Source organism: Oribacterium sp. oral taxon 108 str. F0425 (genome assembly GCF_000214455.1).
GTDB classification, from domain to species: domain Bacteria; phylum Bacillota; class Clostridia; order Lachnospirales; family Lachnospiraceae; genus Oribacterium; species Oribacterium asaccharolyticum.
Map to the genome: position 1 here is coordinate 219251 of NZ_AFIH01000001.1, position 115343 is coordinate 334593.

General features: G+C 38.8%; 106 protein-coding genes and 12 pseudogenes (2 of these 118 running past the window's edge). 94 read left to right on the top strand and 24 right to left on the bottom strand.

The genetic code is table 11. The features are described from left to right. From mobQ (HMPREF9124_RS01040) to HMPREF9124_RS01055, 4 genes and pseudogenes are all read left to right on the top strand, one after another. Nucleotides 1–223, top strand: the final stretch of a protein-coding gene (mobQ, locus tag HMPREF9124_RS01040; RefSeq protein ID WP_009428357.1) for a MobQ family relaxase. 1238 nt of this gene lie to the left of the window's left edge; only the last 223 of its 1461 coding nucleotides appear in the window; the start codon falls outside the window, past its left edge; its stop codon occupies nucleotides 221–223. Between the two features lie 48 nt (nucleotides 224–271). Beyond that, the gene (locus tag HMPREF9124_RS01045; protein WP_009429029.1) at nucleotides 272–1282 is read left to right on the top strand and encodes a DMT family transporter; all 1011 of its coding nucleotides are present in this window, start codon (nucleotides 272–274) and stop codon (nucleotides 1280–1282) included. 158 nt (nucleotides 1283–1440) lie between these two features. Then, nucleotides 1441–2109: pseudogene (locus tag HMPREF9124_RS01050) on the top strand (VirD4-like conjugal transfer protein, CD1115 family); the annotation flags it as partial. A 97-nt stretch (nucleotides 2110–2206) separates the two neighbouring features. Further along, nucleotides 2207–4054 carry a recombinase family protein gene (locus HMPREF9124_RS01055; protein ID WP_009428559.1) on the top strand — a complete coding sequence of 616 codons (1848 nt, stop codon included), beginning with the start codon at nucleotides 2207–2209 and terminating at the stop codon, nucleotides 4052–4054. A 48-nt stretch (nucleotides 4055–4102) separates the two neighbouring features. On the opposite strand, the pseudogene HMPREF9124_RS12795 reads toward HMPREF9124_RS01055, so the two are convergent. Continuing rightward, nucleotides 4103–4473: pseudogene (locus HMPREF9124_RS12795) on the bottom strand (MerR family transcriptional regulator). Between the two features lie 111 nt (nucleotides 4474–4584). Here HMPREF9124_RS12795 and HMPREF9124_RS01065 point away from each other — a divergent pair. The 11 genes and pseudogenes from HMPREF9124_RS01065 to HMPREF9124_RS01115 all read left to right on the top strand — a co-directional run bounded on the left by HMPREF9124_RS01065 (nucleotide 4585) and on the right by HMPREF9124_RS01115 (nucleotide 15217). Beyond that, entirely contained in the window at nucleotides 4585–4992 is a 408-nt protein-coding gene (locus tag HMPREF9124_RS01065) for a carboxymuconolactone decarboxylase family protein (RefSeq protein ID WP_207635481.1), read from the top strand. A 185-nt stretch (nucleotides 4993–5177) separates the two neighbouring features. Then, entirely contained in the window at nucleotides 5178–5594 is a 417-nt protein-coding gene (locus HMPREF9124_RS01070) for a sigma factor-like helix-turn-helix DNA-binding protein (RefSeq protein WP_009427961.1), read from the top strand. A gap of 68 nt (nucleotides 5595–5662) precedes the next feature. After that, nucleotides 5663–5929 carry a DUF3847 domain-containing protein gene (locus tag HMPREF9124_RS01075; RefSeq protein ID WP_009429355.1) on the top strand — a complete coding sequence of 89 codons (267 nt, stop codon included), beginning with the start codon at nucleotides 5663–5665 and terminating at the stop codon, nucleotides 5927–5929. Nucleotides 5930–6336: 407 nt separating this feature from the next. Then, entirely contained in the window at nucleotides 6337–7971 is a 1635-nt protein-coding gene (gene mobQ, locus HMPREF9124_RS01080; RefSeq protein WP_009428234.1) for a MobQ family relaxase, read from the top strand. 85 nt (nucleotides 7972–8056) lie between these two features. After that, a pseudogene (locus tag HMPREF9124_RS01085) lies at nucleotides 8057–8769 on the top strand (replisome organizer). 174 nt (nucleotides 8770–8943) lie between these two features. Then, a complete protein-coding gene (locus HMPREF9124_RS01090; protein ID WP_009428919.1) occupies nucleotides 8944–10059 on the top strand; it encodes a PDDEXK nuclease domain-containing protein in 1116 nt (371 codons plus the stop codon). Between the two features lie 88 nt (nucleotides 10060–10147). Next, a complete protein-coding gene (locus tag HMPREF9124_RS01095; protein WP_009429691.1) occupies nucleotides 10148–10333 on the top strand; it encodes a transposon-encoded TnpW family protein in 186 nt (61 codons plus the stop codon). Nucleotides 10334–10344: 11 nt separating this feature from the next. Beyond that, nucleotides 10345–11154, top strand: a pseudogene (locus HMPREF9124_RS01100) (VirD4-like conjugal transfer protein, CD1115 family); the annotation flags it as partial. 18 nt (nucleotides 11155–11172) lie between these two features. Continuing rightward, the gene (locus HMPREF9124_RS12025; RefSeq protein WP_036597521.1) at nucleotides 11173–11586 is read left to right on the top strand and encodes a hypothetical protein; all 414 of its coding nucleotides are present in this window, start codon (nucleotides 11173–11175) and stop codon (nucleotides 11584–11586) included. Between the two features lie 74 nt (nucleotides 11587–11660). Next, nucleotides 11661–13454 (top strand): ABC transporter ATP-binding protein, encoded by a 1794-nt coding sequence (locus HMPREF9124_RS01110; protein WP_009428641.1) that lies wholly within the window; start codon nucleotides 11661–11663, stop codon nucleotides 13452–13454. Then, nucleotides 13451–15217, top strand: a complete 1767-nt coding sequence (locus tag HMPREF9124_RS01115; protein ID WP_009428009.1) for an ABC transporter ATP-binding protein — start codon at nucleotides 13451–13453, stop codon at nucleotides 15215–15217. Before HMPREF9124_RS01110 ends, HMPREF9124_RS01115 begins: the two co-directional genes overlap by 4 nt. 398 nt (nucleotides 15218–15615) lie before the next feature. Here the strand turns inward: HMPREF9124_RS01115 and HMPREF9124_RS01120 are convergent, their stop codons facing one another. The 8 genes and pseudogenes from HMPREF9124_RS01120 to HMPREF9124_RS01160 all read right to left on the bottom strand — a co-directional run bounded on the left by HMPREF9124_RS01120 (nucleotide 15616) and on the right by HMPREF9124_RS01160 (nucleotide 23350). Next, complete coding sequence (locus HMPREF9124_RS01120; RefSeq protein WP_036597522.1) at nucleotides 15616–15807, bottom strand: hypothetical protein; 192 nt, start codon at nucleotides 15805–15807, stop codon at nucleotides 15616–15618. 194 nt (nucleotides 15808–16001) lie between these two features. Continuing rightward, entirely contained in the window at nucleotides 16002–16373 is a 372-nt protein-coding gene (locus HMPREF9124_RS01125; protein ID WP_036597524.1) for a hypothetical protein, read from the bottom strand. A 240-nt stretch (nucleotides 16374–16613) separates the two neighbouring features. Continuing rightward, nucleotides 16614–18904: pseudogene (locus tag HMPREF9124_RS12905) on the bottom strand (copper-translocating P-type ATPase). A 19-nt stretch (nucleotides 18905–18923) separates the two neighbouring features. Continuing rightward, a complete protein-coding gene (locus HMPREF9124_RS01140; RefSeq protein WP_009427951.1) occupies nucleotides 18924–19373 on the bottom strand; it encodes a CopY/TcrY family copper transport repressor in 450 nt (149 codons plus the stop codon). Between the two features lie 715 nt (nucleotides 19374–20088). Then, entirely contained in the window at nucleotides 20089–20331 is a 243-nt protein-coding gene (locus tag HMPREF9124_RS12030; RefSeq protein WP_005606290.1) for a hypothetical protein, read from the bottom strand. After that, a complete protein-coding gene (locus HMPREF9124_RS11365) occupies nucleotides 20331–20795 on the bottom strand; it encodes a replication initiator protein A (RefSeq protein ID WP_207635482.1) in 465 nt (154 codons plus the stop codon). The genes HMPREF9124_RS12030 and HMPREF9124_RS11365 overlap by 1 nt, the downstream gene beginning before the upstream one ends. Nucleotides 20796–21441: 646 nt before the next feature. Then, the gene (locus HMPREF9124_RS01155; RefSeq protein ID WP_005606293.1) at nucleotides 21442–22884 is read right to left on the bottom strand and encodes a multicopper oxidase family protein; all 1443 of its coding nucleotides are present in this window, start codon (nucleotides 22882–22884) and stop codon (nucleotides 21442–21444) included. 17 nt (nucleotides 22885–22901) lie between these two features. After that, nucleotides 22902–23350, bottom strand: a pseudogene (locus tag HMPREF9124_RS01160) (CopY/TcrY family copper transport repressor). A gap of 354 nt (nucleotides 23351–23704) precedes the next feature. Between HMPREF9124_RS01160 and HMPREF9124_RS12035 the strand changes: the two are divergent. The 4 genes and pseudogenes from HMPREF9124_RS12035 (at nucleotide 23705) to msr(D) (ending at nucleotide 28225) form a co-directional block, all read left to right on the top strand. Beyond that, entirely contained in the window at nucleotides 23705–24160 is a 456-nt protein-coding gene (locus HMPREF9124_RS12035) for a hypothetical protein (RefSeq protein ID WP_207635483.1), read from the top strand. A 709-nt stretch (nucleotides 24161–24869) separates the two neighbouring features. Continuing rightward, nucleotides 24870–25040: a hypothetical protein gene (locus HMPREF9124_RS01170; protein ID WP_000873143.1), complete on the top strand. Its 171-nt coding sequence runs from the start codon at nucleotides 24870–24872 to the stop codon at nucleotides 25038–25040. A 385-nt stretch (nucleotides 25041–25425) separates the two neighbouring features. Continuing rightward, nucleotides 25426–26643, top strand: a complete 1218-nt coding sequence (gene mef(A), locus HMPREF9124_RS01175) for a macrolide efflux MFS transporter Mef(A) (RefSeq protein WP_000417519.1) — start codon at nucleotides 25426–25428, stop codon at nucleotides 26641–26643. Between the two features lie 119 nt (nucleotides 26644–26762). After that, nucleotides 26763–28225, top strand: a pseudogene (msr(D), locus tag HMPREF9124_RS11775) (ABC-F type ribosomal protection protein Msr(D)). 117 nt (nucleotides 28226–28342) lie between these two features. On the opposite strand, the gene HMPREF9124_RS01185 reads toward msr(D), so the two are convergent. Genes HMPREF9124_RS01185 through HMPREF9124_RS01200 form a run of 4 tightly spaced genes read right to left on the bottom strand, consistent with a single transcriptional unit; the run spans nucleotide 28343 to nucleotide 29587 of the window. After that, complete coding sequence (locus tag HMPREF9124_RS01185; protein WP_001072467.1) at nucleotides 28343–28642, bottom strand: DUF5960 family protein; 300 nt, start codon at nucleotides 28640–28642, stop codon at nucleotides 28343–28345. Continuing rightward, on the bottom strand, nucleotides 28629–28997 hold the full coding sequence (locus HMPREF9124_RS01190; RefSeq protein ID WP_000567222.1) for a hypothetical protein: 369 nt from the start codon (nucleotides 28995–28997) through the stop codon (nucleotides 28629–28631). The genes HMPREF9124_RS01185 and HMPREF9124_RS01190 overlap by 14 nt, the downstream gene beginning before the upstream one ends. 12 nt (nucleotides 28998–29009) lie before the next feature. Then, entirely contained in the window at nucleotides 29010–29345 is a 336-nt protein-coding gene (locus tag HMPREF9124_RS01195) for a DinB/UmuC family translesion DNA polymerase (protein WP_000806926.1), read from the bottom strand. Continuing rightward, nucleotides 29342–29587, bottom strand: a complete 246-nt coding sequence (locus tag HMPREF9124_RS01200) for a hypothetical protein (protein WP_001813542.1) — start codon at nucleotides 29585–29587, stop codon at nucleotides 29342–29344. The genes HMPREF9124_RS01195 and HMPREF9124_RS01200 overlap by 4 nt, the downstream gene beginning before the upstream one ends. Nucleotides 29588–30021: 434 nt before the next feature. On the opposite strand from HMPREF9124_RS01200, the gene HMPREF9124_RS01205 reads away from it, so the two are divergent. The 16 genes and pseudogenes from HMPREF9124_RS01205 (at nucleotide 30022) to HMPREF9124_RS01280 (ending at nucleotide 45722) form a co-directional block, all read left to right on the top strand. Further along, nucleotides 30022–31005 (top strand): Fic family protein, encoded by a 984-nt coding sequence (locus tag HMPREF9124_RS01205; RefSeq protein ID WP_009429602.1) that lies wholly within the window; start codon nucleotides 30022–30024, stop codon nucleotides 31003–31005. Nucleotides 31006–31131: 126 nt separating this feature from the next. Next, nucleotides 31132–31338, top strand: a complete 207-nt coding sequence (locus HMPREF9124_RS11920; RefSeq protein WP_050791193.1) for a hypothetical protein — start codon at nucleotides 31132–31134, stop codon at nucleotides 31336–31338. Between the two features lie 80 nt (nucleotides 31339–31418). After that, complete coding sequence (locus HMPREF9124_RS01215) at nucleotides 31419–32846, top strand: AlbA family DNA-binding domain-containing protein (RefSeq protein ID WP_009429385.1); 1428 nt, start codon at nucleotides 31419–31421, stop codon at nucleotides 32844–32846. Between the two features lie 30 nt (nucleotides 32847–32876). Beyond that, the gene (locus HMPREF9124_RS01220) at nucleotides 32877–33197 is read left to right on the top strand and encodes a TfoX/Sxy family protein (protein ID WP_036597539.1); all 321 of its coding nucleotides are present in this window, start codon (nucleotides 32877–32879) and stop codon (nucleotides 33195–33197) included. A 385-nt stretch (nucleotides 33198–33582) separates the two neighbouring features. Further along, the gene (locus HMPREF9124_RS01225; protein WP_207635484.1) at nucleotides 33583–33879 is read left to right on the top strand and encodes a hypothetical protein; all 297 of its coding nucleotides are present in this window, start codon (nucleotides 33583–33585) and stop codon (nucleotides 33877–33879) included. Between the two features lie 191 nt (nucleotides 33880–34070). Continuing rightward, the gene (locus HMPREF9124_RS01230; protein WP_009428883.1) at nucleotides 34071–34643 is read left to right on the top strand and encodes a TetR/AcrR family transcriptional regulator; all 573 of its coding nucleotides are present in this window, start codon (nucleotides 34071–34073) and stop codon (nucleotides 34641–34643) included. Between the two features lie 103 nt (nucleotides 34644–34746). Continuing rightward, on the top strand, nucleotides 34747–36501 hold the full coding sequence (locus HMPREF9124_RS01235) for an ABC transporter ATP-binding protein (protein ID WP_009429452.1): 1755 nt from the start codon (nucleotides 34747–34749) through the stop codon (nucleotides 36499–36501). Further along, complete coding sequence (locus HMPREF9124_RS01240; RefSeq protein WP_009429829.1) at nucleotides 36483–38192, top strand: ABC transporter ATP-binding protein; 1710 nt, start codon at nucleotides 36483–36485, stop codon at nucleotides 38190–38192. The genes HMPREF9124_RS01235 and HMPREF9124_RS01240 overlap by 19 nt, the downstream gene beginning before the upstream one ends. 2 nt (nucleotides 38193–38194) lie before the next feature. After that, nucleotides 38195–39710 (top strand): annotated as a pseudogene (locus tag HMPREF9124_RS01245) (ABC transporter ATP-binding protein). Then, nucleotides 39700–40404: an energy-coupling factor transporter transmembrane component T gene (locus HMPREF9124_RS01250; RefSeq protein ID WP_009428128.1), complete on the top strand. Its 705-nt coding sequence runs from the start codon at nucleotides 39700–39702 to the stop codon at nucleotides 40402–40404. Before HMPREF9124_RS01245 ends, HMPREF9124_RS01250 begins: the two are co-directional and overlap by 11 nt. Before the next feature lie 10 nt (nucleotides 40405–40414). Further along, nucleotides 40415–40999 (top strand): MptD family putative ECF transporter S component, encoded by a 585-nt coding sequence (locus tag HMPREF9124_RS01255; protein WP_009428330.1) that lies wholly within the window; start codon nucleotides 40415–40417, stop codon nucleotides 40997–40999. 486 nt (nucleotides 41000–41485) lie between these two features. Beyond that, complete coding sequence (locus HMPREF9124_RS01260; protein WP_009428465.1) at nucleotides 41486–42079, top strand: type IV toxin-antitoxin system AbiEi family antitoxin domain-containing protein; 594 nt, start codon at nucleotides 41486–41488, stop codon at nucleotides 42077–42079. Continuing rightward, nucleotides 42076–42909: a nucleotidyl transferase AbiEii/AbiGii toxin family protein gene (locus HMPREF9124_RS01265; protein ID WP_009429482.1), complete on the top strand. Its 834-nt coding sequence runs from the start codon at nucleotides 42076–42078 to the stop codon at nucleotides 42907–42909. Before HMPREF9124_RS01260 ends, HMPREF9124_RS01265 begins: the two co-directional genes overlap by 4 nt. A 187-nt stretch (nucleotides 42910–43096) precedes the next feature. After that, nucleotides 43097–43555: a DUF6037 family protein gene (locus tag HMPREF9124_RS01270; protein WP_009429300.1), complete on the top strand. Its 459-nt coding sequence runs from the start codon at nucleotides 43097–43099 to the stop codon at nucleotides 43553–43555. Nucleotides 43556–43853: 298 nt separating this feature from the next. Further along, nucleotides 43854–44897, top strand: a complete 1044-nt coding sequence (locus tag HMPREF9124_RS01275; protein ID WP_009428616.1) for a GNAT family N-acetyltransferase — start codon at nucleotides 43854–43856, stop codon at nucleotides 44895–44897. A gap of 333 nt (nucleotides 44898–45230) precedes the next feature. After that, nucleotides 45231–45722 (top strand): hypothetical protein, encoded by a 492-nt coding sequence (locus tag HMPREF9124_RS01280; protein WP_009428648.1) that lies wholly within the window; start codon nucleotides 45231–45233, stop codon nucleotides 45720–45722. 177 nt (nucleotides 45723–45899) lie between these two features. On the opposite strand, the pseudogene HMPREF9124_RS12805 reads toward HMPREF9124_RS01280, so the two are convergent. Beyond that, nucleotides 45900–46217: pseudogene (locus HMPREF9124_RS12805) on the bottom strand (ATP-binding protein); the annotation flags it as partial. 916 nt (nucleotides 46218–47133) lie between these two features. On the opposite strand from HMPREF9124_RS12805, the gene HMPREF9124_RS12810 reads away from it, so the two are divergent. From HMPREF9124_RS12810 to HMPREF9124_RS01340, 11 genes and pseudogenes are all read left to right on the top strand, one after another. Then, complete coding sequence (locus HMPREF9124_RS12810; protein ID WP_009429519.1) at nucleotides 47134–48027, top strand: Fic family protein; 894 nt, start codon at nucleotides 47134–47136, stop codon at nucleotides 48025–48027. A gap of 112 nt (nucleotides 48028–48139) precedes the next feature. After that, nucleotides 48140–49039, top strand: coding sequence for a metal ABC transporter ATP-binding protein (locus HMPREF9124_RS01295; RefSeq protein WP_009428934.1), 900 nt, complete (start codon nucleotides 48140–48142; stop codon nucleotides 49037–49039). Continuing rightward, a complete protein-coding gene (locus tag HMPREF9124_RS01300; protein WP_009428420.1) occupies nucleotides 49032–49835 on the top strand; it encodes an ABC transporter permease in 804 nt (267 codons plus the stop codon). Before HMPREF9124_RS01295 ends, HMPREF9124_RS01300 begins: the two co-directional genes overlap by 8 nt. A 183-nt stretch (nucleotides 49836–50018) precedes the next feature. Continuing rightward, nucleotides 50019–50567 (top strand): annotated as a pseudogene (locus tag HMPREF9124_RS01305) (GNAT family N-acetyltransferase). 142 nt (nucleotides 50568–50709) lie between these two features. Next, nucleotides 50710–51108 (top strand): AsnC family protein, encoded by a 399-nt coding sequence (locus HMPREF9124_RS12040; protein ID WP_036597543.1) that lies wholly within the window; start codon nucleotides 50710–50712, stop codon nucleotides 51106–51108. A 15-nt stretch (nucleotides 51109–51123) separates the two neighbouring features. Next, nucleotides 51124–52917, top strand: a complete 1794-nt coding sequence (locus HMPREF9124_RS01315) for a DUF262 domain-containing protein (protein WP_009428031.1) — start codon at nucleotides 51124–51126, stop codon at nucleotides 52915–52917. Between the two features lie 28 nt (nucleotides 52918–52945). Continuing rightward, complete coding sequence (locus HMPREF9124_RS01320; protein ID WP_009428729.1) at nucleotides 52946–53983, top strand: virulence RhuM family protein; 1038 nt, start codon at nucleotides 52946–52948, stop codon at nucleotides 53981–53983. A gap of 210 nt (nucleotides 53984–54193) precedes the next feature. Continuing rightward, entirely contained in the window at nucleotides 54194–55783 is a 1590-nt protein-coding gene (locus HMPREF9124_RS12045; protein WP_139090263.1) for an ADP-ribosylglycohydrolase family protein, read from the top strand. A 79-nt stretch (nucleotides 55784–55862) separates the two neighbouring features. Beyond that, nucleotides 55863–56789, top strand: coding sequence for a DUF1848 domain-containing protein (locus HMPREF9124_RS01330; protein WP_009428164.1), 927 nt, complete (start codon nucleotides 55863–55865; stop codon nucleotides 56787–56789). Nucleotides 56790–56978: 189 nt separating this feature from the next. Further along, the gene (locus tag HMPREF9124_RS01335) at nucleotides 56979–57665 is read left to right on the top strand and encodes an MBL fold metallo-hydrolase (RefSeq protein ID WP_009428747.1); all 687 of its coding nucleotides are present in this window, start codon (nucleotides 56979–56981) and stop codon (nucleotides 57663–57665) included. Further along, a complete protein-coding gene (locus HMPREF9124_RS01340) occupies nucleotides 57662–58018 on the top strand; it encodes a VOC family protein (RefSeq protein WP_009428411.1) in 357 nt (118 codons plus the stop codon). The genes HMPREF9124_RS01335 and HMPREF9124_RS01340 overlap by 4 nt, the downstream gene beginning before the upstream one ends. Before the next feature lie 233 nt (nucleotides 58019–58251). Here HMPREF9124_RS01340 and HMPREF9124_RS01345 read toward each other — a convergent pair whose 3' ends face one another. Then, nucleotides 58252–59769, bottom strand: a complete 1518-nt coding sequence (locus tag HMPREF9124_RS01345) for an ABC transporter permease (RefSeq protein ID WP_009428861.1) — start codon at nucleotides 59767–59769, stop codon at nucleotides 58252–58254. Continuing rightward, nucleotides 59766–60494, bottom strand: coding sequence for an ABC transporter ATP-binding protein (locus tag HMPREF9124_RS01350; RefSeq protein WP_009427869.1), 729 nt, complete (start codon nucleotides 60492–60494; stop codon nucleotides 59766–59768). Before HMPREF9124_RS01350 ends, HMPREF9124_RS01345 begins: the two co-directional genes overlap by 4 nt. 183 nt (nucleotides 60495–60677) lie before the next feature. Here HMPREF9124_RS01350 and HMPREF9124_RS01355 point away from each other — a divergent pair, with 183 nt between their 5' ends. From HMPREF9124_RS01355 to HMPREF9124_RS12910, 29 genes and pseudogenes are all read left to right on the top strand, one after another. Then, on the top strand, nucleotides 60678–61385 hold the full coding sequence (locus tag HMPREF9124_RS01355; protein ID WP_009428732.1) for a response regulator transcription factor: 708 nt from the start codon (nucleotides 60678–60680) through the stop codon (nucleotides 61383–61385). After that, a complete protein-coding gene (locus HMPREF9124_RS01360; protein ID WP_009428383.1) occupies nucleotides 61382–62593 on the top strand; it encodes a sensor histidine kinase in 1212 nt (403 codons plus the stop codon). Before HMPREF9124_RS01355 ends, HMPREF9124_RS01360 begins: the two co-directional genes overlap by 4 nt. An 82-nt stretch (nucleotides 62594–62675) precedes the next feature. Continuing rightward, nucleotides 62676–63281: a TetR/AcrR family transcriptional regulator gene (locus HMPREF9124_RS01365; RefSeq protein ID WP_009427905.1), complete on the top strand. Its 606-nt coding sequence runs from the start codon at nucleotides 62676–62678 to the stop codon at nucleotides 63279–63281. Between the two features lie 160 nt (nucleotides 63282–63441). Next, on the top strand, nucleotides 63442–65220 hold the full coding sequence (locus HMPREF9124_RS01370) for an ABC transporter ATP-binding protein (protein ID WP_009428945.1): 1779 nt from the start codon (nucleotides 63442–63444) through the stop codon (nucleotides 65218–65220). Next, on the top strand, nucleotides 65213–65947 hold the full coding sequence (locus tag HMPREF9124_RS12100) for an ABC transporter transmembrane domain-containing protein (protein WP_009428397.1): 735 nt from the start codon (nucleotides 65213–65215) through the stop codon (nucleotides 65945–65947). The genes HMPREF9124_RS01370 and HMPREF9124_RS12100 overlap by 8 nt, the downstream gene beginning before the upstream one ends. Nucleotides 65948–65979: 32 nt before the next feature. Further along, the gene (locus HMPREF9124_RS12105) at nucleotides 65980–66954 is read left to right on the top strand and encodes an ABC transporter ATP-binding protein (RefSeq protein ID WP_242821597.1); all 975 of its coding nucleotides are present in this window, start codon (nucleotides 65980–65982) and stop codon (nucleotides 66952–66954) included. Between the two features lie 91 nt (nucleotides 66955–67045). Continuing rightward, the gene (locus HMPREF9124_RS01380) at nucleotides 67046–67639 is read left to right on the top strand and encodes an MptD family putative ECF transporter S component (RefSeq protein WP_009429644.1); all 594 of its coding nucleotides are present in this window, start codon (nucleotides 67046–67048) and stop codon (nucleotides 67637–67639) included. 11 nt (nucleotides 67640–67650) lie between these two features. Further along, nucleotides 67651–68196: an energy-coupling factor transporter transmembrane component T gene (locus tag HMPREF9124_RS01385; RefSeq protein WP_009428578.1), complete on the top strand. Its 546-nt coding sequence runs from the start codon at nucleotides 67651–67653 to the stop codon at nucleotides 68194–68196. A 178-nt stretch (nucleotides 68197–68374) separates the two neighbouring features. Continuing rightward, entirely contained in the window at nucleotides 68375–69865 is a 1491-nt protein-coding gene (locus HMPREF9124_RS01390) for an ABC transporter ATP-binding protein (RefSeq protein ID WP_009429902.1), read from the top strand. Nucleotides 69866–70038: 173 nt separating this feature from the next. Continuing rightward, complete coding sequence (gene mgtA / locus HMPREF9124_RS01395) at nucleotides 70039–72726, top strand: magnesium-translocating P-type ATPase (RefSeq protein WP_009428991.1); 2688 nt, start codon at nucleotides 70039–70041, stop codon at nucleotides 72724–72726. A 150-nt stretch (nucleotides 72727–72876) separates the two neighbouring features. Beyond that, nucleotides 72877–73290, top strand: a complete 414-nt coding sequence (locus HMPREF9124_RS01400; protein ID WP_009428331.1) for an EamA family transporter — start codon at nucleotides 72877–72879, stop codon at nucleotides 73288–73290. A 13-nt stretch (nucleotides 73291–73303) separates the two neighbouring features. Beyond that, a complete protein-coding gene (locus HMPREF9124_RS01405) occupies nucleotides 73304–73738 on the top strand; it encodes a LytTR family DNA-binding domain-containing protein (protein ID WP_009427680.1) in 435 nt (144 codons plus the stop codon). A gap of 1 nt (nucleotide 73739) precedes the next feature. Next, nucleotides 73740–74174 carry a DUF3021 family protein gene (locus HMPREF9124_RS01410; RefSeq protein WP_009537646.1) on the top strand — a complete coding sequence of 145 codons (435 nt, stop codon included), beginning with the start codon at nucleotides 73740–73742 and terminating at the stop codon, nucleotides 74172–74174. A 65-nt stretch (nucleotides 74175–74239) separates the two neighbouring features. Continuing rightward, nucleotides 74240–74983 (top strand): creatininase family protein, encoded by a 744-nt coding sequence (locus HMPREF9124_RS01415; RefSeq protein WP_009428981.1) that lies wholly within the window; start codon nucleotides 74240–74242, stop codon nucleotides 74981–74983. 258 nt (nucleotides 74984–75241) lie between these two features. Then, nucleotides 75242–76153: an ABC transporter ATP-binding protein gene (locus HMPREF9124_RS01420; protein WP_009428738.1), complete on the top strand. Its 912-nt coding sequence runs from the start codon at nucleotides 75242–75244 to the stop codon at nucleotides 76151–76153. Nucleotides 76154–76166: 13 nt separating this feature from the next. Then, nucleotides 76167–77075, top strand: coding sequence for an ABC transporter permease (locus tag HMPREF9124_RS01425; RefSeq protein ID WP_242821532.1), 909 nt, complete (start codon nucleotides 76167–76169; stop codon nucleotides 77073–77075). Between the two features lie 198 nt (nucleotides 77076–77273). Next, nucleotides 77274–77774 carry a hypothetical protein gene (locus HMPREF9124_RS01435; protein WP_009429328.1) on the top strand — a complete coding sequence of 167 codons (501 nt, stop codon included), beginning with the start codon at nucleotides 77274–77276 and terminating at the stop codon, nucleotides 77772–77774. Nucleotides 77775–78108: 334 nt separating this feature from the next. Next, nucleotides 78109–78714: a TetR/AcrR family transcriptional regulator gene (locus tag HMPREF9124_RS01440; RefSeq protein ID WP_036597905.1), complete on the top strand. Its 606-nt coding sequence runs from the start codon at nucleotides 78109–78111 to the stop codon at nucleotides 78712–78714. Continuing rightward, nucleotides 78711–79658 (top strand): CPBP family intramembrane glutamic endopeptidase, encoded by a 948-nt coding sequence (locus HMPREF9124_RS01445; protein ID WP_009429063.1) that lies wholly within the window; start codon nucleotides 78711–78713, stop codon nucleotides 79656–79658. Before HMPREF9124_RS01440 ends, HMPREF9124_RS01445 begins: the two co-directional genes overlap by 4 nt. Before the next feature lies 1 nt (nucleotide 79659). Beyond that, entirely contained in the window at nucleotides 79660–80889 is a 1230-nt protein-coding gene (locus tag HMPREF9124_RS01450; protein WP_009429637.1) for an MFS transporter, read from the top strand. A 64-nt stretch (nucleotides 80890–80953) separates the two neighbouring features. Next, complete coding sequence (locus HMPREF9124_RS01455) at nucleotides 80954–81349, top strand: hypothetical protein (RefSeq protein ID WP_009427772.1); 396 nt, start codon at nucleotides 80954–80956, stop codon at nucleotides 81347–81349. Then, entirely contained in the window at nucleotides 81346–82317 is a 972-nt protein-coding gene (locus tag HMPREF9124_RS01460) for a ketopantoate reductase family protein (protein ID WP_009428907.1), read from the top strand. The genes HMPREF9124_RS01455 and HMPREF9124_RS01460 overlap by 4 nt, the downstream gene beginning before the upstream one ends. A gap of 218 nt (nucleotides 82318–82535) precedes the next feature. Beyond that, a complete protein-coding gene (locus tag HMPREF9124_RS01465) occupies nucleotides 82536–82799 on the top strand; it encodes a SemiSWEET family transporter (protein WP_009429396.1) in 264 nt (87 codons plus the stop codon). 220 nt (nucleotides 82800–83019) lie between these two features. Further along, the gene (tnpA, locus tag HMPREF9124_RS01470) at nucleotides 83020–83475 is read left to right on the top strand and encodes an IS200/IS605 family transposase (RefSeq protein ID WP_036597547.1); all 456 of its coding nucleotides are present in this window, start codon (nucleotides 83020–83022) and stop codon (nucleotides 83473–83475) included. Between the two features lie 349 nt (nucleotides 83476–83824). Next, nucleotides 83825–84436 (top strand): helix-turn-helix domain-containing protein, encoded by a 612-nt coding sequence (locus HMPREF9124_RS01475; protein ID WP_009429897.1) that lies wholly within the window; start codon nucleotides 83825–83827, stop codon nucleotides 84434–84436. Nucleotides 84437–84568: 132 nt separating this feature from the next. Continuing rightward, the gene (locus tag HMPREF9124_RS01480) at nucleotides 84569–85882 is read left to right on the top strand and encodes an ATP-binding protein (protein WP_009428032.1); all 1314 of its coding nucleotides are present in this window, start codon (nucleotides 84569–84571) and stop codon (nucleotides 85880–85882) included. Between the two features lie 247 nt (nucleotides 85883–86129). Further along, the gene (locus tag HMPREF9124_RS01485) at nucleotides 86130–87425 is read left to right on the top strand and encodes an ATP-binding protein (protein WP_009429251.1); all 1296 of its coding nucleotides are present in this window, start codon (nucleotides 86130–86132) and stop codon (nucleotides 87423–87425) included. Nucleotides 87426–87849: 424 nt separating this feature from the next. Continuing rightward, nucleotides 87850–88264: pseudogene (locus tag HMPREF9124_RS12815) on the top strand (YjdF family protein). 20 nt (nucleotides 88265–88284) lie between these two features. Then, nucleotides 88285–89340, top strand: coding sequence for a hypothetical protein (locus HMPREF9124_RS12910; RefSeq protein ID WP_036597907.1), 1056 nt, complete (start codon nucleotides 88285–88287; stop codon nucleotides 89338–89340). Nucleotides 89341–89540: 200 nt separating this feature from the next. Here the strand turns inward: HMPREF9124_RS12910 and HMPREF9124_RS01495 are convergent, their stop codons facing one another. Further along, on the bottom strand, nucleotides 89541–90449 hold the full coding sequence (locus HMPREF9124_RS01495) for a WYL domain-containing protein (RefSeq protein WP_009427693.1): 909 nt from the start codon (nucleotides 90447–90449) through the stop codon (nucleotides 89541–89543). A gap of 554 nt (nucleotides 90450–91003) precedes the next feature. On the opposite strand from HMPREF9124_RS01495, the gene HMPREF9124_RS01500 reads away from it, so the two are divergent. Both HMPREF9124_RS01500 and HMPREF9124_RS01505 read left to right on the top strand, forming a co-directional pair. Continuing rightward, nucleotides 91004–92485: a DUF2828 family protein gene (locus HMPREF9124_RS01500; RefSeq protein WP_009429653.1), complete on the top strand. Its 1482-nt coding sequence runs from the start codon at nucleotides 91004–91006 to the stop codon at nucleotides 92483–92485. Between the two features lie 14 nt (nucleotides 92486–92499). Continuing rightward, nucleotides 92500–93594, top strand: a complete 1095-nt coding sequence (locus HMPREF9124_RS01505) for an RtcB family protein (protein ID WP_009428657.1) — start codon at nucleotides 92500–92502, stop codon at nucleotides 93592–93594. A 117-nt stretch (nucleotides 93595–93711) separates the two neighbouring features. Here HMPREF9124_RS01505 and HMPREF9124_RS12110 read toward each other — a convergent pair whose 3' ends face one another. Next, nucleotides 93712–94338, bottom strand: coding sequence for a DUF3137 domain-containing protein (locus HMPREF9124_RS12110; RefSeq protein ID WP_242821533.1), 627 nt, complete (start codon nucleotides 94336–94338; stop codon nucleotides 93712–93714). A gap of 565 nt (nucleotides 94339–94903) precedes the next feature. Here HMPREF9124_RS12110 and HMPREF9124_RS12820 point away from each other — a divergent pair. The 3 genes and pseudogenes from HMPREF9124_RS12820 to HMPREF9124_RS01530 all read left to right on the top strand — a co-directional run. Then, nucleotides 94904–95523 (top strand): annotated as a pseudogene (locus HMPREF9124_RS12820) (PLP-dependent transferase); the annotation flags it as partial. A gap of 274 nt (nucleotides 95524–95797) precedes the next feature. Further along, nucleotides 95798–97069, top strand: a complete 1272-nt coding sequence (locus tag HMPREF9124_RS01525; protein ID WP_009429742.1) for an ATP-binding protein — start codon at nucleotides 95798–95800, stop codon at nucleotides 97067–97069. Between the two features lie 52 nt (nucleotides 97070–97121). Further along, complete coding sequence (locus HMPREF9124_RS01530) at nucleotides 97122–98006, top strand: acetamidase/formamidase family protein (protein WP_009428208.1); 885 nt, start codon at nucleotides 97122–97124, stop codon at nucleotides 98004–98006. Here the strand turns inward: HMPREF9124_RS01530 and HMPREF9124_RS01535 are convergent. Continuing rightward, on the bottom strand, nucleotides 98003–98620 hold the full coding sequence (locus HMPREF9124_RS01535; RefSeq protein WP_036597909.1) for a uracil-DNA glycosylase family protein: 618 nt from the start codon (nucleotides 98618–98620) through the stop codon (nucleotides 98003–98005). The genes HMPREF9124_RS01530 and HMPREF9124_RS01535 overlap by 4 nt on opposite strands. Before the next feature lie 187 nt (nucleotides 98621–98807). Here HMPREF9124_RS01535 and HMPREF9124_RS01540 point away from each other — a divergent pair, with 187 nt between their 5' ends. The 4 genes from HMPREF9124_RS01540 to HMPREF9124_RS01555 all read left to right on the top strand — a co-directional run bounded on the left by HMPREF9124_RS01540 (nucleotide 98808) and on the right by HMPREF9124_RS01555 (nucleotide 102181). After that, the gene (locus HMPREF9124_RS01540) at nucleotides 98808–99578 is read left to right on the top strand and encodes a HEAT repeat domain-containing protein (protein ID WP_009428491.1); all 771 of its coding nucleotides are present in this window, start codon (nucleotides 98808–98810) and stop codon (nucleotides 99576–99578) included. 224 nt (nucleotides 99579–99802) lie between these two features. Further along, a complete protein-coding gene (locus tag HMPREF9124_RS01545; RefSeq protein ID WP_009429047.1) occupies nucleotides 99803–101170 on the top strand; it encodes an FAD-dependent oxidoreductase in 1368 nt (455 codons plus the stop codon). A gap of 206 nt (nucleotides 101171–101376) precedes the next feature. After that, nucleotides 101377–101625: a type II toxin-antitoxin system Phd/YefM family antitoxin gene (locus tag HMPREF9124_RS01550; RefSeq protein WP_009429722.1), complete on the top strand. Its 249-nt coding sequence runs from the start codon at nucleotides 101377–101379 to the stop codon at nucleotides 101623–101625. A 13-nt stretch (nucleotides 101626–101638) separates the two neighbouring features. After that, nucleotides 101639–102181 carry a hypothetical protein gene (locus HMPREF9124_RS01555; RefSeq protein WP_009428572.1) on the top strand — a complete coding sequence of 181 codons (543 nt, stop codon included), beginning with the start codon at nucleotides 101639–101641 and terminating at the stop codon, nucleotides 102179–102181. Here HMPREF9124_RS01555 and HMPREF9124_RS01560 read toward each other — a convergent pair. Together HMPREF9124_RS01560 and HMPREF9124_RS01565 are read right to left on the bottom strand one after the other, a co-directional pair. Continuing rightward, nucleotides 102111–102614, bottom strand: a complete 504-nt coding sequence (locus HMPREF9124_RS01560; RefSeq protein WP_036597554.1) for a hypothetical protein — start codon at nucleotides 102612–102614, stop codon at nucleotides 102111–102113. The genes HMPREF9124_RS01555 and HMPREF9124_RS01560 overlap by 71 nt on opposite strands. 107 nt (nucleotides 102615–102721) lie before the next feature. Beyond that, entirely contained in the window at nucleotides 102722–103357 is a 636-nt protein-coding gene (locus HMPREF9124_RS01565) for an L-2-amino-thiazoline-4-carboxylic acid hydrolase (protein ID WP_036597556.1), read from the bottom strand. Nucleotides 103358–103724: 367 nt separating this feature from the next. Here HMPREF9124_RS01565 and HMPREF9124_RS01570 point away from each other — a divergent pair, with 367 nt between their 5' ends. Further along, nucleotides 103725–104195 carry a GNAT family N-acetyltransferase gene (locus HMPREF9124_RS01570; protein ID WP_009429956.1) on the top strand — a complete coding sequence of 157 codons (471 nt, stop codon included), beginning with the start codon at nucleotides 103725–103727 and terminating at the stop codon, nucleotides 104193–104195. A 131-nt stretch (nucleotides 104196–104326) separates the two neighbouring features. On the opposite strand, the gene HMPREF9124_RS12115 is transcribed toward HMPREF9124_RS01570, so the two are convergent. Continuing rightward, nucleotides 104327–104662 (bottom strand): hypothetical protein, encoded by a 336-nt coding sequence (locus HMPREF9124_RS12115; RefSeq protein ID WP_242821534.1) that lies wholly within the window; start codon nucleotides 104660–104662, stop codon nucleotides 104327–104329. A 40-nt stretch (nucleotides 104663–104702) separates the two neighbouring features. Between HMPREF9124_RS12115 and HMPREF9124_RS12120 the strand changes: the two genes are divergently transcribed. Both HMPREF9124_RS12120 and HMPREF9124_RS01580 read left to right on the top strand, forming a co-directional pair. Next, entirely contained in the window at nucleotides 104703–104942 is a 240-nt protein-coding gene (locus HMPREF9124_RS12120) for a hypothetical protein (protein WP_242821535.1), read from the top strand. Nucleotides 104943–105052: 110 nt separating this feature from the next. Beyond that, on the top strand, nucleotides 105053–105613 hold the full coding sequence (locus HMPREF9124_RS01580) for a hypothetical protein (protein WP_009428797.1): 561 nt from the start codon (nucleotides 105053–105055) through the stop codon (nucleotides 105611–105613). Between the two features lie 97 nt (nucleotides 105614–105710). On the opposite strand, the gene HMPREF9124_RS01585 is transcribed toward HMPREF9124_RS01580, so the two are convergent. Together HMPREF9124_RS01585 and HMPREF9124_RS01590 are read right to left on the bottom strand one after the other, a co-directional pair. Next, nucleotides 105711–106196: a hypothetical protein gene (locus tag HMPREF9124_RS01585; protein WP_009428556.1), complete on the bottom strand. Its 486-nt coding sequence runs from the start codon at nucleotides 106194–106196 to the stop codon at nucleotides 105711–105713. Between the two features lie 18 nt (nucleotides 106197–106214). Further along, nucleotides 106215–107237 carry a hypothetical protein gene (locus tag HMPREF9124_RS01590; protein ID WP_009429215.1) on the bottom strand — a complete coding sequence of 341 codons (1023 nt, stop codon included), beginning with the start codon at nucleotides 107235–107237 and terminating at the stop codon, nucleotides 106215–106217. A gap of 347 nt (nucleotides 107238–107584) precedes the next feature. On the opposite strand from HMPREF9124_RS01590, the gene HMPREF9124_RS01595 reads away from it, so the two are divergent. From HMPREF9124_RS01595 to HMPREF9124_RS01635, 7 genes are all read left to right on the top strand, one after another. Further along, nucleotides 107585–108181, top strand: coding sequence for a TetR/AcrR family transcriptional regulator (locus tag HMPREF9124_RS01595; protein WP_009429777.1), 597 nt, complete (start codon nucleotides 107585–107587; stop codon nucleotides 108179–108181). 310 nt (nucleotides 108182–108491) lie between these two features. Next, nucleotides 108492–109238, top strand: a complete 747-nt coding sequence (locus HMPREF9124_RS01605) for an ABC transporter ATP-binding protein (RefSeq protein ID WP_009427922.1) — start codon at nucleotides 108492–108494, stop codon at nucleotides 109236–109238. 125 nt (nucleotides 109239–109363) lie between these two features. Next, nucleotides 109364–111544 (top strand): ABC transporter permease, encoded by a 2181-nt coding sequence (locus tag HMPREF9124_RS01610; protein ID WP_242821536.1) that lies wholly within the window; start codon nucleotides 109364–109366, stop codon nucleotides 111542–111544. Between the two features lie 720 nt (nucleotides 111545–112264). Continuing rightward, complete coding sequence (locus tag HMPREF9124_RS01615) at nucleotides 112265–113017, top strand: response regulator transcription factor (RefSeq protein WP_242821537.1); 753 nt, start codon at nucleotides 112265–112267, stop codon at nucleotides 113015–113017. 23 nt (nucleotides 113018–113040) lie between these two features. After that, complete coding sequence (locus tag HMPREF9124_RS01620) at nucleotides 113041–114348, top strand: sensor histidine kinase (protein ID WP_009427740.1); 1308 nt, start codon at nucleotides 113041–113043, stop codon at nucleotides 114346–114348. A 222-nt stretch (nucleotides 114349–114570) separates the two neighbouring features. Continuing rightward, nucleotides 114571–115239 (top strand): ABC transporter ATP-binding protein, encoded by a 669-nt coding sequence (locus HMPREF9124_RS01630; protein ID WP_009428249.1) that lies wholly within the window; start codon nucleotides 114571–114573, stop codon nucleotides 115237–115239. Nucleotides 115240–115241: 2 nt separating this feature from the next. Beyond that, nucleotides 115242–115343: the start of a hypothetical protein gene (locus tag HMPREF9124_RS01635; RefSeq protein WP_009427793.1), read on the top strand. 615 nt of this gene lie beyond the right edge of the window; only the first 102 of its 717 coding nucleotides appear in the window; it begins with the start codon at nucleotides 115242–115244; the stop codon falls past the right edge of the window.

Sequence of the window (115343 nt, forward strand, 5' to 3'; positions counted from 1 at the left end):
GAAATATTTGAAAGACCATTTAGGAGAAAGTAAAACCTTAGCCATCAGTAAATGGAAATCAGAACTTGCCACTTTGAAGAAAGAGAAAAAGAACCTATACAGTCAAATATTGGAGATACGAGAAGAAGTTGAACAGGCTGAAAAAGTTAAAACCTGTATAGAGCAAATAGAGGGACACGAAAAGCGACTATCACAGGTAAAGAGGAATGAGTTAGACCTATAAAACTAAGTGAAAAAATGGTATAATATTAAAAAAGATAGAAAGGGGGCTTTGACACTGAGTAAAAATAAAACAGCTACATTTTTTGCAATATTAGCAGCAGCATTATATGCAATCAATGTACCAATATCGAAAATATTATTAGCAAATGTGTCTCCGACAATGCTTGCCGGTTTTTTGTATTTAGGAGCAGGTGTTGGTATTGGGATATTACTTGGAATAAAGAAAACTCAAAACAAATTGACTGACGAAAAATGGCTTAATATAAATGATTTACCTTATACAATTGCAATGGTTGTTCTTGATATAGCAGCACCGATATTTCTGATGTTTGGCATTGCCAATACAAATTCTGCTAATGTCTCGTTAATTAATAACTTTGAAATTGTTGCAACATCGGTCATTGCCCTTTTGATTTTTAAGGAAAAAATTTCTAAAAGATTATGGATTGCTATTGTCCTTGTACTTTTATCAAGCGTCATTCTTAGCTTTGAGGGGATGGAAGCATTAGCACTGAATAAAGGTTCAATGTTTGTTTTATGTGCTTGTATTTGTTGGGGGATTGAGAATAATTGTACAAGAAGTATAAGTGATAAAAGTTCTGAGGAAATTGTGTTAATAAAAGGAATTTTCTCGGGTATTGGCAGTATTGTTATTGCTTTTATCATTGGAGAACATCTACCTGAAATACTATATATACTTGCGGTTATGTTACTTGGTTTTGTGGCATATGGTTTAAGTATAAATTTTTATATTATGGCACAAAAGAACTTGGGTGCAGCAAAAACAAGTGCATTTTATTCTATAGCACCATTTTTAGGAGTGGGATTTAGTTTTATTATTTTGGGTGAAAGACCAACAGTAAAATTTTATATCGCCCTCGGCATTATGATAATCAGCACATTGATTATGATAAAAGATACGCTTGGTAACGAAAAAATATATAATGGATATGTCCATACCCACCAGCATAAGCACGGAAAAGTAGTACATTCGCATGAGCATAGACATTTTATATTTAACCCTATGCATATACACAGTCATTCTCATGCAAACACATAAATGATTGGAAAATGGCTTAACTTATATAACCGTTAAGAAATAAGCATAATACAACAAAGAGAAACAGTGAATCAAAAAAGGTTTACTGTTTTTCTTTGCTTAAAAGTTAATACGGCTTACAGAAAGAGCGTCCATAAATATAAAAAGGTACTTGACAAAACGCTTCCTGGGGAAATAGGAAAGACATTGAGCCTTACATGGACGAAAAATTTCAAAACAATATATTGCTTACCAAAACAGAGAGATTAAGCATGAATGGAAGACCAAGCAATCCAAAGTATGCAAGAAATAAAAATGTTCTTGTGATTGGTGGATCAGGATCCGGGAAGACAAGGTTTTATGTTAAGCCTAATCTTATGCAAATGCATTCTTCCTATTGCGTAACAGACCCTAAAGGGACGATAGTTCTTGAGTGTGGCAAAATGCTGGAAGATAATGGGTATGAAATTCGAATATTAAATACCATTAACTTCAAAAAAAGTATGAAATACAATCCTTTTAGCTATATCCATTCAGAAAAAGATATTCTGAAATTGGTGCAGACCATTATTGCCAATACCAAAGGGGAAGGAGAAAAGGCAGGGGAAGATTTCTGGGTGAAAGCCGAGAAGCTTTATTACACGGCTCTGATTGCCTATATCTACTATGAAGCACCGAAAGAAGAAAAGAATTTTGCAACACTGCTGGACATGATAGATGCTTCAGAAGTCAGAGAAGACGATGAAAATTATAAGAATCCGATAGACAGGCTTTTTGAGGCATTGGAAAAGAAAGAACCAAGACATTTTGCTGTAAAGCAATACAAGAAATACAAGCTTGCAGCCGGAGTTATAGAATTAAGAAGAACACTTCATCACTATTTGAGTGAAAAATGTTTTGCTTAATTCTTTTTTTATTGAAGAATTTGAGCGAAAGGAGGTAATCGTGAGAAATTATGAGAAAATAACCGCCTTGTATGAAAGGTTAAGCCGAGATGATGAACTACAAGGCGAGAGCAATTCGATCGTCAATCAGAAGAAAATTTTAGAAGAATACGCAAAGAAAAATCATTTGGAGAACATCATTCATTTTACCGATGACGGAATCAGCGGAACACAGTTTGACAGACCGGGATTTATGGCAATGATGAACGGAGTCAATCAAGGAAATATCGGTTGTATCATCGTAAAGGATATGAGTAGACTGGGCAGAGATTACCTCAAAGTCGGTCAATGTATGGAGATACTAAGGCAAAAGGGAGTTAGACTCATTGCCATTAACGACAATGTAGATAGCTTTTACAAAGACGATGATTTTACCCCTTTTCGAAACATTATGAACGAGTGGTATGCGAGAGATACCTCAAGGAAAATTAAGTCCACATTCAAAGCCAAAGGCGAAAGCGGAAAGCATACAGGAAGCAGTCCACCCTATGGATATATCAAAGACAAGGACGATAAAAATCAGTGGATTATCGACGAAAAAGCAGCAGAAGTTGTCCGAAGAATATTCCATCTGACGATGGACGGAAAAGGACCCTATGCCATCGCAAGAATATTAGAAACTGACAAGATAGATATACCCGCCTATCATCAGCAGAAATTGGGATATGGACTACATCAAAGCAAAGTGTTTGAATATCCGTATCGTTGGTGCAGTTCCACGATTGCAAGTATCTTAAAAAAACAAGAATATTTAGGGCATACAGTCAACTTCAAAACAAGGAAGCATTTCAAAGACAAGAAAAGTAAATATGTATCCGAAGATAACTGGCTCATCTTTGAAAACACCCACGAGCCAATCATAGACCAAGAAACCTTTGATAATGTGCAGAGAATACGAGGAAATGTGAAACGCTATCCCGATGGTTGGGGCGAATACCACCCCCTTACAGGACTGATGTATTGTGCCGATTGTGGCAGTAAAATGTATGTTCACAGAACGAGCAACTACAAGAATATCCCCTATTATACTTGTAGTGCCTACACAAAAGTACCTTGTGGGACACTTTGTCCATCTGCTCACAGGATAAAAGCAGAAGTGGTATTAAATCTCATTCAAAGCACCCTACAAGACATTAAGAAAAGCCTTGATGAAGATAACGAAGCCTTTCTCCATTCCATTCAAAACGAAATGGAAGAAAGCGAGAAAATGGAAATGGAAAAGAAAAAGACAAGGCTCACAGATAGTACAAACAGGCTTCAGGAACTGGAACGCTTAATGTGTCGGATATACGAAGATATGATACTGGAGAAGATACCGAATAACCGATATGAAATCTTAAACAATCAGTATGAAACAGAGCAAAGAGAACTCAGCAAAGAAATCGATGGGTTGGAAAAAGCCATCAAACGATACGAAAAAGAAACCGATAGAGCAAAAAAGTTTATCCGGTTGATCGAACGCTATGATAACTTTGACGAACTGACTCCGACCATCATCAACGAGTTTGTAGAAAAAATCTTAATTCACGAACGAGATCGAAAAGGCAGTCAAACCGCCAATCAGAAAGTCGAAATCTACTTCAACTTTATCGGCAACTATGAACCACCGAAAGAAGAATTATCCGAAGAAGAAATGCAGAAATTAAGGGAGGAGGAAGAAAAAGAACGGGAAAGAAAAGACAGGCTTCATCAAAACTACCTCAATCGTAAAGCAAACGGCAAGCAAAAAGAATATGAGGACAGATACAAGGAGAAAAGGGAGCAACTCAAACAGGAGAAACTTAAAACGCTGAAAAAAAGCGGAATACCATTAAGTGAATATAAAGAGCTAATGAAAAAAGAAGCCTAATTATAGACTTCTTTTTTTCACGCACTCAATGTAACAGATCTTATCGAATTACAAGTTATGTTTTGTCATATTTTTAATAGATTGCTGATAGAACTCAATTTTATCATCTAAATTTTGAAGATACTCAGTCCATTTTAGTTGCTGTTCTAAAACATAATTTCTGTGTAATTGGAGAATTTGTAATCGTTCAGGCATTGTAATCGAGCCAACATATCGTAACTCGGAATAATGTTGAATATCTTTGATAAGCATTCCTGTTTCTTTCAGCCGTCTTATAAATTTTATCCACTCTATATCGCTTTCTTTATAATATCTCCTACCATTTTTGTCTCTATCTACTTTGAGTAATCCTTTTTTTCGTAGTAACGAAGGGTGCTTGCTGGAAGATTTGTTTTATTTGCAATTTCGCCTATTTTCATTGCAGATGACTCCTTTCCTAATTTTTAAAATTCATAAGTAAAAGAACTTGACTTAAACCAAAGTTTAAGTAGTATAATTATATTATAAAAGAAAAAAGGAGGTGAATTCAAGTGAAAAGTAAACGATTTGAAATAGGTTTAGAACAATTACAAGAAATTGATGGTGTGAGTGGCGAAAAAGTTATACAAACATTAGAAGATATTGCTCCAGATTTAGGAGAATATATTATCGAATTTGCATTTGGAGATATTTATAGTAGACAAGGACTTTCTTTGCAAGAAAGAGAAATGATAACTATCACAAGTTTATTGACATTAGGAGGGTGCGAACCACAATTAGAAGTTCATATTAATGGATCTTTAAATGTGGGAATATCTCCGGAAAAAATTATTGAGACATTTATTCAGTGCATTCCGTATGTGGGTTTTCCAAAAGTCTTAAATGCTACATTCGTTGCAAAAAAAATCTTTTCTGAAAGGAATCTTACTTTAGGTAGTAACACAAACGACGGGAGGTAATATATCACCAATAAAAAATAAAAAAGCTATGTGGAATAAAATAACGAGTGATTTTTCACTGATTTTTTGCTGAAAAACCAAAAATCATAATTTTTGAAAGAGGACTATTTACGCCAAAGTGTAGAAGTCCTCCTTTTTTATGCTCAAAAACCAAAATCAGAGAGCAGAAAAAGGAGGATTATACAATGGATAAAAAAGAATATTTACTTTATGTCAAAGGAAAAGCGGTTAAGGTAAATGAGGAAATATACAGAGCTTACTGGAGAATAACGGAACACGAAAAGTATCTCCAAAGAAAAGATTGGAAGTATAATGTACTTCCCTTTTCTATATTCGATTATGACGGTCATTTTATAGATAACATCGTAGATGAAAGCATTGATATTGAAAAAATTGTAGAAGTAAAAATGCAAATCGAAGAACTGAATAAGGCATTAAATTCCCTTACAGAAGAAGAAAGGGACATCATTACTGCCATATTTTTCAGAGATGAGAGTTTACGGTCTATTGGAGAAAGAAAAAACAGAAGCTATCAGGCAATCGGGAAAAGGAGGGATAAGATTTTAGAGAAATTAAGAAAACTCTTAGAGGGTAAAATCTAATAAAGCGAAAAGGTTAAGTGCGAAATGTGCTTAACCTTTTCTCATAAAGATGAAAGCGAGGAATGGATATGAAAGACAATAGGACAGAACTACAAAAAGTAAAATCGGAAATTGAACTGAAAGAAAATGAACTTGAAAAGTACGAAAAGAAGTTGGTGCAGCTAAAAAATCAGGAAAAGAAAATCAGAAAGCAAGCGAGCCTTGAAGAACGCAAAAAGCGAAACCATAGATTGATAGAACGAGGAGCAATCTTAGAAAGTTTTATTGAGGGAGCAAGCGAGAAAAGTAATCAAGAAATAAAGGCTATCTTACAAAGAACATTTCAAAAAAGATAAGAAAAGCAAGGACATCGTATAATCGCAATTCCCTTAGATTTTCTAAGGGCGCAATTATACACCCTAAAGGGTGTCCTTGCGTCCTGCGGAGCCTTTACCCTTGCAGGGAGCAAAAGAGGAGTAGCAAAGATGATTGCATATCCCCCATTCCCTTTTTTATCGTCAAGGGTAAAGTGCATTCGCTACCGCTCACCCTTGACCCTAAAAATTTGAAACGGATACTACTTATCAAGCCGACATACTGAAACAACAAAAGCAGTTGCAGTATAGTCGGCTTTTTCTATTGTACCGTTTCAAAACGGTCATTCACTTTATGGACTATCCGAGAAGAAAACCGCTAAGACCGACACCTAAAACAACAAAAGAAAAGAACAAAGACAATCTAAAAGCGAAAGGAGTTGATAAGAGTGGCAGACAGTTTTCACTTTAATATTTCCATCATCTCAAGAGGGAAAGGAAAAAGTGCAGTCGCAAGTGCTGCCTATATTTCTTGTGAGAAACTCACGAATGAATGGGACGGAGTAACCCACGATTATCACAACAAAAAAGGCTTGGAGCATAAAGAAATCTTCTTGCCGGAAAATGCACCGAAAGAATTTTTAGACCGTTCCATCTTGTGGAACAGTGTGGAGTTAAATGAAAAAGCCATCAATGCACAGCTTGCAAGAAACTTCATTATTGCCCTACCCAAAGAGTTGAGTTTGGAAGAAAACAAAGACCTCATCAGGGAGTTTATACAGGAGAATTTTGTATCCAAAGGAATGATTGCAGACCTTGCCATTCATCAAGGAAATGATGAGGGAAACGGAAATATTCACGCTCATATAATGACAACTGTTCGCCCCTTAAATCAAGATGGCACTTGGGGAGCAAAGAGCAAAAAAGAATATCTTCTTGATGAACAGGGAAAAAAGATTTTAGGTAAAAACGGAAAACCTAAAACAAGGAAAATCGACCTCACTGATTGGAACAACAAAGAAAATGCCGAGAAATGGAGAGAACATTTTGCCACACTTTGTAATCAATATTTAGAAACAGCCGGAGAACAAAAACGAGTGGATCATCGCTCCTACAAAAGACAAGGAAAAGAAGAAATTCCGACCATTCATTTAGGAGCAAGTGCCGGTGCCTTAGAGCGAAAAGGAGTGGAAACCGAGAAAGGAAATATCAACCGAGAAATCAAAAAGCATAATTCTATTGTGAAAGCAGTGAGAGAAAGAATTGCAGAAATCACCTCTTGGTTGAATGACTTTACCAAAGTCTTATTTGACAAATATGAGCAGTACAAACAGGAGAAGAAAGAAGAATATGAGAACAAAGCGGAACTCTTTAATCTCTATGAGTACATCAGTATTTATTATGACTTACAGGGAGAAAAAGCAAGAAAACTAAACCCCTATGCAAGCAACAAAAAGATCGGTGCAGACCTAAGAAGATTTTCAAAAGCAAGGATATATCTAAAGGACAATAACCTTAAAACCATAGCCGAATTGCAAGAGAAAATAAGTACCTTACAATCCAAGAATAAAAAGATTAGTCAAGATATTAAGGCGAAAACCACAAGAATAGAAAACTTAAATAAATGCTTTGCCTATGCGGACATCATCAAGGATAACAAACAAGTCTTTGAGGAATGGAACAGTAAATCCCTATTCAAAGACAGCTTTTACAATTCCCATAAAGATGAGATAGATAAATATAAAAGAGCAAGGGCAATCCTTGAAAAGATAACAGGCTTATCGGCTATCAAGATAAAGGACTGGAAAAAAGAAATCCAAAGCCTTGAAAGTGAAATATTAAAACTCAATATACAATCTCAAAAAGTCAAAGAAGAATACGAAAGTATCAACCATATCAAGTATGCAGTGAAAACAGTCAATGATGATTATGGCATAGACCTATCCATTGAGATTGACAAGGCAATCAAGAGAGGAGAAAAACCAAGTGTCATTGCACAGATTAAGAAGTATCAAGAGCAGCAAGAAGCCTACGAAAAACGAAAGGATAAAACAAAAGACTATTACAGGAAAGAGGAAAGATGAAGTCCTAAAATGGGATAACATCAAAAACGAAGGGTGTCGTAAATCACGACATTCTTAAAAAACTAAGATAAGAGAGGAAAGAAAAATGGCAGATAAAAGAATGTTTTCACTCAAGATAGTAGATAGCGACTTATTTTTGGATATGCCTTTAAGTAGTCAATGCCTATATTTTCATCTATCAATGAGGGCAGATGATGACGGCTTTGTAAATAATCCTAAGAAAATCATCAAGATTATCGGAGCGAATGAAGATGACCTGAAAATACTTATTGCCAAAGGCTTTGTGATTGTTTTTGAACGAGGAATTATCGTCATTACGCATTGGAAAATCAACAACTTTATCCGTAAAGACAGATATAAACCGACCTTATATGAAAATGAGGTGCAGAGCTTATCTCAAACTAAAAACGGAATGTATATCAAAGAGGTTGGTTGTCATTTGGTTGACCAAAGGTTGACAAGTGGTCAACCCAGTATAGATAAGGGTAGATTAGATAAGGTTAGTATAGATAAGGGGAGAGAAGAAAGCACCCCGCCCCCCAATTCAAAAAATATGGAGAATATCAAAACATTATCCTTACAGACGAACAATACAAGGCATTACAAGAAAAGCTACAAAGTCATACCGACACGATGATTGAAAAACTGTCAAGGTATATCAAGAGTACCGGAAAGACATATCAAGACCATTATGTAACTATCCTTAATTGGTATGAGCAAGACAAGGATAAACTATCACAGAAAAAGACCGGCAAGATTCCAACTTTTGAAGATTATGATAAGGGGGAACATTTATAGCTATCATACAAGGCGGTGTAAAGGCATTTTTAGAGCGTTAAGACTAAAAGAGGTATTAAAGCATGTCTATGGATAAAATCAGTCTTAAAACTCAACTTGAAGGAAATTAGCAGATGAAAAATATTGATAAATTTGGTATAATTAAGTATTATTATGAGTGAGGAGGTATGACCTTTGGATAATAAAGAGCTGTCTATCACAAGTGATAGTGAGTATAAAAAGCTATTGTCAGAGTTAAAAGAGAAAGTAAGAAGTAGCCAACTTAAAGCTGCAATAAAGGTAAATTATTTGTTGTTAGATTTATATTGGACTTTGGGAGAATACATTGTAAAAAATCAAGAACAACATTCATGGGGAGATGCCTTTATAAAATCGTTAGCTAAAGATTTACAAAAAGAATTTCCTGATATGAAAGGTTTTTCTGAAACAAATATTAAGTATATCAGAAGATGGTATTCATTTTATATAAAAGGGCTACAAGGTGTAGCCGAAATAGAAAATAACGACAGCAATTCAAAAGGACTACAGCCTGTAGCCCAATTTGATGAAAGAGTTATCAACCATATTAAACAGATACCTTGGGGACATAATCAAAGGATAATAAACAAGTGCAAGACCATTGATGAAGCCATATATTATGTTGATAAAACTATTGAGAACGGATGGAGCAGGAATGTACTCGTACATCAAATTGAAAGCGGATTATATGGCAGGGAAGGAAAATCTATAACAAACTTTGAAAAAAGGTTACCTGCTTTGCAATCAGACCTTGCAAGACAGACATTAAAAGATCCATATAATTTTGATTTTCTTACCATTCGTGAAGGATATGATGAAAGGGAACTTCAAAAAGAACTGGTTGACAAGATTTCTGATTTTTTACTTGAACTTGGCGAGGGATTTGCCTACATAGGCAAAGAATATCACATAAATATAAATGGGGATGATTTTTATATTGATTTACTGTTTTACAATTTGAAACTCCATTCTTACATTGTTATAGAACTGAAAGCGGAGAAGTTTAAGCCGGAACATTTAGGACAGCTTAATTTCTATGTAACAGCAGTGAATAGAGAGCTAAAAACTGATAGAGATAATGCTACGATTGGACTTCTTATTTGCAAAGATAAAAACGATGTCGTTTGTGAATATTCATTAGAACAAATATCGCAACCTATAGGTATAAGCAAATATAAGATTACTAAATTACTTGAAGCAGAATATAAGAGCAGTTTGCCGAGTATTGAAGAAATAGAGAAAAAGATCAAAGAAATAGATACGGATAATTAAAAACATCAAAGAAATGAATAAATATTGGCTAATGACGATTGGAAAAAATCACTAATCGTCATTTTTTATTGCAAAGAAAGGAGAAAATATGCAAGAAAAAAGAAATGAACAAACTACAGGAACAAAGACGATAAAGAAGATTGGAAAGACTACTTATGAGGTGATTGTCCATTTTAATGATAAAAGCAGTGAAACTATGCAAGATAAACTAAAAAGGATAATGTTGAGGGAATTTCGGAGAAAATCGGACGAAAAAAAAGATGATTTTGATTAAAAAGTCCTTGACAAGTAGCAACAGGGAAAACAGCAAAGTCCATTCTTATCTCTTGTGGAGCAAGACTTGCCCCCTTCGATATTCAAGAACTAAGGGACTTAATGAGCGAAGATGAATTGGAGCTGGATTGCATTGGAGATAGAAAAACAGCACTATTTGTCATTATCTCTGATACAGATGATACCTTTAACTTTGTGGTCTCCATTATGTACTCTCAGCTTTTTAATCTTCTATGTGACAAGGCAGATGATGTCTATGGAGGACGATTACCTGTTCATGTCAGGTTTCTCCTAGATGAGTTTGCAAATATCGGCTTAATCCCAAAGTTTGAGAAGCTTATAGCCACAATTCGTTCCAGAGAAATTTCTGCAAGTATTATTCTACAGGCACAATCTCAGCTGAAAGCTATTTACAAGGATAATGCGGATACGATTATTGGAAACTGCGATAGTACTTTATTCCTGGGAGGGAAGGAAAAGACTACATTAAAAGAACTTTCAGAAACTTTGGGAAAGGAAACCATTGACTTATACAATATCTCGGAAACCAAGTCCAATCAGAACAGCTTTGCCATGAACTATCAAAAGACCGGAAAAGATCTAATGAGCCAAGACGAGATAACAGTGATGGATGGTGGAAAATGTATCTTTCAGCTTAGAGGTGTCAGACCTTTTTTCTCGGATAAATTCGACATCACAAAGCATAAGAACTATAAGTTCTTAGAAGATTATGACAAGAAGAATGTGTTTGATATTGAAGAATATATAAAGAGAAAAGGCGAGGTTAAGCTTAATAGAAATACGGTAATTACAAGATTGTAAGATTTACAAGGCTTGACCTTGCAAAAAATGGCAGGTGCATTAAAATATGAATTACAAACTGTTTCGCTCTTTATTTGTATGCTGTATTTATTCAAAAAAGATATAATTCAGGCAGAAAAATGGATGCATACATATTGCCAAGCACTGGATAAAGAAGATGAAAACAGTTGCTATTACTTCTGCTATGAATTGATGCTTCACTTGAAAAATCAAAATTCAGATGATGCTACTATCTATAATTATCTGAGAAATTTTTTCGATGAAAATCTTGTGCAAATGGTTTTTGAAGATTTTAGGGGCAATCCATTTGAAGCGCTTCCGACAATGCACTGTCAGGAACCTTGTGATGAAAATTGTGAATTGTATTCATATTGTATTACTAGAACAGAAAAAGAGATATACAGGAACATAAGGAGTAAAGTACTAACCTAGGCATACTAAAGTTGCGGCGCGTACGTAAGTTCTGAAAATCGTTTCGGTAAAGACAAGGAGAATGAAGAACCAATATGATTCTTTCCAAGAAACAGTACACACCATGGGACAATATTCTGATTCCATACAAAAGCAGTGAACTCAGTACTGTCTTGTATTCGCTTATTAGACTTCTTGAATTTATTATACCTACAATACAGATTGCAGTGAATGCTCTGTTTATTGAAAAGGCTTTGTCATATCTGTCAGGAAGAAGTTCTCGTGAGGAATTGCTCCTTCCTATTCTTATGCTAAGCGGAATTATTGTATATGCCCGAATCTGTAAAGTCCTAGCCGCTTTGTGTATGAAACATGTCCAAAATGGGATTCGGGCTCAATTTCATACAGCGATCATTCAAAAATGTGCCAGATTGACCTACGAGAGTATTGAAAACAAGGAAATATGGGAGCTGTTTCAGCGGATTAATAACAAGCTCGAAGACAGAATGACTATAGGGTTTCAAAACAGTGTTGAACTGATTGGAATGGGAGTTCAAATTCTTGGTTTTCTTGGTGCACTGATATTCAGTGCTTGGTGGGCCGCGTTTATTGTCGTTATCTTGTCTGTGCCTATTATGATTCTGGGAATCAAGGGAGGACAAAAGCAGTACGAAGCCGAAAGAGAAACCGGAAAATACAAGATTCGATATGAATACCTTAGCGACATCATGACAAATCGTGATTCTGCAAGGGAGCGCAGCTTGTTCCATTATCAGGAGAGGTTAATTCTGCAATGGAATAAATTATTTGAAAAAGTAAAGTACCTTCAGCGGAAGGTAACAATCAATACTATGCTTCGTATGAAGGCTGTGAATCTGACTGTGTCTTTAGCCATGTTTATGGTTGACCTCATTTTGCTATTGGCGGTTGCAAAGGGGAAGGTGTCAGTAGGCATGTTTATTGCATTAACACAGGCCTCTATTGGTATCATATCCATTATGTCCTGGGAATTTTCAGACCGCATTAAGGAATTTGCCACACAGAGAGAGTTCTTCAAAGATATCACGCATTTCGCATCTCTTCCCGAAACAGAGGGCGCTACATCTGAACCCGCTCCGCCTGTTCCGTTACAATCTATTGAGTTTCGTCACGTTACATTCCGCTATCCAAACACAGAAAAAGAAGTGCTTCGTGACTTGTGCCTGAAAATGGAGCCGGGAAGACATTATGCGGTTGTTGGCAGAAATGGGGCCGGAAAAACCACCCTCACCAAGCTGTTAACTGGTCTTTATACAGATTATGAAGGAGAAATCCTGATAAACAACAAATCGATAAAGAACTATGCGGCTTCTGAACTGAAGAGTTTTTTTGCTGTCCTATTTCAGGATTTTTCTCGTTATCACATTTCTCTTCGGGATAACATTGCCATTGGAGATATCAGAAACTTTGGCAATCCGGATACAGATCGGAATATAGAAAAAATTCTTGATGAGCTGAACATGACAGATAATATACGAACACTTCCCGATAAGATGAATACCCACCTAGGAAAACTTGACGAAAAAGGTGTGGATTTTTCCGGCGGCCAGTGGCAGCGGCTTGCCATTGCGCGTGTTATGTTGTCCCCTGCACCCATGTATATTTTAGATGAACCGACAGCAGCACTGGATCCAATGAGTGAATCAAAGATATATGGGGATTTTGAATATATTAGCCGGCAAAAAACTACATTGCTAATCACACATCGCCTTGGTGCCACAAAAACAGCGGATTATATTCTAGTTCTTGATGATGGGCATATTGTCCAGCAGGGATCCCACGCTACGCTGATGCAATATGACGGACTGTACAAGGATATGTATGATAGTCAAAGGAGTTGGTATCAATGAAGAAAAAGTATCTGGTTTTTCGCAGAATGATATTCGATATGTTCAGAATCAGCCCCGGAATGACTACGCTTTATTGCCTGTTTGATGTTTTGCATGCTGGCGGTTATATTCTTGTCATGCTCTGTACTGAAAAATTGTTCGACAGTGTTCCTCTGCTTGCTGCAGGCTCACCGTTGTCCGTGTCACTACGGCCGCTTCTGTTTCTTATCATGGCAACAGTATTTTTTGAGATTGCGAACAGTTTAAGTAATTTCCATATCGAGCATCTTTCCCCTAAGATACTCAGTCATTTCTATAAGCGTATCTATATAAAAGCATCCCATATTTCACCGATAGATTACGAACGTCCGGAATTCCTTGATATGCTCAATAAGGCCTTGCAAGGCGTGGAATATGGTTTTTTTGCTTCCAGCCTGATTCTGATGGTATTTACCTTCTATGTGCCTTACTTCATTTTATTGGGGGTGTACCTGCAGCACATTTCACCCATACTGATTCTGATTGTTCTGCTGATTTTTACGCCAGTCATTCTTGGCCAAGTAATACGGTTTCGGTTGTTTTCCGAAGCGGAAGATGCGATTGCCCCAATCAGGCGAGCTACTGATTATTATGAACAAGTCGTCTGCAATCGAAAGTTTTTTAAAGAAACACGAATTCTTGGTATCGTAAACCACTTTATGCAGCTATATCAGGATGGAGTTATCCTAATCAATCAGAAAACTTTGACTGCCGAAAAAAAACATATCAGGATAGATGCTGCCCTGAGACTGTTTACTATCGGTGGATATATCGGTATCCTTCTAATGTTGGTAAACAGTTTGATTCAAAAAGTGATTTCTCCAGGAGCTTTTTCCGCTGTCTTCGCATCTGTAAATATGATGTATGCGCTTGCTGAGGAAATGGTTACAATGTTCTCGGGGCAGATTACACAATACGCAGTATCTATTCAGAACTACCATTCATTCATTGATCTTCCGGAAAATGCAAAAGAAGAAGGAAGTTTCGACAAAACGAAAGGCATCACTCTTGACAACGTTCATTTCAGTTACCCGAATACGCAGACAGAGACAATACGCGGAATTAGTCTTAAAATCCAGCCGGGTGAAACCGTAGCAATCGTTGGTGAAAACGGTGCCGGAAAATCGACTCTGGCAAAACTTATGCTTGGTTTATATGTTCCGGACAGAGGAACCGTCCGTATTGGTGGACTTGACAGCGAAAAAGTCGCTTCACGGTGCATATATCAAAATTGTGCCGCTGTTTTCCAAGATTATCAACACTATCTCACAACACTGGAGGAAAACATTACCATAAGCAGCAATAATAGCTGTTACAATATGCTTGTTAGACTAAACCATGTTTGTGAAAGGGCCAAATTGTTAGTCAACAGTGATTCCTTCCCACAGGGGTTTAGTACCATGCTGTCCAGAGAATTCGGGGGTGTGGATTTGTCAGGTGGACAATGGCAGCGAATTGCGATTGCTCGCGGAATATTCCGTGAACATGACATCATTGTTTTAGATGAACCGACATCTGCGATTGATCCGATTGAAGAAAGTCTCATGTATCAAAATTTCAAAGAAATATCCGAAGGAAAAACTGCTATTATAATTACACATCGCCTTGGCGCTGCCAGAATTGCTGATCGGATTATAGTGTTGAAAGATGGCATTATAGATGATATAGGCACTCATGAGGAACTGATTAACAAAGGTGGAGTGTATTCTGAAATGTATAGAACGCAAGCCCAATGGTATGAATAGAGAAAGAAACATGTGCTACCCGGGGAGGTCTCGTCAGCGGTGGAAGCAGAATAAGAAACCGTAGTAACAACGAATGGCGAGAATGAAGTCAGCAGAAGTCAAGTCATAGTACCACTGTGGTTGCATCACACAGAGGGAAGGACGGAACTTTAGGCGGTGTAATGCGTGAAAGCAACCAAAAGTAAATTTAAGGATAGACAACTTTATAAAGAAGGTCATCTGCAAAAAGTATCTGCGGAACAGAGAGGATATGTAGAGGCATCCGCTTGCCAGAGGATTGCACACATAACCGACAATACCATCGCAAACTTGCCGTGCAAGTAAGGGAAAACTAAAAAACCACCGTGTACCGAACGTATGCACGGTGGTGTGAGAGGTATACCCTTCTCCTACTCGATTTAACGCTTTTTAATTTTATATAGCCCTTTAAATCCAAGAAGCAACCCAAAAACCATCCAAAAGAATGATAGAATGGTCATAGTTATTGTTAGTTCTCCATGGTTTAGTATACTTTTAAAGAAAACTACAGAGCCAAGAATACCAGCAATTATTTGAAGTATTGCTAGACTTATATTGAATTTACTATTCATACATGAACATCCTTTTTTAAAAATTAGCATCTTCTTACAGAAAGACTTGTTGGGCTCCAGCCATTTACAGAATAACCTTCTTTGTGTAGATATTTTTCTGTGTATTTTAATCCAACTGTTATTTCTATTCCAGATTTACCTGATATAGCATTAGCTAAGGCGGCAACGCCTAATGCCCATGTTACAAAATTTAATCAAGGAATAAAACCAGCTCCTAACTTTGCGGCAATGGCTTTTGATACAACTTGAGCTGCTGCTTTTTTAGCGACAAAACTTAAACCTGTACCAACGGTACCTGGAATACCCATCATCTCATTTGATACTTTAACTGTGTAGCTTCTTGTTTCTCCAATTTTTGCCAATGGAGAAAAACTCATAGGAACCATACCAGAGTTACTATTATAATATATGGTTTCTGTAATTTCTACAGGAATCATTTTTCCATTACCATCGTCTACATAAACAATATCTTTACTGACTTTAGTTTTTAAGTTTTCTATAACAGGATTTAGTTTTGGTAAATTACTTGCATGAGCTATATTTGGTAATATAATTGTACATAGCATTACCACTGAGACGGTGGTATTCTTGTCAAGAAAATAGAATAACAAGTTATAAAAGTGTTGAAATAGGTGCTTTTAGGATTTTAAAAGAAATCAGTTCTATAATAAATTAAAAATCGTGTTGGTAGAAAAATCGTCTACTTCTACCAACACGATTTTACAAAGAGCCAGTACTTACATCTCTTTTTTTCCTGTAAAACTATTGTATCTTGATACTTTAAGGAGTTTCAATCATTCGATCTGTTAATCGTTATTTTTTGGATCTAAACTTAATAACATAGCATTAATGGCGACGATGACTGTTGACACAGACATTAGGATTCCTCCTAATGCAGGGCTTAATGTGATACCAATAGGAGCCAAAATTCCTGCAGCCAGAGGGATAGCTATAAAGTTATAACCAGCTCCCCAAAATAGGTTTTGTTTCATTTTACGAGTTGTTTTGTGTGCTAATTCAATGAATGATTCAATATCTCCTGGATCGGATTGAGTCAATATGACATCAGCTGAATCCAATGCAACTTGAGTTCCAGCACCTATAGCTATACCAACATCTGCTAAGGCAAGAGAAGGAGCATCATTTACACCATCACCTACCATGATAACTTTCTTTCCTTCATCTTTAAGTGTTTTAACTAACTCATATTTGTCTTGTGGAGATTGATTTGATCTATATTCAATCCCTAAATCTTCTGCCGCGCCTTGAGCCGCTTTTTCATTATCACCTGTTGCCATAATTGGTTGAATATTGTTCTTTTTAAGAGCTTTAATTAACTCTTTACTCGTTGGTTTTAATTCGTCCCCTAAAGCTACAGCACCAATGGCATCATCGTTTTCTACTAAGACACTAAGAGTTGCTCCTTTTGGAATATCCATATCAATATTACGTCCATAGGCTTTTTGACTGATTAATTGGTAACGGTGCCCACCTGCTTTACCCTCTACTCCAGAACCGGAAATCACATCAATCGAATCAAAAGATGCTGGACGTATACCTTGCTCGTCGGCGAAACTTATAATTGATTGGGCAATCGGGTGGCTAGAACCTCCTTCAATACCTGACAGTAAGGCAATGATTTCCTCTTTTGTATATTTGTCATTAAGAAGTTTTACATCTAATACTTTAAATTCACCAGTTGTTAAAGTACCCGTTTTATCTAAAATTATCACATCCGCATCTTGAGCTATTTCTAAGGCTTGGCGGTCTTTTACTAGTAAGCCACGGCTAGCCCCTAAGCTTGTGCTACGGGCGGTTACCAATGGAATAGCCAGACCCAATGCGTGCGGACAAGCAATAACTAATGTAGTAATAGTAAATATAACTGCCGTTGGGATATCTCCAATAATCATCCACACTACAAAAGCAATTAGCGCGACAATAACAGCAATATAGAAGAGCCACCCTGCAACCTTTTGCGCAATATTTTCTGCCCTGGAAGGCTGACTTTGAGCTTGGCTGATTAAAGTCTGTACTTGAGAGATAAAGGATTGATCACCTGTCTCAAGCACTTTAATATAAAGAACCCCTTCTCCATTTGTTGAGCCCCCGATTACTTCATCGCCAGGGCCTTTTTTACTGCTTTTGATTCCCCAGTTAGAAGAGCTTCATTTAAACGTGATTCGCCACGCTCGATAATCCCGTCTGCTGGCACATTTTCTCCGGCTTGAACACGAATTAAATCACCTACCTTTAAGTCAGCAACTGGTCGTGTTTCAATTGAATCGTCTTCTAATACAACGTGAGCATCTTTTGGTACCAACTTAGCCAATTCTGCTTGTGCGTCTCCTGCTTCTCCAATAGCTTTCATCTCAATCCAGTGACCTAATAGCATGATTAATAGTAAAGAAGCAAATTCAAAGAAAAAGTCCATCACGTGTTCACCCGTTACGTAGGTAATGATCACAGCATAAATACTGTATAAATATGAAACACTTAAACCTAAAGAAACGAGTGCCATCATTCCAGGTTCTTTTTGTTTAAATTCATCAACTGCACCTTGATAGAATGGACGTCCACCATAAATAATTAATATAGTAGATAAAATAGCTACTACAATATCAGAATATGGAAAAGTAAACTGGAATGGTAGTTCAAATCCATGCATAGGGGATAAGAGCATAATAATGATTCCTAGTGGCAATGACTTTAAGAAAAGTTCCTTAAAGCTTCCGTGATGATGGTGGGCATGCCCACTGTGTCCGCTGTGATTATGCCCACTGTGATCATGTCCACTGTGATCATGTCCACTGTGATCATGCCCGCTGTGATCATGCTCGCTGTGATCATGCCCGCTGTGATCATGTCCACTGTGATCATGCTCGCTGTGATCATGCCCGCTGTGATCATGCCCGCTGTGATCATGCCCACTGTGATCATGCCCACTGTGCCCGCTGTGATCATGCCCAGCATGATGTTCTTGATGTTTATCCTTATGGTCTCCATGTTCATCTGTGATTCCATGCTCGTGTTTTAACTTATCCATGTCGTCATAATCATGGTGATTATGGGACGAATATCTGTTGTCATTATTCATTTTAAATTCCTCCTTATGCTTAATGATGATGTAAATGACATTTGCATTGTCCTTCTGGACAATTGCAAGCCACTTCTTCTACTGCGAAAGATTTTTTCATCTCTAATATTTTTTCTAGTCGATCTATATCATCGAAGCTTAAAACATGATCTTCAATGATGCTTCCTATTACATTTCCGACTTTCTTATTGCAAATACGGTTAAAAATATCTTCTACATAATCCCTTACGGCTTCTTTCTCTTCAATATTGGCAGTGTAAATAAACTTTCTACCTTCTGGCTCTGTATTTAGTACGCCTTTTTCAACTAATCGACCTAAGATCGTTTTGATAGTGGATGGTGTCCAATCCATTTTTTCTTTCAATACGGAAATGATTTTTTTACTAGTTACTCGATCATTTGCCCAAACTACACGCATGACCTCCCATTCAGCATCTGTGATAAAAGCTTTAAATTCTATTGTGCTCATTTTCCTTTCCTCTTCGTTGTCTACAGAAGTAAACTAATATGCTCAAAAACAAGTCTACTTTAGTAAACGAAATATGTCAAGTCTTTTTTATAAATGTAACCATCTTGTTTTTTAAATAAATATAACAGCTATTATTGCCTTTGTTTTCCTATCTTTACCCAATACTAATTATAAGGTTACCATTGATTTATTTTTATTGATTTTAGAATTCCTTATTTTTAAAATTATATTTTCTAAATATGATGAACACTATTGAGCAATTTAATTGTTTATCGTATTTAGGAAATCAAGAATTGAGAAAAAGCGGAAAAATAGAAAAAAACCTATACACACGGAAATTATCAAATCTTTTGTTCTGTTGTTCTAAATATTCAATTTTACCGACTATTAATTGTCTTAATTTCATGTCTTATTAATATCCTCGAGTTCGAGTATCTAAATATAGAAAAGGTAAACTGCTACAATACCTAGTACCCATCTATTTGATTTCCTACTATTCGGAAAAAGCCATTTCAGCTTTTCTATGAGCAAGGATTTTAGCTTCAAGTCTTCTTTCTTCCTTGAGATTTTCTAAGGACTTAAGAAGGTACGCTAAAGGGGATTCACTGTCATAGGATATTCGCTCAATAACGTTAATTATTTCTCGACTTGTTATATAGCCGTCAGAGAGGTATTGTCCTATCATCATTTTTTGTTTATGAGTTAGACTATAATTTTAAAACTCACCAGTGAATAAATCTTGTTGGCAAAATTTACCGTTATATTCATCAGCAATTACCTGCAGGAGAGAATAATATTGAGGGTCAATATATTTTTCGGATTTTTCAATAGATGAGATATTATCAGCTCTAGTAGACGAAGAAAATTCTTTAGAATTTTTTGAGCTCTTTCTAGAACTAGTATATTCACTTAAATAAGTCTCATTGTCTTCAGTATCATTAGGGGCTGATTTTGACACTAGCCTCGTGTTATTTTGACATCCTCCTGGTATAAATTTGACACCACTCTAGATTCTACATGGGAATCTTCAACTTTTTTGTTATTTTGGGTAAGGAAGTTATCCTTCAATTGACCTAGATATATACGATTTTCCAAGTTCCCAGTCTTGGTCGTTGATTGTTGAACGTCATAAATTAAACCAAATTGTGTTAATTCTTTTTTCATTCTTAACAGAGTAGACTTAGAACAATTTAAAATATCCATCAGTTTAGAATTGGAATAGACTAAAAACACATATCCATCTTCATCAATCCAATTATTTTTAAAAGACAAACTTAATCTATCTTTTAATACTGCATAGAAGACTTTGGCATCTAATCTCATTTCTTTGTAAAGATCACTCTCAAAAAGTATTTTAGGCAATGCATAGAATCTTTCTGAAGTTTGATATTCATCGACACTTATTAAATTAATATTTTCCATACTATTTTGCCTCACCTACTTTTAACATCATCCCACCTGATTCGGGAAATTTAATTAAATTGAATTGCTAAAGCTCTTTGAGAGACTCTTCGACTTTGGAAGGTGACCAACCAGTATCTTTCATCAAAGAAACAATAACCATGTTTCTTGACTGTCTTTGTTTAGAACGTGTGTTTTTTATAGCTTGATGTCATAAAATATTTTCCTTTCGGGTAGTAAAAAGTAAACAAAAAGAGAACGATTTCTCGTTCTCTTAAATTTATTGAGTATTTTTCTTATTTCTCAAAACTCTAGACACTTACCGCGCAGTATGTGTCTGAAATTTTGAGAGGAGTCGAAACTGGAGCTATACTATACTATAAAAGTGGACAGAAAATTGTGTGTTATAATCTGTCTATTAAGACACAAAATGAAAGGATTTTTATGTCAGGTTTTAAACGTTACGACGAGGATTTCAAACAATCGTTCGTTAATCTCTATCAAACTGGTAAAATACAGACTGAATTTTTTTTGAATATTCTTCTTTAAATTTTTTACTGAACAACATTTTTAATATTCTCATATCCTTATCCTCTCCTCGTAATTTCTATATTAGAATCTTACACTTAAATTGTGGGAGCATTATGAAGATATAAAATATTATTTATTATTCTACTTTAATTTGTCCCATCATACCTGCTTCTTCATGTTCAAGAATGTGACAGTGGTACATATAAGTACCCTTCTTATTAAACTTAACTATAAGTCTTACTTTTTCGTTAGGCTCAATATATACAGTATCTTTCCATCCGCTCTCCTCTGGAGAAGGCGCATTACCGTTTCTTGATAGAATTTGAACCTGTGTGCCATGAATATGGAATGGGTGCCCCATTTCATGCATCATAGATCCTGGGTTTGTAATTTCCCAAATCTCTGTATCTCCAAGCTTCACTGTTTCATCAATTCTATTCATATCAAACTTTTTACCGTTTATTGATACCATGTGACCCATACCTTGAAGCTCAAAGCTTCTTATCTTAGTAGCTTGTGCTTCTGACATTCTTTCTATATTCGTTAAAGTGCTAGGTACTTCAGTATCATCTTTCCCATCGCCTTTAACATTAAAGGTCATAATGGCTTCCTTATTACTCATAAGTGATAGCTGCGTTCCCTTTTCATACTTTGAAAAGTCCACTATTATCTCTGCTCTTTCCCCAGGTGATAACATAATATTTCTCTTGCTAACCGGTTTTTCTAAAAATCCACCATCAGATGCTATTTGATAGAATCCATCTCTATTATCTAACTTCAAATTAAAGTTACTTGCATTAGCACCATTAACTATTCTAAATCTCATCTTGACTCTATTAACCTCTAAATTAGGTTTAATAGCTCCGTTAACTATGATAGTATCCCCTGTTGCTCCATCCATCATATTTGTATTATAAATAAAACTGCCGTCCTTGCCAAAGCTTCTATCTTGAATTACTAAAGGTATATCATTTACTCCATATTCCTTAGGAATATTTAAGCTTTTTGATACTTCATCATCCACATAGAATAGTCCTGCTAAACCTTTATAAACTTGGGTAGCAGTATTTCCTCCAAAGTGCGGATGATACCACAATGTTGCAGCCTGTTGATTTACTGTAAAACTAGGCCCCCAAGTTGTTCCTGGTTCAATTCCTTGATGAGGGCCCCCATCCTTTTCTCCTTCTACCTCTAGTCCATGCCAGTGAACTGTAGTTGCTTCTTTGAGCTTGTTATTTACGTGCATATTTACTTGCTCACCTTTACTTACTCTGATGACAGGGCCTAAGAAGCTTCCGTTGTAACCCATAGTTCGTGTCTTGGTATTTGGTAAAAATGAAGTTTCTCCTTCTTGAGGTTCTAAAGTAAAATCCGCAATATTAGGATCTGGATTTTTATCCTCTAATAGTGGTGGTATAGGAAGCGTACTTTTTGTTTTACTTGTTTGAATATCTATATTAACTGCACTCTGGTTTATTTTAAAATAACTAATCATTGGTTCTAAAAATGTAATATATCCAACTGCAGTTAATACGACTGTAAGTCCAATACCTAATAACATATGTTTATTCTTACTCATTTTTATTCCTCCTTATGTTAATGATGATGTAAATGACATTTGCATTGTCCTTCTGGACAATTGCAAGCCACTTCTTCTACTGCGAAAGATTTTTTTATCTCTAATATTTTCTCTAGTCGATCTATATCATCGAAGCTTAAAACATGATCTTCAATGATACTTCCTATTACATTTCCAACTTTCTTATTGCAAATACGGTTAAAAATATCTTCTGCATAATCCCTTGCGGCTTCTGTCTCTTCAATATTGGCAGTGTAAATAAACTTTCTACCTTCATGCTCTGTATTTAGTACGCCTTTTCCAACTAATCGACCTAAGATCGTTTTGATAGTGGATGGTGTCCAGTCCATTTTTCTTGCAATACGGAAATGACTTTTTTACTAGTTACGCGATCATTTGCCCAAACTACACGCATAACTTCCCATTCTGCATCTGTGATATAAGTATTAAATTCTATTGTGCTCACTCTCCTTTCCTCTTCGTTATCTACAGATGTAAACGAATATGTTCAAAAAAAGTCTACTATTGTAAACGAGATATGTCAAGCCTTTTTAATAAATGTAAGCAACGATTATTGCGTTTGTTTTCCAATTTATTCCCAGTACGATTTGTAAGGTTATCATTGATTTACATTTATCGCTTTTTTAATTCCTTATTTTTAATAATATGTTCCAAATGTGATAAATACGATGATACCTTTTCTGCATTTATTGTTTGGCTAAATATATAGTCATAAATTTAAAATTTGTCTTTATATAAAGGTTATAGGAGAAATCTTCACACAATAACTATAAAGCTTGAAATATCAATGTAAGAAAAGGTGATAGAATCAAGTTTATTTGATAAGATAAAAGTGAATAGAAGGCTTTGTCTTAAATTTACATCCCCATCAATGACAGGAATATCAGATAGGATAATACTTCTGCCAAAAGCAAAGATTGAATTTATTGAAAAAAAAGACCTGGAAGAGAACCAAGACCAATTCAAAAAAAGGATAAGGCCATTTAAAAAATTAAATCTTAATGTTTATGTTCTTGATTTTAAAGAAAATATTGATGAAATAATAAAGCGAATCGAAGATGACAACTTAGAATACACTCTACGTAAATATCAAAACTATCCTACTGAATTTATAAAAGAAAATAGAAAATCGTCACTTTTACTAGATATGGGTTTAGACAAGATGGTTATAGGCCTAATGGCTATAAAAGATTTATTCTTTGATGCTTTTGCAATTTCTAAAGTTTTAATCATAGTACTATTAAGAGTTGCCTGATATACTTGGAAAGAAGAGATATAAGGGTGGTCCCACCCTTATATCTTAAAATATTCAGTATTAATAGGTAGTGAAGAAGAAAGAATAAAAGGAGTAGATATATTCCCAAGAACTAGGCTTTCCTAAAAATTTAAATTTTATCAATACTGACCACTCAAGCCATGTTGAGGCGGTAAGTTTGCTAGTCAAGGAGTAAAACGACGAAGATTAGCATTTACTTCCGCCCATGCGATAGCTGTCCGTGATTGACAAGTGCTAGCACGCAGACAGAACGGAGATAGCGAACCGCTGAGTGTGTCGCTCTGCTCGTAAAAGCTTAGAAACCTTTGAACGAAAGGGATAATGAAAGCCTTGATTGCAAGGCTTTTTGCTTTATGGTGGGTAAGTATCAGAGTGAGAAAATTTTTGGAATGAGTAGAAGTGATAGCTAGAAATTATCAGTTTCTATTTCCATTTACCCTGTGGGTACGTGTTTGTTTCCATTGACAAGGAGTTTGTGGGAATAGAAATGTACCCACCTTGTTTGAATCAAGTGAAGTGTAGTTGAAGGAAATCTGTTGAAAGCAATACTTCATTTTACCGAATAAGTAATAATTTAGGCAACTTCAAATCGATTAAAAAAACTATTTTAAAGGTTAAGAGTAGACAAAAATTGTCCACTCTTTTTTGCAAACTCAATTTATCAATAAATGAAATGAGGGAATGTAAAATGAAATATTTTGAGGTTGAGTTAGAAAATCCTGATGAATTTTTAAAACTACAAACAGAAGATTTTGTGAAAGCTAATCGCTTGCTACTAAGGAAGATAATCCAGAGCGTTACAGTCTATGAAGAAAACTTCGTCATATCCTTTAAATCTGGCATCGAATTGGAAGTATGAGTCTCATTCCATAACTTTTATATTGAACATATCATCTTGTTGTGTTATACTATAAATTAATATAAACAAAGATGTAGGAGGAACCGAAACTATGACAGCCTCAATGCGTTTAAGATAAGCTGGCAATAAAAAAAGCAGAATCTATACCCGATGATAGGCTTTTTTGTTGTGCTTATTTATACGATATTGAGCATTCATTAGTTACGGTGAGGATATTGGTTATTTAACTATACCTTTATTTAACTATGTCTTTAATATGAATGTTTCCAAATTGTATGTATGCAGACCAAAAGCCACATTGTGGGGTTTGGCCTGCATTTTTTATTGCCTAGAATGCTATTCAAAATAGAAATTCAAGCAAAATAATATGCAGGAGATAATATAAATGGAAAAATACAACAATTGGAAACGAAAATTTTATGCAATATGGGCAGGGCAAGCAGTATCATTAATCACTAGTGCCATCCTGCAAATGGCGATTATTTTTTACCTTACAGAAAAAACAGGATCTGCGATGGTCTTGTCTATGGCTTCATTAGTAGGTTTTTTACCCTATGCGATTTTGGGACCTGCCATTGGTGTGCTAGTGGATCGTCATGATAGGAAGAAGATAATGATTGGTGCCGATTTAATTATCGCAGCAGCTGGTGCAGTGCTTGCTATTGTTGCATTCTGTATGGAGCTACCTGTCTGGATGATTATGATAGTATTGTTTATCCGTAGCATTGGAACAGCTTTTCATACCCCAGCACTCAATGCGGTTACACCACTTTTAGTACCAGAAGAACAGCTAACGAAATGCGCAGGCTATAGTCAGTCTTTGCAGTCTATAAGCTATATTGTTAGTCCGGCAGTTGCAGCACTCTTATACTCCGTTTGGGATTTAAATGCTATTATTGCCATCGACGTATTGGGTGCTGTGATTGCATCTATTACGGTAGCAATTGTACGTATACCTAAGCTGGGTAATCAAGTGCAAAGTTTAGAACCAAATTTCATAAGGGAGATGAAAGAAGGAGTTGTGGTTCTGAGACAAAACAAAGGATTGTTTGCCTTATTACTCTTAGGAACACTATATACTTTTGTTTATATGCCAATCAATGCACTATTTCCTTTAATAAGCATGGAACACTTTAATGGAACGCCTGTGCATATTTCTATTACGGAAATTTCCTTTGCATTTGGGATGCTAGCAGGAGGCTTATTATTAGGAAGATTAGGGGGCTTCGAAAAGCATGTATTACTAATAACAAGTTCATTTTTTATAATGGGGACCAGTTTAGCCGTTTCGGGAATACTTCCTCCAAATGGATTTGTAATATTCGTAGTTTGCTGTGCAATAATGGGGCTTTCGGTGCCATTTTATAGCGGTGTGCAAACAGCTCTTTTTCAGGAGAAAATTAAGCCTGAATATTTAGGACGTGTATTTTCTTTGATCGGAAGTATCATGTCACTTGCTATGCCAATTGGGTTAATTCTTTCTGGATTCTTTGCTGATAAAATCGGTGTAAATCATTGGTTTTTACTATCAGGTATTTTAATTATTGGCATTGCTATAGTTTGCCAAATGATAACTGAGGTTAGAAAATTAGATTTAAAATAAACAATATTGGAGGAATATTTATGTATCTTATTTTCATGTAACTCTTCCTGCTAAAATCGCAGGGTTTTCCCTGCATACAAGCAAATGAAAGCATGCGATTATAGACAGGAGGAAATGTTATGGAATTAATATTAAAAGCAAAAGACATTCGTGTGGAATTCAAAGGACGCGATGTTTTAGATATAAATGAATTAGAAGTATATGATTATGACCGTATTGGTTTAGTAGGAGCAAATGGTGCTGGAAAAAGCACTTTACTCAGGGTACTTTTAGGAGAATTAACTCCCCCAGGATGTAAAATGAATCGTCTGGGTGAACTTGCCTATATTCCCCAGTTGGACGAAGTAACTCTGCAGGAGGAAAAAGATTTTGCACTTGTAGGCAAGCTAGGTGTTGAGCAATTAAATATACAGACTATGAGCGGTGGTGAAGAAACAAGGCTTAAAATAGCACAGGCCTTATCGGCACAGGTTCATGGTATTTTAGCGGATGAACCTACGAGCCATTTAGACCGTGAAGGAATTGATTTTCTAATAGGACAGCTAAAATATTTTACAGGTGCACTGTTAGTTATTAGCCATGACCGCTATTTTCTTGATGAAATAGTAGATAAAATATGGGAACTGAAAGATGGCAAAATCACTGAGTATTGGGGAAACTATTCTGATTATCTTCGTCAGAAAGAGGAAGAACGTAAGAGCCAAGCTGCAGAATACGAACAATTTATTGCGGAACGTGCCCGATTGGAAAGGGCTGCGGAGGAAAAGCGAAAACAGGCTCGTAAAATAGAACAGAAGGCAAAAGGTTCTTCAAAGAAAAAAAGTACTGAAGACGGAGGGCGTTTAGCTCATCAAAAATCAATAGGAAGTAAGGAAAAAAGATGTATAATGCTGCTAAAACCCTAGAGCACAGGATTGCGGCCTTAGGAAAAGTAGAAGCTCCGGAAGGCATTCGCAGAATTCGTTTCAGGCAAAGTAAAGCATTGGAGCTCCATAATCCATACCCTATAGTCGGTGCAGAAATTAATAAAGTATTTGGGGATAAGGCTCTGTTTGAAAATGCATCTTTTCAAATTCCGTTAGGAGCAAAAGTGGCGTTAACTGGTGGTAATGGAATCGGAAAAACAACTTTAATCCAAATGATCTTAAACCATGAAGAAGGAATTTCTATTTCGCCTAAGGCAAAAATAGGTTACTTTGCACAGAATGGTTACAAGTACAACAGTAATCAGAATGTTATGGAGTTTATGCAGAAGGATTGTGACTACAATATATCAGAAATTCGTTCAGTGCTAGCATCTATGGGGTTCAAACAGAACGATATTGGAAAAAGTTTATCTGTTTTAAGCGGTGGAGAAATTATAAAATTGTTGCTTGCTAAAATGCTCATGGGTAGATATAACATCCTAATAATGGATGAACCCAGTAACTTCCTTGACATACCAAGTTTAGAGGCTTTGGAAATACTAATGAAGGAGTACACCGGAACTATCGTGTTTATCACCCACGATAAACGATTACTCGAAAATGTAGCAGATGTAGTTTATGAAATTAGAGATAAGAAAATAAATCTGAAACATTAAATTTAAGGTAGTCGCTGGTCAGTATAGTCTGTTCTGGTTGGCGACTCCATTGTTAAAGAGTATAAAGACTTTAGATTTTATGAATATTAAAAATAGGAACAGTCAATTGAACTGCTCCTATTTTTCTGCTAAATATATTGTAGTTTTCTTATATGTATAATGATAGATTAGCGGATTCTCATCTACGGTACTTACTTCAAATATGAAGAAGTGATCGCGGTTATCTCTGGACTTTTCCTTATTGAGGACAAAGTAATTCTTACGTGAAGTCGCCATTGTTTTTAGGATATCATCAGTTAGGAAGGTCAATGGAATATTCATGTTAGAGTAGCGGTAGAAGTCACGTTCAAAATCTTGGTAGCTCTCGCTATAATAGTCCATTTGTAGGTGATTACGCTGAAACTCAAGCTGATTCATAGAGCACCTCCTCGACAAGTTCAATACTAATAATGTCTTTTAATTTCAAATTGATGTGACCTGTTGTAGTTTTTATCAAAATGAAATCTTTGGTCAGACTTGGTATTGTTCCAGTGTAGGAAACACGCTTGTTTTTTTCAATCACTTGAATGCGTGTGCGTAGCTGCCCGGCGTATACTTGACTGAGGAGTAATAATTTCTTCTCTAGTGATAAGTCAGACATGTACGTTACTTTGTTTGTATCATCAGAGAGTGCTGATGCATGTTCAGATAGGAAAAAGCCCATCCATTTTTGCATCTTTGTATCCTGGTACTCTCTTGCTGATTGAAATGGTAAATATGAACGGTCAATCATATCAAATCCTTTCTATGCAGAGGCAAGGGTATTTTTATCAAATTGAATCGTAAAACCTTGAATTCCCCCACCTGTGTAACATTCTTTAAAGCGATTGATTACCTCAGTATAGATTATCACAGATGAGCTTGTTGGCTTAATGCTAAATGTAAATTCCAATGGTAATCGGTTTTCAGATTTAGCATGTACTAGTCGTATCGATATTTCAGTTGTTTTGAGTTTTCTCTGACGAAGTTTTGAAGTTGCTGTTTCAACGATTCCATGTAAAAATCTTTCAAGCATTTCAATATCATTACATCCTTTGCTACGGATTTCTGAAAATTGTACTGTATTTTTTTCTTGTTTCATTTTAATCCCTCCAATCCACCCGCGGAATGACCACCGATAAGTTTACTGCGTTCAATATTTCTGGAACCTTCAGTTAGGACGGTTCCTTTTTGTATGGCTAAAAAACCAAACTGTTCTCTGACAACATCAATAGCTGTCTGAAGTCTATTATCTTTTTCAATTTGTTCTACATCATCAAAGAGTGATAGTAGAGTATAGCTTTCATCTACGAAGCCACTATAAGATACACCAATTTGTCTCACTGCACCAGAGGTGTATTTTTTCGGAATAATACAAGTACATGACTCACCATTGTTTTGGGGAGATTTGCGGGTTCAATTTTATTCTGAGCATTTATAGATTTTTTCATCTCAGTCCTAGAATAGCCAATATGAATAGAAACGACAGTAGTCAATACTAGGGCTACTGTTCCGTTCCACAGTATCATTTAAAAATCATTTTCACACCCTTTCGTCTATTAGTATAGAAGAAAGCTCTCAGCACATGTGGAGAAGGTAGCATTATTGCCCAAAATTGATGTCGATAAGCATATAAATGTTGAAATTTAGCTTGATGAGCTTAATTTAACAAGTGATAAAAGCAAAGTAAGCTATGAACAAATCATGGAATAAATATTAGAAAAATTTGTAGTAAAAAGTTCTCTAAATCATTCTTGATAATTAGGGAACTTTTTCGTATGATTCAAACAGGAAAGTTCCCTAAAAAGAAAGAGGTGACAGCAATGGGGGCAAATTATTCAGAAATTCAAGAATTATTACAGCAAAGAGCAGATATACAGGCGAGAATGAATCTAATGCCATATGATGGAAATCCGGAAATTAAGGTATCGAATGATGCAAGATACTTGTACATGCGTAAACGAGTGGCAGGAAAACTAACATCTACCTATGTGGATCTGTATTCAGATGAACTGTATCAGTTGCTTTTGCGTAATGCTAAAGAACGAAAAGATTTAAATAAAGCTCTTCGTAAAATCAATAAAGATTTAGCGGTGCTTGGTTATGAAGATAAAGAACTTTCGACCAGAGTGTTACAGAACTTGGATTTTGCCAGAGCCAATATGAAAGCCAATATCTATGATCAGGCAGTCTTAGAAGGTGTTGCAACCACATTTCCACAGACAGAGGACATTATAGAGAACGGAAAGGTTAGTGGAGTATCGGCTACTGACGTGCAAAAAATTCTTAACCTGAAACATGCCTGGGAATTTATTCTGGATAGAGATGTTATTCAAAGTGAAAGTAATTATCACATGCTCTGCCATATTGCAAAGCTGGTTAATGAAGGTTTCTTCTATGACGGAGGCCGTATTCGTGGTATTCCCGTACAGATTGGTGGAACAAGTTATGTGCCACCGTTGCCTGTTGAATCTGCCGTTATCGGGCAAATAGAAGAAATTAGAAGCCGGGACAAAGATCCAATAGAGACAGCGATTGAATTATGTATGTATTGTATGAAAACGCAGGTGTTCAAAGATGGAAATAAGCGAGCATCAGTTATTTTTGCAAATCATTATTTGATTGCACAAGGTATGGGGTTATTAGTTATACCGGAAAAGAATGTACCGGAGTTTAAAAAATTATTAGTTCGGTATTATGAAGGTGAGCCACTAGAGTTTATTGGAACATTCCTAAAAGAGCATTGTTGGAAGCGCTTTTAAGGGTTTAACAGCTTTTTTTAAAAATGATCTGTCTTTGTTTTTTAATAGTATGAAGACGGCCAGTGAGATAAGTGCCATAAAATCCCGTTTGAATATAGCTTATCAGATAATTCGCGAAGAGTAATTTTGAAACATGATAGAATAGATACGGATAGCGACGGAATATTTCCGATAGGAATTAAAAATTGGGAGATTGTTCATGCAAAGAACCCAATGCTACCAAAAGATAAATACCATAGGACAAACAAGAACTTATCAAAAACAAGACAGTTATATCCAGCAATATATTCAGCGACAAAGGATATGGATGAAAGTTCCACAGTGTTCAATTGAAGAGTAAGAAGCTATTTTAGATGCGTTAAAGTGTTTTAAGATGATCAAAGACGGTTTTTAGTGTATATGGGAGGGTAGATATGGATTCTAAAGAGATAAAGCAGCTAATTCAAAATGGAGAGAAGATAGATGCTGAGTTTAAAGAATCTAAAAATGCTTTAACCAAAGATGTCTTTGATACGGTATGTTCTTTCAACAATAGAAATGGCGGACATATTTTACTTGGTGTAAATGATAAAAGAGAGATTGTTGGTGTTAGTGAAGACAAAGTTGATAAAGTGATTAAGGAATTTACTACGGCAATCAATAATCCGCAAAAGATGTATCCACCACTATATTTGCTTCCTGAAGTCTTTGATATAGACGAGAAAAAAGTAATTTATATCAGAGTGCCGGAAGGCTATCAGGTGTGCAGACATAACGGAAGAATTTGGGACAGGTCTTATGAGGGAGACATCAATATCACAGATCATTCTGAACTTGTTTATAAGCTATATGCACGAAAACAAGGAAGCTATTTTGTAAATAAAGTATATCCTAATCTTGATATTGATTTTCTTGATGCTTCTGTCATTGATAAGGCTAAGAAAATGGCTGTTTCCCGAAATAAAAATCATGTTTGGGAAAATATGAGTAATGAAGAACTTCTTAGAAGCGCCAATTTGATTCTGACCGATCCGGAAACAAGGCGTGAGGGAATTACATTAGCAGCTATTTTGTTATTTGGAAAAGACAACTCTATTATGTCCGTTCTTCCACAGCACAAAACTGATGCGATATTTAGGGTTGAAAATAAGGATAGATATGATGATAGAGATGTTGTCATAACAAATCTGATTGATAGTTATGACAGGCTTATTGAGTTTGGGCAAAAGCATTTGAATGATCTATTTGTATTGGATGGAATTGTGAATGTCAATGCAAGAGATAGGATACTTAGAGAAATAGTATCAAATACACTGGCTCATAGAGATTATTCAAGTGGGTATCCTGCAAAGATGATTATTGATGATGAGAAAATTACTGTTGAAAACAGCAACTTGGCTCATGGTATGGGAGCATTAGACTTGCAGAAATTTGAGCCATTTCCTAAAAACCCTGCTATATCAAAGGTATTTAGAGAAATAGGTCTTGCTGATGAATTAGGCTCAGGAATGAGAAGTACCTACAAGTACACACAGCTTTATTCAGGACAAAACCCGCTATTTGAGGAGGGGGATATATTCAGAACGATTATTCCTCTAAAGAAGATAGCGACACAAAAGGTGGGTGGAGGGAATGTCCCTCACGATGTCCCTCACAGTGTCCCTCACGATGTCCCTCAGGGCAGAGATGAACTGATTGAATTTATAAAAGCACAAGTAAGATTAAATAATAAAATTACAAGACAGGCTATTGCAGAAGGTGCAGGGGTAAGTGTAAAGACGATACAAAGAACTTTGAAGGAAATAGATAATCTGAAGTATGTAGGAAGTGGTAATAGCGGACACTGGGAACTGAATGAATAGAAGTCTTGTATAATAAATGCGGACTATGTAATGCATGGCTCATATAATTGGACACTAACAGCTAATAATAATGAAGAAATAACATATAGATCAATGATGGGTGAATATATTGTTTATTATCGCGGAAAAATTGTAGGTGGAATTTATGATGATAGATTTTTAGTGAAGCCTGTTAAATCTGCAATAGCATATATGCCAAATGCAAAGTACGAGTTACCGTATGATGGAGCAAAGGAAATGCTGTTGGTAGATGATGTTGACAACAAAGATTTTTTAACAGGCTTATTCGATGCAATGTATGATGAACTACATGCACCCAAACCAAAGAAAATGAAAAATACTAATATATAGAAATTTCTATTCTTGTAGGTATCTTGTTGGCAAGTAGGACAGTTGATTTCGTTGTTACGGGCTGTTCTTCCGGACATGTTCAGTTTGAAGAATTCGTAAATATACTAGATATATCATTGCTTGAATCAATCAAGAGGAAACAGGATGTAATTCAAAATGTAAAGGTGTATGGGAAGAAAGAAATAGCTGATTTAATGAAATGAGAAAATCACAGTTTGCTGAGCTGGCGTAGGTCTCATGCAAGGCACCAAAGATTTTAATAAAAGTAGTAAATACGCATTTATTTTAAAAGAACACCTTGAGGTCCTTAATAGAGAATACTATATATTCCCTGTGTAAAAGTCTATCCGTTAGAGATACATATGCTGGTAAAGAAATAGGTTCAATGATATTAGATGATAGAAGCAAATATAGATATCCCAAAGGATGTTTTGGAAATAGGATAATTGAAGCGACTGTAGATGGGAGATTGTATAACGATGAGAAGAAGGAAGTTAATTTAGCATCACCTATTAACAGTAAAAAATACACATTTATATTATCGTTTTCAGATGAAGATAATTATAAAAAGATTCGCTCTGAAATATATAATAATAGAGATAAGATTATAGTTATTGCTGGGAAATGGGAATCATCAGGTGAATATAATAAATTTATAAGCGTCATACCCATTATAAACTAATGGGTATGCTATATAATATCTATAGCGTGATGGTGAAAAATATCTTAAAAGCATAAGGCTAAGAAGGTTAATTTTACAGTCATCGCTATTATTTTTTAGTACCATATATTTTCTATAGGCAATTTGACAAATATTGAATTTTAATTTATTATTAAATACAAATTCAGTATTAAAATAAAAAGAGGTGTGCTATGGCACAAGTATTAAAAGAAGAAGTTAGAAATAGAATACTCGAAGCAGCAGAAAAAGTATTTTATGAAAAGGACTATAGAGGTGCCAAATTAACAGAAATTGCAAAAGAAGCAGATATTCCTGTGGCACTCATTTATACCTATTTCAAGAATAAAGAAGTTTTGTTTGATGCAGTAGTAAGTTCAGTTTATATAAACTTCGAGTCAGCCTTTGACGAGGAAGAGTCTTTGGAAAAAGGTTCTGCTTCTGAAAGGTTTGATGAAGTTGGAGAAAACTATATTCATGAACTTTTAAAAGAGCGTAAGAAGTTAATTATTTTGATGGATAAAAGCTCAGGAACGAAACATACAGAAGCAAAACACAAACTCATATCACAAATGCAGGTTCATATTGAAGTAAGTTTAAAAAGACAATCAAAAGAGGAATATGATCCAATGCTTGCTCATATTTTAGCCAGTAACTTTACAGAGGGGCTTCTTGAAATAGCAAGGCACTATCAAAGTGAAAAGTGGGCAAAAGATATGCTAAAACTTATTGCGAGGTGTTATTACAAGGGAGTGGAATCCCTATAATCAGCACTAAAGAATAGACTTTGCGTAATCAGCAAAGTCTTACTTTAAACCTTAATATTGAATTAAAATTCAATATTATTCAATTTTGAAAGGAGAGTTGTTCATGCCGGAAAAAGAATTAAGGAAAAAAGTGATTGGAAAAAATGGTTTATCCAATTCACTTCTTGCTTTAAAAATAGTATGTGATTTGATACCACAAATCTTACTTGTATATTTGATTAGTTCTTTAATTACAAACAATATTAGCGAAGATAATTTGAAATATATTCTCTTAGGAATCTTTATATCATTTGCATTAAAAGGTGTGTTTTATTATTTTGCAACAAAGGTTGCCCATGAAAAAGCATACGAAAAATTGACAGAACTTAGGATAGATATTATCGGTCATCTGAAAAAACTAAGTTTGGGATTTTTCAAAGAACATAATACAGGAGAGCTTACCAACATTGTTCAGCATGATGTAGAGCAAGTGGAAGTATACCTTGCTCATGGTCTTCCTGAAATAATGGCAGTTACGCTTCTGCCTACCATTATTTTCATAGCTATGATTTTTGTAGACTGGCGTCTTGCTCTTGGAATGATTGCCGGAGTTCCACTCATGTATTTGGTAAAAGTTCTTTCACAGAAAACAATGGATAAGAACTTTGCTATTTACTTTAACCATGAAAACAAGATGAGAGAAGAGCTAATGGAATATGTAAAAAATATTTCTGTGATTAAGGCTTTTGCTAAAGAAGAGGAGATTAGTGAAAGAACATTAAAAACGGCAAGAGAATATATTTACTGGGTTAAAAAGAGCATGGGAGCAATCACAATTCCAATGGGACTCATTGACATATTTATGGAAATTGGAGTGGTAATTGTCATGATTTTGGGAAGTATCTTTCTTTATCAGGGGAACATTACAACGTCTAATTTTATCCTTGCCATTATTTTATCCTCTGCTTTTACTGCATCTATAAGCAAGACAGCCACTCTACAACATTTTTCTATTGTATTTAAGGAGGCTTTAAAGTCAATTGGAAAAGTTTTAACCGTTTCGCTTCCAAAGAAAAAGACAGAACAAGGTTTAGAATTTGGAAACATAGAATTTAAAGATGTGAATTTTGCATACGGAAAAGACGGCTTTGAGCTAAAAAATATCAATTTGACTTTTAAGAAAAATAGCTTGAATGCCTTTGTAGGGGCAAGCGGTTGTGGGAAAAGTACCGTGTCTAATTTGCTTATGGGATTTTGGGATGCAGATGAAGGACAAATACTGATAAATGGAAAAGATATAAAAGAATACAGTCAAGAAAACATCTCAATGCTGATTGGTAGTGTCGAGCAAGATGTTATCCTTTTTGATTTAAGCATTTTTGAAAATATAGCAATTGGAAAATTAAATGCAACAAAAGAAGAAGTCATAGAGGCGGCTAAAAAAGCAAGATGCCATGACTTTATTTCAGCATTGCCAAATGGATATGAAACACGAGTAGGTGAAATGGGAGTTAAGTTATCCGGTGGAGAAAAACAAAGAATCTCTATAGCAAGAATGATACTTAAAAATGCACCGATTTTGATATTAGATGAAGCAATGGCAGCGGTTGATAGTGAAAATGAAAGATTAATCGGCGAAGCAATTGACGATTTAAGCAAGGATAAAACCATCATTACAATTGCTCATCACCTAAATACAATTAGAGATTCAGACCAAATTATTGTTATGGATAAGGGTGTTGTTCTTGATGCAGGAAGCCATGAAGAGCTGATGAAAAGATGTGAGTTCTATAAGGATATGGTTGAAGCACAGAACAAAGTAGACAGATGGAATTTGAAAAACGGAGGTGGTAGCAGAAAATGTTTAGAGAAATGTTAAAACTACTTACAAAAACCGGGAAGAGAGATTTGATTATATCAAGTGTATTCTTTGCCCTTTATGGACTAAGCTCCATAGCCATGATTGTTATCGTATTTTCTATACTGTTCCAAATCTTTGATGGAACGAGCTTAGCAAGCTTATATAAATATTTTATTGCGATTGGATTACTTGTAGTCTTCAAAGGTATTTGTAATATGGTCGCAGATATGAAAAAGCATAGTGCAGGTTTTGATATTGTTCAGCAAATCAGAGAACGCATGATTATCAAATTAAAAAAATTCAGCTTAGGATTTTATACCAACGAAAGACTGGGCGAGATCAATACGATTTTACACAAAGATGTTGATAATATGTCCCTTGTTGTAGGACACATGTGGTCAAGAATGTTTGGTGATTTTTTGATAGCTGCGGTTGTATTTATTGGCCTTGCAAGTATTGATTTTCAACTTGCCATTATGATGGCTGTATCTGTTCCGATTGCACTTATCTTTCTATATCTAACAATTAAGCAATCTGAAAAAATAGAAAATCAAAACAACTCAGCACTTCTTGATATGGTTAGCTTATTTGTTGAATATGTTAGAGGAATACCTGTACTAAAGAGTTTTTCAAACAATAAGAGCTTGGATAATGAGCTTATGAATAAAACAAAGAAGTTTGGAGAAACAAGTAAATCAGCTTCAAGATTTAAGGCAAAACAGTTATCTATATTTGGTTTTTTGCTGGATATTGGATATTTGGTTCTTTTAATTGCAGGAACAATATTTGTTGTAAAGGGAAATCTTGATGCCCTTCATTTTATTATCTTTGCAGTAATTTCAAAAGAGTTTTATAAGCCGTTCGCTTCTATGGAACAACACTATATGTACTATGTTTCGGCGGTAGATAGTTACGAAAGACTCTCAAGAATTTTATATGCAGATGTAATCTCGGATAAAGTGAATGGAATTGTTCCGAAAGATAATGATATAGCTTTTGAAAACATAGATTTTTCCTATGAAAAAGATGAATTTAAAATGGAAAATTTGAGTTTTTCTATTGCTGAAAAACGAGTGACAGCCTTAGTTGGAGAATCCGGTAGTGGAAAGACTACGATAACCAACTTGCTTTTAAGATTTTATGATGTGCATAAAGGAAAAATTACACTCGGAGGAACTGATATAAGGGATATTCCTTATGATGAGCTTTTAGATCGTATCAGCATTGTCATGCAGAATGTTCAACTGTTTGATAACACGATTGAAGAAAACATCAGAGTAGGTAAAAAAGGAGCTACAAAAGAGGAAATCATTAAAGCTGCAAAGAAAGCAAGGATACATGATTTCATTATGAGTTTACCAAAAGCTTATGAAACGGATATTGGAGAAAATGGTGGGCTTCTTTCAGGCGGACAAAGACAAAGAATATCTATTGCAAGAGCGTTTCTGAAAGATGCACCGATTTTAATTCTTGATGAAATGACAAGTAACGTTGATCCTGTAAATGAATCTTTGATACAAGATGCCATTACAGAACTTGCAAAGAATAGAACTGTACTTGTGGTGGCTCATCATTTAAAAACCGTTCAAAAAGCTGACCAAATTCTTGTATTTCAAAAAGGAAATTTACTTGAAAAAGGAAAGCATGGGGAACTTCTTGAGAAAGATGGCTACTACACAAAATTATGGAAAGCGCAGTATGAGGTGTAACCATGATTTTGTTAAAAGATGTTTCTTATGAATGGGAAGATGGACGGACTGCATTAAAAAATATCAATCTTGAAATTAAAAAAGGTGAATTTGTTTTAATTTCAGGGAAAAGTGGAAGTGGTAAAAGCACTCTTGGAAGTGTAATGAATGGTCTTATTCCACATTATTACAAAGGTAAAATGCAAGGAAAAGCCTTTGCGTCCGGAAAAGATATAAGCAAATTATCGCTTCATGAAATAGGGTATATTGTAGGAACTGTATTTCAAGATCCAAGAAGTCAGTTTTTTACGACAACGACAGATGAAGAAATAGCTTTTGGTCTTCAAACTATCTGTAAATCAAGAGATGAAATCAAACAGAGAGTAGAAGAAGTATATGCAGAGCTGGATATTCCGGAACTGAAAGGAAAATCTGTTTTTGAATTATCAAGCGGGCAGAAACAAAAGATAGCTATTGCAAGCATCTATGCGATGAATCCGAAAGTTTTAATTTTAGATGAACCTTCAGCAAATTTGGATATGAAAGCAACATTTGACCTATTTTTAATTTTGGAAAAATTAAAGAAAAAGGAACAACAGTTGTTCTAATTGAACATCGTTTGTACTATGTAAAATCTTTATTTGACCGTTTTCTTTTGGTGAAAGAGGGAGAAATTGCACAGGATTTGAGCCGGGAAGAAGTTATCCATCTTGAAGGGGCGTTTTGGGATGAAAATGGACTAAGAACTCTTGAATTAGAAGAATACAGGATAAGTGAGAAGAAAGATTTATATCAATTAAATGATGAAAGTATCAGTGGGAAAGGCTTGAAATTTTGTTACCCAAGTACAACTAAGCTTGGAAATAAGCAAAACCAATACATCTTAAATCATCTTAATTTCAATATGGAGTGTGGAAAAGCCATTGGTCTTATCGGTTTAAACGGTACCGGGAAAACTACTTTTGCAAGGGTAATTTCAGGACTTGAGAAGATAAAAGAGGGGAAAATATGGGCGGAAAAAGATAAGGAGTTGAATCGTAAAGATTTAATGGATATGTCCTATTTTGTATTTCAGGATTCAGACTATCAGTTGTTTTCGGAAAGTGTACTTGATGAAATGCTACTTGGTATTTCAAGTAAGGATAAAAAGAAAATACGCAAAAGGCAAAGTCTATTTTGAGTGTACTTGGCTTAGACAAATACATTGATAAGCATCCCTTTGCTTTATCAAGAGGAGAAAAACAAAGATTGACAATAGCTTGTGGAATGATGAAACAGGCAAAGATTTTCATCTATGATGAACCAACATCAGGTTGTGATAAAGACTCAATGCTTTCCGTCGCAAAACTGATTGAAGAACAATTGAAAAATGGGACAACAGTTTTGGTAATAAGTCATGATTTTGAGTTTTTAGCAAACACAGTGAGTAGGCTCTGGGTAATGGGAGATGGAAAAATAGAAAATGTTTTAAATATGAGTGAAAGTAATAAATTTCTCATATTAGATAAGATGAGAGGAGGTAGGGAGCTTGATAGATAGAAAAACAGTCGATTCGAGAATAAAACTTACTCTACTTCCAATTGCTTCCTTTACGAGCTTTTTTATAAGCGATACGATTCTGCTTTTCGGACTGATTGTCTTCGCCTTTTTTCTGTATACATACAGCGGTATGTGGAAAAGAGCATTACGCTTTATCTTGTTTTTTGTGCTGTTATATTGCATAGAGTCAGGGCTTGGAAAGTTTTGCAAAGCAAGCATCGTATTTGCAATATATATGTTTATTTACTTTGCATCAAGAATGACCTTAATTGCTATGTTTGGTGGATATATAACAAAGACTACAAGCGTAAGTGAAATGCTTGAAGCATTAAATAGAATGAAAATACCCAGAAGCATTGGTATACCTTTTAGTGTTTTGCTTAGGTTTGTACCAACTATAAAAATAGAACGCAAGGCATTAAAAGAAAATATGAAGATTCGCGGAATCGTAAGAAGCAGATTATTTCCGTTGCTACATCCAATTAAATATATGGAATATACGCTTGTTCCGCTTTTAATGAGAATGATTAAGATTTCAGATGAACTGTCAGCTTCAGCACTCATTAGAGGACTTGATAGTGATGAGAAAAGGGTAACATTAACAGAATTGCGGTTTAGAACAACGGATTTATTGATTGGACTATTAGGAGCTTTGATGATTACTCTTGTGATAGTAATACAGAAAATTTATTAGGAGACCAACTATGAAAAACAAATTAAATGGTCGTGATTTTATTACAATCGGAATTTTTAATGCAATTGGAATTGTCATATACATGGCAGCCAGCTTTGCTATGGCAACAACAGTTATAGGAGGATTTATTGCTTCAGGAGTTAGCTTTATGATAGCTGCTACCGTTTATATTCTTATGGCTGTAAAAGTTAAAAAGAAGGGTGTATTTACAATATCAGGAACGCTTCTTGGTTTAATTGCGTTGTCAGGAGGACATTTACCTCATGCAGTCTTTGCTGTAATCGGTGGAATGATATGTGATTTGATTATAGGAAATTATGAGAGCAAGGGACGAATGATTATTGGATATGGGACATTTGCATTAGCAGATTTTTTAGGAACAGTAATTCCTGTAATTTTATTCGGGACAGCTTCTTTTGTGGAAAGAGCATCAAAATGGAAAATGAGCGAAGTACAAATAAATGAAGCATTATCTTATTTCAAAGTTTCGTGGGCAGTAGGATTTGGCTTGACAACTTTTGTTCTTGCGTGCATAGGAGCATTTGTTGCAACAAGGATACTTAAAAAACATTTTGAAAAAGCAGGAGTGATTTAATCATTCTTTATTTGTGAGGGGAAAAATGGATTAAATAGCGGAGACGATAGCGTTGCTACAAAAACAGAATTCGTAAAAATCCTTGATTTTAAGCACTTTTACGAGCATTTCACCTTCGGAGAGACGGACTGGTCGATGCGCGGAAAAACGCCTCAAAAAGTATGTCCGAGTGGTCATAGCTATAGAACTCGTAACAGTAGGCACAAAAATCGAAGACTCATAGACAACCGAACATTGAATCGATCATGGACGTTTATTTACTGCATTTCCGCAGTGAGTAAACGTCCTTTTTTCGCTTTCAGGAAAAACAGAGGCAGGAGGAACGCGGATGGAGTTTAATTACTTCTACGGCCCGGAGCTGTAAACCATCGAACAAGGGCGGCCGCAGAGCTGCCCGATACATACCAGGCTTTCCCTCACGAAAAAATTACTTTACCTTTACGCTCTTGTAATCTATTATAAAGAGCGAGAAAGTAAGGTGATAAAATGACACGGTTTGATCTTTTAGACAATCTTGTAGAGAACGGAAACGGGTATCTGTGCACTTCACAGGTACTGGAAAGAGGCATTTCCAAGCCTACACTTGCGGACTATGTGAGTAAACGGAACATGGAGCGAGTGGCGCATGGCGTATACCTGGCGGAGGATGCATGGCCGGACGAGCTGTACCTACTTTATCTTTCCAACAAGCGCATCATTTTCTCCCATGAAACCGCGCTGATGCTGCATGGGCTGATGGAACGGGAACCAAATAAAACGAGTGTGACGGTGCAGGCGGGATATAACTCTACGCATCTGCGCAAGAAAGGCATTCAGGTTTATCAGGTAAAGCCGGACGTCTATGAAGTTGGTGTTGTGGAAGTACAGACGAGCTTTGGCAATACAGTTCGCGCGTATGACATGGAGCGGACGATCTGTGATGTTCTTCGGTACAAGGATACGATGGATGTGCAGATCTTTCAGTATGCGATGAAGGAATATATGGCCAGCGCCCATAAGAATTTGAATCACCTGATGGAGTATGCCAAGAGATTTCAGATTGAGTCTGCTATGAGGACATATACGGAGGTCATGTTATGATCAGGACAGCGACACAGCTGAAGGCAAAAGTGAGAAACCTGTCCGGCGGAGATAGCAAAAAGGCGCAGATCTTGATCCGCAACTTCATTATGGAGCGTTTCCTGGAGCGGATCGCTCTTTCCCGGTATCGCAACAATTTCATCCTGAAGGGCGGTATGCTGGTGGCGGCAGTCGTCGGTCTGGATACGAGAGCGACGATGGATATTGATACTACGGTGAAATCGCTGAATCTTACTAAGGATAACGCAGTCAAGATCGTTGAGGAGATTATTGCCGTAAATCTTGACGATGGCGTTCAGTTTCAGATCACCAAGGTCACGGATATCATGGAAGAGCATGATTATCCGGGAATCCGGTTTATGTTGGAAGCTACGCTCGATAAAATGCGGCAGACGGTCAAGATGGATATCTCCACCGGGGATGTCATTACTCCAAGAGCAGTCGAATATTCCTATCACCTGATGTTTGAAGGTCGGGTAATTTCCCTCTGGACATACAATCTGGAAACACTCTTGGTAGAGAAACTGGAAACAATCATGGCTCGCGGTACGGCTAATACACGGATGCGAGACTTCTACGACATCCATGTGATCAGTCACCAGGAAGCTTTTGACAGAGAAATCCTTAAAAAGGCGTTTCTTGCAACAAGCGCAAAGCGGAATACGACAGATCAGATTCCTGACTTTGGGGATATTCTTTCCGCGGTAGAAGCTGACGCAAGCATGAAAAAGCAGTGGGACAGCTTCCGGGAGGATTCTTTTTTCGTTGGTGAACTGTCATGGAACGAGGTTATGGTAAGCGTGAAAGTGTTGGCAGAGGTAGTTCTGTGATTTAAAGACACAGATAATCAAATCGGATTTTTCCGCTAGTAACTAATTTAAAAAATAAATATAGTAAAGTTGAAATGAAAGCTGAATATGATTGGAGTTTTATGAATACACTTAGATATAAAAATGGTATTCAAGCAGAATCTAATAAAAAAATATCTGGATTACCAGATCATGCGATATTAAACCCATGAGATTGTATTTATCAACTTTGGGAAAGAATCCGATTGTTTTTGAAATTGAAATTGATAAAAAATATTGCGCAAAAACTTATATAGAGGATTATAAAGAACTTATTCTATATTTAGAAATAAAATATGATCCAAACCATACTTTTAAACCGGTAGATTTATTTGAAGCATTAAACAATAAAATTCCGAAAAAGTTTCAGAGAAAACCGAATTGTTCAGAAGTAGTAAGTGTAGCATCCAAAAGAAGGAGGGTAGAGGAGGCAGACAAAATCTATTTTTGTGGGTGGAGGAATAATCCTACAGGATATAATATTAGTGAAATGAATATAGAAAAAACGAGAATTACGTTTGGAGATAAGATTGCGGCTATGTGCAAATTAAAAAATGTTAGTTCATGTTGGACAAATATTTCGAGTGATGAATATTTGAAAAAAATTAATGACTTATACAGTATGTAAAATAGACAAATAAAAATTTATGACTATTTATTCCTCTATCCGACTCTTCAACAGCTATGGTCGGACCGTCTGTAGAACTTGCTTCAAAGGAACAAGATAAGGAGCAAGTCAGGGAGCAAGATAAGGAGCAAGTCACCCTCCAAGACTTAAATCAAAGACTAGTGGAACTAATCGAATTTTGCAGTATGCCGCGTAGTAAGGTGAGATGAGTTTGAACCGTGAAAATCACTTCGTGGAAATATATCAAGGGAGTAATGCATGAATTGATTCCGGCTCCCAAGAGAAAGAAAGGATAGAAATGATTTTAGAAACAGAGAGGCTTATCCTCCGTCCATGGGAAGAAACAGATGCGGAGGAATGCTATAAATACGCAAAAGATCCGCGAGTAGGTCCGATTGCAGGGTGGCCTGTACACACAAGTGAAGAGAACAGCCGACAGGTTATTAGAGATGTACTGATGGTACCGGAGACTTACGCTATTGTGCTAAAGGAAACAGGACTTCCCATTGGCAGCATCGGCCTTCACCACAATGATCTTGCAGAAAAGGAGGATGAGGCGGAGCTTGGTTATTGGCTGGGAGTTAATTATTGGGGACAGGGTCTTGTGCCGGAGGCGGCAAGAGAGTTGCTGCGTCATGCTTTTGAGGATCTGAAGCTTGCTCGCATCTGGTGTAGTTATTATGATGGTAACGACAAATCAAAGCGTGTTCAGGAAAAGCTGGGGTTCAAGTATCAATGGACTACTGGAGATGCGCCTGTGCCGCGGATGGGCGAAACAAGAAAGGGACACGTAAGCCTACTGACGAAAGAAGAATGGGGAAAGCTCATTACGCTTTATATCCCATCTTTGGAAGATCTTTGGTTTCGGAAGAAGATGATGGCAGATACGGAAACCATGTCGTATAACCGGGCCTGGGGAGGTACAATTCCTTTTCCGAAAGAGGAATGGAGTGGCTGGTATGATTACTGGATTATAAAGCACGAAGGCAAACGATACTACAGATATTTAAAGGATAACGCCGGTCATTTTATTGGAGAGATTGCCTATCATTACGATAGTGATCGAAAGCTTTATCTCGCAGATATCATAGTCTATGCTCCATATAGAAAAAAAGGCTATGGCGGAATTGGATTGAATTTGCTGTGCAATGCCGCTAAACAGAATGGCGTAAAACTGCTCTATGACGATCTCGCCATAGATAATCCAGCAATCACAATGTTTCTAAAGAATGGATTTATGGAAGAATATAGAACACACAAAATTATCATGTTAAAAAAGAACTGTACAGGTAGATGTCTAGCTTTTCTTGGGATTTTTTCCTTATGGAATTCCAAGGCTTAGTGCGAGTATTATTGAGTTTCTTCATGTGGTAAACAAAGGGATAAAATCAATCTAAAGTAATTCATCAATGGTAGCAAAAGACGATGGTGAAAACTATCGTCTTTTTTCTTTGTAAATTTTAGGGAGAAAGAAGGGGGGTAATGGAGTAATTTGTAGCTTCAAAGGGCAATGAAGTGAAGTTAAACATACTGTAGTCTTTGTTTTTTAGTACGATTATTCGATTAAATAAGTGAGTTATTACTAAGTCCCAGAAAGCAGATATGAAAAAATGACTTAAAAATAGTATAATAATAGCAATACTAAGGTAAACAAATTAGAATTGGAGGAGACGGAATGAGTATTTTATTTGATGAATTTAGCAGCATTTGCTTATATTTAAATAAAATTGGAATCGTGCCTACACTAATGGGTTCTTTAGGATTGGAATTTATATCAAAAGAAGATTGGGAGCCATCAGATATTGATATTCATGTTCAAGGAGATCCAAGAGGATGGGAAGCTCCTGATGAACTTAGAATTTATGATTGGGACAAAATAATGATGGTTATGGAAAAATTGGGATATGATTTAGTGGACATTCATGAGCATGAATTTCAAAAAAATGGAGTTAGTGTAGAATACGGTTCAATCGATTCCTTATATGATTTTGCGGGTATTGCTGAATCGGATATAGAACTTATTCAACTAAACGAAATAAAGTTTCGTGTACCAAGTCTAAAACAGTTTTTACAGATTTATAAAGCCTCATCGAAAGATTCATATAGAAATGATAATAATAACAATAAAGACTTTAAAAAAATAGATTGGTTGAATAGTCATATATAAATATAGGTTTGTTAAACTCAAACAATAATAAAAATAAATATTTTAAGAAGAGGGTGTGTTGATGGAAATAATAGAAGTTATGGAAAACAAAAAATTATATTGAGTGAATATTCCGGTGCAGCGGAGCCGCTATTCCGGAATAGGAAACCGTCGTATTGCTTAGTTACTGGTGCGAGTTTACTCGCTTAATGTCGGATCAGGGCCGTATACCTCTCTCATAGACTTATAGTTCGTTGGGGCAGTCGGTATGATATTGATCTTGTGGGCATCATGTTTAATCCTGTCAAGGATGGCCTCAGCAAGCGGACTATCATCGCCGCCGAGCTGGTCGTACCATCCGGATGGATTATACTGTGAATAAAATATAGTGGAAGATTTCTTTCTTCTTCTGTGAAGGCGTTCCAGGATATCATGCTGCTCAGTCTCCGTAGGCTTTAGAAGGAGCCATTCATCAATGATGAGGAGAACCGGATTAGCATAACGGGACTGTACCTTTTATATGTGAGAGTACAGTAAATACTGTGGTGTATGTAAAAATCTTTCCATGGAGATTTCTGGATGAATATGATATTAATGCCATTCGTGCAAATATTGCTTTGGATATGGTTTCTGGGATGTACGATTACATGGCGCTTCGGGAAACGAATTCTTGTTGAAGGAATGGGAATTCAGAGCGCAGAGTTTGCCATGCTTTGCCTGTATAGCATAGGACTGATTAGTTATCGTTTTTTTCAGCCTACAGGTAAATGGATTTTGTTCACGATCCTTGTGTTATGGTTTACGATTCAGTTTTTTTGCCATTGGTATTACACTATCTTTGGCGCTTCTGAAAGAAAACTGAAAGGGTACAATGCGTGCTTTAAAGGCACGTTAAGGCTTATTCCTATGAGTGAAAAACGCGTGATACCGGACTTGTACCATATTGTTCTTCATATACTAATATTGTTAAACGGCATACTTTGCTTGCTATCCCGACGTCCCGCTTAAAATTATCCGATTCCGTTTATCGGATATATGCTTCAGGTTATTTTGGCTTCTTATACAGAACTTGAAGAGCGCGTCGGATTAATGAATGAAAATGGAAATGGCAGTACCGCATACGACATAGTGAAAAAGTATACTGAAAAAACATTCTACTATCACACAGACAGTAAATGATTATTGCCGTAGGCTTTAAAATCAATTCTGATTGTGCGGTACATGGCCATACCGCTGTAGTATAGGAACTACTATTTATATTATGAAAATTCTTATGATCCCCATGGCAGAAACTTCGGGACCTTCCTCAAGATCTTGGGATTCTTATGGATGATAAAATACTATATTATTCCGATAATTGAAATATGTTATTCCTATATTGTTTATATTATTCCGATAAGAAGGTATAATACAAAAAATGGAGGGATGATTGATGTACATGACAGTGAAGCAAGCGGCTGAAAAATGGGGGATATCGGATAGAAGAGTAAGGGTTTTATGCGCAGAAGGGAAGATTTTCGGTGCATATCAAGAAGGTAGGGCATGGAAAATACCCTATGATGCTACGAAGCCAACGGACGGAAGATATCAAATTAAGGAATCCCTCATTCCAATTATAGAAGGAAAATTAGAAGTTCTTAGAAAAAGAAGACCTTTAACCGAAGGTGAGCTCGAGAGGTTAAATGAGGAGTTCATAACAGAATATACCTATAATTCAAATGCAATCGAGGGTAATACCTTAACTTTACGAGAGACAGACATGGTTCTTAGGGGGCTTACTATTGACCGGAAATCATTGAAGGAGCATTTAGAAGTAATTGGGCATAAGGAAGCTTTTGATTATGTTAGGCAGCTTGTTTGTGAAAATACGGAAATATCTGAAAAGGTAATCAAGGATATTCACTATTTAGTCTTAGCGGATAAAAAAGAGGACAGAGGTATATACAGAAGAATACCGGTTCGAATCATGGGAGCGGCACATGAACCTGTACAGCCATATTTGATTATACCTAAGATGGAAGAACTGTTGGCAGAATATAAAAACAGTAAAGAAGATATTGTGACTAAACTGGCCCGTTTTCATATCGAATTTGAAGCAATACATCCTTTTATTGATGGAAATGGAAGAACCGGAAGACTGCTAATTAACTTGGAACTCATGAAAGCGGGTTACCCGCCAATCGATATAAAATTTACCGATCGCTTGAAATACTATGAAGCCTTTGATGCATATCATATAAAACATAATCTATCGGCAATGGCGGATATGTTTGCAAGATACTTGAATCAGAGACTGGATTTGTATTTGTCTATTCTGGATAATTAAGGAGAAAAAAAGTTAGATAAACTAGAGATTGACATGATATAGAACTGGATTCGAATGATCAAGCTCTTGATTATTTACATACTTTGTATAACAGGAATAGGAGGGATTAACCATGGCATTGCTGACACTTAAAGATGTATCCTATTTTTATGAAGGAACCCACAACGGAATTTGTGACATTTCTTTCGAGGCAGAGAAAGGAGATTTTATTGCTGTTGTTGGCAAAAACGGAGCCGGAAAAAGCACTTTACTCAATGTATTATCCGGAATTTATACCCCCCAACACGGAAGCATTACTTGTTCACCTAAGCTTACTTATCATGATTTAGGTATAAGTCCACAAAAGCAATCCATTGATTGGTATTTAAATGTGCGTGATAATATTATGCTTGGAGCTGTATTGACCGGTCTTTCCAAGAAAGAATCACAGACGGCAACAGATTCTATCTCTGAAATACTGGATCTTGCAGATTTCTATACCCGTTCCCCCGATTCACTATCCGGCGGACAACAACAACGAGTTCAAGTTGCACGCGCTTTAGTTCATAATCCTGAAATAATGATTTTGGACGAACCAACCGCCGGTCTGGATTACCGTTACTCCCATGGGCTATTTGAATATTTGAAAGAGAAATGTTTTGGTGAAAAGAAACTGGCTCTTGTCTCATCCCATGATTTGGGAATGCTGGAAGATTACTGCAACAAAATTCTATTTCTAAACGAAGGTCAGCAGTTCTACTATGGTAGTATGCGTGATTTTTTAAGTAATCACCAATTGACAAGGGAAATCGAAATTTCCTTCGCCGGCGAAATTAGTGACACGCTTAAAAAGGAACTGATTGACCAAGGAGCTAAGCTTGAAGAGCAAACAGTAAGTTTAATCGAGTCTTCTGTAGATTTGAACTGCATTATTGGAATGCTTTTAGCCGAAGTATCGATTACAAGCATTAGTAGTGAACGCTTGGGTCTTAAGGAAATCATGATGCAAGAGGAGGTCACAGAAAATGCGTAAATTTCAAATGTATATTCAGCGCGGGCGTCTCGGGCTAAAGGGTTTACCCATAATGGTTAATAATGAGTTGAAAGCACTTTGGTCCAACAAACAAATTATCTATAGTAGTTTGATTTCCCCTATTCTATATTTCTTATTTTATTCTGTAGGTATTCAGGCTACCTTTGGAGATATATCATTTAATGGAACGACTGTAAGTTTTCTTTCTTACTCTTTAATCGGAATTTTTGCGATGTCGTTATTTAAAGAAATGTACCAATGCGTTTATCGCATGATAACGGACAAGCGCTGGGGACTTTTAAGTTTAAAGATTCTTAACGGCATTCATCCGGCAATTTATATTCTAGGAATTGCAACCTTTCCAATCGTAGGAGTTGTAATTCAAGCTACCATTTTATATATTCTTTCCTTTTTTATTGGTGGATCTTTTTCGCTTTATAGATTTTGTATGATAATCGTTTTTTTAATGATTAGCGTGCTGTTTTGGGCTTCTATCCTGATTTGTGTTGCGTTACTGATAAAAAATTATAAGCAGCGTGACTTTGTTATGGATATCCTGTTGGTGCCAATTCTTTTTGCCGCACCCTTATTTTATTCTTTTGACAATGCGCCATTCATTCTAAAATATATTTCTCGCATTAATCCCTTAACATATCAAGTTGATGCCATGCGTGCAATCGCATTCGGCATTCCGGATTTCACTACAATTTGCATCGTTTTAGTTTTCACAGTTGTGGCATATTTATTCGCTATATTCTGTCTTAGTAATACCAATTTCAAAAATGATGAACATTAATTACAACTTTAAATCCGGTGAAAACTTATGAATTGAATTTTAAAATAGTGAGGTCTTATTTCAAAATGGAATCAAGAGACTGAGTGATGGAGCATTGGTGGCGATAATATTAATGATTGCGGAGTCGAAGCCGGAAGTGATGCAGGAAGAAATTCCGGCTCTGAAGAGAAAGAAGTGAACGGTATGATGTTAGAAACAGAAAGACTTATCCTCCGTCCGTGGGAAGAAACGGATGCAGAGGAATGCTATAAATACGCAAAAGATCCGCGAGTAGGTCCGATTGCAGGGTGGCCTGTACACACAAGTGAAGAGGACAGCCGACAGGTTATTAGAGATGCGCTGATGGTACCGGAGACCTACGCTATTGTGCTAAAGGAAACAGGACTTCCCATTGGCAGCATCGGCCTTCACCACAATGACCTTGCAGAAAAGGAGGATGAGGCAGAGCTTGGTTATTGGCTGGGAGTTGAATATTAGGGACAGGGTTTTATGCCGGAGGCGGCAAGAGAGCTGCTGCGTCATGCCTTTCTTGATCTGAACCTTGTTCGTATCTGGTGTGGTTATTATGATGGTAACGACAAATCAAAGCGTGTTCAGGAAAAGCTGGGGTTTAAGTATCAATGGACTACCGAGGATGCACCTGTGCCACAGATGGGCGAAACAAGAAAGGGACACGTAAGCCTACTGACGAAAGAAGAGTGGCATGGAGGCATAGAAGAAACTTACCGATGAAGGCGTTATAATCCGGTTAGGACGAAATACATTTTACAATCGCGCAGATAGTAAATGATTTTTCGTCCAAAATTACGTTAGTTTGGACGAAAATAGAAAATGCTGGATAAAAGGGCTAAGGATACGAAAGCAGGTGAAATGGATGGATGACATTAAAAAGGATCCATTTGAGGAATATATTAGGCAGTCAGAACCTTATAAACGGGAGTTGGGCTATGCTTGGTATACCGCAATGGGACTTCAAGCAGTCGATGGTCTTGAAGCATCGGATTATATCTCTAATTGCGGTCAATTACCGGATAATTTGCCAATACCGGAATTTACCGTAAATCCAAGTGATAATATGGTGAAGTTTACGGCTCCTGAAGATAGGATTGTTCATGGAACTGAGAGGGTGACTGATAAGGTGACCGATGGGGTGACTGATGGAGAGAGTGCAACTCTTCAGCTTTTGGAGATTGACCCGGGATACCCATATACAGCTATGTCTGTCATATTAAAATTGAGTCGTAAAACTGTATCGGAAAGAATAAAGAAATAAGGGGAGGACACTAACATGCCAACAACAATAGAGGTGAATAAACAGAGCGTGGAGATGCTCTTAGGCAGTGGTAAATCAAAGCCGTTTGTTATTCCGGAATACCAGCGCCCTTACGCATGGACAGAGGAGCAAGTAGAGACTCTTTTTGAGGATTTATGGGAATTTACTACTATAAGTGGCGGTGCGGAAAGAGAAAGCTCCTATTTTCTGGGGAGTGTGGTTTCCTACGAAAATGAAAATGGTGAGCAGGAAATTATCGATGGCCAGCAACGTATCACATCGTTATTTCTGCTGCTACGTGCAATTTATACAAAGCTTGTAGCTACGCCTGAATCGGAGAGAACAGCAGAAGCTAATAACTTTATTGGTAAAATTGAACCTACAATCTGGCGCACGGATAAGCTTACCGGTACAGTGGACTTCAAGAATATTCTTTTAACTTCCCGTGTTGTGAATAATGAAGGGAATGAAATCCTACGTGCCATCTTGGAAAGCGGAAAAACAGATGAGAATGCGAAAGATAACTATTCAAGGAACTATCGTTATTTCCAAACACTGTTTGATAGACATTCTACAGAAAATCCGCTTATGATCTATCAGTTTATTTATGCAGTGTTGAATCAGGCAATTTTACTTCCAATTACCGCGGATACACAGGATACGGCATTAACTATTTTTTCAACATTAAATGATAGAGGATTACCTCTGTCAGATGCTGATATTTTCAAGGCAAAAATTTATAACCAACTTGAGGTGGAAGCCAAGAAAGCTTTTATAGAGCGTTGGAAAGATTTGGATGAGCAGGCTACAGATGCAAATGAAAGCATACAGCAGCTCTTCTATTACAATATGTTTTACTACCGAGCACTTGATCAGGATACGAACACAACTACTCCCGGTGTTAGAAAGTATTATTCGGCGAATAAGTTTGAACGTTTATATAAGAAAGAACTATTGGATACTCTCTTCATAATTTTGAATCTGTGGAAGGTTATAAATAAGGGTGAGGAGATTGAAGGTGAAGCTTGGTCTAAGAATAATAAAATAAAACAGACACTGGATATCTTGACTTCCTATCCGAATGAGTTCTGGAAATATCCGGTTGTTATTTATTATGTTTGTTACAGAAACGAAGAGAATTTTGAAACAAGATTTGCACGTTTCTTGAACAAGCTTCTTATGGAGTTGATGACAAAGTATTTGATGATGCCGACAATCAATGCTGTTAAACCGGATATTCTAAAGCTAAATTCTGCCATTGTAGCATCCAATATACCTATTTTTGAGTTTAAGACCGTTGATGTGACGCAGTTGGAGCCTTATATTCATAATCCGAATCGGAATGCAGTACGCATGATGTTGAAGACACTTGCCTACGAACATCAGGATGATCTGCTTCCTACTAAATGGGAAATTGAACATATATTTCCTCAAAAGTGGCAGACCAATTACTTTCCAAAGGAATCGGACTCAACTATTAAGGAAAAAATTGAACATATAGGGAATAAGTTGCCATTTGAAAAGAAACTGAATATTGTCGCCGGTAATGGCTATTTTAGTAAAAAGAAAAAAGAGTATACGCTGTCTAAGATTGCTATCACGAATACAATGGGAACGTCGGAAGTCATGGACTGGAATCTGGACTCTATTATGAAACGTGATCTTCGTATATCGGACGAGATGGCTAAGATTTTTGCCAGATGGAACAGTGAATATTTGAATTTTCCAATCGATAAAGAAAAGGCGGAAGTACCTTCGGAGGAAGACTTAGATCAAATTGAAGAGTTTAAGAGGAAAGGTTGGATCTAGTAATGAGATAAAAAAGGAGGTTCTATATTTGGCAAAGAAAAAAGAGGAAATGAGCATCCGTTCCGGCGCAGTAGAATACTTAACTTATGTTGCTTCTATCGGCGAGCGGGAAGACAATATTGAGATGCGCTACGAGGACGAAAATATATGGTTGACGCAGAAGATGATGGCAACTCTATATGACGTAGGTACGAATACAATTAACTATCATATCAAAAAGATATTCGAAGATAGTGAATTACAGGAGGATTCAGTTATTCGAAAATTTCGAATAACTGCGCTTGATGGGAAAAGCTATAGTACAAATCATTATTCTTTAGAGATGATTATTGCTGTAGGCTTTAAAGTTAATTCTGACCGTGCGGTACGATTCCGGAAATGGGTAAACCAAATTGCAAAGGACTATACTATTAAAGGCTGGGCAATAGATAGTGAACGCCTGAAAAATGGCGGTTCTGTACTTACAACAGAATACTTCGACCGCTTGTTGGAGCAGATTCGAGAGATTCGTTTATCCGAGCGTAGGTTTTATCAGAAAATAACGGATATTTTTGCTACAGCTCTCGATTACGATCGAACAGCAAAAACAACCAAGCAGTTTTTTGCAAAAGTGCAAAATAAAATGCATTATGCGGTGCATGGACATACAGCGGCAGAGTTGATTTACGAGCGTGCTGATGCAGATAAACCTCACATGGGATTAACGACTTGGGCAGCAGCACCGGAAGGAAAGATTGTAAAAAGTGATGTGTGTGTTGCAAAGAATTATCTAAGCGAGAAGGAACTGCGTTCACTGGAACGAATTGTATCAGCTTATTTAGATTTGGCAGAAGACCGTGCGGAGCGCCGTATTCCTATGACAATGGAGGATTGGTCAAAGCGTTTGGATCTATTTTTGATGGCCGATGATAGAGAAGTTCTTCAGGACGCAGGAAAAATCACTGCTGAGATAGCCGCAGCAAAAGCAGAAACGGAATTTGAAAAATATCGTGTCATTCAGGATAGGCTATTCCTGTCTGACTTCGATAAATACATGCTGGAGCTGGAAGAAAATGCGAAGAAATAGAGCGTTTACAAATACTCTTTTATTTGAAAAATTTAAAGAGTATTTGTAAGAGGAAATAATATCGTAATAGTTACTAAGAATTTGACCTCGAAGAAGCAAATTGGTATAGAGTAAAAAAAGGATGACAGAAGAAGAAAAAAGCCAGTTGTCGACAATTTGTCGACAACTGAAATGTGATTTTCAGTTCCTTGAATTGGGATAGGTGATTATATGGCAAATTATGAGGATAACAGAATAAGATGCAGTAAAGCCACTGCGGAAGCTCTGATAACTTCTGATTTGGATGCATATTTTAAGCCGATAGATTTTAGGAAGGCTTTGGGGATGTTACCCTATACCAGAATTGAATATGATTTATACTATGGTTACGAATGCACAATTTTAAATTTAGAAGATGGCAGAGTGGATATAGGGTTTTGCACGAGATGGTATTCAAACATAGATATCATCAGAGCATTTATTAAAAAATATCCGGATGCAGAGTGGTGGATTAATCAGGGTGATGTGGATATATTTCATTACTATTGGCTAGACGGTGAGGTTATTGAAGATACTCACCATTTGACTGATGAAGAAACAGAGTACCTTAGCTCACTTTGGGATAAGTATAGTGATATAGGAGATGAATCAGACCATTTTGATATGATATTTACTGAAAAGGAAGATCAGTCAAAATACATTAATTTTCATCCAAAGAAAGAGAGTAAGGAGTATAAGGGCTATTTAAGTTTAGTAAATTGTATTGCAAAAAAGATAATAGATGAAAATAAATTCTATGCCTTAAAAAAATATGATTATCATTGGGAAGGGGCATATAGACATTATGAAACATGCATGGCAATACGAGCGCTTTATTTGTATAAAGCAAGCGAGGATTTGTCAAAATACAAACTGAATATTATGAGTAAAGATATATTGAATCAGCTTCAAAACCTCATATACCCTTATAACAAAAAACTCTATGACGCCATTTTTGGCTTTGCCATCGGCGATGCCCTTGGTGTTCCCTATGAATTTCAGGAGCGGGGAAGTTTCCTTTGCACGGACCTCACAGGCTATGGCTGTCATCATCAGCCGGCAGGCACCTGGTCGGACGACACTTCCATGACCTTGGCGACCTTGAAAAGTCTCAAAGAAAATAACGGGAAAATCAATATCGAGGACATCAGAAAGCGATTTCTTTCCTGGCTCCGGGAAAATGCATTTACCGCCAATGGAGAAGTTTTTGATATCGGTCATGCCACCTATGAGGCGCTGACCAGTGGTAAACCCTGCGTAGGGGAGCGCTCCAATGGCAATGGCTCCCTCATGCGTATCCTGCCCTTGGCCTTTGTGGAATGTACGGATGAAGAAATCCGAGCGGTTTCCGCCATCACCCATGGGCACTGGATTTCGGAGGAGGCCTGCGTAATCTACGTGCATGTGGCAAAAAGACTGCTTGCCGGAGAGAATATTTTGGATATCCTTCCCAGCTTGCAATACGATAAGCCTTTTGATAGGCTCCAACGGATTCATCAGTTGGATATTTCGGAAATCAAGTCCTCCGGATATGTGGTGGACACCTTGGAAGCTGCTTTATGGGCGATTAGTCACGTTGAGGAAAATGATGAACGCACGGGAACTGTAATAAAGGACTATGCCAATGATGTTTTAGCTGCCGTAAATCTTGGGGAAGATACGGATACCGTGGGTGCGGTGGCAGGTGGCCTGGCTGCAATAGTTCATGGATTGGGGTATAAAGGAGAACAATGGCTTGAAAGATTGAGAAATAAAGAGTTGATATTGGAATGCTTATGGTAGACCTTTATAATTCTTGACAGCACATAAGTTAAGGAAAACATTGCACACAAAATGGAAGCATCCAAAGGAGGCATTTAACTTGATTATCAATACAGGACAGAGGACGGACATTCCCGCCTTCTATGCGGAATGGTTTGCAAACAGGCTGAAAGAGGGCTTTGTTTGTGTACGAAATCCCTATAATCCGAATCAAGTCAGTCGCTACCGTCTTGATCCTTCCGTGGTGGATGTCATTGGCTTTTGCACGAAAAATCCGGCTCCCATGTTCCCGTACATGGAGCTTTTAAAGGCTTATGGACAATATTGGTTTGTCACTATTACACCTTATGGAAAGGATATAGAGCCGAATGTGCCGGATAAACATTTGCTCATAGAGCATTTCAAACATCTTTCCATGCAGCTGGGAGTGAATTCTATCGGGTGGCGTTACGACCCGATTTTTCTGTCTGAAAGATATAGCAAAGACTATCATTTGAAAGCATTTGAGCAAATTGCTACGGCATTGGAGGGATATACGAAAACAGCCGTTATCAGCTTTGTAGACCTTTACCCAAAGGTGAAGCGGAATTTTCCGGAGCTTCGGATGCTAGGGAAGGAAGACAGGCTTTTGCTGGGGAAGGCCATGATTGCGATTGCTCGTTCCCATGGCATGACATTGAAGCCCTGTGCGGAGGGAAATGAACTGGCGGAGTATGGGGCAGATTGTGGTGGATGCATGCTTATTAGCGATTATGAAAAAGCCATTGGAAAACGCTTGCATGTTCCCAAAAAGAAGGGGGCAAGAGCAGCCTGTGCGTGTTACCTCTCTTCTGATATCGGCGCCTATAACAGCTGTAAGCACCTTTGCAAATATTGCTATGCCAATGCTGATCCGGCTATCGTTATGAAGCAAAGCCGACTGCATGATCCGAAATCCCCATTCTTAATCGGAAATTACGAGAAAAATGACAGTATTCATGATGTGCCCCAGCAGTCCTGGGTGGATGGACAAATGAGCTTGTTTTAGGCCCTCGTTGACAGTAAATGTAGCGCAACTTATACTGAAGAGCATATAGAGTAGGAAAACGTAAGGGAGCAAGCAAGGAAGCAAGTAAGTAAGGTAAGTAAGGTAAGTAAGGTAAGCAAGGAAGCAGGTAAGGAAGGAAGAGCAACGGTCTCCATACCGAGAAAGCAAAATATTTTACGGAGTAACATCATGAAAGTAACATATCTAAACCACAGTGGTTTTTTACTGGAATTAGAAGACTGCTATATTATTTTTGACTATTACAGGGGAGAATTACCGCCTCTGAACAAGGAAAAAGAAGTATTTGTTTTTTGTAGTCATGCCCATGCAGATCACTATAATCCAAAAGTTTTTTCCTTGCTTACCGAGCAGGGGATGAGCTATCAGGCGGTATTGGCAAACGATATACGGGATGAAAAGCGTCTGTCCAAGGTCAAGCATTGCTTTGTTGAAGCCGACAAAAGCTATCCGCTGGATCATGAAATTCAGCTTGAGACCCTGCTTTCCAACGACAGTGGAGTCGCCTTTATATTAAAAACAAAGGAAGGCTCTATCTATCATGCCGGGGACTTAAACGACTGGTATTGGGAGGGAGAGCCGGAAGAAGATAATCGGAGGCTCCGCGAGATTTATCACAGGGAGATAGGACGAATCAAGGGCAGACATTTTGACCTTGCCTTCGTTCCCCTTGATCCGAGACTGGAGGCGCACTACGCTGACGGGATTCTGTATTTTCTTGAAAATGTGGATTGCGATGCCGTCTTTCCGATGCATTACTGGGGCGAGCCCGATGTGATTCAACGCTTTATTACAGAATATCCTGAGTACCGTTCACGAATCAAAAACACGGAAACAGCGAAAGGAGAAGAACTATGAAGTTTAAGATGATTCACGAGAATTTAAATGTATCCGATTTGAATCGTTCCCTTCGATTCTACGAGGAAGCCCTCGACTTGCATGAGGTAAGACGAAAGACCAGCGAGGACTTTATCATTGTGTACTTGAAAAGCGATGCTGGTGATTTTGAGTTGGAGCTGACTTGGCTGAAAGACCATCCTCAGGCTTACGACCTGGGAGAGTGCGAATTCCACCTGGCATTTCAGGCGGATGACTTTGAAGAAGCGCATAAAAAGCATGAGGAGATGGGCTGCATTTGCTTTGAAAATGAAGCCATGGGCATCTATTTCATTGAAGACCCGGATGGCTACTGGCTGGAGGTTTTGCCATAAGTTTACCGATTCGGAGCGGGACACAGAGGTTGTTTTCAGAGAACTGTCGTGATGTATCTTGAGAATATAGCCCATGTAGAGGAACTCGTTATAAACTATGTTTTCAAAGTTGCGGGTGATATCCTATCTATTACTCATTCCTTTAATGAATTTACATACTACTGGACAATAATACTAAAATCAAAAAATTGTCCAGTAGTAGTATATTTGTAAAAACAAAAAGCCTTTGCCTTTTAGACATGCGTTCTCACATCACTTTTCTTTAGATACAGAATGCCGATGCCCAGTGCTGCGAAAATATAAAAGGCACAGCTTAAGAGGAGAATCGGAAAGTTCAGCTCTCCGGTGATAGAAGTGCTGCCCATACCGTAAATCAGCGTGGAATAGGGCAGGGCATAGTAGGCTCCTTTCACGGTTAGTGTAAAGCCTGCTATGCTACCCAGAAAAGCCAGCGCGATGGGGAGGGCAAAGGAGTGGAAGAACATGGACAGGGTGCTTTGCAGGGCAGTAATGGCGGCAATGGAAAGGACAGCGGAAAGGATTCGCATCCAAAAGATGGCAGGAACTGCTCCAGGAAGGCCGAGAATCTTACCGCTTAGAAGATAAATAAAACTGATCCAGACCATGCAGAGCGTGCTGAGGAGCGTTGCGGTAAACCATTTGTCCCAAATCAGTTTTCCGGGAGTGGTGACGGTTAAAATCAGGTTCCAGTTACTGCCCTGATGCTCCATTCGCCATAGAAGACTGCAAAGAATGCCGATGAGGGGAGCCAGGAAAAACATTCCCAGAAACAGGGATTGTTGAGTCCAGAGATCCTCCCAAGTATATTGTAAGACACCCTGATTTTGCACAAAATTCACCGTTCCAATCAGCGCCGAAATCAAGGGAATCAGAAGGAAAGGAATCCAGATGGGGTTCCTTTTTAATTTGATGAATTTCGGGGACAAGCTACTGTGCAGGCTACGGCTTACTTTTTGCCTGTGGAGAGAAAACAAAGCTTCTCCATGCTCCATGCTAGTGAAAAGAAAGAGACCAAGCAGAAAAGTGCCGATGAGGTAAAGCAGGCTTAGCAAAATATCGGAAATAGGGATGGATCTTAGGCTTAGGCTCATGAGCCTTGATGCTTGGTCATAGTCCATACCGATAGGGCTTAAGGAAAGGAAAACGGACCAGGGAGTCCACATGTCTGTGCTGATAAAGGCCAGAAATAAGCCGGCCAGGGTACCGCCGAAGGCAATGGAAAGAGCCGCAAACTGGCTGGAAAACAGTAGGGAAAGCGTGCATTGAAGCTGATAGAGAATTATTCCGCCGATAAGTTCTGAAAAAAACAGAACGGGAACAATATGTGACGGAATATTTCCGGTAAAACCTAAGACCTTTCCCCCGATAAGAACCATGCCGATTTGGAAAGTACAAAACAGGACAAGGCTAATAAAACCGAAGAAAAGCTTTCCCAGATAGATAGACGCTCTGCTTTCCAGGGTGGGAAGAAGGTTCCACATAGCGCCTTTATGTTCCATGTCCACTGACTGGGAGGCAATTACTGCCATAAGTACGGACAGAACCAGTGTGTTAATGATGGGAATAGCATAAAATATATTTAACCATGGCTCGGAAGAAGCCTTTATGCCATAAAACAGATAGGCACAATCCAAAAGCAGAGCCGCAAGGAACAGCAAAGGAAAATGCTTATGACGCGCTTTTTGAAACTCGATAGAAACGATTTTAGGGATATAGCTTAGGTTGTTCATAAAGACTCCTTTCCGCCGGTCATTTCCAGAAATGCCTCTTCCAGACTTTTTCCGTTACATTCCAGTTCCTGAAGAGGCCCTTCATAGAGTAGCTGTCCATGGTGAATGATACCGACTTGACTTGCCATTTGCTCTATTTCACTGAGGAGATGACTGGAAATGATGACCGTCATATTTCTTTCTTTAGGAAGAGATACAATCAGCTCACGGATTTCTTGTATGCCGGCAGGATCCAAGCCGTTTGTGGGCTCATCCAGAATCAGAAGCTTCGGATTTCCCAAAATAGCCATAGCGATACCGAGACGTTGTTTCATACCTAGAGAATAACTGCTGAGCTTCTTATCTCTTTGTTCATAGAGCCGGACGGTTTTTAATGCCGAGGCAATTTCTTCTTCCTTAACGCCCTTTAATTTCTGCACAATCTGCATATTTTCCAGTCCGCTTAAATGCCCGTATCCCCCCGGATTTTCAATGAGACTTCCGGTCTTTTGGAGAAGAGAAAGTCGATTTTGGGAATTTACTGTTTTTCCCAGAAACTGAATTTCTCCTTCATCGGGGTGAATCAAACCCAGAATCATTTTGAGGGTAGTGCTTTTTCCGGCGCCATTGGGACCTAAAAAGCCGTAAACGCATTTCTCCGGAACAGATAAAGAAAGGTCTTTTACACGGTAGCTGTTTCCGCTTTTTTTGCTAAGATGCTGTGTTTCCAGAATATAGTTCATCATTTTTTTCCTCCATATTTTTTTTCTCCATGTGTTTGTTTACGAGAGGAGAATAGCGAAGGAAGCTTATGGGAACCTTGTGCGTACCTTATATTTACCTTAAGAAATGAAAAAAACTATGGGGAAAGAGAGGGAGAAAGGCTATAGTAGGACGGGTAAGAACAGACAGCAGCAGGAGACAGAATAATGGACAAAGAACATTGTAAAATATTGGTGGTGGACGATGAGAAAGAGCTTAGAGAACTTTTGCAGGAACTATTAAGAAAAGAAGGCTATTTTTCGGTGGAGGCCGTTTCTTCTTGCAAAGAAGCGGAAGCGAAACTTTCCGAGAATTGCTATCAGCTGATTCTTTTGGATGTCATGCTGACCGATGGCAATGGCTTTGATTTTTATAAACATCAAAAAAGGGAAGGTCTTCTTTCTGAGGTTCCGGTGATTTTTCTCTCTGCAAGGGACGAGGATAGGGCTCGTTTGCATGGCTTGGGACTGGGAGCGGATGATTACATTACCAAGCCGTTTCTTCCGGAAGAGCTTATCCTGAGAATTGCCGCCGTACTAAGAAGAACCTGCCATTTGGAGGAGAAAGAGCAGGGAGTGCAGCTGGGGGAATCGCTGGTTTCCATTGATGCAGGAACGGTGATTCGACAAGGAGAAAAGCTTTCTCTAACGGCGAAGGAACTGGCGCTTTTTTCTATCCTATACCGGAATAAGGGGAAAATTGTCACTACGGATACCCTCTGCGATGCCCTTTGGCCGGATGGGAATTTCGGATTGGAAAGCTCACTGCTTGTGCATATGCGGCATTTACGGGAAAAGATAGAAAAAGAGCCATCTAAACCCGTATTTTTACTGACCGTAAGAGGCCTTGGCTATAAACTGGAGATAGGAAGATGAGAGGGAATAGAGAACGGAAAATGCAGCTGATTGCTCTGGTGTTTCTGCTCACGATTTTTTTACTGTTTGCAGACCTTTTGATTTTTGGAATTTTTGTGTCCCGAAACGGTATGCCATATTATCCCGACAGTGAGGAGATTATGGAACATTTGCATAAGGAAAAGGGTGAGTACCGCTTAGAGGAAGAGGAAGCTGAAAAGCTCTCCGGGGCTCGGCAATTTGCCATGCTCCTTGACAATGGAGGCAATATCCTTTGGAGTGAGTTCCTGCCGAAGGAGCTTCAAAAAAACTATACCTTACAGGATGTGGCAAAGTTTACCCGTTATTATCTGGAGGGGTATCCGGTGCGAACCTATGTGGTTCCGGAAGGCTTATTGATTATTGGGCAAAAGAAAGAGCAGATTTGGAAATATACTCTGGAATATGATGAGAATGCTGTTCGAAATCTTATAGAGCTTCTACCGCTTCTTTTTCTCGCCAATGCGGTCATTCTTGTTTCCGTTCCCATATGGATACAGAAGAAACGGGCAAAGCAAAAAGAGGAAGAGCGTACGGAATGGATTGCCGGGGTTTCCCATGATATTCGGACACCCCTTGCCATTGTTCTGGGAAATGCGGAAATGATTGTAGCTACCACGGAATCGGAAGAAATCAAAGATCGTGCGCTAAGGATTGAGAAGCAGGGACTTCGTCTTCGTCGCCTTGTAGAGAACCTGAATCTTTTCAGTAAGCTGTCTTTTGGCTATGGGAACTTGGAAAAAGAAAAAATCCAAGTGAGTCGTTTTCTTCGAAAGACGATTACGGAAATGCGGAATCAAACAGAAGATGAAAGGGTGCAGTTTACCTTGGATATTCAGGAAGATTTGCAGGGGCTGGAACTGTGCTTCAATGAAAATCTGATGGAAAGGGCGCTGATGAACTTATTATACAATGCAGTGCAACATAATCCGGAGGGGTGCGAGATAACAGTTAAGTTATATCAGGATGAGAAAGCCCACGTGTTTCTCCATGTGGAGGATAATGGTTGCGGTTTGGAGAAAGCCGCGCTGGAAAGACTGAACCGAAAAGACTATGAATGGGAGCCCAGCACAGGACAGCATGGCTTGGGATTAAAAATTGTAAAACAGGTAATCAGCCGTCACCGATGGAAAGTGCGGTTTGAGGAAGGAAGTCAGGGCGGATTTTTGTGCTGCGTACAGATGAGATAAAAAATGTATTGCCTATATGGTTAGATTATGCTAACATGGTTATTGAACGAGTGTCGGTCAATAATGGATTGGTGGTGATGATTTGGCAAATAGAGTTTCGAAAGCTCCGGAGGAGAGGAAGCAGGAATTCATAGAAGTCGCAACGAGGCTTTTTGCGTCAAAGGGGTATGAGAAAGTTTCTGTGAGAGATATTCTCGCGGAAGTAAATGGCGCTCCCGGGATGTTTTATTATTATTTTAAATCCAAGGAAGATATATTTTTAGCCTGTATGGAAGCTTATTTTTCAGAGAGACTGAAAGTAAAGGTGGATTTACTGAAAAACAAGGATATCGCTTATGAAGAGAGAATAAAAATCTTGAGAGAGCTTATTACCAAGGATATCCGTAGTTTTACGCATAGCTTTGATTTTTCAGCAGACCATTCTATAACGGATAATTCCTACAGACTTTGGGAATTAACGCATTACATTGGACGTTTTGTAGTGGCTTACGCCGATTTTATTTTGGAAGGAATCGAAACGAAGAAGATAGAAAATCATATCGGGGTAACAAAAGAAAATGCAAGAGAGATTGCCGCTTTTATTCTTTATGGAGCAATAGGAACAATTTACAGTGATGCAAAAAATGGGAAGGATGAGCCGCACAGTCCTGAGAGCGTATTTCAGGTGATTGGCAGGATATTTGCTTAAGACAATAAAAATTTTTTTACGCGAACTTTAAATAATCATATTAAAGGCAGAACAAGGAAAACATGGCAACGTGTTTTCCTTGTATTCGTTTTAGGGGAAACGAACGAACTCGTTCTGTCGAAAAAGCAGACAATGTGTCAATGAAGAGGGAGGTGGATTCATGAAGGATACGAAGAAGTCAATAGATGAACTTGTGCGTTTATGTGGCACGAAGAAGGGAAGCCTGATTGCCGGAAATATCCTGATCACAATGGGCGCGATTCTTAACATTTTACCCGTTTTACTGAGCTATAAGATTATCGTGAGCCTGATAACGAAAAAGGAAGCACGGGGAAACCTGATTTCCTATGCTATTTATGGCGTATTAGCGGTATTCGCAGCCTATCTTTTTACCTATATCGGAAGTATTTTGTGCCATACGTTTTCCTACAGGTTTATTGCCAATTTAAAGAAAAAAATAGTATCGCATATTGCTACCTTACCGCTCGGCTATTTTACCGGAGAGCATAAAGCAAAGCTGAAACAAGTCTTAAGCTCGGATATGAATCAGATAGAAGGGTATTATGCACATCAATTGCCAAGTCTTGTTTCCACCTTGCTTCTCATTCTGTCCTTACTCTTTTTCATGTTCCGCATGAATGTGGTTTTCGCTTTGCTAACCCTTACTGCAATTGCGGTCGGACTCATGATTCAAGTGTCCATCATGGTGAAAATTGTGAAATCGGGAGGACTCGAGGAAAATTTCAAGATACTGGACCGGATTAATTCTGCGACAAATGAATATGTAAAAGGGATGCCGGAAGTAAAAATCTTCGGAAACAGTACTTCCTCATTTCAAAATTATGAGAATGCGGTCAATCAGTATAGACAGTTTACCGAGACTATGACGGCAAGAATCAGACCGGGTTTTGTAGCCTTTCGGGTTGTCATTCTTTCCGTGGCGACTTTTCTTGTTCCGGTCGGCATTCTTCTCCTTACTAAAAAACCAAATGACATGGCGACGATGAGGACAGTGCTTTTCTTCTGGATTGTAGCACCGGCGATGAGTGTTCCGTGCTTAAAGCTTAGGGATTTTGCGGAAGGAATGAATTTATTGGAAGATGTTGTACAAAGAGTTTGGGATGTCCTCGTAGAAAAAGAATTAGCAGAAGGGAAGTATACAGAAAAGCTGAAAAATTATGACATTATCTTTGAAAAAGTCTGCTTTTCCTATGAAAAGGAGCAAGTCTTAAAGGATATCAGTTTTATCGCAAAACAAGGAGAGCTTACCGCTTTAGTTGGTGCTTCCGGGGCAGGGAAATCAACAATTGGGGCTTTGATTCCTAGATTTTATGAACCAACTGACGGGGTGATTAAACTTGGAGGAGTGAACATACAAGAGATGCCCTCGAAATCCTTGATGGAAAATATCTCCTTTGTTTTTCAGGACAATGACTTGCTTTCCGGTACGATTTTTCAAAATATTGCAATGGCAAAAAAAGGTTGCAGCAAGGAAGAGGTGATAGAAGCGGCTAAAAAAGCAAGATGCCATGATTTTATCATGAAACTGGAGAAAGGCTATGAAACAATATTAGGCAAGGGCAATTCTTTATCCGGCGGAGAAAAACAAAGAATAGCCGTGGCAAGAGCGATGTTAAAGGATGCACCGGTTTTGATTTTGGATGAGGCGACAAGTTATGCAGATTCTAAAAACGAGTGTCTTTTCCAAGAAGCTTTAGCGGAGTTAGTAAAAGACAAAACGGTCATCATGATTGCCCATAGACTTGGTACGATAAAAAATGCACAACAAATTCTCGTTCTTTCCGAGGGGCAAATTGTGGAAAGAGGCACGCATGAAAGCTTAATGAAGAAAGAGGGAGTTTATCGGAAAATGGTTTCGATTTTTGATGAGGTGAGAAGCTGGAAGATGAAGCAGGAAGGAGGATTGTATCATGCTTAAAAATATTACTTTAGGAAAACCGGAAACGCTTATAAAGCCTGTTTTGCTTAATACTTTATCCTCAATTTCCAATTTGATCCCTTTTATTTGCCTAGTCCGGATTGTGAAGAGTCTTATTCTATCGAGTCAAAACGGAAAGACAGACATTGCCTCTTTGTGGAAATATTTCGCTTTGATGGTATTATTTTTTCTTCTTACTTTATTTTTTGAAAATCTGGCGACAAAGTACACTTATGAGTTCGGTTATCAAAAGACGGCAGAGGGACGAATCAGGCTTGCAAATCATCTAAGAAGCTTGCCGCTGGGATTTATCTCCGGGAAAAGTTCTACAGAAATTTTGGATACGTTAATGCATGATTTTAGCATAGTGGAAATCGCCACAACGCATCAGGCACCACAATTTTTCAGCTCTGTTTTTGTTGCTCTCCTATGCGTAATCTTCTTTTTCACTGTAGATATCAAAATGGGAGTTGCAGCATTCATCGGCTTTCCTCTTTCCGTACTGTTTTTAAACTTGATGCAATATTTTCAAAAAAAGATGCTTTTAAAAACCGAAGTGGCAAAGCGGAATGAGCAGGATGCTTTGGAGGAATATTTAACTACGATAAAAACGGTAAAGGCGTATAACTTTACTCCGGATACGATAGAAAAGATTCATAAAGCTATTGAAAGGGCGGAGAAGAGTAATATAAAAACGAAAAAGGGATTGGTTCTCTCATCACTATAGCCGGCATGGTATTACGGGTGGGTCTTCCCTTGATGAGCTTGGTAGGGCTGAATCTCTTGTTAAAAGGAAGTCTTAGTCCGGAAAAATTTCTTTTATTTTTGTTTGTCGGAACAAGAATATTTGATCCTTTGGATCTTGCTCTCGTAAATTATGCTGCTTTGCAAATCGCTTCCATTTCGGGGGAGAGAATCAGGAAGCTGTTGGCAGAGAAGCCGATGCCGGGAAAAGAGGTATTGAATGCGGAAAATACGGTAGAACTTAGCGATGTTTCCTTCTCTTATGAAGAAAGAAAGGTAATTCAGAATCTGTCTTTACAGATTAAAGAGAAGGAATTTCTCGCGCTGGTCGGAAGCTCGGGTTCCGGTAAAACTACTTTGCTTAAACTTTTGGCAAGATTTTATGATGTGCAGGAAGGAAGGATTCAGATTGGCAATAGCGATATTGCAAAAGCGTCTCCTGATGAGGTCCTTCGGAAGTTTTCCATTGTTTTTCAAGATACCCTGCTTTTTAGAGATACTATTTATAACAACATTCAGTTTGGGAATCCATCGGCAAAAAGAGAGGATGTCATAGAAGCGTCCAAGATGGCAGGGGCGTACGACTTTATTATGCGAAAAGAAAATGGCTTTGAAACGATGGTGGGAGAAGGCGGTTCCACCTTATCCGGGGGAGAAAGGCAACGCATATCGATTGCAAGAGCAATATTAAAGAATGCACCCATTATATTACTGGATGAAGCCACTGCATCACTGGATCCGGAGAATGAAGAAGCGGTACAGAATGCGATTTCCAACTTGATTCAAAATAAAACGGTTATCGTAGTGGCGCACAGGCTAAACAATGTTGTGGCTGCCGACAAGATTGTGGTTCTTCAGGAGGGAAGGATTGTAGAACAGGGAAAGCATGAAGAATTACTTAATCAAGGAGGAATGTATAGAGAGTTGTGGGACTATCAGGAGAAAGTAAAGAATTGGCAAATTACGAATACAAGCCCTAAACTCTCATAAACTGCTTAAGAGCGCTCAAATATGTTTATGCACGTGAACTTGGGTACCACTTTGTAATCTTACGTGTCCATTACAGTATAGGAGGATTATTATGTCGAGAACGAAAAAATCATCAAAAAATGCAATCACAGCAGGGGTTCTCATCACCGTTTATCTTGTTACTTATGTATTTATTGGGGCACTTTCCATGCCAATTCCCATTCTATTTTTGTTGATGCCGATGATTGTAGCCTTGTTTGCGGCGCCAACGTATCACATGCTTCTTGCAAAAACAAAATCGGCTACAGCGATTATGATAGCTGCGGTGCTTCCCAGTATTCTTTTGATAGCAACCGGACACATTCCGATTGCCCCCTTAGTGTCCGTACCGGCAGGACTTCTTGCTGCATGGGTTGCGAAGACGGGCAATTATGAAGATTTTAAGAAAAATGCCATTAGTCATTTATTCTTTTCTCTCAATCTCTTTGGAGGCTTCCTTCCTATCTGGGTTATGAGAGAAGCCTTTTTTAGGAGCGTACAGCATGGGGGACTTGATCAAAGCTTTTGCGATACGGTAAGAGCGTTCACGCCGCTTTGGATGTTACCGCTTATGATGGCAGGTACTTTTTTGTTTTCCTTGGCAGGCTCTTATTTAACAAAGAAGATTCTCTATAAGAAGTTACAGTCTGCTGGGGTTCTTTCATGATGGAGGCACTTATGAAAGGGAGAAGATTTGCGCCTTCACTCCGTTATGACCTTAGAACAAAGCTCATCGTGTTAATACAGGTAAATCTGTTACTCTTTCTCGGAAACAGCATAGCTTATGAGGCTTTTTTAACTCTGCTTTGTCTATTCGTGATGATCAGTAGCGGGTGTATCAGGTATTCGGTACGGTATGTCGTGTTTTTTATACTGAGTATTGTGGTGGAAACCATCGTTGTAAACTTGGGACATCCCTTTTTTCTAAGCCTCATTTTATTTCTGGTCGTTATTATGAGAAAGTTTTTGCCCTCTGTGATTATCGGAAAATGGATTTTAAGCTCAACGAGCTCATCCCTTGCAGTGGCGACATTACAGAGGATGAGAGTCCCGAAGGATGCCCTCATTATGATTTCTGTTATCTTCCGGTGCTTTCCCACGATACAGGAGGAGTGGTCCAATATTCATATGGCAATGAAAACAAGAGGCATCAGCATGGACTTTTATAATTTTGTGCATAGACCTTTGCTTACTATAGAATATTTTTTGTTCCCCTATTTGTGAGTGTGATGGAAATCGGGGACGAACTCTCTCAATCGGCTATTGTAAGAGGTATAGATGCCCCGGTAGCAAAGACATGCAGGCACAGAATCCAAATGAAAACAGGCGATTATATGCTTCTGTCCTTATTTTCTTTTGCGCTCGGCATCGTTCTTTTCCTGCACTTTTTGGGGTATTCGCTATGATTACTATAAAAAATTTAAGTTTTCAATACAGTACGGAGGAGGATTTTGTACTTAGAAATATCGATTTGTCGGTTCATCAGGGCGAGTGTATCCTTTTATGCGGAAAAAGCGGTTGTGGAAAATCTACCTTTTTGAAAATAATCAATGGAATCATTCCGGAATTTTTTCAGGGGAAGATAACGGGGCGCGTAGAAGTTGCCGGTATGAATCCCTTTGAAACGGAAATTTATAAAATTTCTGAGAAAGTAGGCTCAGTTTTTCAGAATCCCAAGACGCAGTTTTACACGACAAATACGACAGACGAAATTGCTTTTGCGCTGGAAAATTATGGAGTAGAAAGGGAGAAGATTCAGAAAAGACTGAAAGAGGTACAGGAGACAATGCATATTTCGAGTTTAATGGACAGAAATATATTTGCACTCTCAGGAGGAGAAAAGCAAAAAATAGCTATTGCGGCGGTCTATGCCTTAAACCCGGAGATTTTTGTTTTCGATGAGCCCTCTTCCAGCCTGGACATGGATTCGATGATAGAGCTTTCGAAACTCATGGAACGATTGAAGGAGGAAGGGAAGACGATTATCATTGCGGAGCACAGGCTCTGGTATTTGAAAAAAATTGTGGATAGAGCAGTATATCTGGAAAATGGAAAGATTACTAAAGAATACAGCATGGAAGAAATTCAAAACTTATCCGAGGAAGAAAGATGTAGAACAGGGCTTCGGCACACGGATTTCTCCGACAATGCATGGAAAGAAAGATCTGCCATAATGCTTTCTGCGTCAGAAAAACACACGGATATAGAGAAAAGAAGCTTTGTAAGCCATTTGTTTAAAGTGGAAAGAAAGGACTCGGCAGTAAAGAGAGATTCATCAGGAAATGCATTGGAACTGGAAATAAAGGATTTACTGTATAAAAGAAAAGAGCGGACTATTTTCAAAATCGATCGTTTGGGCTTTGAAAGGAGAAAAATTGTAGGAATCGTTGGAAAAAACGGAATGGGAAAATCGACGTTTGCGAAAGTTGTTTGCGGCCTTGCAAGGCAAACTACAGGAGAAATTTGCAAAAATAACAAGGGAATCTCCGTGCCGAAGAGAAGGAAGAACAGCTTATTGCTTATGCAAGAAATCAACAACCAGTTGTTTACTGACTCCGTTTATGATGAAATCCGCCTGACGTCGGCGTTCAAGGAGGAAGAACAATTTTGTACTTGCATGGCGGATATGCAAATTGACCAATTGAAGGAAAAAAATCCGCACAGTTTATCGGGGGGTCAAAAGCAGAGAGTCGTAATTCTATCCGCCTTACTTTCCAAGAAGAAAATTTTATTTTTGGATGAGCCGACCAGCGGACTGGATTATGCAAGCATGAAGGTCGTTGCAAAGAACATCACCAAGTTTAAAGCGGAAAAGAATCTGATTTTAATTATCTCCCATGACATGGAATTTTTAGAGGAGGTATGTGATAGAGTGCTGTTCTTTCCCTTATAGATTGCTTTATCCCTTAAAGGCCTATTTTAAGGGATAAAATGCTTACCAAGGGATAAAAAGTTGTAGGAAGAGAAACAAAGTATATCCGGTTGAAATAAAAAATCATATTAAATTGACTCGCATTGTGCAAAGGTCTAAGATATCCCTGTATAAGTAAAAGGAGGGTGAAAGATATGATTTTAAACAACGAGAAGAAATTGAACCCTATGACAAAGTCCGCCGGTGTGGAGCAAGAGTTTCAGAAAATTGCCGGAAAAGAAGCTTCTTCGGTCTTACAGGAATTAGGCTGTACAGCAAATGGAATCAGCGACGAAGAACGGGAAGAAAGACTGGAGAAATACGGCTATAACGACCTTTCCGCCATGCAGAAGCATGGCGTATTCTATTTTTTATTTCACAGCTTTACCGATGCTTTTATTATTGTTTTGCTTGTTTTGGCTATCGTTACCTTTGTTGTGGAAAGGGATATACTGTCCGGAGTCATTATCCTGGCACTGGCCTGTATGAGTGCGGTGATTCGATTTACCCAGGACTACGGTTCCTATCTGGATATGCAGAAGCTAAAGGATATGGAGCACGATACGGTAAGGATCCGGATTCCGGGAAAGGATGGCACGGAAATAAGAGAAGTGCCGGTGGAAGAGGTGGTACCCGGGGATATACAGCTCATCGGCTCAGGAGATATCGTGTGCGGAGATCTCTATCTTCTGGAGAGTAGAGACTTGTTTCTTTCGGTTTCCGCTTTCACGGGAGAATCCATTCCGGTGGAGAAATATACCGGAGTGGATCAGAGAATTGTTAATGCAGCGGAATTAAACAACCTCTGCTTAGGCGGTTCCACAGTGAATTCCGGCACCGGAGTCGGCATCGTGGTGCGGACCGGAAAGAATTCCTATCTGGGGAAGATTTCCTCCACCATCCATACACAGAAGAAAGAAACGGATTTTGATAAGAGCCTATCGAAAATAACCAAAATTCTGATTAGCTACATGATTGTGGTGGTTCTTTTTGTATTGCTTATTAACGGCCTAGTGAAGAAAAACTGGCTGGAAGCCTTTTTATTTTCCATCTCCGTTGCAGTGGGTATTACCCCGGGCATGTTACCGATGATTGTGAATGGAACCCTTGCTAAAGGGGCAAAGTTCCTGGCAAAGAAGAAGACCATTGTAAAGAACATGTCCGCCATTCAAAACTTAGGAGCTATCGATGTGCTGTGCACCGATAAGACCGGAACCCTTACCATGGACAATGTGGTTTTACAGAAATATATCAATGTAAATGGCGAAGATTCCTATGTGGTTTTGAATTATGCATGGATGAATGCCTACTATTCTACAGGGGTAAAAAACCTGATTGACCGGGCCATCCTATCCTACGGCGCGGAAAGCGATGTGCAAAAATACGCCGGGGGTTATGTGAAGTCCGATGAAATCCCCTATGATTTTGAACGCCGGAGAATGAGTGTGGTGATATCCAATCCGGGTGGGGAGCATCTGGGAGAGGAGACAGAAGAAATTCTTCCCAAACCCCAGGATGAGGTTTTGATTACCAAAGGGGCATTGGAATCCGTACTTTCCTGTTGCAGTCGTATTCGGGTGAAGAAGGAATATATGGACATTCAGGAAGAAGACTTGCAGAAGATCAATGCCCTTTCCGAGAAGTTAAATCATGAGGGAATGCACGTCATTGGCGTTGCCGCAAAGAGGAAAAATGCAGGAGACACCGCTGTTTTCCATGCGGAGGACGAAACGGATATGACTTTCCTGGGTATTATCGCCTTCCTGGATCCGCCCAAGCCGGATGCCAAGGAAGCCATTCACGGACTGTATGATGCAGGCGTACAGGTAAAGGTCATTTCCGGCGATGCCCCCGTTGTGGTGGAGCACGTATGTAAGCTGGTAGGCATGAAGGTAGGAGAGCAAAATGCGGTAACCGGCTCCGACTTGGAAAAGATGAGTGAGGAGGAGCTTTCGAGTGTTGTAGAGAAAAAAGACATTTTCGCCCGTCTCTCTCCTATGCAGAAGCAACGAGTGGTGGATGCCCTTCGGAAAAACGGACATGTGGTGGGCTATATGGGAGACGGTGTAAATGATGCGCCCAGTCTTCATGATGCGGATGTAGGCATTTCCGTGGACAATGCTACAGATGTTGCCAAGGCCAGTGCGGACATTATTCTCTTGGAGAAGAGCTTAACCGTCATTTTAAACGGTATCTATGAAGGAAGACGAATCTACGGAAATATCCTGAAATACATGAAAATGGCATTATCCGGCAACTTCGGAAATGTGTTCTCCGTATTGATTGCTTCGATATTCTTGCCATTTTTGCCCATCCTGCCCCTGCAGATTTTGATTCAGAATCTGATTTATGACTTTACGCAGATTGCGATTCCCTGGGACAATGTGGACGAAGAATTCCTGCAAAAACCCCATAAGTGGAACAGTGCATCCCTGGTGTCCTTTATGAATGTGATGGGTGGCGTGTCCTCCGTATTCGATGTGATGACATTCCTGGTACTTTGGTTCCTTTTGGGCTATAACAGCCTTTCCATGCAGAACTACTTCCAGACAGGATGGTTTGTAGAAGGTTTGATTTCCCAAATCCTGATTGTGCAGTTCATCCGTACCTCGAAGCGACCGATTCTGGATTCCAAGTGCGACTCCAGATTGGCACTGGCTTCAGCACTGGGCATTTTTGCGGCCATTTCCATTCCCTATCTTTTTCATAATCTGGACAATACGGTATTTACGGAAATGCCGATGACGTATTTTGCGTATTTGCTTCTTATCCTTGCACTGTATAGTTTTACCATTGAAACAGTGAAGAAGCTCTATATCAGGAAATACGGGGCTTGGCTGTAAGCTGACATTTTGAAGATTGTTTTGGAAACCGTATTGTTCGTGTCCTTCGTAGTGCGACATTTTCCGAAGGAAATCAGGAAGGAAATGAGTTGAGCGTAAGAGAGATGGGCACAAGAGAAGTTATTAGGATAAGATTGAGGAGGTAACAATATGTGGCTGATTTTTGCGATTTTATCATCCATTTTCGCATCGTTAACTGCAATATTTGCAAAGATGGGCATTGAAGATGTGAATTCCAATCTTGCAACAGCCATTCGAACCGTAGTGGTTCTCCTCTTGTCTTGGATTATGGTCTTTTTTGTTCATGCGCAAAAAGGAATAGGACAAATTAGCTGGAAATCTTGGATTTTTCTTATCCTATCAGGGCTTTCTACAGGTGCGTCCTGGCTCTGCTATTATAAGGCAATGCAAATAGGAGATGTGTCTAAAGTAGCGGCAGTGGATAAGTTTAGTATTGTGATTACCATGCTTCTGGCTTTTTCACTTCTTCATGAAACGAGTAGTATAAAAACGATTTTGGCATGTATTTTAATAGCCGGAGGAACAGTTCTTATGGCACTGTAAAGGTGGTGACAGAGTGAAGGTGGATATTCAAAAAGTAAATTCTTATGAAGAAGAGCAAGCGGTGATTCGTGTTTTTAAAGTGACGGAGAACATTCAAACTGCCATAAATGCTCTTGAAAATAGTGCCCCTGTTATCACCGCCCGTTGCAATGGAGAATCTGTTTTCTGCCCAATTGATAAAATCTATTATATCGAATCCGTAGATAAACGAACCTTTGTCTACACAAAGGATAATTGTTTGGAAGTGCAATATAGATTATATGAACTGGAAAATACGCTAAGCCGGAATTTCTTTAGGGCTGCAAAGGCGATGATTATCAATATGAGGAAAATCAAGTCAGTGCGAGCGGAACTTAACGGAAGAATGACGGCAGAACTTTTGAATGGAGAGCGTGTGATTATTGCAAGATCCTATGTGAAAGAACTGAAAGAAAGGTTGGGATTATGATATGCAAAAACTAAAGATCATTTTTCACCAGACTTTTATGATTTCGACAGCCATTCTTTTTGGAATTGGAATGCTGATGCTTATACAGCATTTTGCCTTAGGGGTGCAGACTCTTAGTTTGCAATGGAGTGACCCTCTTTCTATTTGTTTCACAGGATTTTTATCTTCCTTACCGACATATTTTCTTTTGGATATGGATAGCTTGAAGAAAAGCGAAGTCCGGATCAGAATCGGAATCCACTTTGTCTCGGTTCTCGGAATCGTGGTTTTGTGTGCACAGATTTTTCATTGGTTCGGACAAATCATCAACTTACGTATCATTTGTCTCATGTATAGTGCTATTTATCTCTTTGTGTGGTGTGCAACGGCATGGATGGCAAAGGCCGATGAGATTAAAATCAATGAAGCCATTAAGGATCTGCAAGATGCGGAATAAAAAATAATGAAATGGATTATACAGAGAATAATTGCCTTTAGTGGTAAAAGGATAAGGAGGCTAGTATGAAAAAAGTATTATACGAGGAATTACTTCCCGAAGAATATGTACAGAGGATAAAGGAGATGCCGGTTGCTTATCTTCCGCTTGGCACACTGGAATGGCATGGTCCGCATATGCCTCTTGGAGCTGACGGGATCCAGTCAAAGGAACTGTTTGTCCGGGTAGCGGAAAAGATTGGCGGAGTGGTACTTCCGATGCTGTTCATGGGACCTGATCGTGTATTTGATGATTGGGGAACTGTATTCTATGGAATGGATATCAATACAGAGGGCGCATTAAATACCTATTATGCCCAGCAGATGAAGGGCAGTGCTTACTGGATGGAAAAGGGACTGTTTCAGAATCTGCTGCGTAGTATTTTGGCTCAGTTGTCCAGAGCAGGAGTTCGCATCGTTGTGGGACATGGACACGGTCCGTCAACAAATGCATTTCAGGAACTGAAGGAAGAGGCTGAAGAAAAGTACGGACTACGCATTATGACAGCATGGACCTATGCGGAGGATGAGAGACTGAAATATCAGAATGACCATGCCGGAGCAAATGAGACCTCTATTGTCATGGCCGTTCGACCGGAGCTGGTTGATTTTGGACAGGTAAAAGAAGATGAGAGCAATCTGATCGGTATTGCAGGACGTCATCCGGTCAGAGAATCATCGGCAGCATTCGGAAATGAAATTCTGGAATATACAATGAAAACATTGATTGCAGGAATTGAAAAGGAGTACAAAACAATAAGAGAAAGATAGATGCGGATTGTTTTAAGCTGCTTTATAAAGAAATAACCCTATTGGAACATATAGAAAATATAGATTTTCATGGAAAAAGTGCAACTCGGTAGGCTGTAAATGCAGCTTGGTAGAGTGGCACTTTTTTTATGCTTACAAGTTGATAAGCTGATTTATGTCAAAACCGGTGAGGCAGAATAACAAGTTAAGACAACAGGGCAGAATTGTGGGAAAAATTACAGGGCAGAACTATAGTGGCGCCAAGAAGGAGCGAATCGAATGAATGCAATCACAGTAAAGAACTTAAGCAAAAACTATGGTAAAACGACTGCAGTGGATCATATTTCCTTTTCCGTGAAAGAGGGGGAGTTTTTTGCCTTTCTCGGGGAGAATGGTGCGGGGAAATCAACGACCATCAATATCCTCTGTACCATTTTTGAAAAGACAGAGGGAGAGGTAGAAGTCTTTTCCCACAAGCTTGGAGAAGAGGATGACAAGATTCGAGAGAAAATAGGTATCGTCTTCCAGAATTCGGTGCTGGACGGCGTATTGACTGTAAAAGAAAATCTGCTGACGAGAGCCTCCTATTACGGAATGCACAAAGAAGAAATTTTGGAGCGCTTGCATCCTTTAATGCAGGCCTTCGAATTAGAAAGCATCTGGAATAGAAAATATGAGCAATTATCAGGAGGACAACGTAGAAGAGTGGATATTATCAGAGCGCTTTTACATAATCCGAAGATTCTCTTTTTGGATGAGCCCACAACCGGGCTGGACCCCATGTCCAGAAAGCTGGTGTGGGAGTATATCGATTATCTTCGGAAAGAAAAACAAATGACGATATTTCTTACAACACATTATATGGAAGAAGTAAGAGATGCAGACAGAGTTGTGATCCTGGATAAGGGACGAATTGTAGCAGAAGACACACCGGCGGCTTTAAAAAGGAAATACACGAATACAAAACTGATTTGGTATGTAGAGAAATGTAGTGACAATGAAGCTGTGCTGAAAGGCATAGAGCATTCTTATGAAGCGGATCACTACATTGTGCCATTGGAATCAAAAGAGGGGTTCCATCTCAGTGAGTTCCTCTATACAAATCGAAATAAAATCAGAGATTATGAAATTGTAAAAGGCAGTATGGATGACGTATTCCTACATTTAACAGGAAGAAAGCTGGAGGTATAAGATGAGGGGGATTTTGGGATTTATCAAGAGAAACGTATTGCTGTTTTTCAAGGATTGGCAGAGTATTCTATTCTCTCTACTGACATCCATTATTGTGCTTGTACTGTATTTATTATTCCTGAAAGGCACCTTTGTTAGTGCGATACAAAGTGCAATGGAGCAGTATCCGGGACTGACTTCTATGGTTTCACAAAAGGATATCGCTATGTTTGCAAATCTTTTTTTACTGAGTGGCATTTTAGGCTCCGCAATGATTTCAGTTCCTTTTAGTTGTATTACTGTACTCGTAAAAGATAGAGCGAATAAAGTGGATTATGATATTCTGGCAACACCTATGAAAAGGGGACAAATTATCTTTGCTTATTTTGTATCGGCCGTGCTTACTTCAATACTTTTGAACAGTATAATTCTGGCTGTCGGCCTTATTGGAATTCGTATGCAAGGAAATATGTATTTGAATATAAGTCAAGTTATAAAAGCCTTTTCTATTGTTGCACTTGGCTCTATCTCGGCAAGCGCAATATTTATGATTGTAGTTTTATTTTTCAAAACCGTAAGTGCTTGCGAAGCTTTCTTTGGAATACTATCAGCAGCTTCCGGATTTGTGATTGGAGCGTATATTCCTATTTCTCAATTTTCAAATGAAGTACAAACCGTGTGCAACCTATTTCCTGCGAGTCAAATAACGATTATGCTGAGAAATATACTGCTTAACGGACTCTTGGAGCATATCAATACAAGCCTTCAAGGAGTGGATCAGGGAATGTTTGTTCTTAGTCTGAAAGAATACTTTACCTTTCAAGCCAAACTGTTTAAGGGGTATTTGGATATGAATAAAATGCTGGAATATATCTTAGGAGTAATACTATTCTGTATCGTAACGCAAATTATGATTTATTCCGGAAGCTATAAGAAAAACTAAGCCGGAGAAAAGAACTTATTTTTCTATTTTAGAAAAGTGGTAAAAGTAGATAAATAGCCCTACAGGGCATCCTTAATATTCCGCTTGACATTCATTATAGTAAATTTATAATAAATTTTGAATTTTTTAATTAGAACTTGTTTTTTAATGACTGATCTTGCCTTTGAAATGAGGGGAATTTTAGGAGGAATGGAAATGATGTCAAAAACCATGATTATTTCTACTGTAATGACATTGTTATTGACATTGTCCTTTCCCATAATGCTTTTCAGACTCAAGAAGAGAGTGAATTCGGTGAAGAAGTTTAGTGCAAACAATCGAAATGGAGCAATTCTTCACCTCTATGGCAAGCAGGTTAAGATCGACGGAAGCAGTCTTGTCAATGTACCGTTTACTACGGGAAAAGATTTGGAAATCATCGTGACGGTGACTCCCGGTCAGCATACAATTGAAGGAATCTTTGAGTCCACGGAAACGGTGGGCACTAAGACAAGGAATGTCAGAACGGAGAAGTTGAGCTTTAATCTTTCCGTAGAGGCCGGACACAGCTATTCCGCCGCATTGTATTTCTACTCTGCCGAAGAGAGAGCGGACTATTATAAGGGAAGGACAGGAAAAACTATCTTGGAAATTCCGCTCACTATTATGGAAGACAGTGATTATATAAAGGTATATATCATTGTCTATAGGGAAGACTAAAAAAGAGCCTTTGAAAGGCCCGACTGCCCCTTATGACGGCTACGATGAACGGGAGGACACGGAAGAGAAGGTAAGGCAGGCACTTGCATTTTTGCAGGTGCTTTTTTTGATTTTCAAATTTCCAAAGAATTAAGTTTTAAAAAAATGCGTTTCGAACAAATTACCGACTAACAGTCGAAAAAGCTTGACATCCATCTTTGACTGCTTTATCATACAAACCGACCAGTGGTCGAAAATGTTAAATAGAAACAAAAGCTCAAATATAGACCCCGGGGAAGATATGAAAAATAGGGCGAGTATGAAAAAAGAAGGCAAATAAAAAATGGAGGCGGATATGAAAAAAGGGGAACAAAGAAAACAGGAACTGTTAAAGCTTGCCTATCGCATGTTCATAGAAAAAGGCTATGAGAATACCAGCATTGACGAGATAGTGGCTAAGGCCGGTATCGCAAAAGGCACTTACTATTATTATTTTGCGAGCAAAGAGGCAACGCTGGAAGCGGTTATTGAAATGATGATAGAGAAGGAGAGTGCCGTAGCCAAGGAGCTTCTTCAGGCACCGCTTTCTATACCCGAAAAATTGGTTTCGGTTGTAAATGCTTTTCGTCCGGAGAAAGAGGAAGCGGTGATTACGGATGTTCTGGAAAGAAAAGAAAATATCGTCATGCACGATAAAATCTGCAAGAAAATTGTAGAAGTGGCGGTGCCGATTTTGGCAGAGATTGTTAAAGAAGGTATAGCACAGGGAATCTTTTCGTGTACGTATATTGAAGAGCGAGTAAAGATGCTCCTTGTTACGAGTCAGCATATGTTCGATTACGGAAATTTTGGTGAAAAAGATGTAGAGGTGTATATCGATATGCTGGAGAAGTCTCTGGGGGCAAAATCCGGAACCATGCAATTTATCAACCAGGTCTTAGTAGAGGGGGCAAAGGAATGAGCAAGGGAATGAGCGAGATAATGAGCAAGGGGATAATCAAAGCGCAGAATAAAGCGCAGAATAAAGCGCAGAATAAAGCGCAGAACCAAGAACAGTTCATACAGGATAAAGATGAATATCGATATAGACCGTGGTTATTCTTTCTCTGTGCGTATTTTTTCACATGGATCTTCTGGATACCGGCAATCTTTGTTTCCGAAGATAAGGGGGCGGTATTGATGTTGCTGGGTCTCCTTGCACCGGCAGTGGTCTCCACTGTATTTGTACTTGTATCCGGCTGTGAAGAGTTGAAGAGAGATCTTAAGGAAAAGATTATAGGTTTTTATAAAGTGAAGTGGATGAATGTGTTTTGGGCAGTGGTTCTTTATGCACTGATTATTGTGTTTTCTATACTTTTATCCCTTTTATTCGGACAATCCTTAAAGCAGTTTTCCTTTACGGAAGATTTTTCCTTTACCGGAGTGGGAATAGGATCTGCTTTTGTGACCATTACGCTGGCTTCGATTATTGAAGAAGTGGGCTGGAAGGGATATTGTGAAGACTCCATAGGGCAATATATGGACTGGTTTATTGAATCCCTGATTTTTGGAATATTATGGTCACTTTGGCATTTTCCCCTGCTCTTTATTGAGGGGACATATCAGGCAGGGCTTATGGTTAATCCCTTGTTTGCCATTAATTTCTTCGTGGGTGCCATACTTATGGGATATATCATCACCTGGGTGTATCTGGTCAGCGACCGCTCCATTCTGGCCTGCATGGTTTTCCATCTGTTTGTAAACTTCATGCAGGAAAAAATCGCGATGACGGCGGAGACAAAGTGTGTGGAAACCATTGTGATTTTCATTGTAACGGCGATTATTGTACTGCTGAATAAGAAAATGTTTTTTGGAACGGAGCACGTTGGAAGACTCTTGAAAACACGATTTGGGGAGGGAAATTAAGATGAGTTCCGGAATGAAAAAGTTCATCCTTCTTTGGATGGGGGAGCTCATATCGTCTATAGGTGGCGGACTCACTTCTTTTGGACTTGGGGTTTATGTCTTTCAAAAAACAGGCAGTGCGGCAGGAATGGCCTTGGTGACTTTACTTGGATTTCTGCCTACCCTTCTTTTCACTGTTCCGGCAGGAGTGTTGGCTGACCGTTACGATAGAAGAGTTCTGATGATGATTGGAGACGGTTGTTCAGGACTTGGCATCCTTTACATTTTCCTCTGCATGCTACATGGAGAAGCAAACCTCGTTCAGATAAGTATAGGCGTGTTCGTCAGTGCCATTTTTTCCTCCCTTTTAGATCCTTCTTACAGAGCAACGATCACGGATTTATTATCCAAGGAGGAGTTTTCCAAAGCCTCCGGATTAGTGTCTTTGGCAGGAAGTGCCAGATATCTGTTCTCGCCCGTTATAGCAGGCCTATTGCTGGTATATCATGACATTTCCCTGTTGCTGCTCATTGATATATCTACCTTCTTTGTTACGATTGCAACGACCTTTATTGTAAGGCGAGGAATAAAAGCAAAACAGCCTACAGAGAAGCAGTCATTTTTGGAAAGCATGAAAGAAGGCTGGAGAGCAATCCACATAGAGAAAGGCGTTTTTGTGCTTGTCCTGTGTTCTTCCCTGATTACCCTGTTTCTTGGGACTTTGCAAATTCTTGTTGAGCCGATGATTCTTTCTTTTGCAGATTCCAAAGTGCTTGGCATTGTAGAGACCCTGTGTGCAAGTGGAATGCTTGTATCTGGAATGCTTCTCGGAGGTTTCGGCATTAAGAAGGAATATGGAAAAGTTCTTCAAATCTCCTTTTTTATGGCGGGAATCTTTATGATCGGTATGTCAATATTTGAAAATCTGCTTAGCATCAGTATATTTGGCTTCTTTTTCTTCGCCACCTTGCCTTTTTGCAACAACTGCATGGATTATCTTTGCAGGACAAATATACCGGATGCTTTACAGGGCAGAGCTTGGGGATTTATAGGCTTTCTCTCGCAGCTAGGCTATGTTATTGCCTATGCAGTTTCCGGCTTAGCCGCAGATGGTCTCGGTAGTCTGAGCGGAATGGGCGTCGGAAGGGGAGCAGCAATGATGATTGGTATTTCGGGTGTCTTTCTTTCTCTTGTGGCAGTCACATTTCTTCGTTTTCCGTCTATCAGAGAACTGGAAAAGAGAACGGAGTAGAGGAATCGTAATAGGTAATTTCCAGAAGTCTAAGGCAATCTGTGAGTTTAAGGAGGCTTAGTCAATGCATCAGAAAAAAATGAATCTATTCTTGCGCGTGCTGTTTATCATTCTCATCATAGCGATATCCGGTGCGGCGATCCTACAGATTTTCGCACCGGAATATATGGGAAGAAACTCTGCGTATGGCATTTCTATAGGATGGCAGAGAGAAATCGGCTTTTGGAATATTGCCGTTTTAGTCATATTGATTACGGCGTACAGGCACTACAATTGGACCTATCTAAAATCCATTTTGCTGGCTCTCATTCTCGGCGGAATCGGTATCGGAAGCAATCATTTTATCCATTATCTTAAGATGCATCAAATGGTAAATTTGATTGGCTCTCTGGAAAATTATCTTCTGGTTCTTGCCTGGATAATCGGATTGAAAATAGAAGAAAGGAGGCAGAATTTATGAGAATATGCGTAGTAGGCCTTGGCGTTATAGGCACAACGTACGGGTATGTGTTCCAAAAAGCAGGGCATCAAGTCGAACATTTGCTGAGAGAAGAGAAAAAATCGAAAGCGCCGACAAGTCTAAATATCAGTTTATTAGATGGACGCTATAACAAAAAAGGAGAAGAAAAAGCGGATCAATACAAGGTGAATCTTGCCGAGTCGAATGCAGAGTATGATTTTATTATTTTGAGTGTGGCAAGCGGAAAAATAAAGGATGCTATAACGACGCTTTCCCAAAACCATATTACAGGAAGCTTGATTTTGTTTTGTAACTTTTGGAATAGTCGGGAAGAGATTGATGAAATAGTGGGTGCTTATCCTTATATTATCGGCTTCCCTACTGCCGGCGGAAAGCTTGTGGAGAATGAGCTTGATTGTGTTCTCTTTGACCACATCATGCTGGAAAGTGAGGAAAAAGCAGGGATTTCCAATTACAAAGCTTTAACAGCTCTTCTCGCTTCTGCGAATTTGAAAACGGAGATTCCTCACGACATGGTGGAATGGATATGGCTTCATATGGCTATCAATGCAGGGGTCACCTCTTCTGCTGCCCGGGAAGGGAAAATTGAACACCCGGCGCAGCTTGCTCTTAATTTGATGAAGGATGCCCATGCCCTGTCTATTACAGTAAAGGCAATAAGAGAAACCATTCAGGTGGTTAAGGCGAGAGGAGTAGACTTAAGCTTCTATAAAAATGAACTTCTCCCGTATAGAATTCCGGCTGCCTTTGCCGGAATTCTTATGAAACGAATGTTCAAAACGAATGAACTTACCCGAAGAATCATGACTTTACATAGTGATGTAGGGGATATGCTATATGGGTGCAAATGTGTTTATGAGACCGGGAAGTTAAAGCATCTCGAACTGCCGATATTTTATTCCAATATAGAAGTTTTAGGTTCCATCTGGGAATCAAGCCCTTTGTAAAGAAAAAAGGCACGTTATATCAAGGGGTTAGGGAAAGATGGAGCAAGTTGGGAATTACCTGAATAAAGGAGATTTTTGTATTGGATGCAGAGAATCTATAAAAAATATTTGACAAAAAGCAAAAATCCCTTATAATTGGTACGGTGTCAGTTACAAAAGGAACTAATTGACATTTTTTAGTAACTTTACGACAAGTACATATGGAAAGGAGTCAGCAGATGTCCAAGCAAAAAATCAATCTTTTTGTAGGTTCTATTGGAGCGTTTATCGGTATTTTTGTTTTTATTGCTTACATTCCCCAGATTTTCGCAAACTTGCAGGGAGACAAAGCTCAACCTTTTCAGCCTCTATTTGCAGCAATTTCTTGCCTGATTTGGGTTATTTACGGATGGACAAAGGAACCGAAAAAGGACTGGATTCTCATTATTCCTAACTCTGCGGGAGTAATTTTAGGAGGATTAACCTTCCTTACTGCATTATAAATCCATGTAATGGCTATAAGAGCCGGCGACTTCGTTAGGAAGTTTGCCGGTTTTTTATTTAATGGACTTTAGCCAGTATCGGAGCTGACATTTGAAAAATGTTAGCTCTGATACAAAAAACCACCCGCTATGCGGGTGGGAAACACTTGTTATACAAAAATCACCTTTCCTAATACAATAAAGTTGTTCAAGCTATATTGCAGAAAAGGAAGGTGATTTTATGGCGAAGAAAGAATATGCATTAGCACATACGAAATGGATGTGTAAATATCATATTGTCTTCACACCGAAGTATAGGCGAAAAATAATATATTATCAATATAAGTCAGATATTCGGGATATTATCAAGCAACTCTGCGCCTTTAAAGGAGTGGAGATTATAGAAGGGCATTTAATGCCGGACCATGTACATATTCTGGTTAGTATTCCACCTAAGATTAGCGTTTCTTCTTTTATGGGCTATTTAAAGGGAAAAAGTGCTTTGATGATATTTGATAAACACGCAAATCTTAAATACAAATTTGGGAACAGACATTTCTGGGCCGAAGGCTATTATGTCAGTATAGTAGGTCTAAATGAAGCCACAATAAAAAAGTATATCCAAGATCAAGAAAAACACGATATAGCTTTGGATAAACTAAGTGTTAAAGAATATGAAGACCCTTTTAAGGGTTAAAGTGCAGTAGTAACAATACCCCTTTATGGGGTAGCGACGAGTCAAACGCAATATGGCTTGAATGGAGCTGTGGGAAGGTGCAAAGCAAACTTCCCATAGCCCAAAATGAAAGCCAGCGCCTTTAGACGCTGGCCAGTAGCAGGGGCTTATAGCCCCGAGCAAACCACCCGTTTGACGGGTGGTAGTGATTACTTGCCATTCCGGTGGAATTAGTTTAAATAAGGGAAGAAGCTGAATATAGAGAAGAATGCAGACTCAACCGGTGGTAGAATCAATAGAACTCAACTGCCGGTTCCTGTCATTTCCGGCGGTTTCCTGTAAGCTTATGCCGTGAAAGGAGGTGTCCGATATGGATCAAATCAAAATCGGAAAATTTATAGCATCTTGCAGAAAGGAAGAGGGCATGACCCAGGCGGAGCTTGCGGAAAAGCTTGGCATCAGTGACCGGGCGGTATCCAAATGGGAAACCGGAAAGTCTATGCCGGATTCCGGAATCATGCTGGAGCTTTGTGGATTTCTGAAAATCAAAGTAAACGAACTCCTGTCGGGCGAAAGAATCATGGCAGAATTATATAGTAAACAATTAGAAGAGAACCTTCTCGCAATGAGACGAGAAGTGGAGGAAAGAGATAGGAGAGCCCTTAAGTTGGAATACTGGCTGGGATTCTCGGCTGTACTCTCCGGGTCAGTCTTAATCCTTTTGGCATCCTTCCTGGTGATGCCTTTCTGGCTGAGAATGGTACTCTCCGCCTTTGCCCTTATGATGATTTTACTGGTAAGCTTTATCGCAGTTGGTATTGAACAGAAAGCAGGATTCTATGAATGCGGGTGCTGTCATCATCGCTATGTGCCATCCTACGGTAAGGTCATTCTATCCATGCATAAGGGGCGGGCAAGATATATGAAGTGTCCTGTATGCGGAAAACGAAGCTGGCAGAAAAAGGTATTAGGAGAAGAATGAAAAACATTCCATTTTATAAAAGCGCCGTTAACGGCAAAAATATGAAATGCATCTCTTGCGAATTTTCTGAATAATGAGTACACTATTTCATAAAAGTGCCGTTTACGGCAAAAATACGAAATGGAGTTCAAGATGGAAATCAATAGAGAAATCAATAGAGATGTATATCTTAATCGACTTATTGTCAGAAAACACAATGGCTTCATTAAAGTGATTACCGGAATCAGACGCTGCGGGAAGTCGTATTTGCTGAATACTTTATTTTATAAGCATTTACTTTCGGAAGGCGTAGAAGAGAGTCATATCATTCGATTCGCCTTTGATACAGCAGAAGATTTATTAAAGATTGGAGAAGATCCCATCGTACTGGATAATGAAAGAGAAGAGCGCAAGGTGGATCCCTCCCGATTTATTACCTGGCTGATGCCGCAGATTCGTGGTGAAGGGATGTACTACCTTTTGCTGGACGAGGTGCAGAAGCTGGGAGCCTTTGAGTCAGTGCTGAATGGGTTCCTTCGGAAGCAAAATGTTGATGTTTACGTAACAGGCAGTAATTCCAAGTTTCTGTCAAAGGACATTTTAACCGAATTTGAGGGAAGAGGGGATGAAGTACACGTGCTGCCTTTATCTTTTTCCGAATACTATACATTCAAAGAGGGAGATAAAAGCGAGGCTTATGATGATTACTCCGTTTACGGAGGGCTTCCGGCGGTTGTGCTGATGAATACGGAAGAGCAAAAGACCAATTATCTGATATCCCAAATGAAGAACGTGTATCTTCGGGATATCGTGGCCAGATATTCGGTACAGGATGAAAGCGCCTTGGGAGAAGTAATTGACGTCATTGCCTCGGGCATTTCCACCCTCACCAATCCAAGGAAAATTGCCGCAACGATGAATTCTGTTCACGGGACAAACATCAGTGATACAACAGTGGATAAATACATTACCTATGGGGAAGAAGCGTTTATGCTCTCGCGGGTAAAAAGATATAATGTGAAAGGGCGAAAGTATATCGGAACTCCTTATAAAATCTATTTTGAAGACTTGGGTCTTCGAAATGCCCGACTGTCATTTCGGCAGATAGAAGAAACTCATATCATGGAGAATATCATTTACAATGAATTGCGATACAGGGGGTATCAGGTAGATGTGGGAACCGTGGAATCCAGAGAGAAGGATGTAAATGGGAAAGAGACTCGGGTGCAGAGGGAAATCGATTTCATTGCTACCTTAGGAAGCAAGAAGTATTATATTCAGTCTGCCTATGCCATTCCCGATAAGGAAAAGTATGAGCAGGAATGCAAATCCTTTGAGCGTACCATGGACTCCTTCAAGAAAATCATTATCGTAGAAAGAAGTATGAAGCCTCGCTATGACGAAAACGGATATCTGATGATGGGAGTTAAGGAATTTTTATTAGATGGCAATAGTTTGCTGATTTAATTCATGAAAAGTATCGTGTGTACAGCCCACGATACTTTTTTTATGGTATTAAACTCGAGAAATTAAGGTGGAATTCCACCGGGATTTTTCGAGTTTGCTTTTATAAGAAACGGCGTGGGAAAAGTCGGAGATACCTTATCTTATTATCTTAATTGAGCCGCTTATTGATAGGAACACAATAGAATGATAGAATAGATTCGTGAAAAAAAGGTGGAATTCCACCTTAATTTTTTGAGAGGAGTTACATATGCAGATTAGACGTGGTTTTTATCTCCATAAAATTATAGAGAAAAAGGATAACGGTAGAGTAAAGATTATCACGGGAATCCGAAGATGTGGGAAATCTTATTTGCTTTTCCATTTGTATCGGGATTATTTGCTATCAAGTGGTATCGAAGATGGACAAATCATTTCGATTGCACTGGATGAAATAGATACGCTGGAGTATAGGAATCCGTTTAAATTAAATGATTATATCAAGGAAAAAACGCAGGATGAAACGAAAAAATACTATGTGTTTATCGATGAAATCCAATTGTCGATTGCTGTGAAGAATCCCTATCTTGAAAGCGACGAAAAGACGGTGACTTTTGTGGATGTGCTTTTAGGACTTATGAAGCGGGATAATTTAGATATATACGTAACGGGCAGTAATTCAAAAATGTTGTCCAGAGATATTTTAACTCAATTTAGGGATAGAGGAGATGAAATTCATATCAATCCTTTGTCTTTTGCGGAAGTTTGTGAAGTAGTAGAAGATAAGTCATTGGCATTCCAACATTACAGTATATATGGCGGAATGCCCTATATTTATAGTTTGAAAAGTGATGAGGAGAAAAATCGTTATTTAAAAGATTTATTTCAAGAAACCTATTTAAAAGATATTCTGGAAAGAAACAAGGTACAGAATGATAAAGAGGTTATGGAAGTATTATTGGATTTTACCTCTTCGGCGATTGGCTCTCTTACCAATCCCAGTAAGCTTTCTAAAAGATTTCTCTCGGAAAAACAAATTAAGATATCCTCCGGTACCATTTCGAAATATTTGGAGTATTTTGAAGAAGCATATTTGTTATCCCATGCAAATCGATACGACGTTAAGGGGGCTAAGTATTTTACCACGCCACTTAAGTATTATTTTACAGATATCGGGCTAAGAAATGCCAGATTGAATTTCAGGCAAGTAGAAGAGACCCACATCATGGAAAATATAATCTATAACGATTTAATTCGTAGAGGATATAATGTGGATATTGGGGTAGTGGAATATGATTGCAAAAAAGACGGAAAGAGGCAAAAAATTCAGCTGGAAGTGGACTTTGTAATGAATAAAGGGCATGAAAGATATTATATTCAGTCTGCACTGCACATAGACAGTAAGGAGAAGCAAGAACAAGAAACCGCTTCTTTAAAAAAAATAGATGATTCCTTTAAGAAAATTGTAGTTGTAAAAGATAATATTATCCCCCGACATGATGATGCAGGTATTTTGTACATTGGATTGGAGAATTTTCTTTTGGATGAAAATGCAATAAATCTTTAACTGCTGCATAGTCATATCTTCGAATTACCACAAAAGTCCCTTGGAAAAGTTGTAATAATCGAGAAAAAGTCCCTTGAAAAAGTTTATTCTTATTCGATTCCTGTTTTTAAGAGGTACTAAATATCCTTTGGAAAGAACTTCCATTGCAAACGATTCTATCATCTTAAATAGAGTAAAGATTTTGCCAGTTGATACAAAAGAAAAAGAGAGCATTGTCAATATATTTTTCCATCGTTATGATAGAAGACGATGGAAGAAATTTCATCGATTATGTTATGTACACAACAAAGATAAAAACGCAACGCATACAGAGAAATATGCCAGAGCCGGTAGGTAGCCCGGCCGTCACAGAATCTTGTGGTAAGTAACCTTCCCCTCCGGGTTGTCCATTCTTTGTCCATAAAGCAATTTAGGAGGGACAAATATGGACAAGTTAACTTGTCAAATGACAGTGCTTTTTGAAGGCGCTTTTTGGGTGGGCGTTTTTGAGAAAACAGAGGGAAATCGCCTATCCGTTGCGAAGGTGACTTTCGGTGCAGAGCCCAAGGACTTGGAGGTACGTGATTTTATCTTAAAGCATTTTTATGAGCTGAAATTCAGTCCGGAAGTAAAAACGCAAGTCAAGGAAAGAAAACAGAATCCGAAAAGAGCACAAAGAGAGGTCAAAAAACAATTGCAGCGTGCTGGCATCGGGACGAAGTCGCAACAGGCGTTAAGTTTACAGCATGAAGAGAACAAACAAAAGCGTAAAGAAAAAAACAGAGAACAAAAACGCATCGAGGAAGAACGGCAATTTATGCTGAAGCAAGCGAAGAAAAAGAAAACACAGAGGCAGATAACGAAAATAGTGAGGAATAGCATGGCCGCTTTAAAGCTAAGTCTTATACAAAAATACAAGCCGGAAAAAGCATATACCTATGTGTATAGCACAGGTTTTCTTTCAGGAGAAAGAGCTCTAACGCAGGGTGCTGAAACGATAGAGGAGGAAAATGCCTTTATGTCTCATGCCTGTCCGGAGCAAGGGGTAAGAGCACTCATTTTAACAAGGAAGGAAGAAGTTCCTAGAGCCTACTCTGTTCTTGTCCTGTCCGAAACCGGCATACAGGAAATAGAGCTTGGAGAGGACTTTCCGGACCGGGAAAATGATCCGATGCTTTTTTCCTTCGGGGACAGCTTCGGGCTAATCAAAGCCAAGAAAGAAATTGTCTATTTTACCGGAGATTTTTCTTCGCCGGAAATCATCCCGATTAAGAATGGCCTCTTGCCCTTTAGCAAAGTGCTGCCGGACAATGCAAGAGAGCGGTATTTTCAGACGGTTTCAGACGGTAGATTGATTCCTGTCTGCTTTGAAAAGGAAGTTTATTACGGTCTTTCCCGATGTTTTGCTTTATTAGACTTTGACCCTGTAAAAAAAGAAGCCAAGTGGAAAGGCTTTTCGGAAATAGAGAAAAATGCCTTTACGCACCATGATGACAGGACGAAGGATGCTCCGAAAATCGACAGTTTAAAAATGGCAAATGAGGAAATCTACGCCTTTACTTCGGGAGAAAGCACAGGCTCGGTGAACAAATGGGGAATGGATTATTATGCTTTGGCAAAAATCTCCCCTGAAGGCAAGGTAAAGGAAAAGCTCTTGGAGTCGGAACAGCTGAAAGCAGGCGAAAAAAAGTCCGGGGTAAATGGAACTTTCACCCATTCGGATTATCTGATTCTCACACCGCTTTTTAACAATGACGATTGGAAGGGAAAGCAGAAGCTCTTTTCTCTTAGTAAGCGAGAATATTTGGATATTACTATGCCAAGAGGCATGACAAAGCATAGCTTGTACAATATTTGCGGAGAGCTGTGTCTCACTGCCCTGTATGATAGAGGACTGAAAGAAATCGGGCTTTGCAAGATAGAAGGGATAGAGTAGAGAGAATAAAATCCAAAAAGGAAGAGTCTTTATGTAGGATTGGTCTGAAAATGGGGGATCTAAACTCGCCCTATATTCAGACCTGTCCTGCATAGAAAAGCCTATTGATTTTTATTTCCCCTTCTCCTTCTTCCTATATGCTTCCCATGCTTTTTTGTAAAAGATCCGCATGGATTCCCGACAATCATCCGGAGAAAGAATCACTGCCTCTTTTCCGAAGCGATGGAAATATTCTTCCAACTGTGTTTTTGGCCAGTCAAAATAAAGAGTATTTCCTTCTTTTTTAATACATCCGGCCTGTTTTTAGTAATGAAATGAAACTTTTGAAGGCCCTTTTCCGTTAAGCGGACTTCGGCTTCAATTCCTTTGGATGTGGATTGAGGACTTCTTCCGGCAATTTCCCGGAGCTCCAGTTTTCGGCTTTCATTCGGAATGAATTTATCGGAAGAGCTAAATAAAGCACGAATTCTTGAGATACGGAAGGATCTGGGTATGCCGGTTTCGTTGTCTAAGCAAAGAAGATAATTACACTGCTCCTCTTTGGATGCGGCAATACAATAAGGTTGAACCGTAAAAATAACTTTTGGAGCGGAAGTGGAAGTAAAACGGATAATACTATTTTTTCGAATGGCAGTGTTTAACTCCTCAAAGATATCCTGAAAGAGAATTCTCTCACGGTCTTTTCTGGAAATAGATAGGTAGGAGCTGAAAAAGTCATTAAGATACTGGGAGAGAGAAACCCGAGAGAGCATATTATTTTCAATAGAATGCATAATGTCCAAAGAGCGTCCGCTGACCGTCAAAGTGATGGCAGCGTTTCGCTCACTCTTGAATTCCGTATTTCGCATATAGCTGTTCATGATTTTATCCGCGATGGCATCGGCGTCTTCATGGGAAATAGAGGAAAATGCACTGAGGTCGGACAAAATAGTATCGAGGAGCCTTTCCTTTGTTTCACGATATTCATCAAAATACTGGAGCAAAAGCTTCTTTAAAAATCCATTCAGATTCACCGAGCCGTCCTTCTTATAAAAATCAAAGAGCTCCGCATCATTCAAAAGACGTAATCGCATCTCTTCCGGAATATATATTTTGTACTTTTCTGTCATGATCTCCTCCATTCATACAGATACATAAACATTTCCCTGAATGCATTATTTAAATATGCTTAAAAACACATTCAATCGACAATCCGAGTCACAATCGAAACTTCATTTAAAAACAATGTAAATCGACCATTCAGGAATTATCAAACTCCTAAATGGATATGCAAACTATTTATAATATAACGAAATTACATAATTTATACAATAAATTTGGGGTTGAAAATTATTTATATTCCTCAGCTTTTTATCTCCTGAAAAACGATATATCATAAAGGCACGAAAGACACATACAGCAAATTGCATAAATACATTTTAGAGTAAAAGCGGATGGTTCATCCTGTGTCTTGTACGTCTTAGTGGATTTCCACTAAGTATAACTTAAAACAGTCGGAAAGATACTTACAGCAAAAACAGATGGCAAGATGTGGCTGAGATGGCCGGCGCAAGGCTACGGTCCCGGCGCTTCCGGGGTGCAACTCCCCCTGCTGGAAGGGGCGAATACCCCTTACCTTACAAAGTATCTTGTGGCTGTTTCTTTTTAAAAGGAGGTAGGAGCAATGTTTTTAGCGGACTTAAGAAAAGAAGAGAATCTGACATATACGGAGAATGGCGCTCTTACTAACAGGAGTACGAACTCTTACTGTCTGGATCTTTTTGCCACCATTGGTGCTTTGCGAAATGCTGAGGATAATGAAATCATTTCCAGGTTTATCAAGGCCTATACGGAAGACAACAATATGGCAATGAAGATTCTTTTCTTCGCAAGAGACATTCGAGGTGGTCTTGGGGAGAGAAGAGTGTTTCGGTCTATATGGAAGTGGCTTTCTCTTCATGAGGCGGAGTCCGTTCGAAAGAATATCACAAATGTTCCGGAGTACGGAAGATTTGATGACCTTCTTTCCCTTCTGGACGGACCTTGCGAAAAGGATATGCTTAGCTTCATAAAAGAGCAGTTGGATAAAGATCTTGCTGCCCTGAAAATCGGAGAGAGCGTTTCTTTATTGGCCAAATGGCTTCCTTCCGTGAATACCAGCAATAAAGATAGCGTTAAAAGTGCAAAGAAACTTGCAAAAGCTTTAGGATTTAGCGATGCGGAGTATCGTAAAGTCCTTGTTTCACTGCGGGCGGAAATAAAGTTGATGGAGAATTATCTTCGGGAGAAGGATTACTCTTTTTCCTATGAGAAGCAGCCCTCTAAAGCTTTGTATAAGTACAGACTGGCTTTTCTTAGAAATGACAGGGAGAGATATTCTGCCTTTTTGGATAAGGCGGAAAGTAATCCATCTGTAATGAATACAGGAACCCTGACGCCCTATGATGTCGTAGCATCCATTTTCCGTAGAGATATGGAGAAAGAGGAAATCACGGAAGAGGAACGTCGTTCTATGGACGTCACCTGGAAGTCTCTTCCTGACTATACAGGGGCGGAAAATGCTCTTGCGGTAGTGGACGGTTCCGGTTCTATGTATTGTGGCTGGGGCTCCGGTTATATGCCGGCAGCAGTGGCACAGTCTTTAGGGATTTATTTTGCGGAGCACAACAAGGGCTGTTTTTATAAGCATTTTATTACCTTTTCCGAAAATCCGAGACTGGTGGAGGTGCAAGGCAGAGATATTGTAGATAAACTTACGTACTGCGTAAGCTTTAATGAGTGTGCCAATACGGATTTACAGAGAACCTTTGATTTAATTCTGAATACAGCCATTCAAAACAAGGCGAAGCAGGAGGAAATTCCGGAAAAACTCTATATTATTTCGGACATGGAATTCGATTATTGTGCGAACCATGCGGAAATGACGAATTTTGAGTGCGCAAAAAAGAAGTTTGCAAAGTATGGCTACAAGCTTCCGCAAATTGTATTTTGGAATGTGAACAGCAGAAATCAGCAGCAGCCTGTTACGAAAAATGAGCAGGGAGTGGCCTTGGTTTCAGGGACTTCTCCACAGATTTTTTCCATGCTGTCCGAGGGGATTCTGGATCCTTATTCCTTTATGCTGGAAACACTTTCTGCAAAGCGCTACGAAGGAATTTGTGCGTAGCGAGGGGGAAATGTATGTTTAATATAGAGGGAAAGGTCAATACGGCAGTTTGTTTTGCATCAGTGGTGGAGGACTGTGCCATTCAGCAAATAAAAAGAATGTGTGACTACGAATTCACAGCCGGGAGTCAAATTCGCATTATGCCGGATGTGCATGCCGGGAAGGGCTGCACGATTGGAACGACAATGACGGTTCACGACAAAGTCGTTCCAAATATTGTGGGCGTAGATATTGGCTGCGGAATGTATACGATTAATTTGGGAAAGATGGAAATCGACTTAGAAAGATTGGATAAAGCCGCGCATTTTATTCCGTCCGGAATGAGCGTATGGGGTAGAGAACAGGAAAAGTTTGACTTAGAGGCACTTCATTGTTACGGACAGCTTAAAAATCCGGATCGTCTTCGGAAAAGTCTGGGAACTCTTGGAGGAGGAAATCATTTTATTGAAGTGGATAGTTCGAGAGACGGAACAAAATATCTTATTATTCATAGCGGAAGTCGAAATCTCGGGAAGCAGGTAGCGGAACTGTATCAAAACATCGCTATTATGCAACATAAGGAGGTGTCGGATATACCGGAGGACTTATGCTATCTAAGTGGGGAGGCTTTTCAAGACTATCTTCATGACGTAGAACTCTGCCAGCATTTTGCAAAAAGAAATCGGGAGATGATGGCGAAGATTATTTTCGCAAAATGCAATCTAAGTGGAACAGATGCTTTTCATACCATACATAATTATATTGACTCGGGAGAAATGATACTTCGAAAAGGCGCTATAGCAGCACATGCAGGAGAAAGAGTTCTCATTCCCATCAATATGCGAGATGGAAGCATTCTTGCACTTGGAAAAGGAAATCCGGAATGGAATTATTCCGCACCACATGGGGCGGGACGGGTCATGTCTCGGACTAAGGCACAAAATGAGCTCAGCATGGAAGAATACCGGGAAAGCATGAAGGGGATTTATTCGAGTTCCATTAATCAAGCGACCTTGGATGAGGCGCCTATGGCTTATAAGTCTTTGGAGGATATATTAAATGTCTTGGAGAATACGGTGGATATTATAGAAGTGTTGAAACCGATATACAATTTTAAGGCATCTGAATAAGAAGAGGATTTCTGCGTAGAAAAAATGAAAAAAGCGGAAAGTGCTGAAAAAGAACAGCGTTTTCCGCTTTTTTTATTAACGATATCGCTCGTAAAGCATATAGTATATCTTTTTTAGTTAGAACATTTCCGCAAGTTCTCTAGCTGAAGCCACCATGGACTTTATCTGCCGGGCGGTTTTCTCCATATTCCATTTTTTCCATGCCTTCTTATTCTTTGGGGGAGTGAATAAGGCCAAGTCGCTTTTCACTATCAAGTAAATTCGGTCGTCGTTTAAGGAAAAGCCCAATCCGGAAGAAATTTGTCTGTCAAACCAGGAAATCATAGTCGGTGTCAGAAATTTTCGTGCAGCCTGCTCATTAGTACAGTAGATATTGTAGTGCTCATTATGAAGAATATCTTCCACATCGATTTGCTTCTCCCCATCACAGGCAGGAAAATGCCCTCCATTTGTTTCTTTCCCCCACACTTTCTCCGTGGGAACAATTCTTAGCTGTCCTTCAAAATGAGAATGATATTGTAAAGTATAAATTTGCCCGTAGAATTCATATAAACCTTTCCTGTCTTTTCCCTTTTGGGGAGAGTAAGCATATAAGTCGGTGATTTTTAGCTCGGGTTGCTCCTGCAAATCCAGTAAACCGGCCGGGTAGTAATCAGAAAAAATCGGCACCGCTTTTTTAAATGCATTTAGAGGAAGATTATTGTTCCCGTCAAATTCTGCCTTGGGAAAAATGATTTTTATCATCGGAGGGAGTATCCGATTTAAATAGACTTCCTTAGTATCCGGTATTTTTATTATTTTAAAAATAATACTAAGAATTGCAGCTATGATGTATAGACCAACGATAGCTAGGAGAGAAGAACCAACTATCCCCCAAAGATACTTATTATAAAGCAGAAATATGCCCTGAAAGACGGTAAAGTGATTCCCGAGATATATCAGGATAGGCGAAACCAAAATACTTAAAAACGGAAGAGCGGAGAACAAGATTAAAAAAGGTAAGACAGGGCTTTCTTCGAGGTAGAAGCTTCTCTTCATTGCTTTTCGAGCTTTTTTGAATTTTGGAGACGTCCAAAGTTCTCTAAGCTTTTGCCGTTCTTCTTCTGTTAAATCAATTTGATGCATCGTTCTTCCTTTCTTATTTTGAGACATATTTTAAAGTTTTTTAAGTATAGCATAAGGAAGAAAATTCTGCGATAGAAGAGATAGAAAGAGTTTTATTAAGGGTTTGCGGGGGACTGGAGTACTTTCCTTGACAATCGATATCCCCAATTTATAGTAGGCGGAACAAGTGAAAGGAGTAGTAACTATGGCAAATTACAACATCAATACCATCTGTGTGCAAGGAGGCTATGAGCCGAAAAAGGGAGAATCCAGAGTGGTTCCCATTGTGCAATCCACAACCTTCAAATACGAGACTTACCAGCAAATTTGCCAAGACAGCACATAAGCATGGCGTACCATTAATTGTGGACAATACCTTCCCCACCCCGATTTTCTGTAGACCCTTTGAATGGGAAGGCGGCTTATATTGTGAAAATGACCACCAACCTGATGCGTGATTTAGGTTCCATTCCTTCTCCGCAAAACTCCTTCTACCTTGGTGTAGGTCTGGAAACTTTGCATTTAAGAATGGAAAGACATTATGAAAATGCCTTAGCTCTAGCAAAGCATTTGGAAAAGCACCCGAAGGTATCCTGGGTTTCCTTTTCCGGCCTGGAAAAGGACAGCCAGCATGAATTGTCTAAAAAATATCTGCCAAAGGGCTCCTTCGGTGTAGTTGGCGGAAGAGACGCGGCTGTAAAGTTTATGGATTCTCTGAAGCTTGCTGCCATCGTTACCCACGTTGCAGATGCCAGAACCTGTGTGCTGCACCCTGCATCCACCACCCACAGACCGATGAAAGGGGAAAATGCCTGTTTTGTCGGTTTTTTTACTTATTATCTATTGACGGATGATTTAACCTTATACTATACTTTATGAAAATATGCCAAATACTCGGTTTAAATAAAGCCAAATACTCGGTTTAAAGAAAGCCAAATACTCGGTTTAAAGAAAGTTAAATACTCGGGATATGGTCAGCCAAATACTCAAACTCATAAATATTTTCTCTAATAAAAACAATCTAGTCTTTGTATATTGGAAGTTATTGGGGATTTAAATTTTATTATCAAGAGGATTTTTACTAGTAGGAGGAATCATAATGAAAGAATATTATCCGAGGGTTTCGGATAGACTTTTGTTAGAACACTTAGAGTCGAAAGGGGCTGTGTTAATTGAAGGGGCGAAGTGGTGTGGAAAGACAACTTCTGCAAAACATGTAGCAAAAAGTGTGATAGAAATGGATAGCCCGGATAAGACGGAACAGTATCAGCAAATGGCGAGAATAAATCCTTTGAATCTTCTTATCGGCGAAGTCCCTCATCTGATAGACGAATGGCAGATTTCCGGTAATCTTTGGAATGCAGTTCGTTATGAGGTTGATCAGAGGGGAGAATTCGGACAATTTATTTTGACCGGGTCATCGGTTCCTGCCGGATTGGATGAAAGTATGCATACAGGAACCGGGCGTATCGTACGTATGCAAATGAGACCCATGTCTTTATATGAATCCGGAGATTCCAGTGGGCAAGTATCATTAATGGATTTGTTTGATGGGAAAGATATCTCCGCTGTAAATCATGATAGTATTGAAAAAATTGCTTTTTTAATATGTCGTGGCGGCTGGCCGGCAGCTTTGAATCGAAGCGATAAAATTGCTTTAAGGCAAGCGTTTGATTATTATGACGCAGTTGTAAAGGATGATATTTCCAGAGTGGATAATTTAAAAAGAAATCAGGAAAGAACAAAACGTGTTATGAGGTCTTATGCTCGGAATGTAGCGACACAGTCTTCTTTGGAAACAATTAGAGCGGATGTAATCAGTAATGATATAGAAACCTTTGATAAGGAATCACTTTATGGATATTTAAATGCATTAAAGAAAATCTTCGTTATCGAAGATTCTCCGGCATGGAATCCGAATCTGCGATCTAAGGTTGCCATAAGAACATCTGATACAAGGTATTTTGTGGATCCTTCAATAGCTACAGCCGCTCTAGGAATTGGTCCCATGGATTTAATCAATAACTTGGAACTTATGGGCTTAATATTTGAAAATCTATGTATTAGAGATTTGAGGGTATATACAGATGTATTAGATGGTAATGTATATCATTATAGAGATAAGAGTGGTCTTGAATGTGATGCGGTTCTTCATTTAAGAAATGGAAGTTATGGCTTGATAGAGGTAAAATTAGGTGGAGATAAGTTGATTAATGAAGGTGCGCAAAGTCTTTTGAAATTGGCAGATAAAATCGACACCGATAAAATGAAAGAGCCGGCATTTCTGATGGTATTGTGTGGCGTGGCTCCATTTGCTTATAGACGAGAAGATGGTGTGTATGTTGTTCCGATTACTTGCTTGAAAAATTAATGGCATAAAAAGTTCGTAAGCTATGTTGTGGCTTTATGGAGGGGAAGAAGCTATGAAAATCATCGAAAATAAGAGAATCTTTGCCTTTGACGGTAAAAATGAATGTGTCGCGGAGGTGATGGACGGAGAAACCGTCCTTTTCCGTACCCACGACTGCTTTGATAACCAGCTTAGCGAAGAGGGAACCTGCATCGGCTCTTTGAACTGGGATCGTATCAATCCCGCAACCGGCCCGGTCTATGTGCAGAATGCAAAGGCTGGAGATGTTCTCAAGGTGGAAATCCTGGAAATTGCTTTGGATAAGCAGGGCGTAATGTGTGCCCTTCCGGAGAACGGCGTCCTTGGCTCTTTGGTGAAAGAAGAATCCGTAAAACGGATTAAGGTGGAAGACGGCAAGGTTCATTTTAACGACAAGCTTGTTTTTGATGTCACGCCTATGATTGGCGTTATCGGCGTTGCCCCGGAAAATGGTTCTATCAACTGCGGTACACCGGGCTGCCATGGCGGAAATATGGACAACAAGCGCATTAAAGTTGGGGCAAGCCTTTATTTTCCTGTATTCCATGACGGAGCAATCTTCTCCTTGGGAGATGTGCACGCGGCGATGGGAGACGGAGAAGTGATGGTCAGTGGCGTGGAAATTTCCGCAGAGGTGAAAGTAAGACTGTCCGTGATTAAGGGAATCCACATTGAAACGCCTATGCTGGAAAATGAAGAGCTCTGCGGCGTAATCTATTCTCATGAAGAGATAGAAAAAGCGGTTTTCCATGCGGTACGCATCATGAATGAAAGAGTACAGGAGAATCTGGGGCTCTCCTTTAACGAAGCCGGTATGCTTCTCAGTGCCGTGGGAGACTTGCGCTTCTGCCAGGTGGTGGATCCGGAAAGAACCGTGATGATGTGTGTGCCGAAGAAGATTATGAAGGGGTTATTTTAATTTATTCTCTCCTTCACAAGTCTCTGCAGAAGGGGGATATTTTTCTCCATAAACCAGGGATTTTTCTTAATCCATCCATAATTTAAAGGGCTGGGATGCACCAGTGGAAAATCGATAGGGGAGGAGCCGTTTTCCGAGGAGAACGCTTCGTCCTCTATAGAAAAGGAGTAAAGCAGTTCCTTTAAGGGAAGCTTTGCTCCTTTTTTATCGTAGTGGGAAATGGCATACTTCCCGATTAAAATCCGAAGCTCAATCTTGGGGAGCAGCGCCACAATTTCATCGTGATATTTACGCATAAAGCTCCGGGGTGGAAGGTCTCCGCCCTTTCCTTTTCCGGGATAATAAAGGTCCATGGGAACAATGGCAATGGACGTGCCATAAAAGATTTCTTCGGAAATCCCCATCCACTCCATTAGCCTTTTTCCGGAAAGGTCATGAAAGGGAATGCCGGATTCCTCTACCTTTCTTCCCGGTGCCTGCCCGACTAAAAGAATCTTCGCCTCTTTATGAAACTGAAAAATAGGCGGAATTCCCCGTTCGGTATAGCTCTGATTTTTCGGCAAGTGTTCTATTTCAGCGATGATTTGCTGTAAAGCGGAATTCTGTTTGTTCATATTTTGGTAGTCCTTTTTTAAAATATCACCTAAAATACAAGAATAACACCTTTTAGCATAGGAAGAAAGCAATAGAATTTCTTTTTTTGTGGCGGGAAGAAAGCGATAGAATTTCTTTTATTTTGCTCTAGGAAGAAAGCAATAGAATTCCATTCATTTTGCTTTTAGAGGGAAAAGGAGACGTGTGATGTCCAACGAAACGGAAGATTTTGAGCAGACCTACGAAACACTCGAAAAGGAGAACTTTCCGGATGGAAAACGAATCAGATTCATTGCGGAATTAGGGGCCTCTTCGGATATAGAGGGGCATTTCCGACTGATTTGTCGGACTTGGAAAGAGGAGAAAAATCTACGACTGGAAAGCAGTTTTGACCGACATGGAGAAGAAGGGCTTCGTTTTTTACTTGAAAGACTTAAGAAAACGGAAATATCCGATGCTTTGCTTCAGCGGGAGGAAGCCTCCGAAGAGCTTAGAGAAGCTGTGTTTACGGCTTATCTTCTTGCGGAAATTCTTTCGCAGGGAAGACATAGAGAGTATTTCTCTTCTTACTGTGAAGAACTCCTTCCCTTTCTCCTTAGATTTAGCGAAACGGAAGAGGATTTCCTTCGTGAGAAATGCCTGATTGCCCTGGGCTGGGTAGCCGGGGAGCGGGAGATTCCTTTTTTGACAGGGAAAATGCTGGAAGACCGGGACGCGTTTTGCCGAGCATGGGCAGCGAGCAGCCTTATGCAAATGTCGTTCCATAGGGTAAATGGAGCAATCTTACAAGAAGAAACGAAGAAAGATTTTGCAAAAGCAATCGAAGAAGAAAAGAATTTACAGGCCTGCGGCATCATGATAGAAGCGGCACAAACTTTATTTTCTAAAAAATGGCTCAGTGCGTCTGCGTTGGAAGCGGAAGACGAAGCGCAAATTGAAAAAGCAAGACGCTCTGCGGTACGGTTTTTGCTGAAGTAAGGTGTGGAAAGTCATGGATAAAAGATAGTTATTAGCTATATCGATTTAATACTCTTTTCATACTTTCAATATGGCTTTTTCCCATTCAAGCTTTATGATTAATACGTTGACATTTCCTATTTAAAAATTTAACGGGTCAAAAGAGGATTGCCTTTTTATAAGTAAGCTATCGCTACTTTTGACACGTTTGATATGTATATTACTAAAATCTAAAGGAGAAGAACATGACAACTAAAAAAGTAGAAAACTTGATTATCGGATTCGGTAAGGCGGGGAAGACCCTCGCGAATTATCTGGGAAACAAGGGTGAAAAGACCGTTTTGGTGGAAAAATCCCCTCTGATGTACGGCGGAACCTGTATCAATGTGGGCTGCATTCCCTCTAAGTTCCTGGCGACCGCTGCGGATAGAAGAAGCTTTAGCGGAGGAAGTGATGCGGAATACTATAAAAATGCCGTTTTACAGAAGAAGGCATTGATTGCTAAGCTGAATAAGGCAAATTACGACAAGGTGGCAAGCAATGAAAATGTCGAAGTGCTGGACGGACTGGCTTCTTTTAAAGATGAGCATACCGTGCAGGTTACGAATGGCAGCGAGGTGTCCGAAGTTTATGCGGAGCGCATCTTTGTCAATACCGGTGCAAGACCCTTTGTTCCGAATGTTCCCGGTTTGGAAGTCGGAAAACGGATTCATACCAGTGAAACACTGATGAATCTGGAAGAATTCCCAAAGAGCTTGGCGATTCTCGGCAGTGGATTTATCGGGCTGGAATTTGCGGCGAGCTATGCGAAGTTCGGTACAAAGGTTACGATTATTGACCAGGGAGATCGGATATTACCGAGAGAAGATGAGGATGTAGCGAAGGAAGTATTTGCATCTTATCAGGGATTAGGTGTGGACTTCCTCTTTGGCGCGGCGCTTCAGCAGGTATCGCAGGATGAAAATGCAGTTCACCTTTCCTACACGGTAAATGGAGAAAAGAAAGAACTTTCCGTAGATGCTTTTCTGGTTGCGACCGGACGACAGGCGAACACGGAAGAGCTGCACTTGGAAAATGCGGGTGTGGAAGTCTCCGAAAGAGGCTTTATTAAGGTAAATGAGCATTTGCAGAGTAATAAGGCGCACATTTTTGCTATGGGAGATGTCAACGGAGGCCCGCAGTTTACCTATATTTCCTTAGATGATTTCCGAATTGTGAAGAGCTTTTTGGACAATCAGGGAAGCTACAGAAGGAACGAGCGTCAGCCAGTTGCTTTCTCCGCCTTTCTCCATCCTACCTTTTCCAGAGTGGGACTCAGTGAAAAAGAAGCGAGAGAAAAAGGCTACAAAATCAAAGTAGCGACCTTACCGGTTACCGCGATTCCCAAGGCGAAAATCCTCGGAAATCAAACCGGACTGTACAAGGCAGTTGTAGATGCCGAGAACAATCAGATTTTGGGCGTGACCTTGTTTGGCGAAGAGTCCCATGAGATAATCAATATCGTAGTTTTAGCGATGATGACGAAGCAGCCCTACAATGTTCTTGCGAACCAGATTTTCACCCACCCGACTATGGCGGAAGCGCTGAATGATTTGTTCGGGGCGGTAAAATAAAATTTGCTGCAATTTACCGCAGTGGTTGTTATGATGCCATTCGAGATAAGGAAGCACTCTATCGGAGTTTTAAAATAGACTTTACGTGCTTATGAGAAAGAGTCCCCTCATTTAAGAGGGGACTCTCCTTTTGTTATAGGAGAAAGCATGAAATTTAGCTAAAAAGCATATATTAATATTAGCTAATAAGAATGAGAGGTGGCATTATGATAAGAAATACAGCAATTGCTACAGCAACGGAGATGAAGAACAATTTTGGCAGGTATCTTGCCATGGTTCAGGAGGGCAGTGAGATTATCGTCACAAAAAACGGTAAAGAGGTAGGCCGGCTTATTCCTCGAGAAAAGGCGGTATCTTATTTAATGGATTCTCTTGCAGGGATACTGAAAGGGGATACGGATTTAGATAAAGTGAGAGAAAAAAGATTGGGGAAGAAGTACGGATTTAATGGTTGATTGAAGAGGCTGTATGATTAATTTAGAAGAAAAAATAGACCTATTAAAAAGAATTGCGCATCGTTTCAAGGAAGAGCGGATTGAGTGGGCCTTAGGAGGCTCTATGATGCTTTATTTTAAAAAGATTGTCTCCTCCTTTGATGACATTGACTTAATGATTTTCCTCTCGGATGTTGACCGTGTTCGTAACATTTTATCCGAAATGGGAGAGTTGAAGCCGGAAAATCCCAAAGCAAAATATCGGACGAAAAGATTTATGGAGTTCACCATTGAGGGGATCGATGTGGATGTTATGGCGGGCTTTGCTATTGTCTATGAAGGGAATGTAGTTGACTGCTCCTTGGAGAAGGAGCAGATTGTGGAAATGCTTCCCTTGGGAACGGAAAGCATCCCCCTGCAATCCCCTTTACTTTGGCGTGAGTATTATCGCTTAATGGAACGCCCGAATAAGGTGGAAATGATTAACAAGGCCTTGGGGGATAAATCTATGGAAACGAAATGTGAAACCGTAGTTGCTCCATGCTTACCGCAAAAAGAAGAAGCAGAACCGAGCTGATGATGAAGCATCCGCTTACGGCAAAGCTTGGAGAATAGTAGATTCTCTTTTTCTTTGGAGAGGAGCCTAAATTCCAATAATGTGTTAGTTCGCTCATCACAAGGCAGATGACAAACTGTGCTCTTCCGCAATTGAAAAGTACGGAAGAAATAGAATGGCTTTTAGCATGAAAGAAAAGATAGGTGAAGAGGGTTAAAAGAAGCATTCCCCTAAGGAAAAAACGACTCTGCTTCAGCGCATCATAGTTTGTCTTATTTTCCAATTTCACGCGGTGAATTCTATCTTGCATACTTTGCCCGATACGATAAAACCAATTTGGTACTTCTTTTTTCTGTTTCACGGAAAGCTCCAAAAGAAGATAAAGATAAAAGGAGAAGCCGTAGGCAAGGCAAATGATAAAGGCAAAGAATAAATAAAACAAATAATAGCCCATATAATGTACCTCCCTTCTTCCACTTTTTTTAACGAGCATCGCTCACGAAGCGTGCCGCATCACGCTAGGGCATTTCTCCCAGTGGAACCTAGTATCTCTTTGGATTATTAGCTCGGATTCTTCGTTTGATTTCCTACGAACCAGTAATCACAGATTGCGCCGCCTGTTGCCAATGTCTGTTCTCTATGCAATACGCCTTTGTTTCGTTCCACCGCAATGTGGTCAATGTCGCAGCACAAGGGCAATAAATCAAGGTAGCCATTCTCTCTTGCGAATTTTTCCAAAGGGCATCTTGTGAAGTGATAATAAAAGCCGTCCTTATGGCGCTTTTCATCAAAATGAAAATCCCAGGTTTTATCCTGATATTCCGGATGCGTCTCCGCCCATTCTTCCGCCTTATGCATTCTTTCGGCAAATTTCTTCATGTCCGTCTCTTTATTGAAATCGATGGAGCTCATGGCTTTTCTTATGAAACGATTGTCCATAAATGCAGCGATTATTTCTCTAAAATCCTCTACCGAAAAGTTACCGGCCCTACAGACTGCCAGGAAAACATAGGCGGAATAGATATTGTGCGCCATAGGGTTCTTCTCCCCGATATCTTCCGTGTTTTCCAGCATTTCCCGATATAAGATACGTCCTTTTTGTAAGCTCTCTTTCGTTTTATCTTTCCCGAACTTTTTTACCATCGGTTTTTTCAGAAATAAACTGAATAAGCTAAAATAGATTCCTTTGTATTTCATTATAATCACCTCGCTAAAATTATTCATCAATGCAGCTCAGGTTCTGCTGCTTAGTACATACCTTATGAACTGCACAACTATAGAAATAAAACATAATGAGATAAGATAATGATATAACTAGTAACGCGGTATTAGCCTCATTTAACTAATAAAAGCTTAACACTTTCAGCCATTTTGTCTAGGCTGAATTATCTTTCCTTCCTCCTGATTTTCTAAGACAGGATAGGATACCTTTTTTAAACGGTATCTCCTTCGAATTTCTCTATAGACTATAGGTAATGACTTTGCTTTGTAAACTTCTCGGATTTACCTGTATAATGGAGTTAAACAGTAACAGGGATTATCGCATACAGAGGGAGGGCATCTAATGGCGACAGTTTCATTAAAAGCGGCTACTAGAGAGGATTTGCAAACCGTATGGGAAATGCAAATCAAAGCTTTTTCGGAATTGTTGGATAAATATCAAGACTATGATATGAGTCCGGGCGCAGAGGGGCTGGAGAAAATCATTGCAAGATACGAACAGCCCTGGACTGTTTATTATTTTATTGTTGCTGAAAATGAAAATGTCGGTGTCATTCGCGTGATTGACAAGAAAGACGCCGGCAGAAAACGAATATCCCCAATCTGGATTATGCCGGAGCATAGAAATAAAGGATATGCCCAAGCGGCAATTTCTGCGGTAGAGCAAATACATGGTTGCCATCACTGGTGCTTGGACACGATACTACAAGAAGCAGGGAATCTTCATTTGTACGAAAAGATGGGCTATCATCAGACCGGAAGAATCGATAAGATTAATGAACGTATGGACATTATCTTCTACGAAAAAGATTAGACATAAGCTCTATGTTTAAGGAATCCCATGTAAGCTATCAATAGGGTGGCATACGTTTTGCTTATGTTTATTACTATCTGAAAGGAAGAGGAAAAGCTTATGAAGCATTTTTCATGGATTCTCAGAATATTTCATATTTTTGTATTATATGCTTGGATTGCTTTTATACTCCTATTTCCGGCAAGACCAACGTTCAGCCTTCCGATTTTTATCTTGTTGAATATCCTCTTTTCCCTTGTGTTTATCGGCCTTTTAATCACCCAGATTGTGGAGGCTTTTAAAATTTTTAAAAGAGAGGATAGCGAGCAGTGCATAAAGGCTTTCTTTTTCTTTAAATACAGTTCTCTGCCAGCCGTACTGGTTTTTCTGGCCATCTTTCTTGTGGTCTTACTTGGAGGAATAGGGCTTTCCTTTGTGCTGCTGGTACTGCCGGCGACTCTATTTATTGCTCCCTTTTTCTTCGCCATGAGCTTAATTGTAGCACCGTTTTTCTTGGGCATGTCTTTTATGGCGGGTTTAGCAGGACTTAGCTATGCCATTTGCCTGATTATACTAAGCAGAAAGCAAAAGGGATGGAAAGTCGGACAATGTATCATGCATTTTATTCTCCAGTGGATTCCCGGCTTTGATATATTGGATGGGCTATATATTACCCTGCGGTATTGGAATAGGGGGAAAATCTTATCGATTATCACTGCAATTTCTGTTATCTTGGGATTAACGTTTATATTATTTATGCGTTCTTAAACAAAGACATTATGCATTCTTAGAGAAAGACATTATGCCGTTCTCAAGCAAAGACATTATGTATTCTTAAAGAAAAACAGTAAAAGTAGTATTTTAGGAAGAGAGACAAAATGAGAAATATATGTTTTTTATTGATCCCCATGGGGATTGCATTATTGATTTTCAGCATTAGAAAAACAATCCGTTTTGCGAAGGCAGAGCTATTCTTTGAAATGCCCTGCACAGAGGAAGAGGGAAGCGTTCATCTTCCTCAGGGAAATTACGGGATTTGGCTTAGCGGAAAGAGATTTACGAAATCTCCTCTTGGAAAAATCGGTTTCCAGCTGGTAGAGGAGGCGACAGGGAACAGAGTCAATCTTGCTCCCAATTTGATGCGGACCAGCGTAAGCGGGTTTAGGGAAGCAAGGGTGGAACTCTACTCTTTTTACGTGGAAGAGGGAAATTATATCCTTTCCATAAATGGAGAAGGAAGTGTCAGAGATAGAATAGAGGCTTCCATAGGAAACCTCCTTGTCAAAAAGCCTGTGGATTTGAGCAACTTTACCGTACAGATTCGAAAAGGGAATTCTATAGCTATATTTTTCTTCGCCATTTTAGGCATTAACCTTGCCGCTTGGATGATTCTTGGAGGAATTATGCTTCCCTTCTTCTTGGCTGAAGCAGGATATTAATATTTTTTCCATAACGAATAGTCGACGGTTTGTATGCTTAGCCAATACCATTGCTCGTTTCTGACTTCGCTATGTTCCACGGGCTTTTACGGAAGTTCTACATATTGACGTAAAGAGCCAAAAGGAAGACGGAAAAAAATGCCGCTCCGCGAACTGCATTGGTAGTGGAGTAGATATGATAAGCGTCTTCGGAAGAACTGAAATGCATTCTAAGAAGGAGCAAGATTGGGTGGACTATTAAAGCCACGATGATCGTAGCAAATGGCATTTTCATGCATTGATAGAGAGCGGCATGAGCGTCTCCGTTTTTACGGTATAGAAAAGCAAAAGTCAAAACATTGACCAAAAGCCAAAGGAAGAGAAATAAGTTGGCATCCCGCAGGGCTGCGGAATTCGTTGCATTTTCATATTCTATATGCACTCTTCCCTGAAAAGCCTGCCCGAATTTATAAATCCACTGAGGGACTTCCCGCTTTCTTATTACGCCGTATAAAAGCCGAAAATAAATATAAAAGGTAAGGAGAAAAGAGAGACCAACCATAAGGCCGAAAAAAAATTCAAAGTTAAAAAAGTTCATTTTCATTATCCTTTCCTGATAGAATCATTCCCAAATTGATTGTTGAGCGCGGATTCCGTAGTAGAATACAACGCCATTTGTATCAAAATATGCATAAAGACTATAGTTTTTCCATAATGCATGGTCTTTTGTTTGCATAGTCAAAACATAATAGCTCTCATTCTGAATTTCTTTATAGTTAGCGGGTTTTAAAGAGAAAATATTCGTGATTGTCTTCGTCTGAAAGTCGGAAAAGGAGAGTGTGGTTAAGTTCACCTTATTAAATTGGACTTCTGCTAATTGGGCGCAATCTCCGGGGATTTCATAATAGGTAATGGTACAATTCTTTAAAGCATCCTCGTCCTTCCAAGTAGGGGTCACACTCATAAAACCGTAGGATTTTCCGTCCTTTGTAATTTCCAGATATTCACCGTAATAAAAGGGGTCATTTCTTTTGTTGGTGACTTTACTTTCAGCGCTTTTCCCTGCAAAAGAAAATCCTGCATCGATAAGCGAAGAGACCTTTGTGCTTCCGACAACCAGTTTCGTTCCGTCAATTTGTGCGGTTATCGGCCTTTCCGGAAACCCCATGGTAGAGACAAAGGAAGCCAAAAGAGAGCCGGAGAAGAAGGCTAGCCAAGAAAGTGCATTGGTTGTGGAATACCAACGCCGGGCTTCCCGTGAAGAATGAAAAGTCATTCTAAAAAACTGAAAGAGGGAATGAAGCATCATGGCTAAAAGCACAATAAGGAACTGTAGCTTACAACATTGATAGACAGCTGCATAGTAGTTTCCGCGTTTGTAATACAAAAAAGCAAAGCTTAGAACATTGGAAAGAAGCCAGAAAAAAAGGAAAATATTGGCATCTCGAAGAGCTGCGGAGGTCGTTGCATTTTCATACTCCACATGCACTCTTCCCTGAAAAGCCTGCCCGAATTTATAAATCCACCGAGGGACTTCCCGGTTTATCTTTACGCCGTATAAAAGCCGAAAATAAATATAAAAGAGAAGGAGAAAAGAAAGGCAAACCATAAGAGCGAAAGATAATGCAAATCGAAAAGAATCCACTTTTTCTTTCTCCTTTCCTATAGAGTATTTTTCTTAAGCAGTGCCGTAAGCGAGTGAAATTTATGACATTTAGCATCTATTAACGGGAACAGTATAGCATTTTTATGAAGGGGACGAAAGAAAATATAGTATGAAGATAAGATGAGATAAACTGCAAAGTGAACAATGAAAAACACAAATCTAAAAATAAAAAATACTAAGCACGCAATGAAAAACTTACTCTATTTTAGGTAAAGCATTGACTGCTACAGGTTGGAAATCCGGGAATCTAGGTTGACAAACAATCAAAAAATATTATAATAAAAACTGACTGAAGTCAGTCAATATATATATGAGGTAGAATTTATATGGCAAAAACTAAAGAAGAAAGACGCAATGAAATCATTGAGACAGCTGGAAAGCTGTTTGAGGAGAAGGGATATGAGCAGACACAAGTACAGGATATTGTCAATGAAATTGGAGTAGCAAAGGGACTTTTCTATTATTACTTCAAGTCAAAAGATGAAGTAATGGAGGAGTTGGCAGATAGATATGCAGACGCGATAATAGATGCTGTCAATAAGTTGATAGATAAGGATATAACCACCTTTAACAAAATCAATCGTATTTTTCAAATTTTTATTGATTCGGCAGAAAAAAAGTTTGGCATATTTATGGGAATCCTAAATGTGAAAAACGGTATAACACACGAGAGGATTTTTTTTAATGTTGGGAAAAAAATGGTTCCTCTTGTAACAGAACTTATACTTTCTGGAAATGATAATGGAGAATGCAACTGCAGCGATCCAAAGTTTATCACTGAGTTTTTGGTTTCAGGATTATTTAATATCATGAATCAAATTTCTCCAGATGAGAAGATCGATTATTTGAAGGAAAAACTACCAACAATCAAGACAATGATTCTTAAACTATATAATTTTGCTGATCAGAAGGAGAGCAATTGAGTAGAAATTACGTATACACAGAATTAACAAATGCCATTGAACAGGCGATGCTAGTAGGCGGTCTTTAGTCAGAAAGTACGCAAAGATCTCATTTCATTGCTGAGCATGGTGAACGTTTCCATTTTGATCCCCAAAAAGGACGATATTTTATTAATAGTTTTTATCCGTCTTTTCCTGGTAAAGCATGGGAAAGATTTGTTTAAGGTGGCTATAAGATGGTGTCACAAAATACACGAATACCTATTCAAGCAGATATCGAAAGTACTAATCTATTCTGCCGAAAATACACAATAGCAACATGCTCTAATTTATGTTAAGTGGTAGATTGTATTCTTTACATAGCGAGGTGAATATATTGAAAGCAGTTACATTTGAGAATGTATCAAAGACATATAATGTTGGTGACAGCGAAGTAACGGCACTTGATCATGTTAGCTTCAGCATTGAAGACAAAAGTGTCACTGTGATTTTAGGACCGAGCGGATCTGGAAAGAGTACGATGCTCAATCTTATAGGTGGCATGGATAGAGCCTCATCTGGGTGCATACGGGTGTCAGATACCGATATTTCAAAGCTCAATGAATTTGAACTAACCGAATACAGAAGGAAAAAGATAGGATTTGTTTTCCAGTTTTACAATCTGATACCATCACTTAATGCGCTAGAGAATGTCAGTATTGTGGCTAAGATGACGCCACATTCGTTTGACGCAAAGGAAATGATCCGTAGTGTCGGGCTGGAGGATAGATGTCAGCATTTTCCTGATGAACTTTCAGGCGGAGAAATGCAGCGCTTGTCTATCGCGCGTGCCATATGTAAAAATCCGGACATTCTTCTCTGTGATGAGCCAACAGGAGCTCTGGACAGCGCTACAGGAAGGAGTGTACTTCAACTTCTTACGGATATGGCCAGGAAATATAACAAAACCGTAATCATAGTGACGCATAATGCTTCTATTGCGCTATGCGCTAATGAAGTGATACACCTAAAGGACGGTAGGATCGAATTTTCTGAGAAAAATGAAAAACCTTTGAAGGTTGACGAGGTAAACTGGTAATGGGTACACTGTTTCGTAAAATGCTTCGTGACATCTGGCGACTGAAATCTCAGTTCCTGTCGATATTTATCATGTGCGCTCTTGGAATGCTGATATACTCAGGTATCGAGGGAGTATGGAACGGTATGGAGCAGGAAGAGACTGCCTATTTTAAGGATTCAAATCTGGCAGATATCTGGATCAGTGGTCTCGGATTTGACAATGATGATATTGGACAGGTCAAAGAGCTTAATGGGATAAACGAAACCCAGCTTTCTGCTGTAGAAAGCGCATATCTGGATAGCGATTCCAATGTCAATATCTGTCTTATATCCAACAAAGACAATAAAATATCAAAGCCTTTATGTATTAACGGAAATGAATATAAGCCAACAGAAGACGGCATCTGGCTGGATAAAGATTATGCAGACAATAAGAAAATCCATGTTGGTGACCAGATTCAGATATACTACGGTGAAAAAAGTCAAAAGTTAGAAGTTAAGGGATTTGTCTACAGCCCTGAGTATATCTGCTATACAGGTTCATCTACATCCATGGTGCCAGATCATTCGAAATATACCTATGGATTCGTATCAGCAGATACTCTTTCTCAGATAGTCCCTAATGCAGCCTATAATCAGATAAAAATTACTACAGATAATATAACTGACGTGGATTCACTGCGCTCAGATCTGAAAACTATTCTCAATGATAAATATATGATGTGTTATGACAGAACGGAATACACACCTGTATCTTCATACATAAATAAGATCGGGCAGATAAAAAAGATGTCTGTAATGTTTTCACTCGTATTTTTTCTTCTGGCACTCCTTACCATTTACACAACTATGACAAGAATTGTCAGGAAGCAGCGTACACAGATCGGAATATTAAAGGCGCTTGGTTTTCATCCTCTTCAGATCCAGCTACATTATGCTGTTTACGGACTTATCATCAGCATTCCAGCAGCATTACTGGGCTACAAGCTTGCACCATATACAGTAACCCCTGTCCTTCTTTCTCTGCAGAAAAAGTTTTACAGCATGCCTGAATGGCTGGGGCGTAATTCGTATTATTCAGTAATCCTTATTGTACTGCTTATCACTATCTGTACATTATCTGCCTGGATCTCATGCAGATCTATCGTAGTTGAGACACCGACTGATTTGCTCCGTGATTCTGGCAGGCAGAGTCAGAAAAAGGTCTTTGCTGAACATTTTAAAGTTCTGTGGAACAGACTGAGCTTTGACTGGAGATGGATCATCCGAGATGCAGGACAGAACAAAATTCGTACAGCAATAGGAATTGTAGGCGTTTTAGGGAGCATGATGCTTCTGATGGCAAGCTTCGGATTAAAAGACACTATCAACATCGTAAACAGTGAGATTTATGGCAGGCAATACACTTATTATGAAAAGTTAAATCTCAGTATGTCTCCAACAGAGGATGAAGTCAAAAAAATAGAATCTCTTCTGTCAGGCGACTGTCAGTGGGTAAGCGAACAGTCATGTGAGGCAAGAAGCTCAATGTCTGTTCATTCTGAAAGGCTGTTTATTATTGGTCAGGGTTATTTTTTCACGACATATGATACTGATGGAAATGTGCTGGGACTACCTGTTGATGGAATAATTCTATCCAGTTCTTCAGCCAGAGATCTGAATGTGAAAGAAAACGGATTTATCAGCGTACTTATAGCGGGAAAGAGAAATTATCTGAAGGTCTCCCAGATAGCAGATATAAACAGCCCTCAGGGAATATTTATGTCGCAGTCATACTGGGAATCGCTTGGCAATACATTTACAGCTAGCGCATTATTGGCAGATGACAACATGAATCTGGGCGATGTGAAGCAGATGTCTGTTATCAAAGATTCAGTCAAATTGAAGAAACAATACAGTGAGTCCGAGGAATTGCTGGACAGCGTTCAGGGAGTAATCATACTTCTGATTGCAGCAGCCATTCTTCTAAGTGTTGTGATCCAGTATAATCTCGGATTATTGAACTTTGCAGAAAAATACAGAGAATATGCCACACTTCGTGTTCTCGGCAGTTACAATACAGATATAAAGAGTCTTATCTTTAAAAGCAGCCTGATCCCCATGGTGACAGGGTGGATAATTGGCTCGATTGCTGGATGGTATTTTCTTGGATTATATGTCAGAACAGTCTCAACAACCACGATTTCATATTCACCTCATTTACGATTGATATCATATATAATTGTTTCATTAATCGTCGTAGGCTGCTCTCTTTTAATCCAGCTTATGGTATGCAGGTTAACAGCACATATAGATATGGTCGAATCGTTGAAGTCGGTCGAATAAAATGTTGTAATAAAACGGAATATTCATTCTTAAAAACAATAAGCAATACTATGTGTATTACATAGTAAATATGATACTCCCGTCTTTGACAGTTGCGAAAGAGTCAAGAGCCCATAAACGGCGTAATTACGTCATTTATGGGCTCTTGTTTTCTTTTTGAATTCTAGCAATATTTCTACATTCTCGTTGCGGTTAAAATCTTTTTAATTTCTCTTTGAGATACAATCTCGTAATCCGTTCTAAAACCAAATGTGTCGTGGAGTTTGTCTGCAATCTCGCCGTCAGAAGTACAGTGATTCTGACGTATAAAACGCTTGGGATCGTTCGGACGTTTTTCTGATGTCCTTCAGAAAGAGGTAGCCTACGTTTACGCTACGGCAGCTTTCTTTCTTAATCAAGGTCGAAGAGGAATACTTAAGCATAATGTCTTTTTTTGAAACTACCGATACTTTGTATTTCATTAAAAGGCAACCAAAACAGTTAAAAATCAAACAGTGAAAAACCACAAAGCTCAAAATAAAAAAATACTAAGCAAGCAATGAAAAACTTACTCCATTTTAGGCGGAGCATGGTAAAATAAACCGATTATTTTTGAAGAGTTTAGCGGTAGCTTTTGGGAAGCAGCCGATTTTTGCCATTTATAATTAAAATTCACATATTTTTTATTATAGATTATTTAATAGGAATTCGGAAATTGCTATAAGAATTTATTTAATAGGAGTGAGAGACTTGCTGAAGATCTTTATTTTAGAGGATGAAAGAATACAACAATCCCGCATTGAAAAGGTGATTAAGGAGCTGATTAGTAGGAAGAGCTTGTCTTGTAAGGCACCGGAAATCTTTGGAAATGCCGGGCAGCTTCTTAATGCGATTACGGAAAGAGGTTCTCATCAGCTTTTCTTTTTGGATATTGAGATTAGAGGAGAGGAAAAGAAGGGGCTGGATATTGCGAAAGAAATTCGAAGCAGGGATCCCAATGCCACTATCGTATTTGTGACAACTCATTCGGAATTTATGCCGATTACCTTTCGCTATAAGGTTTCGGCACTGGACTTTATTGACAAAGCTTTAGATGAAGAACATTTTTCCGAGCGTGTGGAGTCGGCTATTGAGTACACGTTGGAAAAACTTGGCGCTACTGTATCAGAGGATTCTTTCAGTTTTGAAACGGCCATGGCCAGAGTGCAGGTTCCTTTTCATAAAATTTTGTATTTTGAGTCTTCGCCTACCGTTCATAAGGTGATTTTACATACCAAGGAGGAAAGAATCGAGTTCTATGCAGGGCTTTCCGATCTGGAAAAGGCGGATTCCAGACTGTACCAATGCCACCGCTCCTTTGTGGTCAATCCGGAGAACATTGTGAAGATTGATAAAGAGGAGAAAATGGCGATATTCGAGAATCAGGAGAGTTGTCTGATTTCCCGGATGAAGTATAGAGGACTTTTGGAACGGATGAAGCAGATGAAGCAGTAAAAGATTTTCAGAGAGGAGATGGTATGGAATCCATGATGAATCTGACAATTGAATATGTGAAAATCGTCAACGTGATGCTATTCTATCGTCAGATTAGCGATGAAAATATGCCTCTCTGGTCTTTTCTTCTTGTTCCGGTTCTTTTTGAGTTGCTGTTTTTCTTTTTTCCGCCTCTTGCTTTCTTCGGGTATTTTGTGAGCTTCGTGCTGTACAGCTTCTATCGAAATCGGGAGAAAGACGGAGGGCTGAAGCTGTTTTACGGTCTTTATCCTATTGTTTTAGAAAGCCTGCTGGGAAGGATGCTGGCCTTCTATGTTTTTCCGTTCTTTGGCATCTCCGTTTACAATGAGGCGAGTATCGGCGGATATGATCTTCTGATTGAACTTCTGGTTTTCCCCCTCTATCTTGTCCTTATAAAATCCTTGAAAATCAATTTTCAGGAGCTAAAGGCAGGCTTTGCGCGCGGTTTTTTTCGCCGCTTTTTACTGCCAATCAATCTCTCGATGATGATTTACACTGTTTTGATTACGGCCTTTTTGGTGTTGCGTGACCACTTTTCTTGGGCGGACAGCCTTCGGGGACAGCTGAATAATCTTTATATCATTATCTTTTTCGTGATACTTTTATATATCAATGCCGTTTCCAAGGAAAGGCTGGAAGCAGAAGTGCTGGAGCAAAAGGACAGTGAGCTAAAGGCGCTTTCCGAATACAGTCATCATGTGGAGGAGTTATACGGAGAAATTCGCAGTTTTCGCCATGACTATATGAATATCTTAACCAGCCTGAAGCTGGGAATTGAGCGGAAAGACTTTGACAGCATTGAAAACATTTACAATACGGTTCTAAAAGATAGCGGAAAGCCCTTTTATAGCAGTAAATTTGATCTTGCAAAATTAAGTCGGATTGAAAATGATGCGGTAAAAAGTGTCTTATCCGCGAAGCTCCTGGAGGCCCAGAGTAAGGGGATAGAGACTTCTGTGGAAATAGAAGAAGAGATTTATGATTTTCAAATCGAGTTGCTGGATTTTATCAAGATTCTTTCTATTCTCTGTGACAATGCCATAGAGGGATGTCTTACTGCCGAAGTTCCGAAAATCGCCATCGCCTTGATTCGTGAGGAGAGAACGCTTATTTTGGTGGTGGAAAACAGCACAAAGGCGGAAAAACTGGAGCTCTCTCCTATTTTCGAGAAGGGGTATTCCTCTAAGGGAGAAGGCAGAGGACTTGGTCTTTATAACGTGCATACGATTCTGGAAAAATACCCGAAATCCCTCATCAGTACCCGCAGCGCCAATCATCTTTTTTCTCAAACCATTCAGTTTTGTAAATAGACCTTGGAAGCCTTGTCTAAGGTCTATTTTCGTGCGCTTCTTTGTGCGATACCCCTTTCAAAAATCTTTTTTCGCTGCTATATGATGTTCTTTCAGTCTGGCTTTTTCAGAAAAATACCGTTCGCGACAAAAAAATTACCATTCACGACAAGCTTATTTTCTCTTCCGGCATACGTTCTATAATGAGCCTCGTAAACAAAAAAGAAAGGGAGGTTCACTTAGATGTTTAGAGTAGATGAAATCAAGAAGTCCTTTAAAAATAAAGAGGTATTAAAAGGCGTTTCCTTCTCCATAGAAGAAGGAGAAAAGGTCGCTTTGCTGGGTAATAACGGAGCGGGAAAGAGTACGCTGATGAAAATCATTGCCGGTCAGCTGGAGGCAAATTCCGGTACAGTGAATACGGCACTGGATTATCAGACAGAAATCGGTATGATGCCGCAGGGCGATATTTTAATCGATGATTTGACGGTTTCGGATTTAGTACAGCTAAAAAGTTCGATGAATCGAATTGCAATAGATGTGGATACAGCCTTGGAAAAAGTTTCCTTGCAGGATTTTAAAAAGCAATATGTGGGCGGTCTTTCCGGAGGACAAAAGAGAAGGCTTTCCTTACTGCTCAGCATTTTAAATTCTCCGAAGCTGATTTTTCTGGATGAGCCAACCACCGGAATGGACTTAGAATCCGTGGACCGGTTTTGGAAGCTTCTAGAGAAGGAAAAATATACTTCGGTGATTGTTACCCATGATTTTAACCAGATTGATCACTTCTTTACGAAGGTGATGATCTTAAAGAATGGACGAATTGCAGCAGCTGAATCCGTAGAAGAGATTCACCGGCAGGGAAAAACGATTGAAGAGTTTTATAGAGAAAAGGTTGAAAAGGAGGCCTAAAAATGATTAGCATGATTCAATTAAAGCAGGTGTTACGAAACAGAAGATTTGTCTTATTTACGATTCTTCTTCCACTGGCCTGGTATATGTTCTTATACAATATT

Coding starts and splice junctions, on each gene's coding strand:
- HMPREF9124_RS01070 (WP_009427961.1), top strand. CDS start 5,178: ATGGATAAAAAAGAATATTTACTTTATGTCAAAGGAAAAGCGGTTAAG.
- HMPREF9124_RS01075 (WP_009429355.1), top strand. CDS start 5,663: ATGAAAGACAATAGGACAGAACTACAAAAAGTAAAATCGGAAATTGAA.
- HMPREF9124_RS01095 (WP_009429691.1), top strand. CDS start 10,148: ATGCAAGAAAAAAGAAATGAACAAACTACAGGAACAAAGACGATAAAG.
- HMPREF9124_RS01110 (WP_009428641.1), top strand. CDS start 11,661: ATGATTCTTTCCAAGAAACAGTACACACCATGGGACAATATTCTGATT.
- HMPREF9124_RS01115 (WP_009428009.1), top strand. CDS start 13,451: ATGAAGAAAAAGTATCTGGTTTTTCGCAGAATGATATTCGATATGTTC.
- HMPREF9124_RS01120 (WP_036597522.1), bottom strand. CDS start 15,807: ATGAATAGTAAATTCAATATAAGTCTAGCAATACTTCAAATAATTGCT.
- HMPREF9124_RS01125 (WP_036597524.1), bottom strand. CDS start 16,373: ATGCTATGTACAATTATATTACCAAATATAGCTCATGCAAGTAATTTA.
- HMPREF9124_RS01140 (WP_009427951.1), bottom strand. CDS start 19,373: ATGAGCACAATAGAATTTAAAGCTTTTATCACAGATGCTGAATGGGAG.
- HMPREF9124_RS11365 (WP_207635482.1), bottom strand. CDS start 20,795: ATGGAAAATATTAATTTAATAAGTGTCGATGAATATCAAACTTCAGAA.
- HMPREF9124_RS01155 (WP_005606293.1), bottom strand. CDS start 22,884: ATGAGTAAGAATAAACATATGTTATTAGGTATTGGACTTACAGTCGTA.
- HMPREF9124_RS01170 (WP_000873143.1), top strand. CDS start 24,870: ATGAAATATTTTGAGGTTGAGTTAGAAAATCCTGATGAATTTTTAAAA.
- HMPREF9124_RS01185 (WP_001072467.1), bottom strand. CDS start 28,642: ATGAATCAGCTTGAGTTTCAGCGTAATCACCTACAAATGGACTATTAT.
- HMPREF9124_RS01190 (WP_000567222.1), bottom strand. CDS start 28,997: ATGATTGACCGTTCATATTTACCATTTCAATCAGCAAGAGAGTACCAG.
- HMPREF9124_RS01195 (WP_000806926.1), bottom strand. CDS start 29,345: ATGAAACAAGAAAAAAATACAGTACAATTTTCAGAAATCCGTAGCAAA.
- HMPREF9124_RS01205 (WP_009429602.1), top strand. CDS start 30,022: ATGATTCAAACAGGAAAGTTCCCTAAAAAGAAAGAGGTGACAGCAATG.
- HMPREF9124_RS01215 (WP_009429385.1), top strand. CDS start 31,419: ATGGATTCTAAAGAGATAAAGCAGCTAATTCAAAATGGAGAGAAGATA.
- HMPREF9124_RS01220 (WP_036597539.1), top strand. CDS start 32,877: ATGCATGGCTCATATAATTGGACACTAACAGCTAATAATAATGAAGAA.
- HMPREF9124_RS01225 (WP_207635484.1), top strand. CDS start 33,583: ATGATATTAGATGATAGAAGCAAATATAGATATCCCAAAGGATGTTTT.
- HMPREF9124_RS01230 (WP_009428883.1), top strand. CDS start 34,071: ATGGCACAAGTATTAAAAGAAGAAGTTAGAAATAGAATACTCGAAGCA.
- HMPREF9124_RS01235 (WP_009429452.1), top strand. CDS start 34,747: ATGCCGGAAAAAGAATTAAGGAAAAAAGTGATTGGAAAAAATGGTTTA.
- HMPREF9124_RS01240 (WP_009429829.1), top strand. CDS start 36,483: ATGTTTAGAGAAATGTTAAAACTACTTACAAAAACCGGGAAGAGAGAT.
- HMPREF9124_RS01255 (WP_009428330.1), top strand. CDS start 40,415: ATGAAAAACAAATTAAATGGTCGTGATTTTATTACAATCGGAATTTTT.
- HMPREF9124_RS01260 (WP_009428465.1), top strand. CDS start 41,486: ATGACACGGTTTGATCTTTTAGACAATCTTGTAGAGAACGGAAACGGG.
- HMPREF9124_RS01265 (WP_009429482.1), top strand. CDS start 42,076: ATGATCAGGACAGCGACACAGCTGAAGGCAAAAGTGAGAAACCTGTCC.
- HMPREF9124_RS01270 (WP_009429300.1), top strand. CDS start 43,097: ATGAGATTGTATTTATCAACTTTGGGAAAGAATCCGATTGTTTTTGAA.
- HMPREF9124_RS01275 (WP_009428616.1), top strand. CDS start 43,854: ATGATTTTAGAAACAGAGAGGCTTATCCTCCGTCCATGGGAAGAAACA.
- HMPREF9124_RS01280 (WP_009428648.1), top strand. CDS start 45,231: ATGAGTATTTTATTTGATGAATTTAGCAGCATTTGCTTATATTTAAAT.
- HMPREF9124_RS12810 (WP_009429519.1), top strand. CDS start 47,134: ATGTACATGACAGTGAAGCAAGCGGCTGAAAAATGGGGGATATCGGAT.
- HMPREF9124_RS01295 (WP_009428934.1), top strand. CDS start 48,140: ATGGCATTGCTGACACTTAAAGATGTATCCTATTTTTATGAAGGAACC.
- HMPREF9124_RS01300 (WP_009428420.1), top strand. CDS start 49,032: ATGCGTAAATTTCAAATGTATATTCAGCGCGGGCGTCTCGGGCTAAAG.
- HMPREF9124_RS12040 (WP_036597543.1), top strand. CDS start 50,710: ATGGATGACATTAAAAAGGATCCATTTGAGGAATATATTAGGCAGTCA.
- HMPREF9124_RS01315 (WP_009428031.1), top strand. CDS start 51,124: ATGCCAACAACAATAGAGGTGAATAAACAGAGCGTGGAGATGCTCTTA.
- HMPREF9124_RS12045 (WP_139090263.1), top strand. CDS start 54,194: ATGGCAAATTATGAGGATAACAGAATAAGATGCAGTAAAGCCACTGCG.
- HMPREF9124_RS01335 (WP_009428747.1), top strand. CDS start 56,979: ATGAAAGTAACATATCTAAACCACAGTGGTTTTTTACTGGAATTAGAA.
- HMPREF9124_RS01340 (WP_009428411.1), top strand. CDS start 57,662: ATGAAGTTTAAGATGATTCACGAGAATTTAAATGTATCCGATTTGAAT.
- HMPREF9124_RS01345 (WP_009428861.1), bottom strand. CDS start 59,769: ATGAACAACCTAAGCTATATCCCTAAAATCGTTTCTATCGAGTTTCAA.
- HMPREF9124_RS01350 (WP_009427869.1), bottom strand. CDS start 60,494: ATGATGAACTATATTCTGGAAACACAGCATCTTAGCAAAAAAAGCGGA.
- HMPREF9124_RS01355 (WP_009428732.1), top strand. CDS start 60,678: ATGGACAAAGAACATTGTAAAATATTGGTGGTGGACGATGAGAAAGAG.
- HMPREF9124_RS01360 (WP_009428383.1), top strand. CDS start 61,382: ATGAGAGGGAATAGAGAACGGAAAATGCAGCTGATTGCTCTGGTGTTT.
- HMPREF9124_RS01370 (WP_009428945.1), top strand. CDS start 63,442: ATGAAGGATACGAAGAAGTCAATAGATGAACTTGTGCGTTTATGTGGC.
- HMPREF9124_RS12100 (WP_009428397.1), top strand. CDS start 65,213: ATGCTTAAAAATATTACTTTAGGAAAACCGGAAACGCTTATAAAGCCT.
- HMPREF9124_RS12105 (WP_242821597.1), top strand. CDS start 65,980: ATGAGCTTGGTAGGGCTGAATCTCTTGTTAAAAGGAAGTCTTAGTCCG.
- HMPREF9124_RS01380 (WP_009429644.1), top strand. CDS start 67,046: ATGTCGAGAACGAAAAAATCATCAAAAAATGCAATCACAGCAGGGGTT.
- HMPREF9124_RS01385 (WP_009428578.1), top strand. CDS start 67,651: ATGAAAGGGAGAAGATTTGCGCCTTCACTCCGTTATGACCTTAGAACA.
- HMPREF9124_RS01390 (WP_009429902.1), top strand. CDS start 68,375: ATGATTACTATAAAAAATTTAAGTTTTCAATACAGTACGGAGGAGGAT.
- mgtA (WP_009428991.1), top strand. CDS start 70,039: ATGATTTTAAACAACGAGAAGAAATTGAACCCTATGACAAAGTCCGCC.
- HMPREF9124_RS01400 (WP_009428331.1), top strand. CDS start 72,877: ATGTGGCTGATTTTTGCGATTTTATCATCCATTTTCGCATCGTTAACT.
- HMPREF9124_RS01410 (WP_009537646.1), top strand. CDS start 73,740: ATGCAAAAACTAAAGATCATTTTTCACCAGACTTTTATGATTTCGACA.
- HMPREF9124_RS01415 (WP_009428981.1), top strand. CDS start 74,240: ATGAAAAAAGTATTATACGAGGAATTACTTCCCGAAGAATATGTACAG.
- HMPREF9124_RS01420 (WP_009428738.1), top strand. CDS start 75,242: ATGAATGCAATCACAGTAAAGAACTTAAGCAAAAACTATGGTAAAACG.
- HMPREF9124_RS01435 (WP_009429328.1), top strand. CDS start 77,274: ATGTCAAAAACCATGATTATTTCTACTGTAATGACATTGTTATTGACA.
- HMPREF9124_RS01440 (WP_036597905.1), top strand. CDS start 78,109: ATGAAAAAAGGGGAACAAAGAAAACAGGAACTGTTAAAGCTTGCCTAT.
- HMPREF9124_RS01445 (WP_009429063.1), top strand. CDS start 78,711: ATGAGCAAGGGAATGAGCGAGATAATGAGCAAGGGGATAATCAAAGCG.
- HMPREF9124_RS01450 (WP_009429637.1), top strand. CDS start 79,660: ATGAGTTCCGGAATGAAAAAGTTCATCCTTCTTTGGATGGGGGAGCTC.
- HMPREF9124_RS01455 (WP_009427772.1), top strand. CDS start 80,954: ATGCATCAGAAAAAAATGAATCTATTCTTGCGCGTGCTGTTTATCATT.
- HMPREF9124_RS01460 (WP_009428907.1), top strand. CDS start 81,346: ATGAGAATATGCGTAGTAGGCCTTGGCGTTATAGGCACAACGTACGGG.
- HMPREF9124_RS01465 (WP_009429396.1), top strand. CDS start 82,536: ATGTCCAAGCAAAAAATCAATCTTTTTGTAGGTTCTATTGGAGCGTTT.
- tnpA (WP_036597547.1), top strand. CDS start 83,020: ATGGCGAAGAAAGAATATGCATTAGCACATACGAAATGGATGTGTAAA.
- HMPREF9124_RS01475 (WP_009429897.1), top strand. CDS start 83,825: ATGGATCAAATCAAAATCGGAAAATTTATAGCATCTTGCAGAAAGGAA.
- HMPREF9124_RS01480 (WP_009428032.1), top strand. CDS start 84,569: ATGGAAATCAATAGAGAAATCAATAGAGATGTATATCTTAATCGACTT.
- HMPREF9124_RS01485 (WP_009429251.1), top strand. CDS start 86,130: ATGCAGATTAGACGTGGTTTTTATCTCCATAAAATTATAGAGAAAAAG.
- HMPREF9124_RS12910 (WP_036597907.1), top strand. CDS start 88,285: ATGGCCGCTTTAAAGCTAAGTCTTATACAAAAATACAAGCCGGAAAAA.
- HMPREF9124_RS01495 (WP_009427693.1), bottom strand. CDS start 90,449: ATGACAGAAAAGTACAAAATATATATTCCGGAAGAGATGCGATTACGT.
- HMPREF9124_RS01500 (WP_009429653.1), top strand. CDS start 91,004: ATGTTTTTAGCGGACTTAAGAAAAGAAGAGAATCTGACATATACGGAG.
- HMPREF9124_RS01505 (WP_009428657.1), top strand. CDS start 92,500: ATGTTTAATATAGAGGGAAAGGTCAATACGGCAGTTTGTTTTGCATCA.
- HMPREF9124_RS12110 (WP_242821533.1), bottom strand. CDS start 94,338: ATGATAAAAATCATTTTTCCCAAGGCAGAATTTGACGGGAACAATAAT.
- HMPREF9124_RS01525 (WP_009429742.1), top strand. CDS start 95,798: ATGAAAGAATATTATCCGAGGGTTTCGGATAGACTTTTGTTAGAACAC.
- HMPREF9124_RS01530 (WP_009428208.1), top strand. CDS start 97,122: ATGAAAATCATCGAAAATAAGAGAATCTTTGCCTTTGACGGTAAAAAT.
- HMPREF9124_RS01535 (WP_036597909.1), bottom strand. CDS start 98,620: ATGAACAAACAGAATTCCGCTTTACAGCAAATCATCGCTGAAATAGAA.
- HMPREF9124_RS01540 (WP_009428491.1), top strand. CDS start 98,808: ATGTCCAACGAAACGGAAGATTTTGAGCAGACCTACGAAACACTCGAA.
- HMPREF9124_RS01545 (WP_009429047.1), top strand. CDS start 99,803: ATGACAACTAAAAAAGTAGAAAACTTGATTATCGGATTCGGTAAGGCG.
- HMPREF9124_RS01550 (WP_009429722.1), top strand. CDS start 101,377: ATGATAAGAAATACAGCAATTGCTACAGCAACGGAGATGAAGAACAAT.
- HMPREF9124_RS01555 (WP_009428572.1), top strand. CDS start 101,639: ATGATTAATTTAGAAGAAAAAATAGACCTATTAAAAAGAATTGCGCAT.
- HMPREF9124_RS01560 (WP_036597554.1), bottom strand. CDS start 102,614: ATGGGCTATTATTTGTTTTATTTATTCTTTGCCTTTATCATTTGCCTT.
- HMPREF9124_RS01565 (WP_036597556.1), bottom strand. CDS start 103,357: ATGAAATACAAAGGAATCTATTTTAGCTTATTCAGTTTATTTCTGAAA.
- HMPREF9124_RS01570 (WP_009429956.1), top strand. CDS start 103,725: ATGGCGACAGTTTCATTAAAAGCGGCTACTAGAGAGGATTTGCAAACC.
- HMPREF9124_RS12115 (WP_242821534.1), bottom strand. CDS start 104,662: ATGGCGAAGAAAAAGGGAGCAATAAATAGAGTCGCCGGCAGTACCAGC.
- HMPREF9124_RS12120 (WP_242821535.1), top strand. CDS start 104,703: ATGGCGGGTTTAGCAGGACTTAGCTATGCCATTTGCCTGATTATACTA.
- HMPREF9124_RS01580 (WP_009428797.1), top strand. CDS start 105,053: ATGAGAAATATATGTTTTTTATTGATCCCCATGGGGATTGCATTATTG.
- HMPREF9124_RS01585 (WP_009428556.1), bottom strand. CDS start 106,196: ATGAAAATGAACTTTTTTAACTTTGAATTTTTTTTCGGCCTTATGGTT.
- HMPREF9124_RS01595 (WP_009429777.1), top strand. CDS start 107,585: ATGGCAAAAACTAAAGAAGAAAGACGCAATGAAATCATTGAGACAGCT.
- HMPREF9124_RS01605 (WP_009427922.1), top strand. CDS start 108,492: ATGTTAAGTGGTAGATTGTATTCTTTACATAGCGAGGTGAATATATTG.
- HMPREF9124_RS01610 (WP_242821536.1), top strand. CDS start 109,364: ATGGAGCAGGAAGAGACTGCCTATTTTAAGGATTCAAATCTGGCAGAT.
- HMPREF9124_RS01620 (WP_009427740.1), top strand. CDS start 113,041: ATGGAATCCATGATGAATCTGACAATTGAATATGTGAAAATCGTCAAC.
- HMPREF9124_RS01630 (WP_009428249.1), top strand. CDS start 114,571: ATGTTTAGAGTAGATGAAATCAAGAAGTCCTTTAAAAATAAAGAGGTA.